The 113,761-nt window shown below is 67.9% G+C and carries 102 protein-coding genes (2 of these 102 only partly in view); 39 read left to right on the forward strand and 63 right to left on the reverse strand.

Annotation, left to right across the window (positions count from 1 at the left end; all coding sequences use genetic code 11):
* The 3 genes in view from AC07M8_RS08635 to treF are tightly spaced (each overlapping or abutting the next) and all read left to right on the forward strand, a layout consistent with a single transcriptional unit that may run on beyond the window.
* Positions 1-120, forward strand: the end of a protein-coding gene (locus tag AC07M8_RS08635) for an alpha-D-glucose phosphate-specific phosphoglucomutase (protein WP_495173938.1). The gene continues 1,494 nt to the left of window position 1, outside the view; 120 of the gene's 1,614 nt are visible here — the last part of the coding sequence; the start codon falls outside the window, past its left edge; its stop codon occupies positions 118-120.
* Complete coding sequence (gene glgX / locus AC07M8_RS08640) at positions 117-1,910, forward strand: glycogen debranching protein GlgX (protein ID WP_495173939.1); 1,794 nt, start codon at positions 117-119, stop codon at positions 1,908-1,910. The genes AC07M8_RS08635 and glgX overlap by 4 nt, the downstream gene beginning before the upstream one ends.
* A complete protein-coding gene (gene treF / locus AC07M8_RS08645) occupies positions 1,907-3,430 on the forward strand; it encodes an alpha,alpha-trehalase TreF (RefSeq protein WP_495173940.1) in 1,524 nt (507 codons plus the stop codon). Before glgX ends, treF begins: the two co-directional genes overlap by 4 nt.
* Here the strand turns inward: treF and cyoD are convergent.
* The 14 genes from cyoD to AC07M8_RS08715 form a co-directional block, all read right to left on the reverse strand.
* Complete coding sequence (gene cyoD / locus AC07M8_RS08650) at positions 3,427-3,834, reverse strand: cytochrome o ubiquinol oxidase subunit IV (protein WP_267397491.1); 408 nt, start codon at positions 3,832-3,834, stop codon at positions 3,427-3,429. The genes treF and cyoD overlap by 4 nt on opposite strands.
* A complete protein-coding gene (cyoC, locus tag AC07M8_RS08655) occupies positions 3,831-4,478 on the reverse strand; it encodes a cytochrome o ubiquinol oxidase subunit III (RefSeq protein ID WP_495173941.1) in 648 nt (215 codons plus the stop codon). Before cyoC ends, cyoD begins: the two co-directional genes overlap by 4 nt.
* A complete protein-coding gene (gene cyoB / locus AC07M8_RS08660; RefSeq protein WP_495173942.1) occupies positions 4,475-6,487 on the reverse strand; it encodes a cytochrome o ubiquinol oxidase subunit I in 2,013 nt (670 codons plus the stop codon). Before cyoB ends, cyoC begins: the two co-directional genes overlap by 4 nt.
* A complete protein-coding gene (gene cyoA, locus AC07M8_RS08665; RefSeq protein WP_495173943.1) occupies positions 6,484-7,440 on the reverse strand; it encodes a ubiquinol oxidase subunit II in 957 nt (318 codons plus the stop codon). The genes cyoB and cyoA overlap by 4 nt, the downstream gene beginning before the upstream one ends.
* Before the next feature lie 138 nt (positions 7,441-7,578).
* Positions 7,579-7,914: a GCN5-related N-acetyltransferase gene (locus AC07M8_RS08670; protein WP_495173944.1), complete on the reverse strand. Its 336-nt coding sequence runs from the start codon at positions 7,912-7,914 to the stop codon at positions 7,579-7,581.
* On the reverse strand, positions 7,914-9,320 hold the full coding sequence (lpdA, locus tag AC07M8_RS08675) for a dihydrolipoyl dehydrogenase (RefSeq protein WP_495173945.1): 1,407 nt from the start codon (positions 9,318-9,320) through the stop codon (positions 7,914-7,916). The genes AC07M8_RS08670 and lpdA overlap by 1 nt, the downstream gene beginning before the upstream one ends.
* 116 nt (positions 9,321-9,436) lie before the next feature.
* Positions 9,437-10,702, reverse strand: coding sequence for a 2-oxoglutarate dehydrogenase complex dihydrolipoyllysine-residue succinyltransferase (odhB, locus tag AC07M8_RS08680; RefSeq protein ID WP_495173946.1), 1,266 nt, complete (start codon positions 10,700-10,702; stop codon positions 9,437-9,439).
* Positions 10,703-10,751: 49 nt separating this feature from the next.
* Positions 10,752-13,727 carry a 2-oxoglutarate dehydrogenase E1 component gene (locus AC07M8_RS08685; protein WP_495174269.1) on the reverse strand — a complete coding sequence of 992 codons (2,976 nt, stop codon included), beginning with the start codon at positions 13,725-13,727 and terminating at the stop codon, positions 10,752-10,754.
* A gap of 123 nt (positions 13,728-13,850) precedes the next feature.
* The gene (gene sucD, locus AC07M8_RS08690; protein ID WP_495173947.1) at positions 13,851-14,741 is read right to left on the reverse strand and encodes a succinate--CoA ligase subunit alpha; all 891 of its coding nucleotides are present in this window, start codon (positions 14,739-14,741) and stop codon (positions 13,851-13,853) included.
* Positions 14,742-14,822: 81 nt separating this feature from the next.
* Complete coding sequence (mdh, locus tag AC07M8_RS08695; protein WP_495173948.1) at positions 14,823-15,785, reverse strand: malate dehydrogenase; 963 nt, start codon at positions 15,783-15,785, stop codon at positions 14,823-14,825.
* Between the two features lie 118 nt (positions 15,786-15,903).
* Positions 15,904-17,007, reverse strand: a complete 1,104-nt coding sequence (zapE, locus tag AC07M8_RS08700) for a cell division protein ZapE (RefSeq protein ID WP_495173949.1) — start codon at positions 17,005-17,007, stop codon at positions 15,904-15,906.
* A 91-nt stretch (positions 17,008-17,098) separates the two neighbouring features.
* Positions 17,099-17,566 (reverse strand): PaaI family thioesterase, encoded by a 468-nt coding sequence (locus AC07M8_RS08705; RefSeq protein WP_495173950.1) that lies wholly within the window; start codon positions 17,564-17,566, stop codon positions 17,099-17,101.
* A gap of 22 nt (positions 17,567-17,588) precedes the next feature.
* Positions 17,589-18,386, reverse strand: coding sequence for a succinate dehydrogenase iron-sulfur subunit (locus tag AC07M8_RS08710; RefSeq protein ID WP_495173951.1), 798 nt, complete (start codon positions 18,384-18,386; stop codon positions 17,589-17,591).
* A 74-nt stretch (positions 18,387-18,460) separates the two neighbouring features.
* On the reverse strand, positions 18,461-19,048 hold the full coding sequence (locus AC07M8_RS08715; RefSeq protein ID WP_267396064.1) for an ATP-dependent Clp protease proteolytic subunit: 588 nt from the start codon (positions 19,046-19,048) through the stop codon (positions 18,461-18,463).
* Between the two features lie 150 nt (positions 19,049-19,198).
* Here AC07M8_RS08715 and AC07M8_RS08720 point away from each other — a divergent pair, with 150 nt between their 5' ends.
* Positions 19,199-20,200: an SDR family oxidoreductase gene (locus AC07M8_RS08720; protein WP_495173952.1), complete on the forward strand. Its 1,002-nt coding sequence runs from the start codon at positions 19,199-19,201 to the stop codon at positions 20,198-20,200.
* Positions 20,201-20,238: 38 nt separating this feature from the next.
* Complete coding sequence (locus AC07M8_RS08725) at positions 20,239-20,475, forward strand: hypothetical protein (protein WP_495173953.1); 237 nt, start codon at positions 20,239-20,241, stop codon at positions 20,473-20,475.
* 80 nt (positions 20,476-20,555) lie between these two features.
* On the opposite strand, the gene sdhA is transcribed toward AC07M8_RS08725, so the two are convergent.
* From sdhA to sdhC, 3 genes are read right to left on the reverse strand one after another with little or no spacing between them, the layout of a single operon-like run.
* Positions 20,556-22,373 carry a succinate dehydrogenase flavoprotein subunit gene (gene sdhA, locus AC07M8_RS08730; protein ID WP_495173954.1) on the reverse strand — a complete coding sequence of 606 codons (1,818 nt, stop codon included), beginning with the start codon at positions 22,371-22,373 and terminating at the stop codon, positions 20,556-20,558.
* Complete coding sequence (gene sdhD / locus AC07M8_RS08735) at positions 22,373-22,756, reverse strand: succinate dehydrogenase, hydrophobic membrane anchor protein (protein ID WP_267396068.1); 384 nt, start codon at positions 22,754-22,756, stop codon at positions 22,373-22,375. The genes sdhA and sdhD overlap by 1 nt, the downstream gene beginning before the upstream one ends.
* Positions 22,756-23,187, reverse strand: coding sequence for a succinate dehydrogenase, cytochrome b556 subunit (sdhC, locus tag AC07M8_RS08740; protein WP_495173955.1), 432 nt, complete (start codon positions 23,185-23,187; stop codon positions 22,756-22,758). Before sdhC ends, sdhD begins: the two co-directional genes overlap by 1 nt.
* 198 nt (positions 23,188-23,385) lie before the next feature.
* Between sdhC and AC07M8_RS08745 the strand changes: the two genes are divergently transcribed.
* The 5 genes from AC07M8_RS08745 (at position 23,386) to AC07M8_RS08765 (ending at position 29,366) form a co-directional block, all read left to right on the forward strand.
* A complete protein-coding gene (locus AC07M8_RS08745) occupies positions 23,386-24,729 on the forward strand; it encodes a methyl-accepting chemotaxis protein (RefSeq protein ID WP_495174270.1) in 1,344 nt (447 codons plus the stop codon).
* A gap of 49 nt (positions 24,730-24,778) precedes the next feature.
* Positions 24,779-26,113, forward strand: a complete 1,335-nt coding sequence (locus AC07M8_RS08750) for a methyl-accepting chemotaxis protein (RefSeq protein ID WP_495173956.1) — start codon at positions 24,779-24,781, stop codon at positions 26,111-26,113.
* Positions 26,114-26,197: 84 nt separating this feature from the next.
* Positions 26,198-26,893, forward strand: coding sequence for an SDR family NAD(P)-dependent oxidoreductase (locus tag AC07M8_RS08755; protein ID WP_495173957.1), 696 nt, complete (start codon positions 26,198-26,200; stop codon positions 26,891-26,893).
* On the forward strand, positions 26,883-27,821 hold the full coding sequence (locus AC07M8_RS08760) for a 50S ribosomal protein L11 methyltransferase (RefSeq protein ID WP_495173958.1): 939 nt from the start codon (positions 26,883-26,885) through the stop codon (positions 27,819-27,821). Before AC07M8_RS08755 ends, AC07M8_RS08760 begins: the two co-directional genes overlap by 11 nt.
* A 117-nt stretch (positions 27,822-27,938) precedes the next feature.
* On the forward strand, positions 27,939-29,366 hold the full coding sequence (locus tag AC07M8_RS08765; RefSeq protein WP_495173959.1) for a carbohydrate porin: 1,428 nt from the start codon (positions 27,939-27,941) through the stop codon (positions 29,364-29,366).
* A 71-nt stretch (positions 29,367-29,437) separates the two neighbouring features.
* Here the strand turns inward: AC07M8_RS08765 and phhA are convergent, their stop codons facing one another.
* Positions 29,438-30,310 (reverse strand): phenylalanine 4-monooxygenase, encoded by an 873-nt coding sequence (gene phhA, locus AC07M8_RS08770; protein WP_495173960.1) that lies wholly within the window; start codon positions 30,308-30,310, stop codon positions 29,438-29,440.
* 25 nt (positions 30,311-30,335) lie between these two features.
* Here phhA and AC07M8_RS08775 point away from each other — a divergent pair, with 25 nt between their 5' ends.
* Positions 30,336-31,004, forward strand: a complete 669-nt coding sequence (locus AC07M8_RS08775) for a TIGR02117 family protein (RefSeq protein ID WP_495173961.1) — start codon at positions 30,336-30,338, stop codon at positions 31,002-31,004.
* Here the strand turns inward: AC07M8_RS08775 and mtnP are convergent.
* From mtnP to AC07M8_RS08805, 6 genes are all read right to left on the reverse strand, one after another.
* A complete protein-coding gene (mtnP, locus tag AC07M8_RS08780; RefSeq protein WP_495173962.1) occupies positions 30,988-31,863 on the reverse strand; it encodes an S-methyl-5'-thioadenosine phosphorylase in 876 nt (291 codons plus the stop codon). The genes AC07M8_RS08775 and mtnP overlap by 17 nt on opposite strands.
* A complete protein-coding gene (locus tag AC07M8_RS08785; protein WP_495173963.1) occupies positions 31,860-33,269 on the reverse strand; it encodes an amino acid permease in 1,410 nt (469 codons plus the stop codon). Before AC07M8_RS08785 ends, mtnP begins: the two co-directional genes overlap by 4 nt.
* A 209-nt stretch (positions 33,270-33,478) precedes the next feature.
* Positions 33,479-34,273, reverse strand: a complete 795-nt coding sequence (locus AC07M8_RS08790) for a transporter (RefSeq protein ID WP_495173964.1) — start codon at positions 34,271-34,273, stop codon at positions 33,479-33,481.
* The gene (gene xth, locus AC07M8_RS08795) at positions 34,270-35,040 is read right to left on the reverse strand and encodes an exodeoxyribonuclease III (RefSeq protein ID WP_495173965.1); all 771 of its coding nucleotides are present in this window, start codon (positions 35,038-35,040) and stop codon (positions 34,270-34,272) included. Before xth ends, AC07M8_RS08790 begins: the two co-directional genes overlap by 4 nt.
* 3 nt (positions 35,041-35,043) lie before the next feature.
* The gene (gene erpA, locus AC07M8_RS08800; RefSeq protein WP_495173966.1) at positions 35,044-35,382 is read right to left on the reverse strand and encodes an iron-sulfur cluster insertion protein ErpA; all 339 of its coding nucleotides are present in this window, start codon (positions 35,380-35,382) and stop codon (positions 35,044-35,046) included.
* Positions 35,383-35,620: 238 nt separating this feature from the next.
* The gene (locus AC07M8_RS08805; RefSeq protein ID WP_495173967.1) at positions 35,621-36,292 is read right to left on the reverse strand and encodes a M23 family metallopeptidase; all 672 of its coding nucleotides are present in this window, start codon (positions 36,290-36,292) and stop codon (positions 35,621-35,623) included.
* A gap of 331 nt (positions 36,293-36,623) precedes the next feature.
* On the opposite strand from AC07M8_RS08805, the gene AC07M8_RS08810 reads away from it, so the two are divergent.
* Complete coding sequence (locus AC07M8_RS08810; RefSeq protein ID WP_495173968.1) at positions 36,624-37,580, forward strand: isopenicillin N synthase family dioxygenase; 957 nt, start codon at positions 36,624-36,626, stop codon at positions 37,578-37,580.
* A 44-nt stretch (positions 37,581-37,624) separates the two neighbouring features.
* On the opposite strand, the gene AC07M8_RS08815 is transcribed toward AC07M8_RS08810, so the two are convergent.
* From AC07M8_RS08815 to hflK, 5 genes are all read right to left on the reverse strand, one after another.
* Positions 37,625-38,854 (reverse strand): M20 metallopeptidase family protein, encoded by a 1,230-nt coding sequence (locus tag AC07M8_RS08815; protein ID WP_495173969.1) that lies wholly within the window; start codon positions 38,852-38,854, stop codon positions 37,625-37,627.
* A 12-nt stretch (positions 38,855-38,866) separates the two neighbouring features.
* Positions 38,867-40,549, reverse strand: coding sequence for a helicase HerA-like domain-containing protein (locus tag AC07M8_RS08820; protein WP_495173970.1), 1,683 nt, complete (start codon positions 40,547-40,549; stop codon positions 38,867-38,869).
* A gap of 128 nt (positions 40,550-40,677) precedes the next feature.
* Positions 40,678-42,219, reverse strand: coding sequence for a Do family serine endopeptidase (locus AC07M8_RS08825; RefSeq protein ID WP_495173971.1), 1,542 nt, complete (start codon positions 42,217-42,219; stop codon positions 40,678-40,680).
* Positions 42,220-42,337: 118 nt separating this feature from the next.
* Positions 42,338-43,216 (reverse strand): protease modulator HflC, encoded by an 879-nt coding sequence (gene hflC, locus AC07M8_RS08830; RefSeq protein ID WP_267396086.1) that lies wholly within the window; start codon positions 43,214-43,216, stop codon positions 42,338-42,340.
* The gene (gene hflK / locus AC07M8_RS08835) at positions 43,213-44,319 is read right to left on the reverse strand and encodes an FtsH protease activity modulator HflK (RefSeq protein ID WP_267396087.1); all 1,107 of its coding nucleotides are present in this window, start codon (positions 44,317-44,319) and stop codon (positions 43,213-43,215) included. The genes hflC and hflK overlap by 4 nt, the downstream gene beginning before the upstream one ends.
* Positions 44,320-44,389: 70 nt before the next feature.
* Here hflK and AC07M8_RS08840 point away from each other — a divergent pair, with 70 nt between their 5' ends.
* The 4 genes from AC07M8_RS08840 to AC07M8_RS08855 are packed head-to-tail and all read left to right on the forward strand — an operon-like array spanning position 44,390 to position 46,602.
* Positions 44,390-45,346 carry an Mrp/NBP35 family ATP-binding protein gene (locus tag AC07M8_RS08840; RefSeq protein WP_495173972.1) on the forward strand — a complete coding sequence of 319 codons (957 nt, stop codon included), beginning with the start codon at positions 44,390-44,392 and terminating at the stop codon, positions 45,344-45,346.
* Between the two features lie 16 nt (positions 45,347-45,362).
* Positions 45,363-45,794, forward strand: coding sequence for a CoA-binding protein (locus AC07M8_RS08845; protein WP_495173973.1), 432 nt, complete (start codon positions 45,363-45,365; stop codon positions 45,792-45,794).
* Positions 45,795-45,850: 56 nt separating this feature from the next.
* Positions 45,851-46,198: a hypothetical protein gene (locus tag AC07M8_RS08850; RefSeq protein ID WP_495173974.1), complete on the forward strand. Its 348-nt coding sequence runs from the start codon at positions 45,851-45,853 to the stop codon at positions 46,196-46,198.
* Entirely contained in the window at positions 46,195-46,602 is a 408-nt protein-coding gene (locus AC07M8_RS08855) for a hypothetical protein (RefSeq protein ID WP_495173975.1), read from the forward strand. Before AC07M8_RS08850 ends, AC07M8_RS08855 begins: the two co-directional genes overlap by 4 nt.
* Before the next feature lie 119 nt (positions 46,603-46,721).
* On the opposite strand, the gene AC07M8_RS08860 is transcribed toward AC07M8_RS08855, so the two are convergent.
* On the reverse strand, positions 46,722-48,032 hold the full coding sequence (locus tag AC07M8_RS08860) for a homoserine dehydrogenase (RefSeq protein WP_495173976.1): 1,311 nt from the start codon (positions 48,030-48,032) through the stop codon (positions 46,722-46,724).
* Between the two features lie 94 nt (positions 48,033-48,126).
* Positions 48,127-49,005: an SDR family oxidoreductase gene (locus tag AC07M8_RS08865; RefSeq protein WP_495173977.1), complete on the reverse strand. Its 879-nt coding sequence runs from the start codon at positions 49,003-49,005 to the stop codon at positions 48,127-48,129.
* Between the two features lie 97 nt (positions 49,006-49,102).
* On the opposite strand from AC07M8_RS08865, the gene AC07M8_RS08870 reads away from it, so the two are divergent.
* The 3 genes from AC07M8_RS08870 (at position 49,103) to AC07M8_RS08880 (ending at position 52,342) form a co-directional block, all read left to right on the forward strand.
* Positions 49,103-49,927, forward strand: a complete 825-nt coding sequence (locus AC07M8_RS08870; RefSeq protein ID WP_495173978.1) for a helix-turn-helix transcriptional regulator — start codon at positions 49,103-49,105, stop codon at positions 49,925-49,927.
* 90 nt (positions 49,928-50,017) lie between these two features.
* Entirely contained in the window at positions 50,018-51,988 is a 1,971-nt protein-coding gene (locus AC07M8_RS08875; protein ID WP_495173979.1) for an OPT family oligopeptide transporter, read from the forward strand.
* Between the two features lie 60 nt (positions 51,989-52,048).
* On the forward strand, positions 52,049-52,342 hold the full coding sequence (locus AC07M8_RS08880) for a hypothetical protein (protein WP_267396095.1): 294 nt from the start codon (positions 52,049-52,051) through the stop codon (positions 52,340-52,342).
* 207 nt (positions 52,343-52,549) lie between these two features.
* Here the strand turns inward: AC07M8_RS08880 and AC07M8_RS08885 are convergent, their stop codons facing one another.
* The 4 genes from AC07M8_RS08885 to AC07M8_RS08900 all read right to left on the reverse strand — a co-directional run bounded on the left by AC07M8_RS08885 (position 52,550) and on the right by AC07M8_RS08900 (position 57,835).
* On the reverse strand, positions 52,550-53,833 hold the full coding sequence (locus AC07M8_RS08885; RefSeq protein WP_267396155.1) for a glycoside hydrolase family 130 protein: 1,284 nt from the start codon (positions 53,831-53,833) through the stop codon (positions 52,550-52,552).
* Positions 53,834-53,884: 51 nt separating this feature from the next.
* The gene (locus AC07M8_RS08890) at positions 53,885-56,155 is read right to left on the reverse strand and encodes a glycosyltransferase family 4 protein (protein WP_495173980.1); all 2,271 of its coding nucleotides are present in this window, start codon (positions 56,153-56,155) and stop codon (positions 53,885-53,887) included.
* 133 nt (positions 56,156-56,288) lie between these two features.
* Positions 56,289-56,735, reverse strand: coding sequence for a preQ(1) synthase (queF, locus tag AC07M8_RS08895; RefSeq protein ID WP_495173981.1), 447 nt, complete (start codon positions 56,733-56,735; stop codon positions 56,289-56,291).
* Positions 56,736-56,827: 92 nt separating this feature from the next.
* The gene (locus tag AC07M8_RS08900; RefSeq protein WP_495173982.1) at positions 56,828-57,835 is read right to left on the reverse strand and encodes a zinc-dependent alcohol dehydrogenase family protein; all 1,008 of its coding nucleotides are present in this window, start codon (positions 57,833-57,835) and stop codon (positions 56,828-56,830) included.
* A 165-nt stretch (positions 57,836-58,000) separates the two neighbouring features.
* Between AC07M8_RS08900 and AC07M8_RS08905 the strand changes: the two genes are divergently transcribed.
* From AC07M8_RS08905 to AC07M8_RS08915, 3 genes are all read left to right on the forward strand, one after another.
* Complete coding sequence (locus tag AC07M8_RS08905; protein WP_495173983.1) at positions 58,001-58,858, forward strand: sulfurtransferase; 858 nt, start codon at positions 58,001-58,003, stop codon at positions 58,856-58,858.
* Positions 58,845-60,047: a cystathionine beta-lyase gene (metC, locus tag AC07M8_RS08910; protein WP_495173984.1), complete on the forward strand. Its 1,203-nt coding sequence runs from the start codon at positions 58,845-58,847 to the stop codon at positions 60,045-60,047. Before AC07M8_RS08905 ends, metC begins: the two co-directional genes overlap by 14 nt.
* A 282-nt stretch (positions 60,048-60,329) precedes the next feature.
* Entirely contained in the window at positions 60,330-61,187 is an 858-nt protein-coding gene (locus AC07M8_RS08915) for a TorF family putative porin (RefSeq protein WP_267396101.1), read from the forward strand.
* Between the two features lie 102 nt (positions 61,188-61,289).
* Here AC07M8_RS08915 and AC07M8_RS08920 read toward each other — a convergent pair whose 3' ends face one another.
* The 7 genes from AC07M8_RS08920 to AC07M8_RS08950 all read right to left on the reverse strand — a co-directional run bounded on the left by AC07M8_RS08920 (position 61,290) and on the right by AC07M8_RS08950 (position 68,087).
* Positions 61,290-61,700: a DUF3035 domain-containing protein gene (locus AC07M8_RS08920; RefSeq protein WP_495173985.1), complete on the reverse strand. Its 411-nt coding sequence runs from the start codon at positions 61,698-61,700 to the stop codon at positions 61,290-61,292.
* Positions 61,693-62,202, reverse strand: coding sequence for a signal peptidase II (lspA, locus tag AC07M8_RS08925; RefSeq protein ID WP_495173986.1), 510 nt, complete (start codon positions 62,200-62,202; stop codon positions 61,693-61,695). The genes AC07M8_RS08920 and lspA overlap by 8 nt, the downstream gene beginning before the upstream one ends.
* On the reverse strand, positions 62,195-64,996 hold the full coding sequence (ileS, locus tag AC07M8_RS08930; RefSeq protein WP_495173987.1) for an isoleucine--tRNA ligase: 2,802 nt from the start codon (positions 64,994-64,996) through the stop codon (positions 62,195-62,197). The genes lspA and ileS overlap by 8 nt, the downstream gene beginning before the upstream one ends.
* A 67-nt stretch (positions 64,997-65,063) precedes the next feature.
* Positions 65,064-65,987 carry a bifunctional riboflavin kinase/FAD synthetase gene (locus AC07M8_RS08935; RefSeq protein WP_495173988.1) on the reverse strand — a complete coding sequence of 308 codons (924 nt, stop codon included), beginning with the start codon at positions 65,985-65,987 and terminating at the stop codon, positions 65,064-65,066.
* 206 nt (positions 65,988-66,193) lie between these two features.
* A complete protein-coding gene (locus tag AC07M8_RS08940; protein WP_495173989.1) occupies positions 66,194-66,658 on the reverse strand; it encodes a dihydrofolate reductase in 465 nt (154 codons plus the stop codon).
* A gap of 39 nt (positions 66,659-66,697) precedes the next feature.
* Positions 66,698-67,216, reverse strand: a complete 519-nt coding sequence (locus tag AC07M8_RS08945) for a hemerythrin domain-containing protein (RefSeq protein ID WP_267396107.1) — start codon at positions 67,214-67,216, stop codon at positions 66,698-66,700.
* A 76-nt stretch (positions 67,217-67,292) separates the two neighbouring features.
* Positions 67,293-68,087 carry a thymidylate synthase gene (locus AC07M8_RS08950; RefSeq protein WP_495173990.1) on the reverse strand — a complete coding sequence of 265 codons (795 nt, stop codon included), beginning with the start codon at positions 68,085-68,087 and terminating at the stop codon, positions 67,293-67,295.
* A gap of 95 nt (positions 68,088-68,182) precedes the next feature.
* Between AC07M8_RS08950 and AC07M8_RS08955 the strand changes: the two genes are divergently transcribed.
* Complete coding sequence (locus tag AC07M8_RS08955; RefSeq protein ID WP_495173991.1) at positions 68,183-68,563, forward strand: JAB domain-containing protein; 381 nt, start codon at positions 68,183-68,185, stop codon at positions 68,561-68,563.
* On the opposite strand, the gene AC07M8_RS08960 is transcribed toward AC07M8_RS08955, so the two are convergent.
* The 4 genes from AC07M8_RS08960 to AC07M8_RS08975 form a co-directional block, all read right to left on the reverse strand.
* Positions 68,560-69,294, reverse strand: coding sequence for a class I SAM-dependent methyltransferase (locus AC07M8_RS08960; protein WP_495173992.1), 735 nt, complete (start codon positions 69,292-69,294; stop codon positions 68,560-68,562). The genes AC07M8_RS08955 and AC07M8_RS08960 overlap by 4 nt on opposite strands.
* Positions 69,295-70,422, reverse strand: a complete 1,128-nt coding sequence (gene prfB, locus AC07M8_RS08965) for a peptide chain release factor 2 (RefSeq protein WP_495173993.1) — start codon at positions 70,420-70,422, stop codon at positions 69,295-69,297.
* Between the two features lie 84 nt (positions 70,423-70,506).
* Positions 70,507-73,020 carry a penicillin-binding protein 1A gene (locus AC07M8_RS08970; RefSeq protein WP_495173994.1) on the reverse strand — a complete coding sequence of 838 codons (2,514 nt, stop codon included), beginning with the start codon at positions 73,018-73,020 and terminating at the stop codon, positions 70,507-70,509.
* A gap of 210 nt (positions 73,021-73,230) precedes the next feature.
* Positions 73,231-74,478 carry an N-acetylmuramoyl-L-alanine amidase family protein gene (locus AC07M8_RS08975; protein ID WP_495173995.1) on the reverse strand — a complete coding sequence of 416 codons (1,248 nt, stop codon included), beginning with the start codon at positions 74,476-74,478 and terminating at the stop codon, positions 73,231-73,233.
* Between the two features lie 474 nt (positions 74,479-74,952).
* Here AC07M8_RS08975 and AC07M8_RS08980 point away from each other — a divergent pair, with 474 nt between their 5' ends.
* Entirely contained in the window at positions 74,953-77,658 is a 2,706-nt protein-coding gene (locus AC07M8_RS08980) for an Rne/Rng family ribonuclease (protein ID WP_495174271.1), read from the forward strand.
* A gap of 40 nt (positions 77,659-77,698) precedes the next feature.
* On the opposite strand, the gene AC07M8_RS08985 is transcribed toward AC07M8_RS08980, so the two are convergent.
* Positions 77,699-78,190 (reverse strand): hypothetical protein, encoded by a 492-nt coding sequence (locus AC07M8_RS08985; RefSeq protein WP_495173996.1) that lies wholly within the window; start codon positions 78,188-78,190, stop codon positions 77,699-77,701.
* A 189-nt stretch (positions 78,191-78,379) separates the two neighbouring features.
* Here AC07M8_RS08985 and AC07M8_RS08990 point away from each other — a divergent pair, with 189 nt between their 5' ends.
* On the forward strand, positions 78,380-78,859 hold the full coding sequence (locus AC07M8_RS08990; protein ID WP_495173997.1) for a hypothetical protein: 480 nt from the start codon (positions 78,380-78,382) through the stop codon (positions 78,857-78,859).
* A gap of 38 nt (positions 78,860-78,897) precedes the next feature.
* Here the strand turns inward: AC07M8_RS08990 and AC07M8_RS08995 are convergent, their stop codons facing one another.
* Both AC07M8_RS08995 and AC07M8_RS09000 read right to left on the reverse strand, forming a co-directional pair.
* Positions 78,898-79,071, reverse strand: coding sequence for a hypothetical protein (locus tag AC07M8_RS08995; protein WP_495173998.1), 174 nt, complete (start codon positions 79,069-79,071; stop codon positions 78,898-78,900).
* A gap of 146 nt (positions 79,072-79,217) precedes the next feature.
* The gene (locus AC07M8_RS09000; RefSeq protein ID WP_495173999.1) at positions 79,218-79,403 is read right to left on the reverse strand and encodes a hypothetical protein; all 186 of its coding nucleotides are present in this window, start codon (positions 79,401-79,403) and stop codon (positions 79,218-79,220) included.
* A gap of 313 nt (positions 79,404-79,716) precedes the next feature.
* On the opposite strand from AC07M8_RS09000, the gene AC07M8_RS09005 reads away from it, so the two are divergent.
* From AC07M8_RS09005 to AC07M8_RS09015, 3 genes are all read left to right on the forward strand, one after another.
* Complete coding sequence (locus AC07M8_RS09005) at positions 79,717-80,535, forward strand: response regulator (RefSeq protein ID WP_495174000.1); 819 nt, start codon at positions 79,717-79,719, stop codon at positions 80,533-80,535.
* A 359-nt stretch (positions 80,536-80,894) separates the two neighbouring features.
* Complete coding sequence (locus AC07M8_RS09010; RefSeq protein ID WP_495174001.1) at positions 80,895-82,403, forward strand: ATPase domain-containing protein; 1,509 nt, start codon at positions 80,895-80,897, stop codon at positions 82,401-82,403.
* Positions 82,390-84,384 (forward strand): PAS domain-containing hybrid sensor histidine kinase/response regulator, encoded by a 1,995-nt coding sequence (locus AC07M8_RS09015; protein WP_495174002.1) that lies wholly within the window; start codon positions 82,390-82,392, stop codon positions 84,382-84,384. The genes AC07M8_RS09010 and AC07M8_RS09015 overlap by 14 nt, the downstream gene beginning before the upstream one ends.
* A gap of 21 nt (positions 84,385-84,405) precedes the next feature.
* Here AC07M8_RS09015 and AC07M8_RS09020 read toward each other — a convergent pair whose 3' ends face one another.
* From AC07M8_RS09020 to AC07M8_RS09030, 3 genes are all read right to left on the reverse strand, one after another.
* Positions 84,406-85,539 carry an SGNH/GDSL hydrolase family protein gene (locus AC07M8_RS09020; RefSeq protein WP_495174003.1) on the reverse strand — a complete coding sequence of 378 codons (1,134 nt, stop codon included), beginning with the start codon at positions 85,537-85,539 and terminating at the stop codon, positions 84,406-84,408.
* Entirely contained in the window at positions 85,536-85,757 is a 222-nt protein-coding gene (locus tag AC07M8_RS09025) for a hypothetical protein (RefSeq protein WP_495174004.1), read from the reverse strand. Before AC07M8_RS09025 ends, AC07M8_RS09020 begins: the two co-directional genes overlap by 4 nt.
* Before the next feature lie 62 nt (positions 85,758-85,819).
* Positions 85,820-87,010: a PQQ-dependent sugar dehydrogenase gene (locus AC07M8_RS09030; RefSeq protein ID WP_495174005.1), complete on the reverse strand. Its 1,191-nt coding sequence runs from the start codon at positions 87,008-87,010 to the stop codon at positions 85,820-85,822.
* Between the two features lie 216 nt (positions 87,011-87,226).
* On the opposite strand from AC07M8_RS09030, the gene AC07M8_RS09035 reads away from it, so the two are divergent.
* Together AC07M8_RS09035 and AC07M8_RS09040 are read left to right on the forward strand one after the other, a co-directional pair.
* A complete protein-coding gene (locus AC07M8_RS09035; RefSeq protein ID WP_495174006.1) occupies positions 87,227-87,979 on the forward strand; it encodes an SDR family NAD(P)-dependent oxidoreductase in 753 nt (250 codons plus the stop codon).
* Positions 87,980-88,085: 106 nt separating this feature from the next.
* A complete protein-coding gene (locus AC07M8_RS09040; RefSeq protein ID WP_495174007.1) occupies positions 88,086-89,303 on the forward strand; it encodes a chymotrypsin family serine protease in 1,218 nt (405 codons plus the stop codon).
* Here the strand turns inward: AC07M8_RS09040 and AC07M8_RS09045 are convergent.
* Together AC07M8_RS09045 and AC07M8_RS09050 are read right to left on the reverse strand one after the other, a co-directional pair.
* Positions 89,290-90,903 (reverse strand): family 43 glycosylhydrolase, encoded by a 1,614-nt coding sequence (locus AC07M8_RS09045; RefSeq protein ID WP_495174008.1) that lies wholly within the window; start codon positions 90,901-90,903, stop codon positions 89,290-89,292. The two genes, AC07M8_RS09040 and AC07M8_RS09045, sit on opposite strands and share 14 nt — an antisense overlap.
* Before the next feature lie 90 nt (positions 90,904-90,993).
* A complete protein-coding gene (locus tag AC07M8_RS09050) occupies positions 90,994-92,562 on the reverse strand; it encodes a GH39 family glycosyl hydrolase (RefSeq protein WP_495174009.1) in 1,569 nt (522 codons plus the stop codon).
* Between the two features lie 225 nt (positions 92,563-92,787).
* Here AC07M8_RS09050 and AC07M8_RS09055 point away from each other — a divergent pair, with 225 nt between their 5' ends.
* The 3 genes from AC07M8_RS09055 to AC07M8_RS09065 are packed head-to-tail and all read left to right on the forward strand — an operon-like array spanning position 92,788 to position 99,579.
* Entirely contained in the window at positions 92,788-95,013 is a 2,226-nt protein-coding gene (locus AC07M8_RS09055; RefSeq protein ID WP_495174010.1) for a WD40/YVTN/BNR-like repeat-containing protein, read from the forward strand.
* A 43-nt stretch (positions 95,014-95,056) separates the two neighbouring features.
* The gene (locus AC07M8_RS09060; RefSeq protein WP_495174011.1) at positions 95,057-97,930 is read left to right on the forward strand and encodes a glycoside hydrolase family 31 protein; all 2,874 of its coding nucleotides are present in this window, start codon (positions 95,057-95,059) and stop codon (positions 97,928-97,930) included.
* The gene (locus AC07M8_RS09065; protein ID WP_495174012.1) at positions 97,927-99,579 is read left to right on the forward strand and encodes a DUF5597 domain-containing protein; all 1,653 of its coding nucleotides are present in this window, start codon (positions 97,927-97,929) and stop codon (positions 99,577-99,579) included. Before AC07M8_RS09060 ends, AC07M8_RS09065 begins: the two co-directional genes overlap by 4 nt.
* 4 nt (positions 99,580-99,583) lie before the next feature.
* Here AC07M8_RS09065 and AC07M8_RS09070 read toward each other — a convergent pair whose 3' ends face one another.
* Entirely contained in the window at positions 99,584-101,614 is a 2,031-nt protein-coding gene (locus AC07M8_RS09070; RefSeq protein ID WP_495174013.1) for an L-dopachrome tautomerase-related protein, read from the reverse strand.
* A 219-nt stretch (positions 101,615-101,833) separates the two neighbouring features.
* Between AC07M8_RS09070 and AC07M8_RS09075 the strand changes: the two genes are divergently transcribed.
* The 3 genes from AC07M8_RS09075 (at position 101,834) to AC07M8_RS09085 (ending at position 104,400) form a co-directional block, all read left to right on the forward strand.
* Positions 101,834-103,417 (forward strand): alkaline phosphatase D family protein, encoded by a 1,584-nt coding sequence (locus AC07M8_RS09075; RefSeq protein ID WP_495174014.1) that lies wholly within the window; start codon positions 101,834-101,836, stop codon positions 103,415-103,417.
* A gap of 143 nt (positions 103,418-103,560) precedes the next feature.
* On the forward strand, positions 103,561-103,764 hold the full coding sequence (locus AC07M8_RS09080; RefSeq protein WP_495174015.1) for a hypothetical protein: 204 nt from the start codon (positions 103,561-103,563) through the stop codon (positions 103,762-103,764).
* Between the two features lie 57 nt (positions 103,765-103,821).
* Entirely contained in the window at positions 103,822-104,400 is a 579-nt protein-coding gene (locus tag AC07M8_RS09085; protein ID WP_495174016.1) for a TMEM175 family protein, read from the forward strand.
* Positions 104,401-104,456: 56 nt separating this feature from the next.
* Here the strand turns inward: AC07M8_RS09085 and AC07M8_RS09090 are convergent, their stop codons facing one another.
* Positions 104,457-105,077: a hypothetical protein gene (locus AC07M8_RS09090; protein WP_495174017.1), complete on the reverse strand. Its 621-nt coding sequence runs from the start codon at positions 105,075-105,077 to the stop codon at positions 104,457-104,459.
* Between the two features lie 30 nt (positions 105,078-105,107).
* Complete coding sequence (locus AC07M8_RS09095; RefSeq protein WP_495174018.1) at positions 105,108-105,413, reverse strand: hypothetical protein; 306 nt, start codon at positions 105,411-105,413, stop codon at positions 105,108-105,110.
* Between the two features lie 138 nt (positions 105,414-105,551).
* Between AC07M8_RS09095 and AC07M8_RS09100 the strand changes: the two genes are divergently transcribed.
* On the forward strand, positions 105,552-106,331 hold the full coding sequence (locus AC07M8_RS09100) for an IclR family transcriptional regulator (protein WP_495174019.1): 780 nt from the start codon (positions 105,552-105,554) through the stop codon (positions 106,329-106,331).
* Here the strand turns inward: AC07M8_RS09100 and lldD are convergent.
* The 5 genes from lldD to fucP are packed head-to-tail and all read right to left on the reverse strand — an operon-like array spanning position 106,328 to position 111,692.
* A complete protein-coding gene (lldD, locus tag AC07M8_RS09105) occupies positions 106,328-107,464 on the reverse strand; it encodes an FMN-dependent L-lactate dehydrogenase LldD (protein ID WP_495174020.1) in 1,137 nt (378 codons plus the stop codon). The two genes, AC07M8_RS09100 and lldD, sit on opposite strands and share 4 nt — an antisense overlap.
* Before the next feature lie 6 nt (positions 107,465-107,470).
* Positions 107,471-108,760: an L-fuconate dehydratase gene (locus AC07M8_RS09110; protein ID WP_495174021.1), complete on the reverse strand. Its 1,290-nt coding sequence runs from the start codon at positions 108,758-108,760 to the stop codon at positions 107,471-107,473.
* Positions 108,757-109,605 carry a fumarylacetoacetate hydrolase family protein gene (locus AC07M8_RS09115; RefSeq protein WP_495174022.1) on the reverse strand — a complete coding sequence of 283 codons (849 nt, stop codon included), beginning with the start codon at positions 109,603-109,605 and terminating at the stop codon, positions 108,757-108,759. The genes AC07M8_RS09110 and AC07M8_RS09115 overlap by 4 nt, the downstream gene beginning before the upstream one ends.
* Before the next feature lie 36 nt (positions 109,606-109,641).
* Complete coding sequence (locus tag AC07M8_RS09120; RefSeq protein ID WP_495174023.1) at positions 109,642-110,382, reverse strand: SDR family oxidoreductase; 741 nt, start codon at positions 110,380-110,382, stop codon at positions 109,642-109,644.
* On the reverse strand, positions 110,379-111,692 hold the full coding sequence (gene fucP, locus AC07M8_RS09125; RefSeq protein ID WP_495174024.1) for an L-fucose:H+ symporter permease: 1,314 nt from the start codon (positions 111,690-111,692) through the stop codon (positions 110,379-110,381). The genes AC07M8_RS09120 and fucP overlap by 4 nt, the downstream gene beginning before the upstream one ends.
* 148 nt (positions 111,693-111,840) lie before the next feature.
* Here fucP and AC07M8_RS09130 point away from each other — a divergent pair, with 148 nt between their 5' ends.
* Positions 111,841-112,680, forward strand: coding sequence for an amidohydrolase family protein (locus AC07M8_RS09130; RefSeq protein WP_495174025.1), 840 nt, complete (start codon positions 111,841-111,843; stop codon positions 112,678-112,680).
* Positions 112,677-113,453 (forward strand): L-fucose dehydrogenase, encoded by a 777-nt coding sequence (locus AC07M8_RS09135; RefSeq protein WP_495174026.1) that lies wholly within the window; start codon positions 112,677-112,679, stop codon positions 113,451-113,453. The genes AC07M8_RS09130 and AC07M8_RS09135 overlap by 4 nt, the downstream gene beginning before the upstream one ends.
* A gap of 4 nt (positions 113,454-113,457) precedes the next feature.
* Here the strand turns inward: AC07M8_RS09135 and AC07M8_RS09140 are convergent, their stop codons facing one another.
* Positions 113,458-113,761 carry the 3' portion of an L-rhamnose mutarotase gene (locus AC07M8_RS09140; RefSeq protein ID WP_495174027.1) on the reverse strand. Its footprint extends 56 nt past the window's final position, so 304 of the gene's 360 nt are visible here — the last part of the coding sequence; its start codon lies beyond the right edge, outside the window — the gene reads right to left on this strand; it ends in the stop codon at positions 113,458-113,460.

Consider the following 113,761-nt stretch of genomic DNA (forward strand, 5'->3'; position numbering starts at 1 on the left):
GAGCAGGCCGATCTCGACCGCGACACCGGCGACATGCTCGCCGATATCGTCGCCGCGGCCGACGAGATCGCCGGCATCACCCGCCACACCGGCCGCACCGAGCCGGACGTCATCACGTGACCGGCGCCCCCACGGGGGCGCTGGGCGCACAGGTATTTGATAAATATACGTTATTTGCCGTCCGCTCGGCCGCGGCGGTCACCTTGTGCCTGTTTGACGGAGCGACCGAGCGGCAGGTGCCTATGCGCGAAGTTAGCGAACTTTGGGTCGCCGACGTGCCCCGCGTCGGTGCCGGTCAGCGCTACGGCTATCGCACCGCCGCCGACCCTGCCAAGCTCCTCGTCGACCCCTATGCCGTCGAGCTAGACCGGCCGTTCCGCTACGACCCTGCGCTGGCTGAGCTCGGCGCCGAAACCGGCCACCTCGTCCCCCGCGCCATCGTCCCTGCGGCCTCGTCGTCCGCGCCGGCCGACCTGCCGCCGCCGCTCTTCACCCCCGGCGGGCTGATCTACGAGCTCAACGTCCGCGGCTTTACCATGCTGCACCCCGACGTGCCCGAGCCCCAGCGCGGAACGCTCGCCGCGCTCGCCCATCCCGCCGTCATCGCCCACCTCCAGCAGCTCCGCGTCGCCGCCATCGAGCTGATGCCGATCGTCGCCTGGATCGACGAGCGCCACCTGCCCCCGCTCGGTCTCACCAACGCCTGGGGCTACAACCCGGTGGTGCCGATGGCGCTCGACCCGCGGCTCGCGCCCGGCGGTATCGACGAGCTCCGCGCAACCGTCGCGGCGCTGCGCGCGGCGGGCATCGGCGTGATCCTCGATCTGGTATTCAACCACAGCGGCGAGAGCGACGTGCACGGGCCGACGCTGTCGATGCGCGGGCTCGATGAGCGCCTCTATTATGCCCATGCGCCCGACGGCACGCTGATCAACGACACCGGCACCGGCAACACGCTGGATTGCGCCCGTCCCGAGGTGCGCGCGCTGATCCTCGATGGCCTGCGCCACTTCGCCCGCGCCGGCGTCGATGGCTTTCGCTTCGATCTCGCCACCGTGCTCGCCCGCGGCCCCGGCTTCAATCCCGCGGCACCGATCTTCGCCGAGATCGCCGCGGACCCGCTGCTCGCCAGCCGCGTGATGATCGCCGAGCCATGGGACACCGGCCCCGGTGGCTATCAGCTCGGCCACTTCCCTGGCGACTGGCTCGAGTGGAACGACCGCTACCGCGACGACGTCCGCCGCTTCTGGCGCGGCGATGGCGAGGCGGGCGCGCTCGCGCGGCGGATGACCGGCTCGTCCGACTTGTTCGCCGGCGACCATAGCCGCAGCGTCAACTTCATCGCCGCGCATGATGGCTTCACCCTCGCCGACACGGTGAGCTACGAGCACCGCCACAACCACGCCAATGGCGAAGACAATCGCGACGGCCATGGCGACAACCACAGCTGGAACGGCGGCAGCGAAGGGCCGAGCAACGATCCGGCGGTGCTCGCCCGCCGCGATGCCGACGTCCGTGCGCTGCTCGCCACCCTGTTCGCCTCGCGCGGCACAATCATGCTGGCCGCTGGCGACGAGTTCGGCCGCACCCAGCGCGGCAACAACAACGCCTATGCGCAGGACAATCCGATCAGCTGGGTGGACTGGGAGAACCGGGACCGGGCGCTGGAAGCGTTCGTGGCGCAGCTTGCCGATCTGCGCCACGCTGCGCGCCTCGACGCGACCAGCTTCCTCGCCGCAGCCGATTGGCGTCGGCTCGACGACGAGCCAATGACCAGCGACGACTGGCATGGCGCCAGCGGTTTCGAATTCCGCCTGCCGTCCGATGACGATATGGCCGTGATCCGGGTCGATCGTGGCCACCGCCGCGTCACCCTCGCCAAGGCCCGCCTGCTGGAGAGTCGCCGATGATCCGCCCGCTGATGCTAGCCCTTGCCTCGCTGCTGGTCGCGGCCTCGCCGCTCGCGCCCTCCCAGCGCTTCGGCGAGCTGTTCCACGAGGTGCAGATGCGCCGGCTGTTCCCGGACGGCAAGACGTTTGCCGATGCCGAGCCGCGGCGCCCTGACGCCGCGATCAATGCCGCTTATGCGCGGTGCCGTTGCGGCGACGATGCAACGCTGAAGGCGTTCGTTCTCGCCAACTTCACCCTGCCGGTTGTGCCCGCAGCGCCGCCACCCGCGCGCAAGCTCGGCCTCGCCGCGCATATCGACGCGCTGTGGCCGCAACTCACCCGCACCTTGCCCACCGTCCCCGCCGGATCAACCGCACTGCCGTTGCCGCGCCGCTTCGTCGTTCCCGGCGGCCGCTTCCGCGAGATGTATTATTGGGACAGCTGGTTCACCATGCTCGGGCTGCAGGCGTCGGGCCGCCAGGATCTCGTCGATGACATGATCGCTGATTTCGGCAGCCTGATCGATCGCTACGGCCACATCCCCAACGGCACCCGCAGCTACTATCTCAGTCGCTCGCAACCGCCGTTCTTCTATCTGATCGCCGGCATGTCGCAGAACCGCGCCACGCTCGCGCAACGCACCCGCTGGATGCGCGCCGAGCATGACTTCTGGATGACCGGGGCCGCGACGCTGAAGCCCGGCGGCGAACACGCCCGCGTCGTCCGTTTCGCCGACGGCACGCTGCTCAACCGCTATTGGGATGATCGCGCCGCGCCGCGCGACGAGAGCTATCGCGAGGATGTCGAGCTCGCCGACGCGACGCCCGGACGCGATCGTGCACAGCTATACCGCGAGCTGCGCGCGGGTGCCGAAAGCGGCTGGGATTTCTCCTCGCGCTGGTTCGGTGACGGCAGAACCCTGGCGACGATCCGCACCACGCGGCTGGTGCCGGTCGATCTCAACAGCCTGATGGTCGGCATGGAACAGGCCATCGCCGCCAATTGTGCGACGTTGGGTGATCGCCCCTGCGCCACGCGATTCGAACAGCTGGCTGCCACTCGCGCCGCTGCCATCCGCCGCTATCTGTGGAACGCCGACGGCTTTTTTGCCGACTATGATCTCGATCACCGACGCGTCTCGCCGGTGCGCACCGCGGCCATGGCGTTTCCGCTGTTCACCGGGATCGCTTCGGTGGACCAGGCCGCGGGCACGGCCAGGGCACTCGGTGCGCTCACCGGCGAGGGCGGCCTGCGCACCACGCTCGTCGACACCGGCCAGCAATGGGATTCGCCCAATGGTTGGGCACCGCTGCAATGGATCGCGATCCATGGCCTGCGGCGCTACGGCGCCAATGCCATCGCCGATCGCATCGCCAATGGCTGGCTCGGCAGCGTCTCGCGCGAATATGCGGCAAGCGGCAAGCTGCTGGAGAAGTACAACGTCGTCGAACGCAAGCCGGGCGGAGGCGGCGAATATCCCAATCAGGACGGCTTCGGCTGGACCAATGGCGTCACCCGTGCGCTGATGGCGGGCCGCTAACGCTGCATCGCCATGTCGGGCATCAGATTATGGTCCAGATGCGCCATGATCCAGATCGAGCCGATCAGCACCAGCCCGACGATCAGCACGCCGAAGGCCAGCGCCAACACGTTGTTGGTATTGTCCGGCCCGCTGGTGACGTGGAGGAAGAAGACCAGGTGCACGCCCATCTGCGCGATCGCCAGCGCGATCAGCGCGACGGGGATCGCCGGGGTCCAGACCAGCTTGCTGCCGACCACATAGAAGGACGCTGCGGTCAGCAAGGCCGCGAGCAGGAAGCCGATCGCATAGCCGCGTACCTGCGCGGTCAGCGACTGCCCGGCGCCGTCATGCTCACCCGGTGCGCGGTCGTCATCTAGCTCGCTGCCACCCTGATCGCGGCTGTCTTGCTTGTTGCTGCTCATGCGGCCTTCCCCAGCAGGTAGACGACGGTGAAGACGGCGACCCAGATGATGTCGAGCGCGTGCCAGAACAGGCTGAAGCAGGCGATGCGGCGGACGATCTCGTCGCGGAACCCCTTGGCCCAGACCTGCGCCATCATCGTCGTCAGCCAGATCAGTCCAAGCGTCACATGGACGCCATGGCAGCCGACCAGCGCGAAGAAGGACGACAGGAAGGCGCTGCGGCCCGGCCCGTTGCCCTCGCCGATCAGATGGGTGAACTCGTACAATTCGAGCCCGATGAAGCAGGTGCCGAGCACCGCCGTTACCGCCATCGACAGCTGGAACCAGAGCATGTTCTTCGCCGCGGTGGCGATCCCCGCCATGCCGCAGGCGAAGGACGAGGCGAGCAACAGCGCGGTCTCCCAGCCGACTAGCGGCAGCTCGAATATCTCGCGCCCGCCGGGACCGCCGGCGGTTTCCTTGGCGAGCACCGCATAGCTGGCGAAGAACCCGGCGAAGAGGATGAAGTCGGTCAGCAGGAAGATCCAGAAGCCATAAGCGACCACGATCCGCTTCGGCGCGGGCCCGCGCTCGCTCGGCGGCGTGTCGCTGCGACCAAGCCGGTGTGGATCGCTTTGCTGGGAGGAGATGGCAGCGTCGGTCATGCCACCTGCCCCTCGGTCAGGCCCAGCATCTGCGCCTTGCCCTGCCGTCGCTCGTCGTCGAGCCGCCTTGCCTCGTCGGCACTGATCTCGATCTCGTTCTCGTCGCGCCAGGCGAACACAACGAAAGTCGCCCAGGCACCGAAGAAGCCGAGAATTACCAGCCACCAGATGTGCCAGACCAGCGCGAAGCCCATCGCCGTGGTAAAGAAGGCGGTGACGAAGCCAGTGGGTGAATTGCGCGGCATCTCGAAGCTCTGGTACTCGGGCCGTTCGGAGAGTTCCTGCTTGTCGCGTGCCTGAGATTTGACGCCCCAATAAGCTTCTTCGCCCTCGACGTTGGGCAGTACGGCGAAGTTGAAGGGCGGCGGCGGCGAGGTGGTGATCCACTCCAGGCTGCGCCCGTCCCACGGGTCACCGGTGGTATCGGCCAGCGCCTTGCGCTGCCGGATCGAAATGTAGAGCTGCATCGCCTGGCAGAACATGCCGCCCGCGATCATCAGCGCGCCGAACGCCGCGGCGATCAGCCATGGCTGCCATTCGGGCACGTCATAATGCTGCATACGTCGCGTCATGCCCATCAGCCCGAGCATGTAGAGCGGCATGAAGGCGACGTAGAAGCCGATCACCCACAGCCAGAATGCCGCCTTGCCCCAGCCGTCGTGGAGCCGGAAGCCGAACGCCTTGGGGAACCAGTAGTTATAGCCGGCAAAGGCGCCGAACAGCACGCCACCGATAATCACATTGTGGAAGTGCGCGACCAGGAACAGCGAGTTGTGGAGCACGAAGTCGGCCGGCGGCACCGCGAGCAGCACCCCGGTCATCCCGCCGATCACGAAGGTGATCATGAAGGCGATTGCCCACATCATGGGCACCTCGAAGCGTATTTTCCCGCCGTACATCGTGAACAGCCAGTTAAACACCTTCACGCCCGTCGGCACCGCGATGATCATCGTCGTCACGCCGAAGAAGCCGTTGACGTCGGCGCCTGCCCCCATGGTGAAAAAATGGTGCAGCCAGACCATGAACGAGAGGATGCAGATCGCCATGGTCGCGATCACCATCGAGCGATAGCCGAACAGCGGCTTACCCGAGAAGGTGGAGACCACCTCGGAGAAGATCCCGAACGCGGGCAAGATCAGGATGTACACCTCGGGATGGCCCCAGGCCCAGATGAGGTTGACGAACATCATCTGATTGCCGCCGGCATCGTTGGTAAAGAAGTGGAAGCCGAGGTAGCGGTCGAGCAGCAGCATCGCGAGGGTCGCGGTGAGGATCGGGAAAGCCGCGACGATCAGCAGGTTGGAGGCGAGGCTCGTCCAGCAGAACATCGGCATGCGGGTGTAGCCCATGCCCGGCGCACGCATTTTGAGGATGGTGGTGACGAGGTTGACCCCCGATAGCAGCGTCCCTACCCCCGATATCTGCAGCGCCCAGAGATAATAGTCTACGCCGACCCCGGGCGAGAAGCGCAGTTCGCTGAGCGGCGGATAGGCAAGCCAGCCGGTCTTGGCGAATTCGCCGATCACCAGGCTCATGTTGATCAGCAGCGCACCCGATGCGGTCAGCCAGAAGGAGACGTTGTTTAGTGTGGGGAAGGCGACGTCGCGCACGCCTAGCTGCAGCGGCAAAGCGAAGTTCATCAGGCCGATCATGAACGGCATCGCGACGAAAAAGATCATGATCGTGCCGTGCGCGGAGAAGATCTGGTCATAGTGATCGGGCGGCAGATAGCCCGGGTTGCGATAGGCGATCGCCTGCTGCGAGCGCATCATCGCGGCATCGACGAACCCGCGTACCAGCATCACCAGCGCGAACAGACAGTACATGATGCCAATACGCTTGTGATCAACCGAGGTGATCCACTCGCGCCACAGATACGGCAGATGCCCCGCCTTCCACAGCCAGCCGACCACGCCGAGGCCGACAAGACCGACCAGCGCCGCGGCGACTAGCGGGATCGGCTGGTCCCACGGGACCGAATGCCAGTTGAGCTTGCCGAACACGCTCACTTCTCCCGCCCGCCGTTATCGGTCTCGTGCACCGGTGCACCGGCCTGCTTGACCGCGGCGGCGAAAAACCCCGCCGGTACGCTGCCATAGGTGATGGGCGCGACATTGCCCTTCTGCTTGGCCAGCGCGAGGTAGCCGCGCCCGTCCAGCGCGGGCCCGTGGCCGCGGGTGGCCGCCGCCCAGGCAACGAAGCGCTGCGCCGGCACGGCATCGACCGCGAAATTCATGTCGGCAAAACCTTCGCCGCTGTAATGGGCGGACAGGCCGTTGAAGCGGCCGGGGCGATCCGCCATCAGGTTGAGCTTCGACTGCATCCCCGCCATCGCATAGATCTGGCTGCCGAGGCGAGGCACGAAGAAGCTGTTCATTACTGTGGCCGAGGTGATGCGGAAGCTCACGGGGGTGCCCGCCGGAATCACCAGGTGATTGACGCTGGCGATGCCCTGTTCGGGGTAAATGAACAGCCATTTCCAATCGAGCGCGATCACTTCGACGGTGATCGGGCGCTGCTTGGAGGCGAGCGGGCGCGGCGGATCCAGCTCATGGCTCGCGATCCAGCCCATGCCGCCGAGGAAGATGATGACAAGCAGCGGCACCGACCAGACGAGCAGCTCGAGCCGCCCCGAATAGGACCATTGCGGCAGATGCTTGGCGCGCGGATTGCCGGCGCGGAACCACCAGGCGAACACCAGGGTAAGGACGATCACCGGCACGACGATGCACAGCATGATCGCCACCGAATTGATCAGCAGCGTCTTCTCGCCCGCCGCAACCGGGCCGGCAGGATCGAGCAGCGCGGGCGCACAGCCACCAAGGCTACCGACGGCCAACAGGGCGGCGACGCGGCGCGGGTTCAGCATCGGGCGGTGATAGGCAGTAACAGCGTCATGATCCCCCTGAGCGCCGGCGCCGCTGTTGCGATCGAAGGGCGTCGGCTGGGGAACGTACGGCATCGGGAGTAGGTCCCCGGCGATCGAGAAAAGAGCGCGATGATACGCTTCGGCAGTGATGACGGCCCTTCGTGCTTGGGGCTGCCGGCAGATGATGGATCCTGCAACGAGTTCAGGATGACAGTCCGGGGAAGGGAGGCGTCAGCGCGCGTCGACCCGGCGTGCCGAGCGCCGCCATGCCAGTGACTGACGGTTGAGCATGGCAAGGTCCGCGGAGCCCGCGGCTGCTGCCTGCCCCAGTCGAACGGCCTCACCAAGCAGCGCGATATCGATGTGCCGGTAGGCGGGCCGACGGGCGACAGCGGTGTACCACACCCCGCCGACCGCCGCGTCGAGCAGGACGCGCTGGAAGCAGTGATCGGCACTGACCGGCCAATCCCGCGCGGCTGCCAAGGCGGGCAGGGTCACGCCCGTCAGCTCCAGCCACGCGCGCTCCAGCGCGGCGCGGTTCCCGTCGGGACCCGCGCCGGCCGTCATCAGATGTGGATCGGCTTGCCGAGCACCGCCATCGCCGCTTCCTTGATCGCCTCGGAATGGGTCGGGTGAGCGTGGCAGGTGTAGGCGATATCCTCGCTGGTTGCGCCGAATTCCATGGCCTGTGCCGCCTGCGCGATCATCGTCCCCGCGACGGTGGCGATTGCCCATACGCCGACGACACGATCGGTCTTGGCGTCAGTGATGATCTTCACGAAGCCGTCGGGCTCGTGATTGGTCTTGGCGCGGCTGTTGGCGAGCATCGGGAACTTGCCGACCTTGATCGCGCCGCCATTCTTCTCGGCCCGCGCCTTGGCGGCCTCTTCCGACAGGCCGACGCCGGCGATCTCGGGCACGGTGTAGACCACGCTCGGGATGATGTCGTGGTTCACGATCCCAGTGAGGCCGGCGATGTTCTCGGCGACGGCGATGCCCTCATCCTCAGCCTTGTGCGCGAGCATCAGGCCGGGCGCGACGTCGCCGATTGCCCAGATGCCGGGCACCGAGGTCGCGAAGTCATGATCGATGTCGATCTGGCCGCGCTGATTGACCGCGAGGCCGGCAGCCTCGAGGTTCAGCCCATCGGTGTTGGGCCTGCGCCCGATCGCGACCAGCACCGCATCCGCCTCGATCGTCGCCGCGTCGCCACCGGCGGCGGGCTCGACGGTCAGCGTCGCCTTGTCGCCGGCGACGGTGACGCCGGTGACCTTGGTCGACAGCTTGAACTCAAGACCCTGCTTCTTGAAGATCTTGTTCGATTCCTTGCGGACCTCGCCATCGAAGCCCGGCAGGATCTGGTCGAGATACTCGACCACCGTGACCTTGGCACCGAGACGCCGCCACACCGAGCCGAGCTCAAGCCCGATCACGCCGCCGCCGATCACCACCAGATGCTCGGGAACCTTGGGCAGCTCGAGCGCGCCGGTCGAATCGACCACCACCTTCTGGTCGACCGTCACGCCCGGCAGCGGGGTGACCGACGAGCCGGTGGCGATGACGATGTTCTTGGCGCGCACGCTGCGGCCCGCGACATCGACGGTGTCCTTGCCGGTGAAGGTGGCGCGGCCCTTCAGCCACTCGACCTTGTTCTTCTTGAACAGATATTCGATGCCGCCGGTTAGCTGCTTGACCGCATCCTTGCGCTGGCCGTGCATGGTATCGAGATCGAGCTCGACCGTGGTCTTGACGCCGAGCTTCGCCATCGCGCCGTTGGCGGCGGCATCATAATATTCGGACGCGTGGAGCATCGCCTTGGAGGGAATGCAGCCGACGTTAAGGCAGGTGCCGCCAAGCGTTTCGCGGCTTTCCGCGCACGCCACCTTGAGGCCGAGCTGCGCCGCGCGGATCGCCGCGACATAACCACCGGGGCCGGCACCGATCACCAGGACGTCGAAATCAAAATCAGCCATTCCACACTCCGTTCGCCCTGAGCTTGTCGAAGGGCTGTACTGGTCCTCACCCGTTCGGAAGAAGAGCAGGTTTCGACAAGCTCAGTCCGAACGGATGTAGGGATTTCACGTCGTTATTACAGGTCGATCAGGACGCGGGTCGGATCCTCGATCGCATTCTTGAGCGCGACGAGGAAGGTCACCGCCTCGCGGCCGTCGATCAGGCGGTGATCGTAGGACAGCGCCAGATACATCATCGGCCGGATCACGATCTGGCCGCCCACCACCACCGGACGCTCCTCGATGCGATGGAGGCCGAGCACCGCCGACTGCGGCGGGTTGATGATCGGGGTGGACATCAGCGAACCGAACACGCCGCCGTTCGAGATGGTGAAAGTACCACCGCGCATCTCGTCCATCTTGAGCGTGCCGTCCTTGGCGCGCTTGCCGAAGTCGCCGATCGTCTTCTCGATGCCGGCGACCGTCAGGTCCTGCGCATCGCGGATCACCGGCACGACCAGGCCGCCCGGCGACGACACCGCCACCGAAATGTCGGCGTAATCGTGGTAGACGATCTCGTCGCCCTCGATCGAGGCGTTAACCGACGGGATGTCCTTCAGCGCCATGGTCGCGGCCTTCACGAAGAAGCCCATGAAGCCGAGGCGAACGCCGTGCTTCTTCTCGAACAGATCCTTGTACTTGGCGCGTGCCTCGATCACCGCGGTCATGTCGACGTCGTTGAACGTCGTCAGCATCGCGGCGGTATTCTGCGCCTCCTTGAGGCGCTTGGCGATGGTCTGGCGCAGGCGCGTCATCTTGACGCGCTCTTCCTTGCGGCCACCCGTCGGCGCGGCGGCAGGCGCGGCAACGGCCGGCGTCTGTGGCGCAGCGGCGGGCTTGGCGGCGGCCGCGGCGGTCACGTCTTCCCGGGTGATCCGGCCATCCTTGCCGGTGCCGGTGATCGAGGCAGGATCAAGGCCATATTCGAGCACCGCGCGGCGCACCGACGGCGACAGCGCCGCGGGCGAGTCGCTCGCCTCGGCCGGCGCGGCAGGTGCCGGCGCAGCGGCGGGTGCCGCGACGGGCGCAGGCGCGGCAGGCGCCGCCGCCGGGGCGGGTGCAGCAGCGGGCGCCGCAGCAGCAGCGGGAGCGGCTGCCGCGCCGCCGCCGGCATCGATCGTCACCAGCAGCGCGCCGACCTGGACGGTGTCGCCGACCTGGACGGCATGTTGGCCCATCACGCCCGCGACCGGCGAGGGCACCTCGACCGAGACCTTGTCGGTCTCGAGGCTGGCGATCGGCTCATCGACCTTCACCGGGTCGCCGGGCTGCTTCAGCCACTCGCCGACGGTGGCTTCGGTGATCGATTCGCCCAGAACGGGGACGGTGACTTCGGTTGCCATCTCTCAATCCTTCTACCCCGATTACCAGGGGTTCAGTCGGGTAGGTGTGTTAGCTGCTCGGCCCTTGGACGGGTCGAGCCGTGGTGGTCGAGCCTTCGCTGCGGGTGCGGCGGATCTCTTCGCGGACGTTGTGGCCGAGCGCATCGGCGACGAGCGCCCCTTGCTCGGCGGTGTGACGCTTCATCAGCCCGGTCGCGGGCGATGCCGCGGCCGAGCGACCGGCGTAGCGCGCGCGCTTGACGGCGCAGTTGGCCGCGCCGAGCGACTCCTCGATCAGCGGCTCGACGAAGAACCAATAGCCGTTGTTCTTCGGCTCTTCCTGCGCCCAGACCACGTCCTCGAGATTTGGCATCCGCGCGATCCGGCGCGCGAGCGCGTCGCCGGGGAAGGGATAAAGCTGCTCGACGCGCACGATCTGCGTACCGGTATCGCCCGCCGCGTTGCGCGCCTCGATCAGGTCATAGGCAACCTTGCCGGTGCACAGCACCAGCCGCTTCGTGTCCGCGTCCGCCGCCCCGTTGGTGTCGGAGAGCAGGCGCTTGAAGTGGCTGTCGCCCTGGAACTCCGCCGCCGTCGACACCGCCAGCTTGTGGCGGAGAAGCGACTTGGGCGTCATCACGATCAGGGGTTTACGGAAGTTGCGGTGCATCTGCCGGCGCAGCAGGTGGAAGTAGTTCGCCGGGGTGGTGCAGTTGGCGACCTGAATATTGTCTTGCGCGCACGACTGGAGGAAGCGCTCGGGTCGGGCCGAGCTATGCTCGGGGCCCTGACCTTCGTAGCCGTGCGGCAGCAGCATCACCAGACCGTTGGCGCGCAGCCACTTGGACTCGCCCGAGGTGATGAACTGATCGATCATGATCTGCGCGCCGTTGACGAAGTCGCCGAACTGCGCCTCCCACATCACCAGCGTCTTGGGATCCGCCAGCGCATAGCCATATTCGAAACCGAGCACGCCATATTCGGACAGCGGGCTGTCGAGCACCTCGAAGCGGCCATGCTCCACCGTGGTCAGCGGCACGTACTTGTGCTCGTCGGTCTGGTCGACCCACACCGCGTGACGCTGCGAGAAGGTGCCGCGACCCGAGTCCTGGCCCGACAGGCGGACGCCATAGCCTTCGGAGAGCAACGAGCCGAACGCCAGCGCCTCGCCGGTCGCCCAGTCGAAGTTCTCGCCGGTCTTGAACATCTGCCGCTTGGCATCGATCACCCGGTTGAGCGTCTTGTGGATCTGGATGCTGTCGGGAACGGTGGTCAGCGTGCGGCCGAGCGCGTCGAACAGCTTGAGCTCGATGCCGGTCTCGACGTTGCGGCGCTCGGTGCCGCCATCGGTCGGCGCCGACAGGCCCGACCAGCGACCGGCGAACCAGTCCGCCTTGTTGGGCTTGTAGCTCGCGCCAGCCTCGAACTCGCCTTCGAGCAGCGTGTTGAATTGGTGGATCTTGTCGTCCAGCCACGCCTGATCGATCACGCCTTCGGTGATCAGCCGCTTGCTGTAGATCTCGGCGACACCAGGGTGCGAGCGGATCTTGTTGTACATCAGCGGCTGGGTGAAGCCGGGCTCGTCGCCCTCATTGTGGCCGAAGCGGCGATAGCACCACATGTCGATCACGATGTCGCGATGGAACTTCTGGCGGAACTCGATCGCCATCTTGGTGGCGAAGGTCACCGCCTCGGGATCGTCGCCGTTGACGTGGAACACCGGTGCCTGGACGCCCTTGGCCACATCCGACGGATAGGGCGACGAGCGCGCGAACTGCGGGCTGGTGGTGAAGCCGACCTGGTTGTTGATGATGAAGTGGACGCAGCCGCCGGTGTTGTAGCCGCGGATGCCCGAGAAGCCGAGGCACTCCCAGACGATCCCCTGCCCCGCGAACGCCGCGTCGCCGTGGATCAGCACCGGCAGCGAGCCGGTGTGCTCGGTGAGATCGTTAGCGATGGTCTGGATCGCGCGGGTCTTGCCGAGCACCACCGGGTCCGCTGCCTCGAGGTGCGACGGGTTGGCGACGAGCGACATGTGGACCTTGTGACCGTCGAACTCGCGGTCGGTCGAGGTGCCGAGATGATATTTGACGTCGCCCGAGCCGCCGATGTCGTCGGGATTGGCCGAGCCGCCGGCGAATTCGTGGAAGATTACGCGCAGCGGCTTGTTCATGACGTTGGCGAGCACGTTGAGCCGGCCGCGATGGGCCATGCCGTAGACGATCTCGCGCACGCCGTCCTGGCCGCCGTATTTGATCACGCTCTCGAGCGCCGGGATCATCGATTCGCCGCCGTCGAGGCCGAAGCGCTTGGTCCCGACATATTTCTTGCCGAGGAACTTCTCCCACTGCTCGGCCTCGATGACCTTGGTGAGGATCGCCTTCTTGCCGTCGACGCTGAACTCGATCGCCTTGTCCTTGCCCTCCATGCGCTCCTGGAGGAAGCGGCGCTCCTCGACATCGACGATGTGCATGTATTCGAGGCCGACGTTGCCGCAATAGTTGCGGCGCAGCGTGTCGACGAGCTCGCGCACGCTCGCCCATTCAAAGCCCATCGTCCCGGCGAGATAGATCGGGCGATCGAGATCGGCGTCGGTGAAGCCGTAATATTCGGTGCGCAGGTCGTCGGGCATCTCGCGCCGCGACAGGCCGAGCGGATCGAGGTTGGCGGCCAGGTGGCCGCGGACGCGATAGGTGCGGATCAGCAGCTGGGCGCGGATCGCGTCGCCGGCGGCCTTGATGATGTCGTCCTTCGACGGCGCAACGGCGGCCGCGGCGGCGGGCTTGCCGCCGCCCTTGGCGGGCTTGGGTGCCGGCTCCATCTGGGTGGGGTCGAGCGCCGCGGTGAGATCGTCGGTGCTGGTCAGCGGCCAGCGCTTGTTGGTCCAGCTCGGGCCACCCGTGCCGGCTTCCAGCCCCTCGAAGAACCCACGCCAGCCGAGATCAACCGACGACTGATCCGCCTGGTACTTGGCGTAGAGTGCTTCAATGAACGCCGGGCTGACGCCCGACGCGATGTCGCTGAAATCCTGACCTTCGTAGCCCATCATCTTCTTCCTCTAAACCCCTCGCCCAGCGGGAAGGGAGGGCCCACCGCGCCAAGAGCGGCGGGCGGGTGAGGACACAGCGTCCCTTGCCCTCACCCTTGCGCGCGGCCTTGCGGCCGCTCATCAGCCCTTCAGCACGTCCAGCAGCGTCGAGCCGAGCTCGCTCGGGCTTGCCGCGACCTTGATCCCGGCGGCTTCCATCGCCGCGATCTTGTCCTCGGCGCCGCCCTGGCCGCCCGACACGATCGCCCCGGCATGGCCCATGCGGCGCCCCGGAGGCGCGGTGCGGCCGGCGATGAAGCCCGCCATCGGCTTGCTGCGGCCGCGCTTGGCCTCGTCGCGGAGGAACTGGGCGGCTTCCTCTTCGGCCGAGCCACCGATCTCGCCGATCATGATGATGCTCTCGGTGGCATCGTCGGCGAGGAACAGCTCGAGCACGTCGATGAAGTTGGTGCCGTTGACCGGGTCGCCGCCGATGCCGACCGCGGTGGTCTGGCCGAGGCCCGCGTTGGAGGTCTGGAACACCGCCTCATAGGTCAGCGTGCCGGAGCGCGAGACGACGCCGACCGAGCCCTTCTTGAAGATCGAGCCGGGCATGATGCCGATCTTGCACTCGCCCGGGGTCAGCACGCCCGGGCAGTTCGGGCCGATCAGGCGGCTCTTGGAGCCCGACAGCGCGCGCTTGACCTTGACCATGTCGAGCACCGGAATGCCCTCGGTGATCGCGACGATCAGCGGGATCTCGGCGTCGATCGCCTCGAGGATCGAATCGGCCGCGAAGGGGGGCGGCACGTAGATCACCGAGGCATTGGCGCCGGTCTTGCTGACCGCTTCGGCAACGGTGTCGAAGTTGGGCAGGCCCAGCTCCTCGTGCGTGGTGCCGCCCTTGCCCGGGGTGACGCCGCCGACCATCTGGGTGCCGTAATCGAGCGCCGCGCGGGTGTGGAAGGTGCCGGTCTTGCCGGTCATCCCCTGGGTGATGACCTTGGTGTTCTTGTCGACGAGGATGCTCATGGGGGCTCCCGAGTGGATTACCCCGCATGGCGGGGTGGAAAGACAGCGCGCGGGCCTCAGCCCACGCGCGGGACAGATGGATCAGGCGAGGCTCTCGTCGATGCCCTTGCAGGCTTCCAGCAGCTCCTTGACCGCATCGACCGAGACCTGGAGATTGGCCTTGGCCTCGTCGTCGAGCTTGATCTCGACGATCTTCTCGACGCCGCCGGCGCCGATCACCACCGGCACGCCGACGTAGAGATCGTTGAGGCCGTACTCGCCCGAGACATAGGCCGCCGCCGGCAGCACGCGCTTTTGGTCGTAGAGATAGGCTTCGGCCATCGCGATGCCGCTGGTCGCCGGCGCATAATAAGCCGAGCCGGTCTTGAGCAGCGCGACGATCTCGCCGCCGCCGCCGCGGGTGCGCTTGACGATCGCGTCGATCTTCTCCTGCGTGGAGAAGCCCATCTCGATCAGATCGGGCACCGGAATGCCGGACACGGTGGAATAGCTGATCACCGGCACCATGGTATCGCCATGGCCGCCGAGCACGAAGGAGGTGACGTCCTTCACCGAGACGTCGAACTCGTCGGCAAGGAAGTGGCTGAAGCGCGCCGAATCGAGCACGCCGGCCATGCCGACCACCTTGTGATGGGGCAGGCCCGAGAATTCGCGCAGCGCCCAGACCATCGCGTCGAGCGGGTTGGTGATGCAGATCACGAACGCGTCGGGGGCGTTGTTCTTGATGCCCTCGCCGACCGCCTTCATGACCTTGAGATTGATGCCGAGCAGATCGTCGCGGCTCATGCCGGGCTTGCGCGCGACACCGGCGGTGACGATGATCACGTCGGCGCCGGCGATATCGGCATAGTCGTTGGAGCCGACGATCTTGGCATCGAAGCCCTCTACCGGTGCGCACTGCGACAGATCGAGCGCCTTGCCCTGAGGCACACCCTCGACGACGTCGAACAGGACGATGTCACCCAAGCCCTTGAGTGCCGCGAGGTGCGCGAGCGTGCCGCCGATATTGCCGGCGCCGATCAGCGCGATCTTCTTGCGAGCCATTCCAATCCATCTCCGTACGGGTGCGTGATTGGCCACGCCGACTACGCCCTTTGCCGGCGCCCGGCAACCGCTAATCCACGAGAGTTAAGACTTTAACTGATAATGGTTCGCAGGTGCATTAAGCCCCGTGACCAGCTGACAGATAGTCCTCCGAGCGCATTTCTTCCAGCCTGCTGACCGTGCGTTCAAACTCGAAACGACCATCGCCGGTTTCATACAGATGGTCCGGCTGGGCATCGGCGGCGGCGAGCAGCTTGACCTTATGCTCGTACAAGGCGTCGATCAGCGCGACGAAGCGTGCCGCCTCGTTGCGGTTCTCCGGGCCGAGCTTGGGAATGCCGACCAGGATCACGGTGTGGAAGCGCCGGGCGATCGCCAGATAGTCGGCCACCCCGCGTGCTTCGCCGCACAGTCGCTTGAACGAGAAGACCGCGACGCCCTTCAGGCTCTTGGGCACATGCAGCGTGCGCCCCTGCACCGTCAGCTCTTCCGACGGTACGTGCGCGCGGTCCTCGACCGGATAGTCCGTCAGGCGGAAGAAAGCGGCGGAGAGCTGCGCGGTCGCCTCCGGGCCGTTGGGGACCAGCCAAGTATCCTGACTGCCGAGCCGGTCGCGACGGTAATCCACCGGGCCATTGAGCGCGAGCACGTCGAGACGGCGCTCGATCAGCGCAATGAACGGCAGGAAATGTTCGCGGTTGAGCCCGTTCTTGTAGAGATCCGCCGGCGCGCGATTCGAGGTGGTGACCATCGTCACCCCGGCCTCGATCAGCGCGGTGAACAGGCGCGACAGGATCATCGCATCCGGGCTGTTGGTGACCATCATCTCGTCGAATGCGAGCAGCCGCGCTTCCGCCGCGATTGCGGCGGCGACCGGCGCGATCGGATCGCCGGCCTCCTTGCGCCGCTCGATGGCGATGCGGCCATGCACTTCGAGCATGAACTCCGAAAAGTGGACCCGCCGCTTGGGGCTGGCCGCGACATGGGCGTAGAACAGGTCCATCAGCATCGACTTGCCGCGGCCGACGTCGCCCCACAGATAGATGCCGTGCGGCGCCGCCCGCTTGCCGCCGGTCAGCCGCGCGAACAAGCCGGTCTTCGCCGGCTGGTCGAGCACGCTGGCCAGCCGATCGAGCTGCTCGGCCGCGGCGCGCTGTTCCGGGTCCGGGCGAAGCTCGCCGGCCGCTACCAGCGCTTCATAAGCAGTCAGAACCTTGGTCATTGATGATGCTCCTGAGCAGGCAGGAGCCCAAGGCCAGGGCGATGCACTGCGTGACCCGGTGCTGCGCCCATCGCCGCCGCACCGGAAGATATCAAGCCGGGCGCGGCGTAGCCTTGCGCAGCGTGCCGGTGAAGCTGGCGACGGTCGGCGCGCCCTCCTGGACGATCAGCCCGCGCATGAACAGCATCCGGCCGGTCTCGCGCAGCAGCTCGACCCGCGCTTCGAGCGGCAACGCCAGATCGCCCGCGCCGATGAACTGCGCCGACAGGTCCAGCGTCACGCCCCCGCCCGCCCCCAGCACGCCGAAGCCCCGCGCCGCGGCAAACAGCGCGACATCCATGAAGCCGAGCAGCGCGCCGCCGTGGATCGCATCATGGGTATTGGCATGCTCGGGCCGCGGCATGATCCGCACCCGGGCGATGCCGTCCTCGAGCTTCACATGATAGGGCTCGAGGAAGGCGTTGAACCGCGCTCGCCCGGCCTGGCGCCAGACCTTCCAGCCCGGCGCCGCGGGATCGTCGTCATAAGACGCGAACGGGTCGGCGGAAGGCTCGTTCAACGGTGCGGCGTCGTCGAGTGGATCAGAGGACCCGCTCGACTTCCATCTTCTTGATCTCGGCGATTGCCTTGGCCGGGTTGAGACCCTTGGGGCAGGTGTTCGCGCAGTTCATGATCGTGTGGCAGCGATACAGGCGGAACGGATCCTCGAGCTCGTCGAGCCGCTCGCCGGTCATCTCGTCGCGGCTGTCCGCCAGCCAGCGATAGGCCTGGAGCAGGATGGCGGGGCCCAGGAACTTGTCGGCGTTCCACCAATAGCTCGGGCAGGACGTCGAGCAGCAGGCGCACAGGATGCACTCGTAGAGACCATCCAGCTTGGCGCGATCTTCCGGCGACTGCAGCCGCTCCTTGCCCGAGGGCGGCGGCGACACCGTCTGCATCCACGGCTTGATCGAGCTGTACTGCGCATAGAAATGGGTGAAATCGGGGACGAGATCCTTGATCACGTCCATCGACGGCAGCGGCGTGATCTTCACGTCGCCCTTCACGTCTTCGATGGCGGTGGTGCAGGCGAGGCCGTTGCGGCCGTCGATGTTCATCGAACACGACCCGCAAATGCCCTCGCGGCACGACCGGCGGAAGGTCAGCGAGCTGTCTTGCTCGCCCTTCATCTTGATCAGCGCATCGAGCACCATCGGGCCGCAATCGTCGAGGTTGATCTCGAACGTGTCGTAGCGTGGGTTCTCGCCGCTGTCGGGATCGTAGCGGTAGACCTGGAACTTCTTGATCCGCTTGGGCCCGCCCTCGGGCGTGCTCGTCGCCTGGTGGACCTTGCCCTTGCTCTTGATCTTGCTGTTCTTGGGCAGGCTGAACTCGGCCATTGCCGCTTCGCTCCTCGTGATATGCTGCGTGTGCGGCTATGCCTTTCGCCGCCCCTGCGCAACCCCTGCAGCGATCAGATCACGTCCAGCACCAGCCCGAGCCGCTTGGCTTCCTCGGCCTCGATGTACCAATTGGACGGCGCCTTCTGCTTGAGCTCGTCCAGCGACACCTGGGTGCCGGCGACGAGATCGCGGAAGCCCTCGTCCTGGATGCGGATCGAATCCTCGATCTCGTGGAGCTTGGCCTTGAGCGTATAGCCGAGCGTGATCAGCGGCCCGTTGAGGTGGATGGTGCTGTTCATCAGCCGCTCGTGGATCATGATCCGCGACTCCCGCGTCAGGAACCGCTTCTCGGCAGGGAAGCCGGCCATGAAGGTGGCGCCGGCCGAATAGACCGCGACCTTGCCGAGGAACAGCGTCTCGCGCCCGGTATATTCACGCAGGAGCCGGATATCGTCCGCCATCGCCCGCGCCATCTCGGGGTCGCCGCCGAGCGTGGTGATCGACACCACCAACGGGCCATCCTGCGGCGCATTGATCAACTGGCCCTTGAAGTTGGTGTACATCGCCTCGTCCACCGTGCCGTGGAGCTGGATGTGGGGATGGGCCAGCAGGGGATAGCTGGCGGCGCCGGCGCGCTGGGCGATGGTGTCTGCAGTCATGACGCCGCCAACCGCGCGGCCGCCGACCCGTTCCCGGCGGCGCAAATAAAAGTAGCTGCTGCGCGCCCCCGCCGCGCGCGAGCACCCCGGAACAAGCGCGGCCATCCGCGCGCTTGGCCACCGACTCGCGAGAAAGCTGCCCCGATGAAAATGACCCTGAAGCCATTGAATGAACAAGTGATCGTCATCACCGGCGCCAGTTCCGGCATTGGCCTCGTCACCGCCCGCGCCGCCGCCGCCAAGGGTGCCAAGGTGGTGCTGGTGTCGCGCAGCGATGACCAATTGCGCACCCTGGTGGCCGAGATCACCGCCGCCGGCGGCGTGGCGGATTCGTTTGCCGCCGATGTCGGCGATGCCGAGGCGGTGAAGGCCGCCGCCGCGCACGCCGTGGAGCGGTTCGGCCGGATCGACACCTGGGTGAACAACGCCGGGGTGACGATCTACGCCAAGCTGATGGATACGCCCAACGACGAGCATGAGCGGCTGTTTCGCACCGACTATTTCGGCGCGGTCAACGGCGCATTGGCGGCGGTGCCCCACCTCAAGGGCGGCGGCGCGCTGATCACCGTCGCCTCAATCGTCTCGGACATGCCGAGCCCGCAGATGGGCGCCTATGCCGCGGCCAAGCATGCGGTGAAGGCCTATATGCAGTCGCTGCGCATGGAGTTGCACGACGATGGCGTGCCGATCTCGGTGACGCTGGTGAAGCCGTCCGGGATCGACACCCCGATCGGCCAGCATGCCACTAACCACGTCCGCGGCGAGGGCCAGATCCCGCCGCCGCCCTATGATCCCAAGCTCGTCGCCGACGCCATCCTGTTCTGCGCCGAGCACCCCAAGCGCGACATCACCGTCGGCGGCGCCGGCCGCGCCCAGGTGCTGTTCGCGACCCATTTCCCCGCGTTGCTCGAGCGGCTTGCGCCCAAGGCCGCGGCGGCCTTCACCGATCCGACCAAGCGCCAGCCCAAGCCGAGCAACCTGTTCGAGGGCGGCATCCGCACCGGGCAGGAGCGGTCGGGCGAGATCCCCGCGCGCCAATCGAGCCTCTACACCGCCGCGTCCAAGCACCCCAAGACGGTTGCCGCGATCAGCACCGGCCTCACTGCGAGCGCGATCGCGCTGCTGCTGATGAAGAGCCGTCGGCAGTCGTAATGGTGACGCCCCCCTCTCCCCTCGCCTTCGGAGATCCCATGGCAGACATCGACTGGAAGATGAGCGCGGCGCTCGAGAACGTCAGCCGCGGCGGCAACGAACTACCCGAGGTCACCAACCTCGCCGCAGCGGTGCGCGCGTGGACCACGCTCGACAATGAACTGCAGAACGCGGCGGTGCTGACGCCCGAGCATGCGGTGACGGTGGATGGAGAATCGACCGCGGCGTTCAGCGGTCAAGCGATCCGGCAGCTAGCGGCGCTGCTGCCGGCGTAACCGGGCCGCTGTTCCGGCACGCCCGGCACAGCGGCGGCACGGGGGCGGCACGGGGGCGAGCGACCGCCCGCCCCTTCGGCTCAATAGACCCGCTTCTTGGGCTTGATGTACTCGACGTCGTCGGTGAGCGTATAATCGTGCACCGGCCGGTAATCGATCGCGGTCGCGCCACCGACGCCACCCCAGCCGGTGAAGGTGGTGATGGTGTGCTTCATCCACTCGCCGTCGTCGCGATCGGGATAATCCTCGTTGACGTGGGCGCCGCGCGATTCCTTGCGGTTGGCCGCCGAGTCGACCGTCACCACCGCCTGGGCGATGAGGTTGTCGAGCTCGAGCGTCTCGACGAGATCGGTGTTCCAGATCATCGAGCGATCGTTGATGCCGATCTCGGCCATCTTGCCGTAGGTCGCCTTGATCAGCGACTGGCCCTCGGTGAGCAGCGCATTGTCGCGGAACACCGCGCAATGCTTCTGCATCGTGCGCTGCATCTCGAGGCGCACCTCCGCAGTGGTGGCGCTGCCGCTCGAATGGCGGACCTTGTCGAGCCGGCCCAGCGCCAGCTCTTCCGAGCCCTTGGGCAGCGGGTTGTGCGTGGTGTTGGGCTTGGTGATGTCGGCGATGCGCTTGCCGGTGGCGCGGCCGAACACGACCAGATCGATCAGGCTGTTCGAGCCGAGGCGGTTGGCGCCGTGGACCGAGACGCAGGCCGCCTCGCCGACCGCGAACAGGCCGGGCACCACCGTGTCCGGGTTGCCGTCCTTGAGATGGACGACCTCGCCGTGGAAGTTGGTCGGGATGCCGCCCATGTTGTAATGCACCGTCGGCGTCACCGGCAGCGGCTGGCGGGTGAGATCGACGCCGGCGAAGATCTTGCCGGTCTCGGTGATCCCCGGCAGGCGCTCGTGGAGCACCTTGGGATCGATGTGATCGAGGTGCAGGAAGATGTGGTCGCCGTTCTTGCCGACACCGCGGCCCTCACGCATCTCCATCGCCATCGACCGCGACACGACGTCGCGCGAGGCGAGGTCCTTCGCGCTCGGCGCGTAACGCTCCATGAAGCGCTCGCCCTCGGAATTGGTGAGGTAGCCGCCCTCGCCGCGCGCGCCCTCGGTGATCAGCACGCCGGCGCCGTAGATGCCGGTCGGGTGGAACTGGACGAACTCCATGTCCTGCAGCGGCAGGCCGGCGCGCAGCACCATGCCGCCGCCGTCACCGGTGCAAGTGTGCGCCGAGGTCGCCGAGAAATAGCAGCGGCCGTAGCCGCCGGTCGCAAGCACGGTGTTGTGCGCGCGGAAGCGGTGGATCGAGCCGTCTTCCATGCACAAGGCGATCACGCCGCGGCACTCGCCATTTTCCATGATCAGGTCGAGCGCGAAATATTCGACGTAGAAGTCGGCATCGTAGCGCAGCGACTGCTGGTACAGCGTGTGCAGCATGGCATGGCCGGTGCGATCCGCCGCGGCGCAGGTGCGCTGCGCGGGCGGGCCCTCGCCCATGTTCTGCATCATGCCGCCGAACGGGCGCTGGTAGATCCGGCCTTCGTCGGTACGGCTGAACGGCATGCCGGCGTGCTCGAGCTCGTAAACCGCGGCGGGTGCCTCGCGGACCATGTACTCGATCGCGTCCTGGTCGCCGAGCCAGTCGGATCCCTTGACGGTATCGAACATGTGCCAGGTCCAATGGTCCGGGCCCATGTTGCCGAGGCTGGCGGCGATGCCGCCCTGCGCCGCCACGGTGTGGCTGCGGGTGGGGAACACCTTGGTGATGCAGGCGGTCTTGAGCCCGTTCTGCGCGCATTCCATGACGGCGCGCAGGCCCGAGCCACCCGCGCCGACGACCACGGCGTCATAGGTGTGATCAATGATCTTATACGCGGCGTCAGCAGAAGAGGCGGGCATTATGCGGCGGCTCCGAAGGCGATCTTGAGAATGGAGAAGATGGCGATGCCGGCGGTGCCGACCGTGAAGAAGTTGAGCAGCAGGATCGCGGCGACGCGGCGCTGCTCATGCTCGTAATCCTCGATCACCACCTGGAGGCCGAGACGGAAATGCCAGAACACCGAGGCGATCAGCAGGATCATCGGGATCGCGACCCAGGCCGACTGCATCCAGGCATGGGTGTTGGCATAATCATAGCCCGGCCGGCGCGCGATCGAGATCACGAACCACAGCATCAGGAACAGGTTGGAGCCTGCGGTGACGCGCTGGCGCCACCAGTGATGCGCGCCTTCCTTGGCGCTGCCGAGACCGCGGACGCGGCCGATGCTGGTGCCCGAACCCATCACTTCACCCCCATGACGAAGACCCAGAATAGCGCGGTGAGCACCACCGCGCCGATCATCACGCCGAGCGCGAACATCTTGTTGCGCTTGAGCTCGAACGCCGCGCCGGCGTCCATCACCAGATGGCGGATGCCGTTGAGCGCGTGGACGAAGAACGACAGCGTCAGCCCGACCGCGACGATCCAGCCCAGGATGTTGAGATGGCCGGCATCGGTGGTGAACACGTCGACGAAGGTCGCATAGGCCTGGGCGCCGGCGGCGAGCGCGGCGAGCCACCAGACGAGCAGGATCGTTCCCACCGTCGCCATGCCGCTGCCGGTGGCGCGATGCAGGATCGAGACCAGCATGTGCGGGCCCCAGCTGTAGTGAAGCTTGAGTGGGCCGGCGAAAAGATGCGGGCTGCGCGGGCGCGCCGGATTGCGGGATGCCATGAATGGTCCTCGGGGAGCTTTGAATTGCTCTGCCTATTAGGCTGACGGGCCTTGGATGCAAGCGATTGCCCGCCCCCGCCCCCGTGATCTCACCCATCGCCTCGACCAACACCCTGTTAACCAATGCTGGTTAGATCGTGATGACAACCGGTCCGGGAGCCGGTGACTAGAGAAGGGTTTACCGTGCCGCAGAAGCAGTTGCCGCCGCCGGAGAGCGTAAGCAAGACGATCAACCTCGCAGAACGGCTGCGCTTGTTCGATCTGTCGCCCGCCGATGTCGAGCTGGCGCGCGAGCTGTGGACGGCAATCGAGGACGATGCCCGCTCGGTATCCGAGGCGCATTGGAAGCAGCGCCAGCGGCTGTACGGCGACGGCGGCAATTGGGCGCCGCACGAGGCGGACCGGATGATCGACCTCGGCGTCAATTACCTGCGCAACCGCTTCACCAACCTCGCCGGAATCTCCTGGGTCGAGTCGGCAGAGCGAACGGTCGCCAGCGCCTATTCGCTCGATGTCGGGCTCACCCCGATCCTGGCGATGACCGATGCCGGCGCGCGCCGCACCTTCGACATCCTGCGCCGCCGGCTCGACGCCACCGACGAACGCTATGTCCAGCTGACCGACCTGCTGCTGCGATTGCGCTCGCTGGAATGCGACATCTATTGCACGCTCTATTCGGCCTATCAGCGCCACAACGACAAGTTCCAGCGCGACCAGCTCGCCGAGGAGTTCCGCGAGGGCATCGCCACCGCGGTCGAGACCGCGACCGACGAGGGCCAGGTGCTCCGCGGCCAGGCGGCGCGCAGCTCGGGTTCTGCCCGCGGCATGCTCGGCAAGGCGAGCGAAGTCGCCGCCGCCGCCGAACAGTCCGCCGTCGCGATGCGCGAGGCGGCGCAGACCGCCGCCGGGCTGATCCGCGCGATCGAGGACGCCCGCACCGAGGTGGAGGCCGCTGCCGAGATCGCGCAGCGCGCCAGCGTCCAGGCGAGCAACGCGGTGGGCATGTCCGAAGCGCTGTCCGATCACGCCAAGTCGATCGAATCGATCCTCGGGCTGATCCGCGACATTGCCGGCCAGACCAATCTGCTCGCGCTCAACGCGACGATCGAGGCCGCCCGTGCCGGCGATGCCGGCCGCGGCTTTGCGGTGGTCGCCCAGGAGGTGAAGAGCCTCGCCAACCAGACCGCGCGCGCCACCGACGACATTGCCGCCAAGATCGCCTCGATCCAGTCGGCGACGCGATCGACGGTGGAGACCAACGCCAGCATCAAGACTACCGTCACCGAAGTGCAGGAATCCGCCGAGCGCATCCGCTTTGCGATGGAAGCGCAGGCGCAGACCGTCACCGCGATCACCGCGGCGGTCGACGAGACCGCGCTTGCCGCCGATTCGATGTCGTCGACCATTGCCGCGATCCGCGAGGACACCGAAACCGTGGCGGCCGAGATCGATGGGGTCGGCCGCGGCTTCGACCTGCTCGACGGCCGGTTGAGCAATCTCAAGAACAGCGCCGGCGACTTCATCGCCAAGGTCGCTGCATAAGGCAGCAGAGGATGACCGTGTGGGTAAGGTGGCCGCTTTAGGCGACGGCATGCATGCGCGACGCGGGATCGTCGAGCATCTGGGCGACTACGACTGGGATCATACGATCGCGGACGCGTGCGCGGATATCTGCGCGCTGTTTTCGGCCGCCGACTTCCGCCGGATCTCCGAGCATTTCTGGCAGCATTACCTGGCCTTGCCGGCGACCCAGCCGATCCGCCACTTCTTCCACGGCGAGCGGCTCGAACGGCGCCTGCGCGAAAGCGCCGACTATGCGCAGCTCAAGTACAGCGAACCATTCGGCGATCGCTGGGTGAAGATCGCCACCCGCCATGCCGAGCAGGCGCGGGCCTCCAACATCCCGCTGCCGACGCTGCAGGCCGCGCTCGCTTATTCGCACAGCATCACGCTGGCGATGATCGCGGGCCATGTCGCCGGCGATACCGTGCGGATGCTGCGCCTGGTGGATACGGTGCAGCGAATCTCGCTGGTCGAATCCGATCTGATGACCGGCCACCTCGCCGCACGCCAGGCGGCCGCCACCAGCGTCGAACGCCAGCAGCGCTCCACCGCCTTTCGCGACAGCATCGCCGGTTCGATCGAGGGCGCCGCGACGCTCGGCGCGCGGATCCAGGTACAGGCCAGCGGCGCGTCCGCCTCGACGCGCGACGTGCTCGGCAAGGCCAGCCAGATGGCCGCCGCCGCCGAACAATCCGCCTTCGCGATGCGCGAGGCGGCGCAGACCGCCGCCGGGCTGATCCGCGCGATCGACGAGACCCGCATGGAAGTGGACGCCGCCGCCGCCATCGCCCATCGGGCCAGCGACCAGGCGAGCGACGCCGTGCAGGTCAGCGAGACGCTGAGCGGACACGCCAAGTCGATCGAATCGATCCTCGGCCTGATCCGCGACATTGCCGGCCAGACCAATCTGCTCGCGCTCAATGCCACCATCGAGGCGGCGCGCGCGGGCGATGCCGGCCGCGGCTTCGCCGTGGTCGCGCAGGAGGTGAAGAGCCTCGCCAGCCAGACCGCGCGGGCTACCGACGACATCGCCGCCAAGATCGCCGCGATCCAGCAGGCGACGCACAGCACCGTCTCCACCAACGCCTCGATCCGCGCCACCGTCGCCGAGGTGCAGGATTCGGCCGATCGCATCAGGCTGGCGATGGAGGCGCAGGCGCAGACCGTCACCTCGATCACCGCCGCGGTCGACGAGACCGCGCTTGCCGCCGATTCCATGTCGTCGACGATCGAGACGATCCGCACCGATACCGATGCGGTCGCCAAGGAGATCGACGCGCTCGGCGCGGGCTTCGACGAGGTCGGCGACCGTCTCGGCCAGCTGCGCCAATCGGCCGAGAGCTTCTCCGCCAGCGTCGGCTAGGCGCCCAGCATCCAGTCCCCGCTATGATCAGGGCGGACGACGTGGCCTTTCGGTCACCCGCCTTCCTGTTCTAAGGCGAGGGTCATGACCATTCTCCTCACCGGATCGAGCCGTGGCATTGGCGCTGCCATCCACCAGACATTGACGGCGACCGGCGCCGCCGTGATCGGCCATGGCACCCGCACCGGCATCGCCGCCGATTTTGCCGATCCCGCCGCCCCTGCCGCTCTCTGGGAGGCGGCGCTGGCGCAGGCGAACGGCGCGATCGACGTGCTGATCAACAACGCCGGCGTGTTCGAGGCGAGCCCGCTCGACCAGCCGCACGGCAACTGGGTGGCGGATTGGGAGCGTACCCAGCGGATCAACCTCACCGCCGCCGCCGAACTCTGCCGCCTCGCCGTGCGCCACTGGCAGCAGCGTGGCTCGGGGGGGCGCATCGTCAACGTCGCCAGTCGCGCCGCCTATCGCGGCGACAGCCCGGCGCACTGGCATTATGCCGCCGCCAAGGCCGGCATGGTGGCAATGACCAAGACCATTGCTCGCGGCTATGCCCGCGACAACATCCTGGCCTTCGCGATCTGCCCGGGCTTCACCATGACCGGCATGGCCGAGGATTACCTCTCGAGCCGTGGCGGCGAGCAATTGCTGGCCGACATTCCGCTCGGCCGGGTTGCCGCGCCGGAGGAGATCGCCGATGTCGCCCGCTTCCTCGCGCTCGACGCACCGCCGTCGATGACCGGGGCGGTGCTCGACGTGAACGGAGCAAGCTATGTCCGCTGATTCGTGGAAGGTCACCCTGCCCTGCACCCGCGCCGAGGCCGAGGCGATCGATGCGGCGGACGATCTCGCGATCGACGCGGTGCTGATGACCACCGAGGAGGTGGAGGATGACGTCGAGCACTGGCGGCTCGACGCCTATCTGGAGACCGAACCCGATGCGCTGACCATCGCCTTGATTCATGCGCTGGTGCCGAGCGCCTCGGGTCACGAGCCGGCCGTCGAGCATCTCGCCGCCGCGGATTGGGTGGCGATGAGCCAGGCGGGACTCGAGCCGATCCAGGAAGGCCGCTTTGTCGTCCATACCGCCACGCACCAGCGCGAGGCGCCGACAGGCGGTCGCGCCTTTCTGATCGATGCGGGCCAGGCGTTCGGCACCGGCCATCATGGCACCACCGCCGGTTGCCTGGCGATGCTCGACGGGCTTGCCGACCGGCCGATCGCCAACGCGATAGATCTCGGAACCGGCACCGGCCTGCTTGCCTTCGCGGCGCGCCATCTGTGGCCGACTGCGCAGGTGATGGCGACCGACATCGATCCGGTCGCGATCGACGTCACCCGCGACAATGCCGCGATCAACCAGGTCGAGGCGGTCGATCTGGTCGTCGCCGACGGCGCATTGTCGGATGCGATCATCGCGCGCGCGCCTTATGACCTGATCATCGCCAACATCCTTGCCGGGCCGCTGGTGTCGATGGCGCCAGAGGTGGCGGCGATCGCGGCCCCGGGGGCGACGATCGTGCTCGCCGGGCTGCTCGACACCCAGCGGCAGATGGTGGTCGATGCCTATGCCGCCTGCGGCTGTTCGCTGGTCGCGACCGATCGGCGCGGCGACTGGACGGTGCTGCGGCTGGCCGCAGGCCCTACCCGTCACGTGCCGAGCGCGCCGGTCGATCCCAAGGGCCGCGACGGTTGGGCGCTGGATCTCTGAAGGGCCCCCACGCCGAACCGTTCGCACCTGCAAAATAATCGTTACGGTCGACGACGTTTTCCGGCAATGGCCGGTCGGCGCCGTGTCGACGCCATAGAGTGATGGGGGCCATAGACCATGTCTGTTTTGCGTAGCTGTACCTTGTCCGCGCTGCTGGCGTGCGCGGCAATGCCAACCGCCGCGCATGCGCAAGCGGTCGACCTCGGCGCACCGGCCCCTGCGCCCGACGCCGCCGCGGAACAGACGCCGGACACCAGCCAGGGCGATACCCAGCACCGCCCGCGCACGCCGATCCGCAGCGCACGCGACACCTCGCCCTCCGCGCTGATCGGCGACACCCAGAGTTCGCCACCGCCCGGCCTGTTCGGCGACTGGCAGAAGATCCGCACCCGACTCGGCGAGCGCGGCATCGGTCTCACCGCACGTTATGCCTCGGAGAGCGGCTACAATTTCGCCGGCGGTGAGCGCAAGCTGTTCCGTGAAACCGGCCAGTTCGACGTCGGCGCGCTGCTCGACCTTGACAAGCTCGTAGGGCTGAAGGGCGGCGCCTTCCAGGCGACGCTCACCTGGCGACGGGGTCTCAACCTGTCGGACGCGGCCGGGCTCGGCACGCTCCAGCAGGTGCAGGAAGTCTACGGCCGCGGCCAGACGGCACGCGTCACCCAGCTTTGGTACGAGCAGCGGATCGGCGACAAGGTCGAGATCAAGGTCGGCCGCACCAACCCCGGCGAAGATTTCGCGGTCTTCTCCTGTCACTTCATGAACTTGAGCTTCTGCGGCGCCCAGCCGGGCAATCTGGTCGGCGATTACTGGCAGAACTGGCCGGTGGGGCAATGGGGCGGGCGGATCCGGGTCGACCTCAATGACCATCTCTACGTCCAGACCGCGGCCTACGAGATCAACCCGCGCAACTTGGACGACCATTTCTTCGTCGCCCATTTTCACGGCGCCACCGGCGCGCTGGTGCCGATCGAGGCCGGCTATTCGCGCGGCGGCGACGATGGTCATGTCGGCTCGTACAAGGTGGGCGGCTGGGTCTCGACCGCCGACCGTGCCGACGTGCTGCTCGACGTCAACCACCAGCCGATCGTGATCACGGGGCTCGATCCGCTCCAGCGCACCAGCGCTTACGGCGTCTACCTCGCCGTCCAGCAGCAGCTCACCGGTACCTCTAAGGACGGCAAATCGGTGACCGGGCTCGGCATGTTTGCCAACATCACGCAGGCCGATCGCAAGACCTCGGTCACCGACAATCAGGTATCGATCGGCCTCTTTTACAAGGGGCTGGTGCCCGCGGTGCCCGGCGACGTGCTCGGCTTCGCGGTCGCCCGCACCAACGTCAACGGGCGCGCCGCCGAGGCCGACCGGCTGGTCCCGGGCACGCCGGTGCGCGACGCCGAATATGCCTCGGAAATCTATTACAGCATCCATCCGGCCGACTGGCTGGAGCTGCGCCCGAACGTCCAGTTCATCCACCATCCCGGTGGCGTCAAATCGGCGAACGACGTCGGCGTGCTCGGGCTGAAGGCGGCGATCACGCTGTAACGGGTGCGGGCTCCTGCACCGTCAGGAGCCTCGGTTGCGCCGGAGGTAAATCCGGCCTCCACCGTGCCAGATTAGGCGCTCGCCTTGCCCCGCGCATAGGCCTGCGTGCCTTCGGTGATGATCTCGTCACCCGGCACGATCTGCGCCACGGGGATGTCGGGCCGTGCCTTGAGCTCGGTATAGAGCGGCGCGAAATCGGTTTCGACCGTGATCCGCAGCAGCTCGTCGAAGCTCGGGATGACGAAGTAGTTCTGCTGGAAATCGTCGATCCGATACTCGGTGCGCATCACGCGGGCGATGTCGAAGCCGATCCGGTTGGGGCTGGGATCGTCGAGCGCGAAGCGGGTCTCGGCGAAGCTGGAGACGATCCCGGAGCCATAGATGCGCATGCCCTCGGGCTCGGCGATCAGCCCGAACTCGACCGTGTACCAGTAGAGCCGGCCGAGATACTTCAGCGCGTCCATGCCGAGCGCGCGCTGGCCGCCGCGGCCATAAGCCTCGAGATAATCGGCGAACACCGGGTCGGCGAGCATCGGCACGTGGCCGAACACGTCGTGGAACACGTCCGGCTCCTGGAGATAATCGAGCTGATCGGGCCGGCGGATGAAATTGCCCGCGACGAAGCGGCGATTGGCCATGTGGTCGAAGAACACGTCGTCGGGCACCAGCCCGGGCACCGCCACCACCTGCCAGCCGGTGAGCTTCATCAGCCGCTCGGACAGCTCGGCGAAATCCGGGATGCCAGGCTTGGAGAGCTTGAGCACGTCGAGCCCACGCAGATAGGCATGGGAGGCGCGGCCCGGCAGCAGCGCCGATTGCCGCGCGAACAGCGTGTCCCAGGTGGCATGTTCCTCGGCGGTGTAATGCTGCCAATCCTGCGCCACCGTCCAGTCAGCGCCGGCGCCTTCGGGAGGCGATTCGTGCACGTGCGTTTCCTCAACCATGTCTGCCGTCTAGCATGACGCGGCTATGACACGATACGCCACAATCCTGCGCACTGCCCTGCGCCGCACCGCACTCGCGCTGGTCGTGCTGGCCTGCGGCTATGCGCTGCTCGGGCTGGCCGGCGGGGCGATCCCCGCCAACCGGCGCTGGACGCCGCCCTCGAAAGGCATCCGCATCTTCGTCGAATCCAACGGCATCCATGTCGGGTTGGTCGTGCCCAAAATGGCCGCCGGGGTGGACTGGCGTGGCTGGGCACCCGCGCGCGACCTCGCCGATCCGCGTTATGCCGGCTACGATCATCTTGCGATCGGCTGGGGCGAACAGGGCTTCTTTCTCGGCACCCCGCACTGGTCCGACGTGCGGCCTGGCACGATCATCGCCGCCGCGACCGGCAGCGACCGGACGCTGATCCACCTCGAGCATGTCCCCGTGCCGGAGGCTGGCGGCGAGGTCCGCGCTATCGTCCTGCGCCCCGCGGAATACCGCCGACTCGCCGCTTATGTGCAGGCACGCTTTGCGCCCGGCGGCGCCCGCTACCGGGGCTATGACAGGAACGACGCCTTCTACCAGGCACGCGGCCATTATGACGCGTTGCGCACCTGCAACGCCTGGACCGGCGACGCACTCCGCCACGCCGGGGTTCGGGTAGGTTGGTGGACGCCCTTCCCGCTCGGCGTCATGGCCTGGTTCTGAGCGCCCGCCCGGCAACGGCATCCAGCCGCGCGACCAGCGCGGGATCGCGCGCGCCGGGCGCGGTGATGATCGCGCTGTCGAGGCAGCGGTCGATCGGCGACGCGGTCCGCACGGCCGGTAGCGCGGCGAGCAGCTGCATCACCAGCGCGCGGGCATGCGCTGCGTTGGCGGCAAGCTGCCCGATCACCTGCGCGACATCGACCGCCTCTTCGCCCTCGCGCCAGCAATCATAGTCGGTGACCATGCCGACCAGCGCATAGGGCAGCTCCGCCTCGCGGGCGAGCTTGGCCTCGGGCATCGCGGTCATCCCGATCACCGCGCAGCCCCATTGCCGGTAGAGCAGGCTTTCCGCGCGGGTGGAGAATTGCGGCCCCTCCATCGCGAGATAGGTGCCGCCGCGGGTGATCGCCGCCCCCGCCGCCTCGCCCGCCGCGGCCGCGAGCGTGGACAACCGCGGGCACACCGGATCGGCCATCGACACATGGGCGACGAGGCCGGTGCCGAAGAAGCTGGCAGGCCGTCCCTTCGTGCGGTCGATGAACTGGTCGACGATCGTGAAGCTGCCCGGCGGCCGCTCCTCGACCAGCGAGCCGACCGACGAGATCGCGAGCAGATCGGTAACGCCAAGGCGCTTCAGCGCATCGATGTTGGCGCGCGCGTTGAGCTCGCCCGGCGCGATGCGGTGGCCGCGGCCGTGGCGCGGCAGGAACGACACGCGGGCGGCTCCGACCCTGCCGGTGAAGATCGCGTCGGACGGCGTGCCCCAGGGGCTCGCCACCTCCACCCACTCGCCATCTTCTATCCCGGCGACATCGTACAGGCCCGAGCCGCCAATGATGCCGAGGTGCCATCCGCTCACGCGCGGTTTTCCCAGATCCGCCGATCAGCCATGCCACGCGCAAACAGGAAGTAGATGATCAGGCCGAGCGCGTTCCAGCCGAAGAAGGCGACCTGCGTCACCACCTGCAGGCTGGTGAACAGATAGCAGCAGCCGATGATGCCGAGCGGCGCGACGATCCAGGCGAGCGGGGTGCGAAACGGCCGCCGCGCCGCCGGATCGCGTCGGCGCATCACCAGCACGCACGCCGCCACCGCGACGAATGCGCATAAGGTGCCGGCATTGGCGAGGCTGGCGATCACATCGAGCGGGGCGAGACCGGCGATCACCGCGACCAGCACCGCCGTCACCGCGGTGATCCGCGCCGGCGTGCCGCGCCGCGACACCTTGGCGAGACTCTTCGGCAAGAAGCCGTCGCGCGCCATGACGAGGAAGATCCGGCTCTGCCCGTAGAGGAAGGCGAGCAGCACGGTCGGCAGCGCGATCGCCGCGGCGGCGGCGACGATCGTCGCGATCCGCCCCTGCCCGATCTCGCGCAGGATCAGTGCCAGCGGCTCGGGACTGTCGGAAAAGCGGGTGAAGCCGATCGCGCCGACCGCGGTTGCGGCAACGATCATGTAGATGGCGGTGCACGCCACCATCGAGCCGACGATACCGATCGCCAGGTCACGGTCGGGGTTCTTGGCCTCCTCCGCCGCGGTGGAGATGGCGTCAAACCCGTAGAAGGCGAAGAAGATGATCGCTGCGGCGCCCATCACGCCATATTTGATCCCGCCGGCATGCTCGTCGCTGCCATAGCCATAAGGCGCGAACGGGTGGAGATTGGCCGCGTCGAAGTGCGGCAGCGCGACTGCGACGAACAGCGCCAGCGTGACGATCTTGAGCACCACCAACGCCGTGTTGATCCGCGCGCTCTCGCGCGTGCCGAGCATCAGCAGCCCCGCCACCACCGCGATGATCAGCACCGCCGGGAGGTTGATCACGCCGCCGAGCGCGGGGCCGTTGGCGAGCGCCGGCGGCACGACGATCCGCAACCCCTTGAGGAAGCCGACCGCATAGCCCGACCAGCCGACCGCCACCGTCGCCACCACCAGCGAATATTCGAGGATCAGGCTCCAGCCCACCACCCAGGCGAACACCTCGCCGAGCACCGCATAGCTATAGGTATAGGCAGACCCGGAGGCGGGGATCATCGTCGCCATCTCGGCATAGCAGAGTGCAGCGCAGGCGCAGATCGCACCGGCGATGACGAAGGAGAGGATCACCGCCGGGCCGGCGCGATCGGCGCCGACCCCGATCAACGTCAGGATCCCGGTGCCGACGATCGCGCCGACGCCGAGCGCGACGAGATGCGGCCACGACAGCGTCCGCGCGAGCTGCTGCCCGGGCGGCTGCGCGGTGATCGTCTTGCGGCGAAACAAACTCATCGATCGGGCTCCCCTTTGCCCCACGGTTACGGGGTGGGGAACGGCAGTGTAAAGGGGCCGGGCGGCTGCACGCTACGGCTTCATTCCACGCTTTGCAGCCGTCATCCCGGCGGAAGCCGGGATCTCGGGCGGTGGCGCAGGACAAGAGCCGCTAAAGACCTCGGGTCCGACGTGCCAGACAGCCTGGGCGTTTCGCCCGAGCGGAAAGCTCAGAACCGCTTGGCGATTCCAGCGACCAGCTCGACATCGGGCGCTGCATGGTTGAGCCCGGCATTGCCCTGGACGTCGAACTGGAGATCGTCCTTCGCCTGCCAGGCCACCGATAACGCCGCGAGCGCCTGGGTGGCGTGGTCCTCGGGATCATTGTCGCGGATCACCTGTCCTTCGCCGGTCAGCGTCACCGCCTTGCTGAGCTTGTACGAGACCCCGCCGACCGCGGAATATTGCAGGTGCCGGCCATCGCCGTCTTCGTCCACCGCGGCGTCGACCTCGGGCACCGCCTCGAGCGACAGCGCGTCCGTCAGCTCGTAGGTGACCGGCAGCACCAGACCCGCGCCCCAGTCGCCCGCGGCGATCGGGCTTCGCCCCACCGGCAGCGTCGCATAGGGCAGCACCGCGATCGACAATTTGTCGCCATCGGGGTTGAGCAGGTTGATCTTGGCGCCGAGGCTGACGTCGCCGACCCGGTCGCGGCTGTCGATCGCCCCGGTGGCAAAGTCGCGGGTGCGCTCATGGCCGAACGGCGTCCAGCCGACCCTCAGCTCGACATTGTCGGCGACGCCGACGCGCACGGTCGTGTCGCCGATCAGCAACGTATCGGTGCGGCTGTCCGCCTGCTTATCGAGCGTCCAGTCGGCCACCGAGGTCTCGACCGAGACATGGCCCTTGTCGATCGTGCAGGCTGGGGTGCCGAGCCCGGGACGGTCCGGGCAATAGTCGCGCAGATCCTGCGACGCAGCGGGCGTGGCGACGACCAGCGCCGCGGCGGCGATCGGCCATTTCATCGCAGCCGCACCCAGGTCGGCGCATGGTCGCTCGCCTTTTCGCGGCCACGATATTCCTTGTCCACACCGGCCTCCTGCAATCGGTCTGCCACGGCAGGGCTGAGCAGCAGGTGATCGATCCGGAAGCCCGCGTCGCGCTGCCAGCTGCCTGCCTGATAGTCCCAGAAGGTCCACACGCCGCCGGTGGGGTGGCGCGTGCGCAGCGCATCGGTCCAGCCCTGCGCCAGCAGCCGGCGATAGGCTTCGCGGCTTTCCGGCTGCATCAACGCATCGTCCTGCATCGCGGGCACCGAGAAGGTGTCGTCGTCGTTGGCGATGACATTGTAGTCGCCGCACAGCACCGCCGGCACCTCGGCCTCGAGCAACGCGCGCGCGCGCTCCGCCAGCCGCTCCATCCAACGCAATTTATAGTCGAACTTGGGGCCAGGCTGGGGATTGCCGTTGGGCAGATAGATTGACGCGACCACCAGCCCGTCGACCTCGCATTCGAGATAGCGGCTGTGCTCGTCCTCGATCTCGCCCGCAAGCCCGCGCTGGCGCTCGACCGGGGTCTGCCCCTTGGCGAGCACGGCGACGCCGTTGAAGCCCTTCTGCCCGTGCCACACCGCGCCATAGCCCGCTGCCTCGATATCGGCGGTCGGGAACGTCTCGTCGCTGGACTTCAGCTCCTGCAGGCACACCACGTCGGGCTGCTGCTCGGCGAGATACTCAAGGAGCCGCGGCAGCCGCGCCTTGATGCCGTTCACATTGTAGGTGACGATCTTCAAGCGTCAGATCGCAAAGCTGGAACCGCAGCCGCACCCGCTCGCCGCATTGGGGTTCTCGACGCGGAACGCCGCGCCACCCAGCGACTCGACGTAATCCACCTGGCAGCCGCGAACGAGATCGAGGCTGACGCTGTCGACCACCAGCCGCACCCCATCGGTCTCGGCGATCGTGTCATCGCCTTCCGGTGCGTCGGCCATGCCGAACTTGTACTGGAACCCCGAACAGCCACCGCCATCCACCGACAAGCGCAGGATCGCCGGCTTGTTCTGCTTGGCCGCGATCGCCGCGACGCGCGCGGCGGCGGAGGGAGTGAGGGCAATGTCTTGAGCTAGGGTCGCCATGCGACGCAGATAGGCGCTCGGCGGGGTGGCGGCAACCGGAAGCCGGTATCGGGCGCCAAGGCGCGGCGCCCTTAGTCCGTCATCCAGCGCGGGCTGGGATCTTCATGAGGCATGTACCGCCCGGCAACAACGAGACCCCAGCTTTCGCCGGGGTGACGATTGGTGGCGAGAGAAGACGGCTGAAAGATGCGGTGGTTGCTGATGCCGCGGTGACGGATCAAGAACCGCGCTGCCGCAATCAATCCTGCGCGGCGGGCCCGTCGGTCGACACCGGGATCGCATGCACCGACCGGTCCTGCGCGGCGAGCAGATAGTCGGCGGTGGTCAGGAACGGGATCGGGTTGACCGCATGGCCGTCGATGCGGACCTCGTAATGGAGGTGTGGGCCGGTCGAGCGGCCGGTGGAGCCCATCAGCGCGATCAGCTGGCCGCGGGTCACCTTGGCGCCATCGGCGACCAGGATCTTGGAGAGGTGGCCGTAGCGGGTGGCGATGCCCTTCCCATGGTTGATCTCGACCATGTTGCCATAGCCGCCGAGCCGCGAGGCGTGATCGATGATGCCGTCGGCGGTCGCATAGACCGGAGTCCCGACCGGGCCGGGAATGTCGACGCCGGCGTGCATCGCCGCGGTACCGCGGAACGGATCGGAGCGGATGCCGAAGTTGCTGGTGAAGTTCAGCTTCTGCACCGGCTGCACCGACGGGATGGCGATGCCGCCACCGCTGTGGGTGTCGAGCTTCTTCCAGCTCTGGAACAGGGTGCGGAACTGGGCGTCGGCCTTGAGGTCGGAGGTTGCCTCGACACTGCCGGTCGGGATCATCGGCCCGCCGACGGCGGCGGCGGTGCTGGCCGGTGCGCCTTCGGCCCCCGGAGCGGCCATCGCGCCCGTCGCGGGGAGCATCACAACCATAAACGCGGCGAGTGCAAGGTCTGCAGCAGTACGGGCAAGCTTGTTCATCGGACCCCAGATGATTCGCCGCCCTCGTCCTTCGACGAAGCCGGCATCGTGCTCTTCCCTGATACGCAGCCCCTCCGCGCCCCAGTGAGTAAGGGTGTGCCCTTATCTCATCGCCCGCGACAAGGGCGCCGCCGCCGACTCGCGGCAAACCGCCATTGGGCCGCGCCAAGCCGTTGAACCGAGCGGGCCACGGCGGCGATTGGGCGCCTTGGTCGCGGCAAGTTGCGCATGACGCGCCACACCGCGCGGCCTATAGCTGTGGCTTCACAGACGGACACAGATCATGCTCGACACCCCCGCCGCCCAGGTCCCCACCCTCAGCCTCGCCCAAGCCGATACCGACCCCGCCGGCTTCGCCGCCGCCTTCGGCGGATCGTTCGAGCGATTCGGCTTTGCGGTGATCGCCGATCACGGGGTGCCGCAGGAACTGATCGCGCGCGCCTGGGCCGAGACCGAGGCGTTGTTTGCGCTGCCCGATGCCGAGAAGCGCGGCTATTTCATCGAGGGCGCGGGCGGTGCGCGCGGCTACACGCCGTTCAAGACCGAAATCGCCAAGGACGCCAAGCACGTCGACCTCAAGGAATTCTGGCATGTCGGCCGCGAGCTGCCGGCGGGGCATCGTTTCGCCAAGGACATGGCGCCGAACGTCTGGCCCACCCGGCCCGAGGGCTTCAAGGACACGTTCGTCGAGCTGTTCGCCGCCTTCGACCGCGCCGGCGACAAGCTGCTCTCGGCGATCGCGCGCCATCTCGGGCTCGACCCGCACTGGTTCGATCTCGCGGTAAAGGACGGCAATTCGATCCTCCGCCTGCTCCACTATCCGCCGATCCCGATCGACGCGGAGGGCGTGCGCGCCGGCGCGCACGAGGACATCAACCTCATCACCCTGCTGCTCGGCGCCGAAGAAGCCGGGCTCGAACTGCTCGATCGCGACAGCGGCACGTGGCTGGCGATCAAGCCGCCGGAAGGCGCGATGGTTGTCAACGTCGGCGACATGCTCCAGCGCCTCACCAATCACCTGCTGCCCTCGACCACGCATCGCGTCGTCAACCCCGCGCCCGAGCGCCGCGGCCATTCGCGCTACTCGATGCCCTTCTTCCTCCATCCCGCGCCCGATTTCCTGATCGAGACGCTGCCGCAGACCATCACTGCGGCCAACCCGAACCGCTACCCGGAGCCGATCACCGCGCACGACTATCTCCACCAGCGGCTGGTGGAGATCGGCCTGATCAAGAAGTGACGGCGGCCCTGCCTACCCCCTTCGCCTAGGCGAAGGGGGTTAGTTTACCCCAGCCCCTGCTCCAGGAACCGCGTCGCCACCGCGCAGTGCAGCGCGATGCCGCGTGCCATGATCGATTCCTCGATCGTCATGCGCGTGTTGTGCAGCGGCGGGTTGGTCGCCGGGTTGCTGCCCGCGGGCGCGGCGCCAAGGAACGCCATCGCGCCCGGCATCGTGCGCAGCACATAGGAGAAATCCTCCGCGCCCATCATCGGCGCGGGCATCAGCTGGAAGCCGTCGGCGCCGCCGAGATCCTCCGCGCACGCCTGCATCAGCGCTACCGCGCGCGGATCGTTGACCGTCACCGGATAGCCGTCCTCGATCCACGCCTCGCCGGTGAGGCCATGCGCCGCCGCGATGCCCTCGACGATCCGCGCGAACGCCGCGCGCATCAGCTGCCGGGTCGCTTCCGACAGCGTCCGCAAGGTACCGAGCATCCTCACCTCGCCCGGCACGATATTGTGCGCGGAACCGGCGTCGATCTTGGTGATCGACAGCACCGCAGGGTCCGTCACCGGAACCCGCCGCGCGACGAAGGTCTGCAGCGCGGAGACGATCTCGCAGGCGACGGGGATCGGATCGAGACAATCGTGCGGCATCGCCGCATGGCCGCCGGCGCCGCGGATCACCGCGTGGAGCGTGTCGGCAGACGCCATCAGCGGCCCCGGCCGGGTCACCAGCACGTTGGCGGGCGCGTTGGGCAGGATGTGCAGCGCGAACGCCGCCTCGGGCGCGGCGATGTCGAGCAGCCCGTCGTCGATCATGTAGCGGGCGCCGTGATAGCCCTCCTCGCCGGGCTGGAACATGAACACCACCGTGCCGGCCAGCTGGTCACGCCGCGCCGAGAGCGCCTTGGCCGCGCCGACCAGCATCGCGGTGTGCGAATCATGCCCGCAGGCGTGCATTGCGCCATTGATCAGCGAGGCGAACGGCAGCCCGGTCTCCTCGTGCATCGGCAGCGCGTCGTGATCGCCGCGCAACAGCACGGTGCGGCCGTTCCCCTGCCCCGCGCTGCCGCCACCGCGCAGGATCGCAACAAAGCCGGTGGTCGAGCGGCTGTCGTGGATCTCGAGCGGCAGCCCGGCAAGCGCCGCCTTGATCTTGTCCGCAGTGCGCGGGCAGTGCAGCCCGATCTCGGGATCGGCATGGATCGCGCGACGCAGCTCGATCACCTCATCGAGCCCCGCCTCGCCCACCGCGCTCCACGCGCCGGCGCCGTCGTCATCCAGGCTCATCGCATCCATTTCCTATCTACCGCGCAACAGATTGCCGAGCACGCTGCGCATCACCGTACCGACCAGCCCGCCACTCGAGGCCGACGAACGTCGCGTGCCGCCGCCGAACACCTGCTTGCCGATCTCGTTCGCCACCTGGCGGCCGATCGACGAACTCGCCGCCCGCGTCGCCGAGGTTAATGCCTTGCTCCAGGGCGAGTTCGCCGCCTCGCGTTCCGCCGCGGCCTGCGCCTGCGCCGCCACCTTGGCGTCGCGATCGGCATCGCGCTGCGCCGCGATCCGCGCGCGCTCGGCCTCCTTGGCGGCCTGCGCGCCCTGCTTGGCCTCGACCGCGGCGGCCTTGTCGGCCGCGTCCTTGGCCTGGCTCGCCGCCACGGCTGCCGCGGCCTCCTGGGTCTTGGCGGCGAGCAGCTCCTCGGCGGATTCGCGATCGACCACCGTGTCGTACTTGGCGCCGACCGGGTCGGTGTCGATCAGCACCTTGCGCTCGTCGGGCGTCACCGGGCCGACCCGCGATGCCGGCGGCTTGATCAGCGTCCGCTCGACCGGCGCCGGCGATCCGTCGGGCAGCAGCAGCGATACCAGCGCCTCGCCGACCTTGAGCTCGGTGATCGCGGTAGCGACGTCCACCCCGGGGTTGGCGCGAAAGGTGGTCGCCGCGGCCTTGACCGCGGCCTGATCGCGTGGAGTGAAGGCGCGCAGCGCGTGCTGCACGCGGTTGCCGAGCTGCCCTGCTACCGTATCGGGAATATCGATCGGATTTTGCGTGATGAAGTAAATGCCGACGCCCTTGGAGCGGATCAGCCGCACCACCTGCTCGATCTTGTCGAGCAGCGCCTTGGGCGCCTCGTCGAACAGCAGATGCGCCTCGTCGAAGAAAAAGACGAGCTTGGGTTTGTCAGGATCGCCGACCTCGGGAAGATGCTCGAACAGCTCGCTCATCAGCCACAGCAGGAAGGTTGAATAGAGCTTGGGCGCGGCCATGAGCTTGTCGGCGGCGAGGATGTTGACGATCCCCCGGCCCTTGTCATCGGTGACCAGGAAGTCGTCCATGTCGAGCGCGGGCTCGCCGAAGAAATGCTCGGCGCCCTGGCTGCGCAGCTGCAACAGCGAGCGCTGGATGGCGCCGATCGACTGTTTGGAGACATTGCCATATTGCGTCGTCAGCTCGGCCGCGCGGGTCCCGCAATGCGCGAGCATCGCCTGCAGGTCGTCAAGGTCGATCAGCAGCAGCCCCTCCTGATCGGCGACGTGGAAGGCGATGGTCAGCACGCCTTCCTGCACCTCGTTGAGGTCCATCAGCCGTGCGAGCAGCAATGGGCCCATCTCGCTGACGGTGGTGCGGATCGGGTGCCCCTGCTCGCCGTACAGGTCCCAGATTTGCACGGGATTATCGGCATAGGCCCAAGCGGTGTCGCCGATCTCGGCGGCGCGCGCGGCGAAGGTCGCGTGGTTCTTGCCCTGAGGCGATCCGGCCATCGCGAGCCCGGCGAGATCGCCCTTCACGTCGGCGACGAAGCTCGGCACGCCCGCCTTGGAGAAGCCCTCGATGATGCCCTGCAGCGTCACCGTCTTGCCGGTGCCGGTGGCGCCCGCGATCAGCCCGTGGCGGTTGGCGCGCTTGAGATCGAGCATCTGACGGCTGCCGACGCCCCCTGCCCCGACACTGGCGCCGATGAAGATTCCGTCGCTCATCCAAACTCCTGATCTTCCCGGACGATGAGTCTAGCCCGCGCGCGACGCAAAAGAAAAGGGCCGTCGCTTCCACAAGCGACGGCCCGTTGTTCAGATCGATGCTCCCGCCTGCGCGGACGCGCCGGGGCTTACCCCTTGATCTTGACCGGGATGAAGGCCTTGGCGCCACGGCCACGCTGCACCAGCAGCAGCACCTGCGGGCGGCCCGCCGCCTTGGCCTGGTTGACCGCGGCGCTGAGCGCGGCAGCGGTGGTCACCGGGGTGCTGTTGACCGCGAGCACCACGTCGCCGCGCTTGAGCTTCTGTGCCGCATCGCTCGACTGGTCGACCGCCGCAATGACGACGCCCTGGATCGTCGGATCGACACCGATCGCACGCGCAATCCCCGCGGTCAGCGGCTGGACGGTGAGGCCCAGCGCACCGCCGTTGGCGGGTGCCACCGCGCTGCCATCATCGTCGCCGTCGTCGGAGCCGAAGCCGCCGTCATCGCCGCCGCTGACCAGCGCCTGGAGCTGCTCGGTCGACGGCCGCGCCGCCACGGTGACGTTGACCGTCGTGGGACGGTTGTTGCGCAGCACGTCGAGCCGCGCGGTGCCGCCCGGCTTCACGTTGGACACCAGCCGCGACAGCGACTGATCGGGGGTGACTTCCTCGCCGTTCACGCGGACGACGACGTCGCCCACCTTGAGACCGGCCTTGCCTGCCGGGCCGGTCGGCTCGACGCCGGAGATAAGCTCGCCCTGGTTCTTGGGGATGCCGAGCGCCGCCGCGGCGTCATCGTCAATCGCGCCGCCCAGCGTCACGCCGAGGTAGCCGCGCTGGATCTTGCCGCCGGTGCGGAAGGTCTCGATGATCGGCTTGGCTTCTTCCGCGGGAATGGCGAAGCCGATGCCGATGTTGCCGCCCGACTGCGAGAAGATCTGGCTGTTGATGCCGATCACATTGCCGTTGAGATCAAACATCGGGCCGCCGGAATTGCCCTGGTTGATCGAGGCGTCGGTCTGGATGAACCGGTCATAGGCGCCGCCCTGGCCGGTGACGCGGTTGATCGCCGAGATGATGCCGGCGGTGACGGTGCCGCCGAGGCCGAACGGCTCGCCGATCGCGACCACCCAGTCGCCGACGCGGGCGCGCGACGAATCGCCGAACTTGACGAACGGCAGGTTGGTTGCATCGATCTTGAGCAGCGCCAGATCGGAATCGGTGTCCTTGCCGATCACCTTGGCGACATATTCCTTGTGATCGGACAAGGTCACGGTGATCGAATTCACCGTCGCGCCCTGCGCGCCCGGCGAGATCACATGATTGTTGGTGACGACGTAGCCGTCCGGCGAGATCAGGAAGCCCGAGCCCAGGGACTGGCCCTCGCGCTTAACCGGCGCGCCACCCTGGCCGCCCATGCCGCCGAACAGTTCACCAAAGGGCGTCCCCGAAAAGGGATTGGCCGGCTGCTTCTGGACGATGGTCTGCTTGGTCGAGATGTTGACCACGGCGGGCTGCAGCCGCGCGACCATGTCGGCGAAGCTCATCGGCGCGCCGCCTTTGGGCGCGGCTGCCTGGATCGCGCCCGGCTCGTTCTGCGCGACCTGCGCGACGCTCGGCTGGAGGGCGAGGGTGGCGGTGGCACCGCCGAGGAGCAGCGCACCGGTGATGGCGTAGGCGTAACGCACTAGTGGAAAGTCCTCTCATAGGGGGTCAGACCGATAATCGGAGCCGCAATGGCCCCAACCGGCTGAACGCCGCTTGAATATTCACGTACCCGCAAGCTGGTAGCGATCGTGCCCGCAATCAACGCCCGCGACCCTCGAACTCGCGAAGATAGCTGTTGTTGGGCGACAGGATGATCGAGGTCGAGCCCTTGGGTGCCTCGCCGCCATTGGTGCCGAACGTCACCCGGTACGACTGCATCGCCCGGTAGAAGTCGTAGAAGTCGGCATCCTTGGTGAAGCTCTGCGCATAGATCTGTGCGGCTTGGGCATCGGCCCCGGCGCGGATGATCTGCGCATCCTTCTGGCCCTGCGCGCGGATCGTGGTCGCCTGCTGCTGCCGCGCGGTCCGCATCGAGTTGAGCGCACTCTCCAGCGGGCTGCCGTCCGGCAGGTCGGCATGCTTGATCCGAACGTCGACGATCTCGACGCCATATTGCGACGCGAGCCGCTGCAGCCGGGCCTGGATATTGTCCATCACCCGGTCGCGCTCGGGGCTGAGCAACGTCGCGAACGGCTGGTTGCCGAGCTCGTTGCGGATCGAGGTGCCGAGCAGCGGCGCCAGCGCATCGGTGATCCGGCTCTCGGTCGAACCGGTGCTGCCGGTGGCATTCACCGCCTTCAGCGGATTGACGATGCGGTAGCGCGCATAGGCGTCCACCTCGAGCCGCAGCTGATCGGAGGAGAGCACCTGCTGGTTCTCATATTCGACGTCGAGCACGCGCTTGTTGATCCACACCAGGCGGTCGACGAACGGGATACGCGCGATCAGCCCGGCGCCGGTGTGGCCGAACACCTCGTTCTTGCGATAGGCGTTCACCGTGCGCACCGGCTGCTCGAAGCGGAGCACCACCACCTGCTGGGTCTCGGGAACGATGGTGATCGTCGCCGCGAGCAGGATCACCAGCGCGAGCAGGGCGAGGCCGATGGTCACGGGGTTGCGGAGGAGCGCGGGGTTCACTGGCCGCCTCCCTGCGTCGCCTGGGGCTGCGCCGCGGCCGGCACGTCCGGCAGTCGCTTGACGCGATCGAGCGGCAGATAGGGCACTACCCCGCCGGTCTCGACGATGGTCTTGTCGGACTTGGCTAGCACCTGCTCCATGGTCTCGTAATACATCCGGCGGCGGGTCACCTCGGGAGCGAGCCGATACTGTTCATACACCTTGTCGAACTGCGCAGCCTCGCCCTGCGCCAGCGCAACGATCTGCTGGGCATAGGACTGCGCCTTGTTGCGCGCCGCCTGCGCGTCCTGCTGCGCGGCAGTGACGTCCTTGAACGCGTCGTTGACCTGGCTGGGCGGATCAGCCTGCTTGATCGCGACGCCCTGGATGCGGATCCCGGACTTATACTCGGTGAGCACCCGCTGCATCCGCTCCTGCACCTGGTTCTCGATCAGCGTACGGCCCGGCCCGAGCGCCTGGTTGAGGCTGACGTTCGCCACCACCTCGCGCATCGCGCTTTCCGCGGTGGCGCGCACCGTCTCGCGCGGCTTGTCGATCTGGAAGACGTAATCCTCGGGGCTCGAGATCGTCCAGCGCACCGAATAGGCAAGATCGATGATGTTGCGGTCGGCCGTCAGCATCAGATTCTCGGCACCCGTTTCCGGGAAATCCTCGGTGCGGATGTTCTGCACGTCCACCTTCACCACCCGCGCGATCGGCGCCGGCAGCGTCACTGCGATGCCGGGATCGAGCGTGCTGGAGTAGCGGCCGAAATAGGTCACGACGCCGCGTTCCTGCGGCGCGATCGGGTGGATCGAGGTGTAGAGCACCCACACCAGCAGGATGATCCCCGCGCCGATCAGCCACAGCGCCCGCGGATTGGGCGCGGTCGGCAAGCCGTTGAAGCCGCCACCGCCGCCGCCGCCATTGCCGCCGCGAGCCTTTTTGAGAAATTCATCGAGCGCACTCGGCTTGCCGCCGGGCTTGCGGCCGCCGGGCGGGGTCGCCCAGGGGTTGCGGGGGCCCCCGGCGCCGCCGGCATCGTCGCCCTGGCCCCACGGGCCCTTGGGTGGTTCGACGGCGAGAATGGTAGGGCGCGTGGACCGGCCCGGCAGGATTGTCATCCCACCTTTATAAGAGGGCGGCAGCTAAAAAACAGTGCCAAGCCTGCGCAGGCCTCCTATCTGGCTGCGCATGATCCAGGACACAGTGGCAGCAGCCGTCCGCGCAGTAGCGGGCAACCGGGCGACGGTGCGGATGGACGGCGCCCGCGTCGGCATCGTCGTCGACGCGACCGGCCTTGCCGAGGCGGACCGCGCCGCGCTCGAACGCGACGTCCGCGCCGCCGCTGCCGCCGTACCGGAGGTCGGCGAGGTCCGCGTCGTGCTCACCGCCGAGCGCGTCAACCGCCGGCTGATCGCGGTCGCCAGCGGCAAGGGCGGGGTCGGCAAGTCCACCGTCGCCGCCAATCTCGCGATCGCGCTCCACGGGCGCGGCCGCCGCGTCGGGCTGGTCGATGCCGACATCTACGGTCCCTCGCAGCCGCGGCTGATGCAGGCCGAGGGGACGCGGCCGACCGCCAAGGACAAGGTGCTCGATCCCGTTCCCACCCGCTACGGCGTGCCCTTGCTGTCGATGGGCCAGCTGATCGAGCCCGGCAAGGCGATCGCCTGGCGCGGGCCGATGATCGCCGGCGCGCTGACCCAATTGGTCGACGCCGATTGGGGCGCGACCGACACGCTGGTGGTCGATCTGCCGCCCGGCACCGGCGACGTCCAGCTGACGATGGTGCAGAAGCACAAGCCGGCGGGCGCGGTGATCGTCTCGACGCCGCAGGATCTGTCGCTGATCGACGCCACCCGCGCAATCGACCTGTTCGACAAGGCCGGCGTGCCGATCATCGGCCTGGTCGAGAACATGGCGGGCTATGCCTGCCCGCATTGCGGCGAGGTCTCCGATCCATTCGGCAACGGCGGCGCCGAGGCTACCGCCACCCGGCTCGGCCTGCCCTTCCTCGGCCGCATCCCGCTCGCGATCGGCGTCCGCACCGCATCCGACGCGGGCGAGCCGCCGGCCGCCGGGAACGGCGCCGACGGCGCGGCGTTCCACCTTATAGCGGGCCGCGTCGCCGACTGGCTCGAGACACATTGATCGAGAAGGAGCCGCGATGCCGCTGACTGCCGACGCCGACATCAAGGCACTGCTCGAGAACGCGCGCACCATCGCGCTGGTCGGCGCCTCCGATCGGCCGAACCGCCCCTCCTATGGAGTGATGGCGATGCTCCAGCGCCACGGCTATCGCGTGATCCCGGTCAACCCGCAGATCACCGGCGAGCATGTCCATGGCGAGTTCGTGTTCCGCGACCTCCACCAACTGGGCGATCCGATCGACATCGTCGACATCTTCCGCCGCCCTGAAGCGGCCGGCGAGGCGGTGGACGAGGCGATCGCGATTGGCGCCAAGGCGGTGTGGATGCAATTGGGCGTAATCAATCATGACGCCGCCGCGCGCGCCGAGGCCGCCGGGCTGCAGGTGGTCATGGACCGATGCCCGGCGATCGACATCCCGCGCCTGGGCGTTGCCCCGATCGCGACTTGATCGGGTCACAATTGTCGGTGATCGTTCCGTCGACCTCCCCGCCGGAGTAACGCCCGATGATCGCGCTGCTGCTGATGCTCCAAGCCGTCCCCGCCGACACCAAGCTACTGGCACGCGCCAGCACGCTCACCGCCGCCGAGCGGCCCTGCGTGATCAACCGCGAATCAACCGATATCACCGTCTGCGGTCGCCGCGACGCCGATCGCTTCCGCGTGCCGTTCATCGTCCATGACGCCGGGGACCCGCGCCACGAGAGCGTCGGCGCCGAGCGCGAGCGGCTGCTCCACCGCACCAACCCGGTCGAGGACCTCAGCCCCTTCCTGGTCGGCGGCGGCATGGCCGGGGTCACCGCCAGCACCAGCGGCGGCGTCGACGGCATCCGGGATCGGCCCATCGCGCCATGATCCTCGCTGTCCTGCTGCTCCAGGCAGCGATCCCCGCGGCGGCCCCTGCGACCAGCGCCAGCGCCGCGCCGCCCGCGCGCTTCTCGATCCTCACCCCGCAATGCACCGAGCGCAACGACCATGGCGATATCGTCGTCTGCGCCGGCGCGCCCGGCAACGATCGCCTGCCGCTGCCCGATGATCGTGGCCCGCCCGATCACGCCGTCCCCAGCAACCCCGAGCTGACCGGCATCGGCGCGCTCGCCGCCGCGGACACGCCCTGCGCCACCGTCCAGGGCGGGTGCCAGGTCGGCTTCGGGCCGCCGTTGGCGCCGATCCTCAAGGGGGCCGTCGGCGCGATCAAGGGCGCCTTCGCCAAGAAGCCCGACAAGCGCGGCCGCGTCGCGATCCCGCTAGATCCCTGACGCAGCCTATCGCTCACCCCAGCCCGTCATCCCAGCGCAAGCTGGGATCCATGAGGCAGATGCAGAGCCGGAGCCGCAACAGACATCAGCGTGCGCTGGGGTGACGACTGGACCGGCGGTCACCCGAGAATATGCATCCACAACGGCGCCCCGGCGAGGCTCGCCGATCCGCGCAATCGCTCCAGCGCCTGCGCCACCGCGCGTTCCGGCCCCTCGTGCGTGACGATCGCGACGAGTACGCCGCCGTCAGCCATCGCACCGCGCTGGATCAGGCTCTCGATCGACACGCCTGCATCGCGCATCGCGGCGGCGATCTCGGCGAGCACGCCGACCTTGTCCTGCACGGTGAAGCGCAGGTAGGCGCGCCCGCGCCGCTCGCCGCTGTCCGCCTTGGGCTCGTCGACCAGCGACGCCGCCGGCATCGCATAAGCTGCGCCATATTCGCCGCGGGCGATGTCGATGAGGTCGGCGACCACCGCGCTCGCAGTCGGTCCGTCGCCGGCACCGCGTCCCTGGAAGAACAGCCGGCCGACGAAATTGCCCTCGGCGACCACCGCGTTGAGCGATCCGGTGACGTGCGCCAACGGATGGTCGATCGGCACCAGATGCGGATGCACCCGCTGGAACAGCCCGTGCGCCCCTGCCTCGGCGACGCCGACCAGCCGCACCCGATAACCGAGCGCCGCCGCCTCAGCGATATCGGCGGCGATGACGTGGCGGATGCCCTGCGTTTCGACATCGGCGAAGGCCGGCCGGGTGCCAAATGCCAGGCTGGCGAGGATCGACAGCTTGTGCGCCGCATCGACCCCGTCGATGTCGAAGCTCGGATCCGCTTCGGCAAAGCCCAGCGCCTGCGCCTCGGCCAGCACCTCGGCGAAATCTCGGCCCCCACCCTGCTCTCGTGGCGCCTCCATCTTGGAGAGGATGAAATTGCAGGTGCCGTTGAGGATGCCATAGACCTGGGTAATCGCATTGGCGGCCGCGCCCTCGCGGATGCCCTTGATCACCGGGATGCCGCCCGCCACCGCCGCTTCGAACTTGAGCGGCACGCCGGCCTGCTCGGCAAGTTCGGCCAGCTCGAGGCCGTGATGGGCCAGCATCGCCTTGTTGGCGGTGACGAAGCCCTTGCCTGCCCCCAGCGTCGCGCGCGCCAGCGTCAGCGCCGGCCCGTCCGAGCCGCCGATCAGCTCGACCACCACGTCGGCGCCGTCATGCGTCGCCAGCTCGCGGGTGTCGTCCACCCAGGCGAAGCGGCTGAGGTCGACGCCGCGGTCCTTGGTGCGATCGCGCGCGGAGACGGCGACCACCTCGATCGGCCGCCCCGCGCGCCGCGTGATCAGCTCGCGATTGGCATCGAGCAACCGGATCACGCCGCCGCCCACCGTGCCAAGACCTGCCAATGCGATGCGTAGCGGAGAGATAGTGTTCATCCCACCTGCCTAGCGGAGCCAGGCCGCGAATGTCGAGGCACGCCAGCGCAGCCAGACCTGGCCACCGGGCGCGGCTTACGCGGCAGATCGCCGTTCAGCCGCCGAAATACGCCGGATCATCCAGATCCTGCAGCAATCCAGGCCCGGTCGGCGCCCAGCCGAGCAGCGCCCGCGTGCGCTCGGACGATGCCGGCATGTCCAGCGCGGCGAAACTGCCGAACCAGCCGAAATGCGCCTGGTCGCGCGACTCCACCGGCACCCCGAGCCGGCGACCGATCACCTCGGCGATGTCCCTGAAGGCGATCCCTTCCTCGGCGGTGGCATGATAGGCAGGCTCGCTCGCGCCATGCTCCAGCACCAGCCGATACAGCCGCGCCGCATCCAGCCGGTGCACCGCCGGCCAGCGGTTGACGCCGTCGCCGACATAGGCCGAGACACCGGTCTGCCGCGCGATATCGATCAGAATCGGCACAAAGCCGTGATCGCCGTGACCGTGGGTGGATGGCGCCAGCCGCACCGTGGTCGTGCGCCCGCCCTGCGCCGCCAGCGCCCGCGCGGCAATCTCAGATCGCCGGGGAAACGGATGATCATCAGGCAGCCGGTCTGCCTCGGTGGCAACCCGCCCCGGCGCCAGCAGCGCCACGCCAGAGGTCACGATCAGCGATCGCTCCGATCCGGCGAGTGCCTCGCCCAGCACCTCGATCGCGCGCTGGTCTTGCGCCGCATTCTCGGCGAAATTGGAGAAATCGTGATTGAACGCGGTGTGGATCACCGCATCGGCGCTCGCCGCCGCCTCGCGCAACAGCGCATGGTCATCCAGCGTACCGAGCAGCACGCTCGCGCCGGCGTCGGCCAGCGGCCCGGCCTTGGCCTCGGTCCGCGACAGGCCCGTCACCCGATGCCCCGCCGCGATCAGTTCCTCTGTTACCGCCGATCCAACCCACCCGGTCGCGCCAGTTACGAATACATGCATGGACGATGATCCTCTTCAACGAGCCACCTCTATCGCCGCGCATCCCATGCTGTTAAAGTAGTGAGCTTATCCGGGTATAGGGTTTAACAGGCTTATCGTGCCGAGCGCCACATCACTCGCCGCCTATCTCAAGGATCGCCGCGGCCGACTCGATCCCGCCGCCCTGGGCTTTGCCGCGACCCGGCGGCGCACGCCAGGGCTGCGCCGCGAGGAGGTCGCGCAGCGCGCTAACATCAGCGCCACCTGGTATACCTGGCTGGAGCAGGGACGCGGCGGGGCGCCTTCGGCGGACGTGCTCGATCGCATTGCCCATGCGCTGATGCTCACCGAGGTGGAGCGCGAGCACATTTTCCTGCTGGGGCTCGGTCGGTCGCCCGACATCCGCTATCAGGCCAGCGAAGGCGTCACCCCACGGCTGCAGCGCGTGCTGGATGCGATGGATGCGAGCCCTGCGATGGTGCGAACCTTGACCTGGGACGTGATCGCCTGGAACGCCGCAGCGGCCGCGGTGCTCACCGACTATGGCGCGCTGCGGCCCCGCGAGCGCAATGTCCTGCGGCTGATCTTCCTCAATCCGCATACGCGCGCCGCCCAGGCCGATTGGGAGAGCGTCGCCCGCTTCGTCGTCGCGGTGTTCAGGGCCGATGCCGCCCGCGCCGGCGCCGCCACGGTGCAGCCGCTGGTCGATGAACTCTCCCAAGCCAGTCCCGATTTTGCGGCGATGTGGCGCGATCACGACGTCCGCGGGTTCGGTGAGGGATTGAAGCGCCTGCGCCATCCGGTGCTCGGCGACCTGCCGATGGAATATTCCGCCTTCGCGGTCGATGGCCGGCCGGATCTGGCGATGCTGGTCTACAACCCGGTCACGCCCGCCGACGCGGAACGAATCCGATCATTGGTCGCGAGCAAGCGGACGGGCTGACGCTGCCGCCTTTGACACCCCTGTCCCCCGCCGGCAAGCCGTGCCACAACGCTGCCTTTCATGTCCCTTTCCCACGCGGCGAGATCATCAATGGCCACAATACCCTCCGCCCCTCCTGCCCGGCCGGTCGCCGAACTGACCCTCCGCGGCATTCTGCTGGGCGGATTGATCACGCTGCTGTTCACCGCGGCCAACGTCTATCTCGGCCTCAAGGTCGGGCTGACCTTCGCCACGTCGATCCCCGCCGCGGTGATCTCGATGGCGGTGCTGCGCTACGTACCGGGCGCTACCGTGCTCGAGAACAACATCGTCCAGACCGTCGCCTCGGCGGCCGGCACCTTGGCGGCGATCATCTTCGTGCTGCCGGGGCTGGTGATGATCGGCTGGTGGACGGGCTTCCCCTATCTGCTCACCGCCGGCATTACCGCCACCGGCGGCATCCTCGGGGTGATGTTCTCCGTGCCGCTGCGCCGCGCGTTGGTGGTAGACACCGATCTGCCCTTCCCCGAGGGCCGCGCCGCCGCCGAGGTGCTGCTGGTCGGCGCCGGCAGCCGCGCCGGCGAGGCCGAGAGCGGCCGCGGACTCAAGCTGATCGTCGTCAACGCCCTGGTCTCGGCCGGCTTCGCGATCCTCACCCAGACCAAGATCGCCGTCGCCGAAGCCGCTTATTACTTCCGCGCCGGCGCCGGCGCGACCGGCATCTCGAGCGGCCTGTCGTTCGCGCTGGTCGGTGCCGGGCATCTGATCGGCCTGTCGGCGGGCATCGCCATCTTCGCCGGGCTGGTGATCGGCTGGTGGGTGGCGCTGCCGATCCTCACCGCGCTCGCTCCCGCGGTGGCGGGCACCAGCGCCGAGGCCTGGGCCGGTGCGGTGTTCCGCACCGACGTGCGCTTCCTCGGCGCCGGCGTGATCGGCGTCGCGGCGATCTGGACGCTGGTCAAGATTATCGGCCCGGTGATCTCGGGCATCCAGTCCTCGATCGCCGCGAGCCGCGCCAAGCGCAGCGGTGCGGTGCTGGAACTCGGCGAGCGCGATCTGTCGATCGGCGTCGTCGTCACCGTCAGCCTCGCCATGCTGGTGCCGATCGCCGGGCTGCTCTGGTCGGTGATCGCCGGGGGGCCGCTCCAGGGCTCGGCCTTTGTCCTGATCGCCGGCGCGTTGCTCTTCATCCTCGTCCTCGGCCTCGTCATTGCCGCGGTGTGCGGCTACATGGCCGGGCTGATCGGCGCCTCCAACAGCCCTGTCTCGGGCATCGGCATCCTCTCGGTGCTTGCCGCCTCGCTGATGCTGGTCGGGCTGTTCGGCCGCGGCACCCCGCCCGAAACCAGCCAGGCGCTGATCGCCTATGCGCTGATCGTCACCGGCATCGTGTTCGGCGTTGCGACCATCTCCAACGACAACCTCCAGGATCTCAAGACCGGCCAGCTGGTCGGCGCGACGCCGTGGAAGCAGCAGGTGGCGCTCGTGATCGGCGTGATCTTCGGCAGCCTGGTGGTGCCGCCGGTGCTCGAGCTGCTCGCGACCACGCTCGGCTTCCAGGGCGCACCGGGCGCCGGCCCCAATGCGCTTGCCGCGCCCCAGGCGGCGCTGATCTCGGCCTTGGCCAAGGGCGTGCTCGGCGGCGATCTCAATTGGGCGATGATCGGCGTCGGCGCGCTGGTTGGCGCCGCGATCATCATCGCCGACGAGATCCTGGGCAAGCTCGGCAAGTTTCGCCTGCCCCCACTCGGCGTCGGCCTCGGCGTCTATCTGCCGATGGCGGTGACGCTGCCGGTGGTGATCGGCGCGGTGATCGGCGCCTTCTACGATCGTTGGGCCGAGCGCACCGGCGATCCCGAGGCCGCCAAGCGGATGGGCGTGCTCACCGCCACCGGCATGATCGTCGGCGAGAGCTTGTGGGGCGTCGCCTTCGCGGTGATCGTCTATCTCACCAATTCGGATGCGCCGCTGGCGCTGGTCGGCGACGGCTTTGCCACCCCGGCGCTGATCGGCGGCACGATTGCCTTCCTGGCGCTGCTCGTCGGGCTTTACCGCTATACGCGGCGGATCGCGATTGCATGACGGGTGCGAGGCAACCGTTGGCCTCGCTCTGCGTTGCGCCATTCGTCAAAGGAGATACGAATGCGTAACAAGTTAGCGATTGCTGCCCTGGCCGCCCTGGTCAGCACCTCGATGGTGGCCCCGGATGTCGCCCAGGCCCGCAAGCATCACCGCGTCTATCACGACAACCGCGGCCGCGCTCGTTGCGGTGGCGGCAATGGCGCGACCGGCACGATCGCTGGTGGCGTTGGCGGTGCGGTGCTCGGCAACGTGCTCGGCGGCGGTACGGTCGGCACGATCGCCGGTGGCGTCGGCGGCGGCCTGCTCGGCCGTCATATCGACAAGAACCGCACCCGCGCCCGCCGCGGTTGCTGATAGATCCGGCCCTGCCGACGATCGGCAGGGCTGACATCGAGCTGTGGGGGCCTTGGCGCGAGCCAAGGCCCCTTTTGGTTTAACGCTGCCCTGGTGGCGCTTGTGCCGGCTTACGCGGCACCCCGACAGCCGGCAAAGCCGGGTACTCAGGCAGGCGCTGCGCGGCGGCCGCGCTGGACCGCCATGCGGAGCAGAGCGCGCGTCGCTTCACACCATCGCGGCGAGCATGTCCTTGATCGGCACGAACGCGAAGCCCACCGAGCTGTCGGCAATGCCGTACGGCAGGAACAGCTTGTCGCCATGCTTGATGGCGCCGCACGAATAGACGACGTTGGGCACATAGCCCTCGCGGTCCTGGTCCTTGGCGGCGAGGATCGGCAGCTCGGTACGGCCGAGCACCTTGGACGGGTCGTCCTTGTCGAGCAGCGCCGCACCGATCGAATATTTGCGCATCGCGCCGACGCCATGGGTCAGCAGCAGCCAGCCTTCGTCGAGCTCGATCGGCGGCCCGCAATTGCCGATCTGGACCAGCTCCCACGGATAATGCGGCGCGAGGATCTTCTCGCCCTCGTCCCAATGCTCGAGCGTGTCGGACTTGAGCAGGAACAGGTTCTCGCCGTCCTGACGCCCGATCATCATATACTGGCCCGCCACCTTGCGCGGGAACAGCGCCATGCCCTTGTTTCGCGCGGCCGGGCCGCTCATCGGCACTAGGTCGAACGCGCGGAAGTCGCGGGTGCGCATCAGCTCTGACTGGATCACCGAGCCGTTATAGGCCGTATAGGTGCCGATCCATTCGTAGCTGCCGTCCTCATGCTGGAAGTGGACGATCCGCAGATCCTCCAGCCCCTTGGACTGCGCCTGGGTGATCGGGAAGATCACCGTGCCCGACAGCGTCGAATCGCGATGGCGGTACACCGTCACCGGGCCGACCGGCATCTCCTCCTCGCCCCCGCTGACCACGTCGGTCGCAGTCGCGAAGGGCGGCTCGGTGGCGAGGCGCAGCTGGTTCTGGTCGGTGATGATGCCCTCGCGGAAGGCGACGGACGAGATGTGCCCCTCGCCCACCGCGCGCAGCGACATCAGGATTCGCATCGATCCCTCCGGCATGCCGGACTGGTCGAAATGCGGCACCGCGCTGGGGTTCATCAGCGCGGCGGCGGCATAGCTATATTCGTGGCAGAAATAGGCGCCGATCAGCTGGCGCTTCTCGTCGCCGATCTCGGCGCCGTTCAGCTCGAGCAGATCCTCGATCTCGTCATAGCGCGTCATGAACACGCGGCGCGTCTGCCAGTGGCGTGCCTCGAAGTCCTTGAGCACGACCTCGAGCTGCTCGCGGGCTTCCTCGGGGGTCATCGCCAGCACTTCGCCGACCAGCCGCTCGGTGCGGCCAGGCGCCCCGCCCTTGCCGCCCCAGGCGATGTGGAACGGCCGGACGACGACACGTGAAGGATCGGCATGAAGCCGCAGGCGGTGGGTAAACAGGTCCATCGCTGGAAAAGCCTCGCCGAACTTGATCAAGGGTGACGCCGTCGCAGCCGATCAGGCTACGACGCGCGACGCCCCTGCCACGGCTTGGGCCGCCTTTGAAAGCCCCGAAATCGCACAACTGGCGAGTTGCAGGGCCAAAATCGATTCAGCGCCCTGATTACGGTTCAATCCGGTCGGCATCAGGCCGTCGAAACAGCCGCCATCGGCCGGGCTGGCGAGCGGCAGATCGAGGTCGTTGAGGCCCAGATACCAGCCATAAGCCTTCTCGGCCTCTTCCACCCAGCGCATGTCACCGGTCGCGTCGAACGCGGTGGCACAGGCATCCACCGTCGCCTGCGCCTCGAGCGGCTGCTGGTCGAACTGCAGCGGCTCGGCATAAGGCCGATGGAAGCTCTCGGTGCCGACGGCTCGGAAACGGCCCTCGGGCGAGGTCTGCTTGCCGACGATCCAGTCCAGCGTCTCCAGCCCGCACTGCACCAGCTCGGGCCGGTCGAGCGCCTGGCCGGCGCGGATCAGCGCCTGCGGCAGGCGGGCGTTGTCATAGGCGAGCACGATCTCGAACCACTGCCACTCGGGGCGCCGTGCTTGGGCGAGCAGCGCGAGCTGGTCGTCGGGGAAGCGGTTGAGGATGTCGAGCGACAGGCCATGCCCCGGCCGCGCCTCGAGCATCGCCGCCGCACCGAGCATCGCGAACGATTGCGCGCGCAGCGAGCCGAGCCCGAAGGCGAGGCTGGCGGTGGCATCGTACATGTTCGCCGCCCAGTCGCGATGCTTGGGATCCTGCGCATCGCGCGCGGTGACGCCGAGCGCCCACAACGCGCGGCCGTTCGAATCCTCCGAGCCGACGTCCTCGCACCAGGTCCGGTCGAAGTTCATGAAGTTGCGGAAGCGCTGCTCGTCCGCGTTCCAGGCATATTGGACGAACGAGGCAAACACCGTCATCCACTTGTCGCGCTGGACGGGATCGAGATCCTCCATCGCGCTCACCAGCATCAGCGCCCGGGCATTGTCGTCGATACAATAGCCGTGGCGGCGATCGGGCACCGAATAGATCGAATGCTGGAGCATGCCGGTAAGGTCGCTCATCCGCTCGACCGCGGCGAAGTTGGGCTTGAGCGCTCGAACCGAAGGCCTAGTCTGGGCGAGCCGGGTAGGGTGCGCGGCGACCACGGCCTCCGTCTCGGCCAGCGTCGCCTCGGCGAGCCGCGGCCAGATCATCGTCCGGCCACGATCATAGGCACGCTGCGCCAGCCGGCCGCGATCGCGCTCGCTCGACAGCAGCCGATCGATCTCGCGCGCAAAAGCGCTGACATCGCGGAAGTCGACGAGCACGCCATGGCCATCGGCGAGGATCTCGGTGGCATGGACATAGGGCGTGGATACCACCGCCTTGCCGACCCCGACCGCATAGGACAGCGTCCCGCTCGTGATCTGCGCCGGGTTGAGGTACGGCGTCGCATAGATGTCCGCCGCCTGCAGATAATCGATCAACTCGTCATGCTCGACGAAGGCATCGACGAACGCGACATTGTCGCCGACGCCGCGCTCCTCGGCGAGCGCCTTCAGCCGATCGCGATAAGCCTCGCCCTCATGCGCCACCAGGTTCGGGTGGGTGGCGCCGAGCACCACGTACAGCAGATTGGGATGACGCTCGGCGACCTGGGGCAGCGCCTCGATGATCGTCTCGATACCCTTGTTGGGTGCGAGCAGCCCGAAGGTGAGCACGACCTCGCGACCTTCCCAGCCGAACCGCGGCTTGAGCGAGTCGGGCTCGATGAACGCACGATCCGGCACGCCATGCGGGATCATCACGATCTGGCGCGGGTTGGCGGCGTACACGCGGCGCAGGATCTCGCGGCCACGCTCGGCCATCACCACCACGCGCGCGGCGCGGCGCAGCAGCCGCTCGAGTACGCGGCGCTCGTCGACGCTCGGCTTCTCGAGCACGGTATGGAGGGTGACGATCACCGGCAGCGTGGTGCGATCCAGCAGCGCCAGCAGATGCTCGCCGGCCGGGCCGCCATAGATGCCATATTCATGCTGCACCCAGATCGCCTGGGCGCCGCTGGTCTCGATCGCGCGCGCCGTGGCGATATAGGCCGCAAGCTCCTGCTCGGGGATCGCGGCGACGACGGCGGCCGGATAATCATAGCGCCCCGGGTGATCGTCCATCGCGTAGACGTCGACCGTCACGTCGGGGAAGCGATCGCGCATCGCCTGGTAGACATCCGTGGTGAAGGTAGCGAGGCCGCATTGGCGTGGCAGGAAGTTGCCGATCATCGCCAGATGCTTGATGGATCCAACACCCGCCGACTTCGCCATACTCTCACCCTCGCTGATGCAATAATGCGGTCGCACCACATCCTTGCCAGAGGATGAACACGCTTCAAGCGATTAGGTTGCACGCCGGGTGGATTGATGTTGCAGCGCAGCGGATGCGCCCAGCCTGCCGCGCTCAGCCGCGCCCGCGATAGGGCGCCACGCCTTGGTCAGGCACCCACAGGCCCTCGGGCGTGGCGCCGGACTGCCAGAACACATCGATCGGGATGCCGCCACGCGGATACCAATAGCCGCCGATCCGTAACCAACGTGGTTTCATCTCGGCGAACAAGCGCTCGCCGATCCCCACCGTGCAATCCTCGTGGAAGCCGGCATGGTTGCGGAACGAGCCGAGAAACAGCTTGAGCGACTTGGATTCGACGATGGTCTCGCCCGGCGCATAGTCGATCACCAGATGGGCAAAATCGGGCTGGCCGGTCACCGGGCACAGTGAGGTAAATTCCGGCGCCGCGAAGCGCACCAGATACAGGCTGCCGAGCCGCGGGTTGGGGACATAATCGAGCACCGCTTCTTCCGGTGAAGCGGGAAGCGCGCTGGCCTGGCCGAGATGCATAGGGGTCATGGCCGCCATGTAGGGGTTGCAGGCGGCGATGAAAACCAGGCACCCGGCCGCCGCCCGTGCGCCTGTCCGCGCAGGCGCACGGGCTTACGTCGCTACCATTCCACGCCGATCTTGCCGAAATGGCCGCCGTCCATCTCATGCTGGAACGCCGCGGCGAGATCCTCCAGCGCAAACCGGCGATCGACCACCGGCTTGATCCCGCTCGTCTCGAGCGCGCGGACGAAATCCTGCTGCTGCCGCCGGTTGCCGACGATCAGGCCCTGCAGTCGCGCTTGCTTGGCCATCAATGCCGCGGTCGGCACCTCGCCGCCGACGCCGGTCAGCACCCCGATCAGCGAGATATGCCCGCCGACCCGCACCGCCTCGATCGATTGCGCCAGCGTCCCCGGCCCACCGACCTCGACGACATGGTCGACGCCGCGGCCGCCGGTCCAGTCGCGCACGGCAGCGCCCCACTCCGCCGTCGTCTTGTAGTTGACGGTGAACTCCGCGCCCATCGCCCGCGCCCGCGCCAGCTTGTCGTCGGAGGACGAGGTGATCGCCACCCGCGCGCCCATCGCGCGCGCGATCTGCAGCGCCCAGATCGAGACGCCGCCGGTGCCGAGGAGCAGCACCGTGTCGCCGGCCTTGAGCCGGTCGTCGGCGACCAGCGCGCGCCAGGCGGTCAGTCCCGCGGTGGTGATCGTCGCGGCTTCCACCGCGTCATAGCCGCGCGGCGCATGCGTGAACGCACTTGCCGGCAGCACGACATATTCCTGCGCGAAGCCGTCGATGCCGTCGCCAGGCGTCCGCGCGAAATCACCGACGGTGGCGCCGCCGTCCTGCCAATCGGGAAAGAAGCAGGAGACGACGAGATCGCCGACCGCGAACTCGTCAACGCCCTCGCCCACCGCCTCGACCAGCCCGGCGCCATCGGCGAGCGGCACCCGTCCGTCAGCACTCGGCATGCGCCCGGTCACAATGCCGAGATCGTGGAAATTTAGCGAGCTACCATGCAGCGCCACCCTGATTTCGCCGCGGCCGGGCGCGCCCGGATCGGCGCGGTCCTCCACCCGCAGTTGATCCAGCCCGCCCGGGGCTCTCACCGTCATCGCCTTCATGCACCAGCTCCTGTCTGTCGGCGCGTTCAACGCACAAGATCGGACAAGGTGGCTTACCATTCGGCACCGCCTCTCGACGCCGAACGTCCCGCTGCGCTATCAACCCGGCGCGAGCCCTCCCCGAGGCACCCCGCCCCACCGGCAATGCACAGCATGGAGACGCACATGGACGCGTTGGTGACCACCGAATGGCTGGCTGGGGAGTTGGGCGCGAACGACCTGAGGATCGTCGACGCCACCTATGTGGACGCCGCGCTCGGCCGCAATCCCGCGGCGGAGTTCGAGGCGGCGCATATTCCCGGCGCGGTGTTCATGAACCTCGCCGAGCTCCGCGATACCGCAACCGACCTTCCCAACATGATGCCGTCGGCGGAGACGTTCGCCAGCCGCATGCAAGGCCTGGGGCTGGGCGACGGCAGCCGCATCATCCTCTACGACAACTCGCCCTGGCACACCGCCGCGCGCGCGTGGTGGATGCTGCGCACCTTCGGCGCCCATGATGTCGCGATCTTGGATGGCGGCCTTGCCCATTGGCAGGCCGAGGGACGCGACATGGCGAGCGGCCCCGCGCTGGTCGATGATCACCAGTTCACCGCGGTGGCCGATGCGGGTGCGGTGCGCACGCTCGATCAGATGCGCGCCAATCTCGCCAGCGAGGCCGAGCAGGTGGTCGATGCGCGCTCGGCCGCACGCTTCACCGGCGAGGAGCCCGATCCGCGCCCGGCCACCGACGCCGGCCATATACCCGGCTCGCGCAGCCTGCCCTACAGCAAGCTGTTCGAGGCCGATGGCCGGTGGAAGCGCGGAGACGCCCTCGCGGCGGCTTTCCGTGATGCCGGCATCGACCCCGCCCGCGCGGTGGTCGCCACCTGCGGCTCGGGCATCACCGCCGCCGTCCTCGCCTTCGGGCTGCACCTGCTCGGATCGGGCGCCGCGATCTACGACGGCAGCTGGTCCGAATGGGGTGCCGACCGCACCACCCCCAAAGCAACCGGAGCTGTGAAAACCGTTGAGCAAGTTTGATAACAGCCGCCCTCAGGGCGACGCCACCCGCGTCGTCCTCGCGGGCCGGCGCAAGGAATGGACCGGCGGGATCGTCAACCCTCCGGTCTGGCGCGCCTCCACCATCCTGTACGATTCGATTGCGGATCTGCGCGCCAATGCCGGGCGCGATACCCATCACAAGCTGTTCTACGGCCGCCGCGGCACGCCGACGCAGTGGAGCCTCGCCGACGCGCTGACCAGCCTCGAGCCGGGCGCCGAGGCGACCTTCCTCTACCCCTCGGGAGTCGCCGCGATCGCCGCGGCGCTGCTCTCGGTGCTGTCGCCGGGCGACGAGCTGTTGCTGGTCGACAGCGCCTATGATCCGACGCGGAACATGGCGGTGACCCTGCTCCAGCGCTTCGGGATCAAGACACGCTTCTATGATCCGCTGATCGGTGCCGGAATCGCCGAGTTGATCGGGCCGGACACCAAGGCGATCTTCATGGAAAGCCCCGGCAGCCTCACCTTCGAGATTCAGGACATTCCGGCGATCGTCGCGGTGGCCAAGCAGCACAGCCTCGTCACCCTGCTCGACAACACCTGGGCAACGCCGCTCTTTTTCCCCGCGATCGAGCGCGGCATCGATCTCACCATCCTCGCCGCGACCAAATATATCGTCGGCCATTCGGACGTGATGCTCGGCGCCGTCACTGCCGCGCCGGGTCGCTTCGATGCGCTGCGCGAGGTCAGCTTCCAGCTCGGCCAGGTCACCAGCCCCGACGACGCGTGGCTGGGTAGCCGCGGGTTGCGCACCATGGCGGTCCGCCTCGCCCACCATCAAACGAGCGCGCTCAAGATCGCCCGCTGGCTGGCGGATCGCCCGGAGGTTGCGCAGGTGCTGCATCCTGCGCTGCCCTCCTGCCCCGGCCACGAACTGTTCGTGCGCGACTTCAAGGGCTCGTCGGGCCTGTTCGCCTTCGTGCTCGACGGGGGCAGCGAGGCTTCGCGTGCAGCGCTGATCGATACGCTCGACCTGTTCGGGATCGGCTACAGCTGGGGCGGGTTCGAGAGTCTCGCCACCCCGGTCGATCCCGCGCGGATCCGCACCGTCTCGCGCCGCGACTATCCAGGGATGATCGTCCGCCTGCAGATCGGGCTCGAGGATCCCGACGATCTGATCGCCGATCTCGAACGAGGGCTGACAGCCTTCAAGACGGCAGAGGCCTGACCGTCACCCCAGCGCAAGCTGGGGTGTTCGGCGATGGCGGGATAAGAGCTGTGTGGCGATCCCAGCTTGCGCCGGGATGACGGGCTGGCGCGACCTGCGTCCCGCGAGCAACATAACCATACAATTCAGCCGCGTTGTATTCACAAAGTCTTGTGCGTCGCGGCAACGGCTGTCATCCCAATGGCGCACCGGCAAGACCGCGCCTCCGCATGCCGCGGAGAGATGCGCCACCCGGGGCCATGCAGGCGGGGACATCGACCTCTCGAATCCGAAAGGGATGCGATGCGCTTCACCCCTATACTGATCAGCGCCCTGGCACTGATCGCCGCCACCCCTGCCCTCGCGCAGGAAGACACTGCTCCCGCCAAGGGCGATCCCGCGTCCGCGCCGGATCCGAACGGCGTCGCCGCGGCAGAGACGGCGCCGACGCCGATGCTCAAGCTCACCGGCAGCACCACCCTGATCAGCGACTATCGCTTCCGCGGCGTCACCCAGACCAACGGCGATGCGGCGCTGCAGACCACGCTCAACCTCAACACCAGGCCGGGCTTCTACGTCGGCACCTTCATCTCGACCATCGACGGTTCGGGCAAGACGCCCGCGCTCACCGGCTATGGCGACGCCGAGGTCGATCTCTACGGCGGCTTCACCAAGACGCTGTCCAACGGCATCGGCACCGATGTCGGGCTGCTCTATTATTACTACCCCGGCGGCCGCGACGGGCAGAACACCGATTTCTTCGAGCCCTATGCCTCGATCAGCTACACGATCGGTCCGGTCGGCACCAAGCTCGGCGCCGCTTATGCCTGGGGCGGCCAGAAGGGCCTGTCGGGCTTCGACGTCCATGGCGGCAACGATGACAACATCTACGTCTATGGCGAAGCCTCGGCGGCGATCCCGACCACGCCGGTGACGCTCAAGGGCCATCTCGGCTATTCCAAGGGATCGCTGGGCTCGCTCAACATCCCCGACAGCAACGACAACAGCTATTTCGACTGGTCGGTGACGGCAGAGGCGGTCGGCGGCCCGTTCAAGGTCGGCGTGAGCTATGTCGACACCGACATCAGCCACCGCTTCGATTTCGACCGCCAGCTCGGCCGCGGTTCGACGGTGCTCGCCTATATCGGCACCAGCTTCTGATCACCTAAACCCGCGCTCCTGCACCAGCGGGAGCCGGGGCTACACGGCGCTGCTGCGTCACCCCGGGTTCCCGCTGGTGCAGGAACCCGGTTTCTCCCCGGCTTACTGCGCCTGCGCGCGCGCATCCTGCCCATCGCCTTGAGGCGCGGCGACGATGTCGCGGGTGGTGGCGCCCTTGTCGACCACATTGGTGCCCGGATCGCCCGCCGACGAGCGGATGCCGGCATCGGCGGTATCGCCGCCGGCCTGGTCGATCACCGCATTTTCCGACGTGCTGCGCGCGGCATTGCCGCCGAACAGCGCCTGCAGCGTCTGTGCGTTGGTGGCGCTGTCCTGCGGGCGGGCGGCGCCCGGCTGCGGCGGAACCAGCGCATAATCCGGCGGGATCACCAGCGGTGCCTGGCGTGCGACCGCGAACTCGTCAGGACGGGCGCGATCATAGCCGCGCTTGCCGCAGCCGGAGAGCAGGGCAACGCAGGCAAGACCAACGGCGACGGGCACAATCTTACGCATGGGGAATCTCCGAAACATCGTCGCGCTTGTCGCGCATCAGGAGCGCGCGGACAAGCAGCACGAGCACGCCAAGGGTAATCGCCGCATCGGCGATGTTGAACACCAGAAACGGCCGCCAATCGCCGAAGTGGAGGTCGGCGAAATCGACCACGTAGCCGAGCCGGACGCGGTCGACGATATTGCCGAGCGCGCCGCCGAGGATCGCGCCGAGCGCGACCTGGTCGGCGCGGTGGGTTTCGCGGGTCATCCACACCGCCACCCCCAACGCGATCGCGCCGGTCATCGCCACCAGCGCCCAGCGCATCGCATTGGTATCGGCGTGAAGCAGGCCCAGCGACACGCCGTGGTTGGCGACAAAGCGCAGGTTGAAGAAGCCGGTGATCACGCGCTCGGCGGTCAGCTCGTTGAGCTGGAGGACATCGGTAATCGCAACCTTGCTCGCCTGGTCCGCGAGGAACAACAGCGCGGCGCTGATCACGCCGATCAGGGGTGGCTTACGCATGGGGAGCATCCTCGCCGACCACCGCGGTGCAGCGATCGCACAGCGTGCCGTCCTCGGTCACCTCGGGCAGGTGCCGCCAGCAGCGGCCGCACTTGAGGTAATCGGTCCGGCTGACCTCCACCGCGTCTCCCGCATCCACCCGCGCGACGATGAACGTCTCGGCCAGTGCCGCCGCATCGAGCGGCAGGTCGGGCACGGTCACGACCGCCTCGAGGCTCGACCGCACCGTCTTGGCGCGCCGCAGCGGCTCGATGGCCTCGGTCACCGTCGCGCGCAGCCGGCGCACCTCCGCCCATTCGCTGCCGAGCGGCGTGTCACCGGCAAGCGCCGGCAGTTCCGGCCATTCGAGATAATGCACTGAGCCGTCCTCGCTCGGGAAGCGCGCCTGCCACACTTCCTCGGCGGTGAAGCAGAGCACCGGCGCGGCGTAGCGCACTAGCGCATGGAACAGCAGGTCGAGCACGGTGCGATACGCCCGCCGCTTCACGTCATCGGGCGCATCGCAATAGAGGCTGTCCTTGCGGATATCGAAGAAGAACGCCGACAAATCCTCGTTGGCGAAATCGGTCAGACGCCGCAGGTAGCGGTTGAGCTCGAACGCCTCGGCCGCCTCGCGCAGCTCGACATCGAGCGCGCCGAGCAGCGTCAGCACGTAACGCTCCAGCTCCGGCATCTCGTCGACCGCCAGCTTCTCGGCATCGCTGAATCCGTCGAGCGCGCCGAGCAGGTAGCGGAAGGTGTTCCTGAGCTTGCGATAGCCGTCGGATGCCGTGCCGAGCACTTCCTTGCCGATCCGCACGTCGTCGAAATAGTCGGTCGACGCGACCCACATCCGCAGGATGTCGGCGCCGCTCTCGCCGATCACCTTCAAGGGATCGACGACATTGCCGAGGCTTTTGGACATCTTGCGCCCCTGACCGTCGAGCGCGAAGCCATGGGTCAGCACCGCCTCATAAGGCGCGCGCCCCCGCGTGCCGCAGCTCTCGAGCAGCGACGACTGGAACCAGCCGCGATGCTGGTCAGACCCCTCGAGGTACAGATTGGCGCGCACGCCCTCGCCGTAGCGCGCCTCGACGGTGAACACATGGGTCGAGCCGCTGTCGAACCAGACGTCGAGAATGTCGTTCTGCGGCTCATAATCGGCCAGCGCATGATCGGGCCCGAGCAGCGTCTGGTGATCCGCGGTAAACCAGGCATCCGCGCCGCCCTCGCCGAAGGCCGCGATGATCCGCGCGTTGACCGCAGGATCATTGAGATAGTCGCCGGTGCCGCGGTTGACGTAGAGCGCGATCGGCACGCCCCAGGCACGCTGCCGGCTGATCACCCAGTCCGGGCGCCCCTCCACCATCGAGCGGATCCGGTTCTGCGAGCGCGCCGGCACCCAGCGGGTATGCTCGATCGCGTCGAGCGCGGTCTCGCGCAGCGTCGCGCCGTTGCTCGCGGCGCCGTCTGCATCGGCGGCGATCGCCCGGTCCATCGGGATGAACCACTGCGGCGTGGCGCGGAAGATCACCTTGGCCTTGGACCGCCACGAATGCGGGTAGCTGTGGGCGAAATCGTCCGACGCGCCGAGCAGCGCGCCGACCGCGCTGAGGTCCGCGCAGATCGGCCCGTCCGAGGCGACGAACTTCTTGTTGATGACGCTGCCCTGGCCGCCGAGCCAACCCCAGTCGGCGCGGTAGAAGCCGGCGCCGTCGACCGCGAACACCGGATCGATGCCGTTCGCCTTGCACAGCAGGAAATCGTCCTCGCCGTGATCGGGCGACATGTGGACGAGGCCGGTGCCCGCCTCGGTGGTGACGAAATCGCCCGCCAGCAACGGCCGCGGCTTGGCGAAAAAACCGCCGAGCGCGTGCATCGGATGAAGCGCGGTCGCGCCTTCCAGCGCACTGCCCTTTACCAGCGCGATGAACTCCTCCATCGCGATCCCGGTGCGCTTGGTGAACGCGGGCAGCAGCGCCTCAGCGACGAGGTAGCGGGCGCCGCCGCTGGCGAACAGCAGGTAATCGAACGCCGGGCCATAGGCGAGCGCCTGGTTGACCGGGATCGTCCACGGCGTCGTCGTCCAGATCACCGCCTGCGCGCCGATCGCGATCTCAGCCTCGGGTGCGGTGGCGATCTCGAAGCCGACGTCGATCTGGGTGGAGACGACGTCCTCATATTCCACTTCGGCCTCGGCGAGCGCGGTCTTCTCCACCGGTGACCACATCACCGGCTTGGCGCCGCGATAGAGCTGGCCGCTCTCGGCGAACTTGAGCAATTCGCCGACGATCGCCGCCTCGGCCTCATATTTCATGGTCAGATAGGGGTCGTCCCAATCGCCCATCACGCCGAGCCGCTTGAATTCCTCGCGCTGAACGTCGACCCATTTGGCGGCATAGGCGCGGCATTCGGCGCGGAACTGCGCGACCGGCACCTGGTCCTTGTCGAGCTTCTTGGCGCGATACGCTTCCTCGACCTTCCATTCGATCGGCAGGCCGTGGCAGTCCCAGCCCGGCACGTAGGGCGCGTCCTTGCCCAACAGCGATTGCGAGCGGACGATGATGTCCTTGAGGACCTTGTTCATCGCATGGCCCATGTGGATGTCGCCATTGGCGTAGGGCGGGCCGTCGTGGAGGATGAAGCGCTCGCGCCCGGCGCGCTGCTCGCGCAGCCGCTGGTAGAGGCCGATCGTCGCCCACCGCTCCAGGATCGCGGGTTCCTTGGCGGCAAGGCCCGCCTTCATCGGAAAGTCGGTCTTCGGCAGGAAGACGGTATCGCGATAGTCGCGGGCGGTTGGGGTATCGTCGCTCATGGGTCCGCGCGCCTTAGCCGAGAGGGAAACACGTTGCCATAGCGTCGTTCTTCCCTCGACGACGCCCCTAGCCCAGCACCACCCGCGCCCGCGCGCAGTCCGCGTCCATTTGCGCCGTCAACGCCTCGAGGCTGTCGAACTTGGCCTCGGGGCGCAGATAGTCGATCAGCGCCACCTCGATGGCCTGCCCGTACAGATCCTCGGCGAAGTCGAAGAAAAAGGGCTCGAGCAGTTCCTTGGGCGGGTCGAAGCTCGGCCGGATACCGAGGTTGGCCGCGCCTTTCAGCAGCCGCCCGTCGGCGAGCCGCCCGGTGACGGCGTAGATGCCATAGGCCGGCCGCAGGTAATTGCCCATGTCGAGGTTCGCGGTCGGATAGCCGATCGTCCGCCCGAGCTTGTCGCCATGCTGCACGGTGCCGCGGATCGCGAACGGGCGGGTCAGCAGCCGCGCCGCCGTCCGCGGGTCGCCGACGCGCAAGGCATCGCGGATCAGCGTCGACGACACCGTCTCGCCGTTGAGCGTCACCGGCCCTACCGCGTCCGCGGCAAACCCATGCGCCGCGCCAAGCGCGGCAAGCGTCGCCACGCTGCCGCTCTTGCGATGGCCGAAGGTAAAGTCCGCGCCGGTCACCACGCCGCCCACCTGCAGCCCGCTCACCAGCCGCTCCTCGACGAACGCCTCGGCGGTCAGCGCGGCGAGCGCGCCGTCGAAGTGGAACACCACCATCGCATCCACCCCGGCCGCCGCGAACAGCGCCTCGCGCTGGTCGAGCGTGGTCAGCCGGAACGGCGGCGTTGCGGGGCGGAAATGGCGCACCGGGTGCGGATCGAACGTCCCCACCAGTGCCGGCCGGCCCTCGGCACGCGCGCGCGCCACCGCCTCGCCGACCACCGCCTGGTGACCGAGGTGAAAGCCATCGAAGTTTCCCAGCGCGACGATCCCGCCGGCAAGATGCGGCGGAATTGTCGAGCCGCCGTCAAGCCGCTCCATCGGCGGCGCTATAGGCGGACGGCGTGGCAAACGCGAGATGGTGCGGGCGGCGCTGGGCAGCCGATAGCGTCGTCATCCCGGCGAAGGCTGGGATCTTGCACGGCAACGGCACGCAGACGACGATTAAGACACCAGCTTCCGCTGGCGTGACGGGGATATAGCTGGTGATCCAGCCCAGGCCCGGAACCACCGCCCCGGCCGGGCCGCTACCGCGCCAGCGTCACGAAACTATATGCCGGCCGGCCCTCCGCTGCGGCATGATCTTCCCGCGCCACCTCGCGCCAGCCGGTGAACGCCGGCACCACCGCATCGCCGTCGGGCGACGCATGCACCTCGGTGAGGTCGATCCGCTCCGCCCGATCGAGCAGCAGCGCGTAGATCTCGGCCCCTCCGATCACCGCCGCGTCCGGACCTGCCAGCGCCAGCGCCGCGTCGGGCGAGGTCGCGACCTCGGCACCGGCCGCCGACCAACGCGGGTCTCGCGTCAGCACGATGTGCCGCCGCCCGGGAAGCGGCGCCGGAAAGCTCTCGAAGGTTTTGCGCCCCATTACCATCGGCCGCTCCATGGTCAGCGCCCTGAACCGCTTGAGGTCGGCGGGCAGTCGCCATGGCAGCTGGCCGTCACGGCCGATCACGCCATTGTCGGCGCGGGCGAGGATGAAGGTGATCATCCCCGTCCTATGCCGCGGAACCACCGGCCGCGCGAGGGATCACGCCGGGGCGTGGTCCTTCACCCACTGCTTAGGATCCTTGTCGACCACCGCGATGCCGTTGAGGTGGCTCGCCTCATAGGCGGCAAAACGCACGCCGAGCTCGTGGCGCTCCTCGAGGCTCGCATGCTTGCGGAAATCGGTCAGGCCCTGGCGCTCCTCCTCGGCGAGGTGATCGCTATTGGCCTTGTTGCACGCGCCGACCGCCTCGAACCAGGCGTCCGAGCCGACCGGATGCTGGTCGACCGCCTCGCCGGTGTCGCGGATCTCGTTGTGATCCTCGATCGCGTCCTCGGTCTCCTCCGCCGCCGAGTCGGCATCGTTGCCGCCGGTACCGATCTGCATCAGCCGCGGGTAGAAGAAGCGCTCCTCCGCTTCGGCATGCGCATCGAGCAGATTCTTGAGCCGCGTCCACAAGGCTGACAGCGCCTCGGTGTCATGCGCGTCGATGCTGTCGATCTGCGCGAACAGCGCGCGCTGCTGGGCGTGTTCGTCGAGAATGAGCTGCGTGATGTCCATGATCGTCCCTCGGGCAAGATAGTGGACGATCAACCACGGCCGGTGCGGCACGGTTCCTATTGCGGATGGCTCTCACTCAGACGGCGACGGCGGCCTTGATATGCGCCTGGGCCTCATAGCCGTGGAGCACGAAATCCTCCTGCTCATAGCTGTCGATGGCCGGTGGCGTGCGCAGGATCTCGAGCCGCGGCAGCGGCCCCGGGGTGCGGGTCAGCTGGGTGCGCGCCTGCTCGAGGTGGTTGAGGTAGAGGTGGCAGTCGCCCCCCGTCCAGATGAACTCGCCGGCCTCGAGCCCGCATTGCTGCGCGAGCATGTGGGTGAGCAAGGCATAGCTCGCGATGTTGAACGGCACGCCGAGAAAGATGTCGGCCGAGCGCTGGTAGAGCTGGAGCGATAACTTGCCGTCGGCGACATGCGTCTGGAACAGGCAATGGCATGGCGCCAGCGCCATGGCGTGGAGGTCCCCCGGGTTCCAGGCGGAGACGATCTGGCGGCGCGAAGCCGGGTTGGTCTTGATCTGCTCGATCAGCTCGGCGATCTGGTCGATGTGGCGGCCGTCGGCGGCGACCCAGTCGCGCCACTGCTTGCCATAAACCGGGCCGAGATCGCCCGCCTCGTCGGCCCATTCGTCCCAGATCTTGACGCTGCGCTCCTGCAGCCAGCGCACGTTGGTGTCGCCGCGCAGGAACCAGAGCAGCTCGACGATGATCGAGCGCAGGTGCAGCTTCTTGGTGGTCAGCACCGGAAAACCCTGGGCGAGATCGAAGCGCATCTGCGCCCCGAAAACCGAGAGGGTTCCCGTCCCCGTGCGGTCCATCTGCCTGGAGCCGCTGGTCAGGATACGGTCCATGAGGTCGAGATACTGGCGCATGGCGGGGGCGTACCGCGGCCGACGGCCTGCGATCAAGCCGCAGAATTGGATGCGTCTGCGATCGTGCTGCTGGCGCCAAGCGGGCAAGGCGATGCGTGGATGGCCTTGCTCGCCTCGATACGGTCGCCGCCGCGCGCCTGCTGTTCGCGCCACTGGCCGACAGCCGCGTCGAGCGCGCCGCGGCGGCGTTTCTTGATCCGCAATGGAGGTTGCTCGGCCGCCACGACACGCTTGGCGGCGATGACGCGGTGATGCCGTCGATCCGCGATCTGGTCCGTCAGGCGCTCCAACTCGATGCGGCCAAGCTGATCCTCGCGCATAACCATCCGAGCGGTAATGCCGAGCCCAGCCCCGCGGATCTCGCTTTCACCCGCACGCTCGCCAGGGTCCTCGCGCCGCTAGAGATCGCGCTGGTGGATCACCTGATCGTCACTCCGTCCGCGATCACCAGCCTGCGCGACCGCGGCCTGCTCTAGCGCAGCCGGCAGGCCTTGATCGCCGCCGGGTCCGGCCGCGGGCCGACCGCGCGGAAGGTCGCCATATAGCCACCGGCCGATGGCATTTCCGACACCGACTCCTGCCGATATCCCACTGCGGCGAATTCGCAGGTGAGCAGCGCCGGCGGGGTGCCGTGATATTGCGGCAGGCGGTTGGCATCCACCACCACCACCAGCCCGTCGGGCTTCAGCGACGGGCGCATCCGCCACAGGAACTCATAAGGCTGGGCGATCTCATGGTACATGTGCACCATCAGCACCCGGTCGAAGCTCGCCGCCGGCAGCCGTGGATCGGCCGGTGCGCCGAGCCGGACGCTGACATTGTCCAGGCTCTCGCGCGCCACCCGCTCGGCCAGCGCGTCGCGGACCTGCGCCACGATGTCCTCGGCGAGCACCCGGCCGTCCTTGCCCACCCGCTGCGCCAGGCGGATGGTGTAATAGCCCTCGCCCGCACCGATATCGGCGACGGTCATGCCCTTGGCGATGCCTGCCTTGCCCATCACCTCGCCGGCTTCGTTGAGGCGATCGCGCGCTTCCTCGTTGGACCAGCGCGACGACACGATCGACGCCACCGGCCGGTCCGCGGCGGGAAACGGTCCCGGCTTGTCGGCCTCATGCTTGATCAGCGGCTTGGAACCGTCGCACGCGGCGAGCAGCAACAGCGTTCCGAGGGCGATCTGCCCGACACGCAAGGAGGGACTCGGCGTCACTTAGTCAACGTCCTCCACCTCAACCGCCTCGCCGGTCACCCGCTGCGACAGCGCCGCCGCCATGAACGGATCGAGTTCGCCATCGAGGACGTCGGAGGGGCTTGAGGAGGTGACGCCGGTGCGGAGGTCCTTCACCATCTGATAGGGTTGCAACACATAGCTGCGGATCTGATGACCCCAGCCGATATCGGTCTTGCTGGCGTTTTCGGCATTGGCCGCTTCCTCGCGGATCTGCAGCTCGCGCTCGTATAGCCGGGCGCGCAGCTGGTTATAGGCTTCCGCCTTGTTCTTGTGCTGCGAGCGCTGGTTCTGGCACTGCACCACGATCCCCGTGGGAATGTGGGTGATGCGCACCGCCGAATCGGTGGTGTTGATGTGCTGCCCGCCCGCACCCGAGGCGCGATAGGTGTCGATCCTGAGGTCGCTCTCATTGTAGTTGACGTCGATATTGTCATCGACCACCGGATAGACCCAGACGCTGGCGAAGCTGGTATGCCGCCGGGCCGCGCTGTCATACGGGCTGATCCGCACCAGCCGATGCACCCCGCTCTCGGTCTTGGCGAAGCCATAGGCGTTCTCGCCCTTCAGCAGCAGCGTCGCCGACTTGATCCCGGCCTGTTCGCCCGAATGCTGATCGATCAGTTCGACCTTCATGCCGCGACGCTCGGCCCAGCGGGTGTACATGCGCTGGAGCATGCCCGCCCAATCCTGGCTCTCGGTGCCGCCGGCGCCGGCATTGACCTCGACATAGGTGTCGTTGGCGTCGGCCTCGCCGGCGAGCAGCGCCTGGACCTTGTCATGCTCGGCGCGGCGGGCGAGCGCGGCGAGGCTCTCCACCCCGTCCGCCTCCATCGCGGTATCGCCCTCGGCCTCGGCCATCTCGATCAGCTCGACGGTGTCGTCGAGCTCGCTCTGGATCGCCCTGGTGGCGGTGATCGCCTCGTCGAGCCGGCGGCGCTCGCGCATCACCTCTTGCGCGGCCTTGGGATCGTTCCACAACGCCTGGTCCTCGACCCGGGCGTTGAGCTCGTCGAGCCGGCGGAGCGCGCGATCCCAATCGAGGAACCGGCGCAGCAGCGCCAGTGCATCGTTGATCTTGTCGACATGGGCTTGCGCTTCGGCGCGCATCGAAACTCTCCAATCAGGGTCGTCAGGCCAGCAACGACTGGCGGCAGGCCCGGCACAGGCCGGCTGACGTATATGGGAATGCGGCTAGTAGATTCCGCCTTCCTTTTGCAAGAATTCGCTGTCGCGCGGCTCCGGTGCCTTGCGCACCGGCGCGGCGGTCACCGTCGGCGCGGGACCGGCATGGCGCGCGGCGCGGCGCGGTTCGCTTTCCGGCTTGAACGCTTCCCAGATCACCGCCGCCTTGGGATCGCTGTCGGTGGGGAATGTGCCGTACACCGGTCGGCCCGACGCGCGATCGATCCGCACCATGCGGATCCCCGCCGGCGCGCGGAACGGCAGCTTCTCCAAGCCGTCATAGGCCTTGGCCGCGAACTCCTTGAAGATCGGCGCCGAGATCCGCCCACCCTGGGCGTAGCCGCCGAGATTGGAGGGCGTGTCATAGCCGAGGTACAGCCCGCCGATGAACTGCGGCGTGCCGCCGACGAACCACACGTCGGTGGGGCCGTTGGTGGTGCCGGTCTTGCCCATCATCGGCCGGTCGAGATCACGCAGCACCACTGCGGTGCCGCGCTGGATCACGCCCTCGGTGATGTGGACCATCTGATAGGCGGTCAGCGGGTTGATCACCTGACGCATCCGCGATCCCGGCCGCGGCATCGCCTTGCCGTTCCAGTCGGCGGCATTGCAACCATCACAGGCGCGCCAATTTTCCGGCCAGATCACCTTGCCGTGACGATCCTGGACGAAGTCGATCAGCGTCGGCGCATTGCCGCGCCCCTGGTTTTCGAGGATCGAATAGGCGTTGACCATCCGGCTCACGGTGGTTTCGCCGGCGCCGAGCGCGAACGACAGATAGGGCGGGTAGTTGCCCACCCCCATCCGCTTGATCACGTCCACCACCTTGGGCATGCCGACGGTGGACGCCGCGCGCACCGTCATCAGGTTACGCGATTGCTCGATGCCCCAGCGCATCGTGTGCGCGCCCGAGCCGCCCTCATTGCCGAAGTTGACGAAGCATTTCTGCCCCAGATGCGCGCCCTGGTAGACGCAGAACGGCGCGTCCTGGATGATCGTCGCCGGGGTCATGCCATTCTCGAGCGCCGCCGAATAGACGATCGGCTTGATCGTCGAGCCCGGCTGGCGAAGCGCCTGGGTGGCGCGGTTGAACGACTGGATGCGGCTGTCGAACCCGCCCTGCATCGCCAGCACCCGACCGGTGCCCGGCTCCTCGACCACGAAGCCGCCCGAGATCTTGGGGATCGCCCGCAAGGCAAAGTCGCTGCCGTCGGGGGCCACCGCGATGATGTCGCCGACCTGGATCGCGCCGAATGCGTTGCCGCCCTTGCCGCGCACCGGCATCTGCGCGCCCGAGCGCGGCAGGCTGCCGGTCTTGCCGTCGGCAAAGCCGAGGTCGATCGATGCCGACGAGCGCGCGGTGACGATCGCCGCGCGCCAGTCCTTGTAATCGAGACCGACGTTGGTGTTGAGCAGCGCCTGCTGCCAATTGTCGCCGTCGATCTCGACATGGCGGATCGGCCCGTTCCAGCCGCGACCGCTGTCGAAGCGGATCAGCCCGTCGCGCAGCGCCTCGGCGGCGAGATCCTGCAACCGGGTGTCGAGCGAGGTGCGCACCCACAGCCCGCCGGCATAGACGCTGTACGGCCCGTCGCGGTCGGTCTCGCCGAACTTGTCGACCAGCTGCCGGCGTACCTCCTCGACGAAATAGCCGCCGACGCGCTCGAACTTCGGCGTGCGCCGCAGCACCGCGCCGAGCGGCTCGGCGACCGCGCCGTCATGCTGGGCCTGGTTGATGAAGCCGTTGCGCAGCATCTCGCCGAGCACATAGTTGCGTCGTTGCAGCGCGCGCTCGGTGTGGCGGAACGGATCGTAGTTGCTCGGCCCCTTGGGCAGGATCGCCAGATAGGCGAGCTGGGCGAGATCGAGCTCGTCCAGTTCCTTGTCGAAATAGGCATGGCCCGCTGCCTCAACGCCGAACGCGTTGCGGCCCAGCGCGATCTGGTTGAGGTACAATTCCAAGATCTGCTGCTTGGTCAGCGTATCCTCGATCTTCCACGCGAGGATCGCTTCCTTGAGCTTGCGGCTCGGCGAATAGGCGTTGCCGATCAACAGATTCTTGGCGACCTGCTGGGTAATGGTCGAGCCGCCCTTGGCGCGCCGGCCGGTGCCGAACTTCGCCGCATAATCGATCACCGCGCCGGCGAGGCCCGGATAGTCGACACCATGATGCTCGAAGAAGGTCTTGTCTTCCGCGGCGAGGAAGGCGCGGACCAGCAGTGGCGGATATTCGGCGTAGGACAGTTCGACCCGGCGCTCGCGGGCATAGGATTGGATCGGCACGCCATCGATGCCGCGCACGTTGGTTGGCAGCGGCGGCTCGTAATTGCGCAACTGGTCCACCGATGGCAGCGCGCGCAGCACCGTCAGCCACAGGATCGCATAAGCAACCAGCGCCAGCACCGCGAGCGCGGCCAGCGCCTTGACCCACCAGCGCCCCCAGGCACGGCTGGCCAGGCCCGGCGTGCCATCGGGGTCGCGGGTCAGCCTGAAGCGGGTGGTGCGGGGAGGATCGGACGCCATAAATCAGGGGCGGCGTGTAGCAGGTTCGCACTGGCTTGCCACCCCGCGCACGCGGCAGACGGGATGGTCGTCGCGGCCAATGGGGACGTTGTTCGAGCCGCCATCCCAGCGACAGCCGGGATCTCTCGTGACTCCTGCCCCGCCATCGCCAGAGATCCCAGCATTCGCTGGGATGACGCCTGCGGCGGGAGGACGCTGGTGGACCAGTCCTTATCGGCTCGCCATCTGCCGTGCGAAGTGCACCTCGACCGCCTTGGTGACGCTGTCCGCGATGCGCTGGCGCCCCTCGTCGCTGTCAAGGAAGGCGGAATCGATCGGGTTGGAAATATAGCCGGTCTCGAACAGGATCGAGGGCATGTCCGGCGCCTTCAGCACCATCAGCGAAGCCATGCGGTGGAAGTTGGGCTTGGTCGGAATCAACGGCTTGGCCTCGCGCCCGAGCAGCCGGGCGAAACTGGCCGAGGCGTTCATCGTCTCGCGCTGGGCGAGATCGATCAGGATCGACGACACGTCGGCGCCTGCATCGCCGAGATTGACCCCGGCGATAATGTCCGCCTTGTTCTCGCGGGTCGCGAGCCGCGCCGCTTCCTTGTCCGAGGCTACTTCGGACAGCGTGTACACCGACGCGCCGCTCGCGTCGGCCGAGCCGACGCTGTCGCAATGGACCGAGATGAACAGGCTTGCGTGAAGCCGCCGGGCGATGCCGAAGCGTTCGCGCAACACCAGAAAGCGATCGTCGCTGCGAGTCAGCGCGACGCGAACCCGCCCGCTGGCGAGCAGATCGTCGCGGATCGCCTTGGCGATCTTAAGCGTGACATCCTTTTCGCGCAGCCCGGTTACCGGGTTGATCGCGCCGGGATCCATCCCGCCATGGCCGGCGTCGATCACCACCAGCGGCCGGCCGTCCTCCCCCGCCACCTTGGGCAGGCGCATGCCCCGCGCCGGCGGCGGCACCGGGACCGACACCTTGTAGCGGGGCTTGGCCGCCCAGGCGCCGAGATTGAACGGGAAGAAGCTCAACGGCCCGGCCGCGGTCGCCGCCGCGACGCCTGCGGCGGTCGCCGGCTTGAGCGACAGCGTGAACTCGCGCCCATCGGGATCAAAGGCGCCATCGCCGATCACCGCCGGCTGCGCGAGATCGAACACCACCCGCGTCCCCGTCGGCTGCCGGACCTGATGGATCGCGCTGACCATGCCGTCGATACGGGCGCGCGCGCCGGGCTCGGCGTCCACCACGTCGAGCACGATCTGCCGGGTGGCGCCGAGCACCGTCCCTTGCGCGTCGCCGACGCGGCCGTCGAAGCGGATCACCACCGTATCGCCGGTCATGGCGATGCTCTTGATCACCGTCGCCGCCCAGGCGGGCGATCCCGTCAGCCAGCCGGCCACAAGAACAAGGAGCGCAAACACCCCGCGTCCTTGCCGCGCAACGCTGCCGCCGGTCCAGTGAAAACCCATGCCATTCCCTTTGCGCGACCGTCGAGGTCGTGCAGACAGGTAAGCCTTCCCGCCCCAACAGCGGGTTGCCCGGCACGGTTAACGCCCCGTTCGGCACGTTTTTGCCGCCGCGACCGGCAAAAGCCTGCCAGTTGCGGTATGGTGCGGGCAATGCTACCTGTTCAATCGCACCCGTGTATCGCACGCGTAACAATGTTGCGACGCATCGGTCTCAGCGCCTTGTCGGCGCTGGTTTTAACCAGGTTGAAGCTCGCATGATGCACTTGTCCAACGTCCAGCTCCGCCCGGCCCTTGCCGGCGGGTGCGCGGGCGTGCGGGAGGGCGATGCCCCCCGACGTGCATGGCGAGCAGACGCATCTTTGCCACCCCAGCGCGCCCGGCCGAGTTCCGGCGCTGCTCATCGTCGCGCGCCTGCCGAGGCTGCCAAGCCAGCCTCCTGCCGGCGCGCGTGGAGACTATTACATGACCACGCGTATGCTGATCGACGCACGCCACCGGGAGGAGACCCGGGTCGCCGTCGTCAAGGGTAACCGGATTGAAGAGTTCGATTTCGAATCCGCCGAGCGCAAGCAGCTCAAGGGCAACATCTATCTAGCCAAGGTCACACGGGTCGAGCCGTCGCTGCAGGCGGCGTTCATCGATTACGGCGGCAATCGCCATGGCTTCCTCGCTTTCTCGGAAATCCATCCCGACTACTACCAGATTCCCAAGGAAGATCGTGACGCGCTGCTGCGCGAAGAGGCCGAGCATGCCGCCGAAGAGGCCGCATTGCGCGCCGAGCAGGACGATGACGACGACGCCGAGGATTTCGACGACGCCGACGACGATGCGCATGACGCCGGCGATCATGACGATCACGGCAGCGACGACGAGGGCGATGGCGAGGCCGCGAGCGGCACGTCCAAGAAGCCGCGTGGCAACGACGATCAGGTGGAAGCGCTGCGCCAGCGGCGGATGAACCTGCGTCGCCGCTACAAGATCCAGGACGTGATCCACCGCCGCCAGGTGCTGCTGGTCCAGGTCGTCAAGGAAGAGCGCGGCAACAAGGGTGCGGCGCTGACCACCTATCTCAGCCTCGCCGGCCGTTACTGCGTGCTGATGCCTAACACCTCGCATGGTGGCGGGATCAGCCGCAAGATCAGCAATGCGGGCGACCGCAAGCGGCTGAAGTCGATCATGGCGGACATGAAGCTGCCGCCGTCGATGGGCTGCATCGTCCGCACCGCGGGGCTGCAGCGCACCAAGACCGAGATCAAGCGCGACTTCGATTATCTCGCCCGGCTGTGGGACGGGATCCGCGAGAACACGCTTGGCTCGTCGGCGCCGGCGCTGATCTATGGCGACAGCGACCTGATCAAGCGCGCGATCCGCGACATCTACAATCGCGAGATCGACGAGGTGATCGTCGAAGGCGAGGAGGGCTTCCTCCAGGCCAAGGACTTCATGAAGCTCCTGATGCCGAGCCATGCGCGCCGCGTGAAGCAATATGCCGATGCGGTGCCGCTCTACCAGCGCGCCGGGGTGGAGGACCAGCTCGCCGCCATGTACCATCCGGTGGTGCAGCTGAAGTCCGGCGGCTATCTGGTGATCAACCCGACCGAGGCGCTGGTCTCGATCGACATCAACTCCGGCCGCTCGACCCGCGAGCACAATATCGAGCAGACCGCGACCGCGACCAACCTCGAGGCTGCCAAGGAAATCGCCCGCCAGCTCCGCCTGCGCGACATGGCGGGGCTGGTCGTGATCGACTTCATCGACATGGACAACGGCTCCAACGTCCGCAAGGTCGAGAAGGCGATGAAGGAAGCGCTCAAGGACGATCGCGCGCGCATCCAGGTCGGCCGCATCTCGTCGTTCGGGCTGATGGAGATGAGCCGCCAGCGGCTGCGCACCGGCGTGCTCGAAGCCTCCACCCGCGGCTGCCCGCATTGCGAGGGCACCGGCCTGGTCCGCACCGCCTCGTCGGCCGGCCTGTCGGCGCTGCGCCTGATCGAGGACGAGGCCGCCCGCGGCCGCGGCTCGGTGCTGACCCTGCGTGCCAGCCATGAAGCGACCATCTATGTGCTCAACAAGAAGCGCGCGGACATCGCCGAGATCGAGGATCGCTACGGCGTGATCGTCGAGATCGTCCCCGATCGCGAGGAAGAGGGCGCGCGCATGTCGGTCGAGGCGTCGGGCCCGCCGCCGGCCTATGCCCCCAAGATCGAGGCGCTGGTCGAGATCGAGGACGACGATCTGGTCGACGACGTCGAGGACGAGATCGACGAGGAGATCGAGGAAGAGGCCGAGACCGTCGAGGAGCCGCGGCGCGAGCGTCAGCGCGACGAGGGCGACGAGGCCAAGGGCGAAGGCCGCGGCAAGCGCCGTCGCCGTCGCGGTCGCCGCGGCCGCAACCGCGACGATCAGCCCGAGGGCAGCGAGCAGGCCGACATGGCCGAGGGTGAACCCGAGGCGGGCGCCGAGGCGGAGACCGCCAGCGACGGCGAGGCGGACGCCGACCACGGTCACGACGCCGGCGAGCAGCCGCACGGCGACGGTCGCCGTCGCCGTGGGCGTCGCGGTCGTCGCGGCGGTCGTCGCAACACCGAGGGCAGCGCGGTCGATCACGCCGAGCCGCGCGCCGACGGTGGCGAGGAGCCGCTCGCAGTCGCCGAGGCGGTCGAGGCCGAGCCGGATGGCGAAGCCGGCGATACCGGTCCGGTCACCACCGGGCTCGAGCTTCCGATCCAGGAAGCCGTCGCGCCGGTCGCCGAGCCGGCGCCGCGCACCCGCCGCCGGCCCAAGGCGCGCAGCGCCGCGCCGGCGACCGCTGACGCGCCTGCAGCGGTCGAGCCCGAGGCACCGGCGGCCCCCGTGGTGGCCGAGGTACCGGTAGAGGCCGAAGCCGAGCCTGCCCCGGCCAAGCCGAAGCGCACCCGCAAGAAGGCGCCTGCCGCTGACGCTGCGCCGGTCGAGGTGGCGCCCGAGACCGCCGCCGAGCCGGCCGCCAAGCCGCGCCGCCGCACCCGCAAGCCCGCTGCAGACGCGGCGCCGGTCGCCGACGCCGCGGTGGTCGAGGAAGCCGAGGCGGACGCGGCCCCTGCCGTCGGCGCCGCGCCGGCCAACGACGCTGCCGGTGGCGACGACCAATCGGGTGATACGCCGCGCCGCGGCTGGTGGCAGCGAACCTTCGGCGCCTGACGATGCGCTCCCCTCTCTCGCCACGAGAGAGGGGAGTCGCTCAGCCGGCCTGATCGGCGTCGAGCACCGCCTGCACCTCTTCCACGCTGACCCCGAACGCGCCGGCGAGCCCGGCCAGCGACGCACCGCGCCGGGCCAGTTCGCGGATTCGGTCCGCATCGACGACGGTGCGATAACTGCGCGTGTCGCGCGGCCGTTGCACCTTGCCCTGCTCGTCTCCGCCGGTACGTGCGGCGCCGGGCCCGCGCCGGCGAGCGACGGCGGCGGTTTCGCCCGCCGCGTCGCGGGCGCGCCGGCGCTCGACGTCTTCGAGCCGCCGCTCCTCGCGCGCGCGTTCCCGCTCCTGCGCCAGGCTGTCGCGCGCGGCCTCGCGCTCGCCGGCCCGCTGCTCGGCGGCCTGCACGCGCTCGGCCACCCGGCGTTCGCGCTGCTCCGCCCTGATCGTGTCGCGGTCGCCTGTCCCGGCGGTGGTGCCCCAGCCGCTGGCACGCGGCGCGCCACTCGATCTTCCCCAACCCCGATCGTCCGCCACGCCGTCACATCCTCTCACTCAATGCTGCGCGCGAGGCTGTCGGCAATCGCGTCGCGTTACCCCGACCGTGCCGCCCTCCCCGCGCAGGCGGGCGTGATTGCCACGCGCTCCGGCGTCGTCAATGGCCAGCATCGCCGGACCGCCTCGATCACAGGTTGGCCTTTCTGCTCAATGCGCTAGGATGCCGTCATGAACGACCGTTTCGACGTCTCATGGCCGATCCAGGACGCGGCCACCTGGTCGCGGTTGGTGACGGATCACGATCTGATCGCGGATCGCTGCGCACGGCTTGCTGCGTTGGCGACCCAGCCGAACGCAAATGGTCCTGCGGCCTCGGCGCTGCTGCTCGAACTGGCCGTGCTGCTTGCCGATCATCTCGGCGTTGAGGATGAGGTGGTCGACCTGACCGAAGCGGCGCTCGCTGCCGGACGATCGCGGATCGAGGCCGGTGCGATGCGAGCGAGCCTTGAGCGATTGAGAAGTGATTGGGCGGTGTTCGTGGGCAAATGGACCACGCGGGCGGTGACCGACCATTGGCTGGCATTCGGCGGCGAAGCCACGCTCATGGTGGAGCGTCTGACGATGCAGATCGCCGCCGAGAACGACCTCCTCTACTCACCCGCCCTTGGCTACAGTGTCATTCCATTGGGCGCCAAGCACATCCAATAGGCCGATGCAGCGCAAATCTTCGGCGAGGACGGCGAAGACTAGCGCGCCGGTGCCATCTTCGCCACGGCCCGAGCATCGCGCGCGACAAGGGCATAGTTGTCGGCCATATCGAGGTGGATCGCCCTGATCTCGGGCATGACGGCGGTCGCTGCCAGCGCCCGCTCCATTCGCGCCCGATGCTCGTAGAACTCGGCGTTGTTCGGACTGTTCATACCCGCGCTCCCAACCGAATCGACATTAAGTCCGATGTTTACGCTGCCAACGGCGCTACACGCGGACAATGACCTAGATTAGCGTCTGGCGGGCAGCCGCGCAGCATCCGGCTGCCCGTGGCGACGGTGCGTTCAACCGAGCTAGATCATGCCGGCCGGTCGGACAGATCCATGAAATCGCGCGCCGCCTCGCGATCGGCAGCATCCTTGAAGACCGTCTCAATATCCGGCCCGGCGCCAAGCATGTACATCAGCGCCCACAGTGCGAATCGCCGCGACCGGTCGGTTTCAAGGGCGAGATCGACTCGCATGTGATCGAGGCCGGCGGTCATCGCCCCAAGGGCAATTGCCGAGATATCGTCGGTTCCGAAGTAGCGGCGGATTTGATCGTCTAGGTTCATGGCTACCCTCTAGCCGCAAGGTGGCAGAGTCGCGACGGTTGGTGACCGGTAAAGGGCCTGGGCCACTTCCTGCCGTGGCCCAGGGCTCACCAGCCCCCGTGCGTGTTGCCGACAACGACGATGCGCGACGAACTGCAGCGCTCCTCCAACGCACGGACACATCACGGAAAAGAATCGGGTGCAAGGGGGCCGCGACATCGCCCGCGTGATGCCTTCAGTTGCGTGACATCAAAGGACCTCGCTTATGATCAGCTACCCCCCAGTCGGCGCCGACATCCGTCCGTCAGGCGCCCCGGCGGGCCTCGCCGCCATTGAGGAGGCGTCCAGGATCGTGATCGTCGACGACGATCCGGGCATCCGCGAACTGCTCACCGAATTTCTGGTCGACAACGGCCTCGGCGCCGAGGCCGTCGCGAGCGGTGCGGCGCTGCGTGACCGGCTGCGCCAGCGCGGCTGCGATCTGATCATCCTCGATCTGATGATGCCCGGCGAGGACGGCCTGTCCGTGCTCCGCTCGCTGATGCAGACCGAGGATCGGCCGGGCATCATCATGCTCTCGGCGGTGGCCAGCGAAGTCGACCGAATCGTCGCGCTCGAGATGGGCGCGGACGATTATGTGATCAAGCCGGCTAGCCCGCGCGAGATCCTGGCGCGGATTCGCTCGGTGCTGCGTCGCCGCGCCCTGCAGGGCGCCGGCACCGACGAAAGCACCGAAGAAGAGGCGGACGTGCTCCCGTTCAACAACCGCTACAGCTTCGCCGGGTGGCTGCTCGACTGCCGGATGCGGACGCTGACGGCGCCGGACGGCAGTGCGGTGCTGATCACCGATGGCGAGTTCAACCTGTTGATGACCTTCGTCACCGACCCGCAGACGGTCCACACCCGCGAGCAGTTGGCATCGCTGGCCGGCAAGCCCAAACCGGATGCCAATGACCGGACGATCGACGTCAGCGTCAGCCGACTCCGGCGCAAGTTGGCCGGACCCAATAACGAGGAACTGGTGCGCACCGTCCGCGGCCAGGGCTATCTGTTCCTGCCGGAGGTGCGCAGCGAGCGGCGCTGAGCGCCGCCTGCCCCGTTCGACCGCTCGTTGCACCGAGCGGTCGAACAGCGCGGCACCGACTCTGCAACACGACCAGGCGCCGTCGAGCGCGACCGCGGCGATCCGGTTCCGGCAGCGTGCGACCTGGCACCGGCTCAAATGCCGGTATTGCGCGTTAGGGAACAGCCTATCTCTGGCAGCTGCTAGGATTCCCGCGACGCCGCCGTTCAGTTTCCATCAACGACACATCCGGCAGATACAGCACGTGGGATCGCGCGCGATTGCTCACACCTCTGTTACTACCCGTTTCAGTCGCCTAAGCAGCGTCATCGTCCATCCTGCCCGATCCGCCGCGGTCCGCATCCAATCAAGGTCCATCCATGCAGCCTGATGCCGCGTCACAGCCCACCACCGCCTCGACGGGTATTGCCGGCCTAGATGATATCCTCAGCGGCGGGCTGACGCCGGAACGACTGTATTTGGTGGAGGGCACGCCGGGCACCGGCAAGACCACGCTTGGCCTCGGGTTCCTGCTGACCGGGGCCAAGGTCGGCGAAAGCGGCCTGTACATCACGCTTGCCGAAACGGAGAACGAGCTGCGCGCGGTCGGCAAGACGCACGGCTGGTCGCTCGACCCGATCACCGTGTTCGAGATGGTGCCGGCCGATGGGCTGAGCGACGATCAGGAGCAGACGTTGCTGCACCCCAGCGAGGTGGAGCTTGGCGAGACGATTCGTGCAATCATGGCCAAGGTGGACGAGTGTCGACCGGCGCGGGTGGTGATCGACAGCCTCTCCGAATTGCGCCTGCTCGCGCAAAGCGCGATCCGCTACCGGCGGCAGATCCTCGCGCTCAAGCATTTCTTCTCAACCCGCTCCTGCACCGTGCTGGTGCTCGACGACAAGAGCGCCGCCGGCAGCGACCTCCAGCTGCACAGCATCGCCCACGGCGTGATCGCGCTGGAACAGATCCTCTCGGGGTTCGGCGCGCAGCGGCGGCGGATGCACGTGGTGAAGCTGCGCGGCGTGCGCTACCGCGGCGGCTATCACGATTTCGAGATCGAGCGCGGCGGCCTCAAGATCTACCCGCGCCTGGTCGCCGCGGAACATGGTCGAAGCTATGCCGACGCGCCCGTCTCCACCGGCTCGGCCGGGTTCGACGCCTTGCTCGGCGGCGGGCTCTTCCCCGGCACCGCGACGCTGCTGACCGGTCCCGCCGGCGTCGGCAAGACCACCGCGACGATTCAGTGCATGGTCGCCCTGCTGAGGCGCGGCGAGAAGGCCTGCTACTTCCTGTTCGACGAGCGCCTGCCCACGCTGCTCAAGCGTTCGGCGGCGCTCGGCATGGACCTGCAGCCGTTCATCGACAGCGGCCTGCTGCACATGCGCGCGATCGATCCAGCCGAACTGTCACCCGGTGAATTCGCCGGTGCGGTGCGCACGGCCGTGGAGGAAAACGGCGCGCGGTTTGTCGCGATTGACAGCCTCAATGCGTATTTGCAGTCGATGCCGAACGAGCAGTTCCTGGTGCTGCAGATGCACGAGCTGCTCACCTATCTCGGCCAGCATGGCGTGGTATCGATGCTGATCCTCGGCATGCACGGGATCATGGGCGACATCCGCGCCGACGTGGATCTCAGCTACCTCGCCGATACCGCGGTGCAGCTGCGCTACTTCGAGGCGTTCGGCGAAGTCCGCCAGGCAATCTCGGTGATCAAGACGCGCACCGCGATGCACGAGCGCGTCATTCGCGAGTTCCAGATCACCGCCGGCGGCCTGGTGCTCGGCGAGCCGCTGCGGGCGTTCCAAGGCGTGTTGACCGGTATCCCCGCCTATGTGGGCGAAAGCAGCACCCTGCTCGCCAGCCAGAGCGCCGATGGCGGCGGCTGAGGTGGAAAACCGCGTCCTGATCCTGGCGCCACGGGGGCGCGACGCCGTCATCGCTGCCGATCTGCTGCGCCGCGATGGGATCGAGGCGGTGGTGTATGACGCGCTGGCGCCGATGGTGACTGCGCTCGACGACGGTGCCGGCGCGGTGATGATCACCGAGGAGGCGCTGGCCTCGGCGGATCGCACCGCCCTGTCGGCCTGGGTGGCGGCGCAGCCGACCTGGTCAGACCTGCCGTTCGTGGTGCTGGCCAACGGCGGCACCTCGCCCCGCTCGTCGACCGCGACCGAGCGGCTCGGCGATCTCGGCAACGTCGTGCTGCTTCAGCGGCCGCTCCATGCCGAGGCGATGGTCGGCGCGGTGCGCTCCGCGATCAAGGCCCGGCAGCGGCAGTTCGAGGTGCGCGCCGCGGCGGAAACGCTTGAGCAAGCCGTCGCCCAGCGCACCGCCGAGCTGCAGGCGGCGCGCGACAGCCTGGCGTTTGCCCTCGAGGCGGGCGGGATGGCGAGCTGGGACATGGATCTGGCAACGGGCGACATCCAGCGCTCGCAGAGCCATGACGCCTTGTTCGGCTATCGCCAACCCCAGCCACGCTGGACGATCGCGCATCTGCTCCACCACGCGCACGCCAAGGACCGCCCGGCGATCGCCGCCGCGTTCGACGATGCCCTGGCCACGGGCACGCTGGAGTTCGAATATCCGATCACCGGAGCGGATGGCAGCGCGCGCTGGATCGCGGTGAAGGGGCGGGCACGCTACGATGACGACGGCACGCCGCGCCGCCTCGCCGGCGTGGTATCGGACACCACCGCGCGCCGCGACGCCGATGCCCAGCTCGCCCAGGCCCAGAAGATGGATGCGATTGGCCAGCTGACCGGCGGCGTCGCGCATGATTTCAACAACCTGCTGACGCCGATCGTCGGCAGCCTCGATCTGGTGCGCCGCCGCCACAAGGATGACGAGCGCACCCAGCGGATGGTGAGCGGGGCGCTCCAGGCGGCCGAGCGCGCGGCGACGCTGACCCAGCGGCTGCTCGCCTTCGCCCGCCGCCAGGCGCTCCAGCCCCAGGCCGTCGACATCGCCGCGCTGATCGACGGGATCGTCGAACTGGTCCGGCGGACGCTCGGGCCGACGATCGAGGTGGTCCCCGAGATCCCCGGCTCGCTGCCCTCGGCCCGGGTCGATCCCAACCAGCTCGAGCTGGCGCTGCTCAACCTCGCGATCAACGCGCGCGACGCGATGCCGGAGGGTGGCCGGCTGACCCTCACCGCCGCCGCCGAGACGGTTGCCGATCACGACGGCCGTGGACTCGCGGCCGGGCGCTACATCCGGCTGGTGGCGCGCGACACCGGCACCGGCATGGACGAGGCGACGCTGACGCGCGCGACCGAGCCGTTCTTCTCCACCAAGGGCGTCGGCAAGGGCACCGGGCTCGGCCTGTCGATGATCCACGGACTGGCGGCGCAATCGGGCGGGACGCTGCGGCTGGAGAGCCGGCTCGGGACCGGCACGGCGGTGGAGCTATGGCTGCCCGCGACCGACGAACGCGCGCCGGTCGTCGATGGCATAGGCACCGAACCGGTCCCGGCCCAGCGCGCGGCGACCGTGCTGCTGGTCGATGACGAGGACATCGTCCGCTTCGCCACGGCCGACATGCTGCGCGATATCGGCTATCGGGTGGTGGAGGCGTCCTCCGCCAGCCAGGCGCTGGTCGTCCTCCAGGGGAGCAGCGCCATCGACCTTTTGGTGACCGATTATCTGATGCCCGGGATGACCGGTGCGGCGCTGATCAGCGAGATGCGCGCGGTCGGCAGTCCGATGCCGGCGCTGCTGATCACCGGCTATGCCGCGCGTGGCGAGGATGTCGCCGCCGACGTGCCGCGGCTCACCAAACCGTTTCGCCAGGTCGACCTCGCCGCCAAGGTCCATGACCTGCTCCACCGCACAGCGCCCGACGAAGCGCGCCGCGACGCCGCCGAATAGCCTAGGTCCGTCGGCGCGACATCACCGTCGCCAGACGTCCGCCTGCCTGTTGATCACGCCCGCCAGCTTGGCCGCGATCGTGGCATCGTCGGCGAGCGACGGGTGGCCGTGGCATCCGGTGAAGCCCAGGCCATCGACCGGCAGGAAGGCGACGCGCCGGTCTCCGGCCGCGGCAAGCGCCGCGGCGACCTTGCCGGCCTCGACCTCGATCTCGCCGTTGGCCATGTCCGTAGCCCATAGCACGATGAGGGCGTGCGGATGGCGCGCGCGCAGCGAGCGCACGAACCGGGCGTAGGTCGTCTCGTAATCGGCGTGGAGCGCGTCGCGGTTGGGCCATTTCTCGCCATCGTGCAGCGCCGTGGTGAAATCGTTGGTGCCGAGCGCGATGACGATAAGCTGTGGGCTCCAGCCTTGCGGCTGCACCGGCGTCTGGTGATCGAGCAGCGCGTACGGATAGGCCTCGATCAGCGTATCCGCCTTGAAGCCATTGTAGTTGCGGACGACGCCGCGCCCGGAGATCGCGTTGATCTGGAAGTCGGCGCCATAGCGGGTGGCGAGGATCGGGCCGAACGCGCGGGTGGTGTCGGTGGTCGCCCACACCTCGTCCTGGCTGCATTCCCCTTTGCTCGAGCTGTTGCCATAGCCGACGGTGTGCGAGTCGCCGATGAACTCGATCTGGCGCCCGCGGTGCGGCAGCGGCGCCGCCGCGGTGCCGGGGGCAGCGAAGAAGCCGCCGAACACCGTCGCGCCGGCCTGGCTTTCGGATGCCACCGCGACGCGCAGGCTGTGCTGTCCGGCGCCGAGCCCGTGCACCCGATAGAAGCCCGGACGCGGCTTGGTCAGTGTCGCCACGGGCAGGCCATCCACCAGCACGCGGAGCGCGACATCGCCCGCGCCGAGCTTGAAGAACACATCGGCACCGCGGAACGCCGTATCGAAATAGCTGCCCGGCCATTGCCGGCGGAGATCCGTGCCGTCGGCCACGACACGCCCGTGCGCCGCCACCGGCAGCGGCCTGGTGCCGACGGCGTCGGCCGGTTCGACGCTGATGGTCTCGGCGGCCAGCACGGCCTGTGCGGCGATGCCGATGCCGACGGCTGCGATCGCGGCGAGCAGGCCCCTGGCCCGCCCCGCGCGCTGACTGAGCCGGCTCACCCCAGGATCCCCCAATTGGCATCGACGTCCGCCGCAGCGGCGGTGCGCACCAGATGCTCCACATAATGCTGGAAGATCGGCACGGTGAAGGTGACGATCACCGCATCGCCCTGCGGCTCCTTATATTTCAGCACGACGAAGCGGCCGCCGTCATCGTCCAGCACCAGGCCGGCCTCCATCGCGCCAGGGCCGCTGGGGGTAATGATGAGATCGGCCATGGACATCCTTTGGGCATCGGCGGTGGAACCGCGCGGGATCATGCCGCGCGCCGCCATGCCTATCAGCGCGGCGTAAGCTCCACCAGCGCGGCGTTGGCGCCATCGCGCAGCACCCACAGCGAGCCGGTGGGCCCTTCCTCCACCTCGCGGGTACGCGACCCGAGGCTGATCCGCGCCACTTCGCTGGCCTGGTTGCCGGTCACCCGCACCCGGACGATGCCCTGCTGCACCAGCCCGGCAAGGATGAAGTCGCCGGTCCAGCCCACGAAGGCCGAGCCATGGTATTGGATCATCCCGCCCGGCGCGATCACCGGCGTCCAGCTCACCAGCGGCGGCGTGTAGGCAGGGTTGGTGGCGTGGCGTGGGATCGGCGTACCGTCGTAATTGTCGCCCTCCGACACGCGCGGCCAGCCATAGTTGCGCCCGGCATCAATCAGGTTGAACTCGTCGCCACCCATCGGCCCCATCTCGGATTCGAACAGACGGCCATCGCTGGCGAACACCAGCCCGTAGGGATTGCGGTGACCCAGCGTCCAGATCTCGGGGCGAGCGCCGGCGGTGGCGGCGAACGGATTACCCGCCGCCGGGGTGCCGTCGAGGTTGATCCGCACGATCTTGCCCAGCGTGCCGGACAGATCCTGCGCCGGCGTGCCCTGCTGGCGCTCGCCGGTGCTGACGAACAGCGTTCGGCCATCGGGCGCGAAGGCAAGGCGGCCACCGAGCTGGCCGCCGGTGGTCGCCGGCGTCGCCCGCCAGATCACGGTGACGTCGCTCAGCCGCGGCGCCGCATCCAGATTGAGCGTCGCGCGGGCGACGGCGAGCTGCTGACCGCCGGTGGCGGGCTCGGCATAGGTGATCCACACCCGCGCATTGGTCGCAAAGGCGGGATCGAGCGCGACATCCTGCAGCCCGAGCTGGCCCTGGAAGGTGACCTGCGGGACATTGGCCACCGGCGTCTTGCCACCCGCCTGCGTGACGAGCTGCAGTTGCCCCGACTTCTCGGTGACGAGCAGGCGGCCATCGGGCAAGAAGACCATCGCCCAGGGATTGTCGAAGGTGGCGACGACCCGCTGGTTGACCATCGCGGTGGGCGTCGGGGTAGGCGTGGGTGACGGGGTCGGCGTGGGCGTTGGTGCGGGCGTCGGCGTCGGCGTGGGCGTGGCGACCGGCGGAACCGTGTCGCCGCCATCGGAGCCGCCACAGCCCGCCAAGGCGATCGCGAGCGAGATCGGGACGAAGCGACGTTGGCGCATGGCACGCTCCCCTGTTCCTCTTGATCGAGGATATGATGTTGAAACGTTCGCGTCGCCGAGAGGATGCGCGGGAAGAGGGTAACCGCGGCCTTGACGCTGTTTCGTCCGGCACGGTCACCGCGAACGCAGCTTGAACGCCACCGCCACTTTGGTCAGGAGACAAGCTCGAGCCGCAGCCGACAGGCACGATGCGGCGCCCGATCCGTTGGAGACGTCATGGCCAAGACTGCATTCATCACCGGCGCCACCGCCGGCATCGGCGCCGCCGCGACAGAGGCGTTCGTCGCAGCGGGCTGGCGGGTGATCGCCACCGGCCGGCGCGCGGCGCGGCTGGCGGCGTTGCGCGAGCGGCTCGGGCCGGACCAGGTCCATACCCTCGCCTTCGACGTCGCCGACGACGCCGCCGCCCAGGCCGCGCTCGCCGGATTGCCGGCCGAGTGGCGCGACATCGACCTGCTGATCAACAATGCCGGCCTCGCGCTCGGCACCAAGCCGGCGCAGGAGGCCAGCCTGGCCGATTGGCAGACGATGATCGCGACCAACGTCACCGCGTTGGTCTCGCTCACCCATCATCTGCTACCCGGCCTCGTTGCCCGGCGTGGTGCGATCATCAACCTGTCGTCGGTCGCGGCGACGTATCCGTACAGCGGCGGCAACGTCTATGGCGGCACCAAGGCGTTCGTCGAGCAATTCTCGCTCGGGCTGCGTGCCGATCTGCACGGCAAGGGCGTGCGCGTCACCTCGATCGAGCCGGGCATGGTCGAGACCGAGTTCACGGTGATCCGTACCGGCGGCAACCAGGCCGCATCCGATGCCTTGTACCAGGGCGCCAATCCGATGACCGCCGAGGACATCGCCGCGACCATGCTGTGGGTGGCCGACCTGCCGGCGCATCTCAACATCAACCGGCTGGAGCTAATGCCGGTCAGCCAGTCGTTCGCCGGTTTCCAAGTAGCGCGCGGCGGCTGACCGGCGGTCAGCGCCCGACGGCATCGGCGTCGTTCAGCCCGCGGCCAGCTTGCCGCGCCTAGGGCTGCGAGCCGTGGGGCAGCTTTTCTGGCGCGGATTGATCGGTGTGGCCCTGGCGTTGGCGGGGACCATGCCGGCGTCGGCGCAGATCGCACCGCCGGTGGCGCTACAATCCGCCGATGACGCGCTCGCGCAGGACGCCGCCGGGATCGCCGAGCGACTCGGCACCACGCCGGAGGAAGCCGGCCGGCAGTTGCGCCTGCAACAGGCGAGCGTCGCCGCCACCGATGCGATCGCCGACCGCTTCGGCAGCAGGCTGGCCGGCATCGCGATCGAGCACAGCCCCGCGTTCGCGATCGTCGTCCGCCTGACCGGCGACGCTCCGGTGGCAAATGATACGCTGGACCTCGCGGGCGAGCCGGTGAGCGTGACCTACATCACCGGCGCGCGCACCAGCCACACCGGACTGATCCAGGCGATCACCGCCTATCAAGCGCAGATCCGCGCCAGCCTGCTCTCGCCCCCCGGCCTCGGCGTCGATCAGCGCACCGGCGAGCTCGTCGCGGTGGTATCCGTGCGCGACGTCGCGCGCGAGGGCAGCGACGGGCTCCGCGATCGGCTTGAGGCGCTCACCCAGGTGCCGGTGCGGCTGCGCGTGGTCGACCAGCCCGCGCTCGATGCCGCGGGGGTCGAGGGCGGCACCCGCATGGTCGGCAGCATCGCCGGCGACCCGCGGCAATATCTGTGCACCGCCGGCTTCGTCGTCACCGACGAGGTCCGCACCGCGCTGGCGACGGCAGCGCATTGCCCGGATGCGCTGAGCGTCCGCGACGCCGACGGGGTCGCCATCCCGCTACCCTTCGTTGGCCAATGGGGCTGGGGCAACCAGGATGTGCAGATCAACGCCAGCCCCCAGCCGCTGGCACCAGTGTTCTTCGCCGACACCCGTCGCTCGGTCAGTCGTCCCGTCACGGGTGCGCGTCCCCGCGCGGGGATGCGTGCCGGCGACGTGGTCTGCCATCGCGGCGAGCGCACCGGCTACAGCTGTTCGGAGGTGGAACTCACCGATTTCGCCCCCGCCGGCGACCTGTGCGGCGGCGCCTGCCTGCCGACCTGGACCAGCGTCGCCGGGCCGACCTGCAAGGGCGGCGACAGCGGCAGCCCGGTGTTCCTCGGCACCACCGCTTATGGCATCCTCAAGGGCGCAAGCTACCGCTCGGACGGCAGCTGCGCCTTCTACTTCTACATGTCGACAGACTATCTGCCGCAGGGCTGGCGGCTGTTGACCGCCGATCCCGCCGGGACATCACTCACAGCGCCTTGAACCGGAAGTCCCGGAACCGCGCCTCGCCGGCGCCTGCCGCATAGAGCCCCGGGCGCAGCATCAGGAAGCCACCGCGGACGTTGTGGTGATAGCCCGACACCTCCATGCCGCGATCGAAACGCTGCCATGTCGCGCCATGATCGGCGGAAGTATGAATGGCGACGATGTGCCGCTTGTTGGCGATGCGCACGGTCATGCGCCGGCCGTGGTCATGCGCCGGCCGGCCCCGCTCGATGCCATATTGATGCGTCACGAAGCGGTGCTCGTCGAAGCCGAGACCGCAATAGAGCTTGTCGTCGTAGAACAGCACCAGCCCGGCGGTGCCACCCGGGGCGATCTCGATGTCGCACTGGAATTCATAGGCCTGGTCGCCGGCGATCAGCAGCAGCGGCGAAGAATCGCTCGGCGCCGTGCCGCTCGCCTTGAGGATCAGCGCATCCTGCTCGACGCGAACACGTGCGCGCTCGTTGGCACCGGGGCGGAAGAAGTTCCATTTGGCACCGAGCGCCAGCGGGCCGGCGAACGCATCCGAGAGCGGCTGTCCGTGCGGCCCCGCCTGCCCGCCCTTGGGCTTGGATAGCGGCCGCGACAGATCGCCGCCCGTCATCCGGAACCAGCCATCGGCGGTCCAGCGGATCGGATCGAGCAACACCTGCCTTCCCAAGGTCCAATAGCCGTGTTCGAAACCATGATACACCGACCACCAGCTGCCGTCCGGCGCCTCGACCAGGCTGGCATGGCCGCGCGACCACCATTTCTCGTCATTCGAGACGGTGCGCACCAGCGGGTTGGCCGGATCGTTGACCCAGGGACCGTGGATCGATCGCGACCGGGCGACGATCACCATATGCCCGGTCGGCGGCCCCGCCGTGCCGCCGACGGCGGTGATCATGTAGAACCAGTCGCCGTGGCGCTGGATCTTGGGGCCCTCCGGGCTGAACCCCTCGACGTCCCATTCGTCAGGATAGCGCCACGGATCATAGACATGCTCGACCGCGCCCACCGTCGACAGCCCGTCGTCGGCGAGGCGGATGCGATCGCCGCCGGACAGGAACAGCCAGCGCGAGCCGTCCTCGCCCACCGCGTGGCAGGGATCGATGTGGTCGTGCAGCCCGAGCGAGACGGGATCGGACCAGGGGCCGTCGATGTGAGCGGCGGTGATGACGTAGATGTCGTTGGGCTCGGCCTTGACCGGGATATAGAGGAAGTAGCGGTTTGCATGCTTGGCGAGGCTCACCGCCCAAACCGAGCCGATGTTGCGGGTGAGCGCGGCCGAGCGCGGCCGCCAGTTGACCAGATCGCGGCTGTGCCAGATCGTCAGCCCGGGATAGCTGTCGAAGCTCGAGAAGGTCATGTAATAGTCGGCGCCGTCCTTGAGGATGGCAGGATCGGGCCGATCGCCGCCGATCAGCGGGTTGAGGAAGCGGCCGTCGCCGAGATCGGCGACGCGCTGGCCATCGAAGCCGCGCCGCCATTGATCGTCGAACGGCGCGGCGCAAGGCGTGGCCGCGTCTGGCCGTGCCACTGCCGGCGATCCCAGCAGTCCGGCGCCCCCTGCCAGCGCCAGCCCGACCGCATCGCGCCTGTTCACCTCGGTCATCCCTGCTCCTCCACGGCTTGCGAGAGCGATGATGACACCGGTTTCCTGGTCTGATCAACCGCCGTTCGCGCGTTGCAGGCGCCGCTGCGATCAGCGTGGTGCGAGATCGATCATCACCACATCCTGTTCGTGCATCGGCAGCAAGAGGCTGAGCCTGCCATCGGCGCCGACGCTGACCGGGCGTACCTCCGGCGCATCCGTCGTCAACGCTGTCAGTTGCTGCACCTGCGCCGGCGTCAACGCCGCCGGCCGCCCCATCTCGAGATAGGCCGTATACGCATCATTGTGCCGGAAGCCGGTGCGACGGATGCGGGCCTGGTAGCGGCCGGGCTTCATGCCTTTCACGATGAGGTCCAGCGGCGCGGCATCGCCGGGCGCACGCACCTTGGTGAAAAACGGACGGTTGCTCACTGGTTGCTCGGGCAGCGCATCGCGCCAGGCGAGCAGTTGCACGGCGCCGCCCTTGATCGTGGCGATGCTCTGCGCGTCACCGGTCGGCAGTTCGCGGTCGCCGAGGTCATGGAGATATTTATAGGCGAACCATGCGGGCTTGCGGATGCCCTGCGGCGTCATCAGCCCGAAGCCGCCCTCGAACGGCCGGGCCTGCGGCCCCGGCTCCTCGAACAGGTCGCTGAACGTCCAATAGCTCATGCCCTGCGCAAGGCTCTCGGTGCCCTTGAGCTTGGCGAGGATGTAGGCCGCGCTGAGATAATCGTCGTGGATCGGATCGCGCGGATTGTAGCTCGTGCTCCATTCGGTGAAGAACAGCGGCAGCCCGCGCCGGCCCGAGGCATCGATCTGCGCGCGCACCTTGCGCACGTCCTGGATCACCGCATCGGGGTTGCGCGACAGCTTGTTGTCGCCCTCGCCCTTCTCGTCGAGAAAGCCGCCCTCGACGCCATAGGTGTGGGTGGTGATGAAATCGACCGGCACCTTGTGCGCGGTCGCATAGGCGAGCAGCTCGGGCACCCAGGCCGCGCCCGCGGTGGAGGGACCGCCGACCCGCAACGCTGGGTCGATCGCCTTGATCGCCAGGGCGCTGCGGCCATAAAGATCGAAATAGGCCTGCTGGTCGCCGCCTTCCCAGAAGCCGGCGAGATTGGGCTCGTTCCACACCTCGAAATACCAGCTGCGCACCTCCGCCGCACCATAACGCGCGACGAGATGGCGCACGAAGGCATCCACCAGCGCCGTCCATTTTTGCGGCTGGGGGTGCGAGGTGTTGCCCTTCCAGTAGAAGATGGTCTGGTCGGAGGTCTTCATCGCATCGGGGGTGAAGCCGAGTTCGACGAACGGCTTGATCTTCATGCGCAGCAACTGGTCGTAGAGGTAATCGACCTTGCGCCAGTCGTAGACCGGCTTGCCGCCGACCTCGCGATAGGTGCCGAGCTGGTCGGCGAAGATGTTGTGGAAGCGGATGTAGCGGAAGCCCAGCTCCTGCTGCACGGTGCGCAATTGAGCGAGGCTGTCGTCGCGGATCAGCGTCCCCGGGAAGTCGGAGCCGATCGACATCATCGCCGTCGCGCTGCGCGGCGTGGTTGGCGCATGCACGTCGATCGTGATCGCCTGGGTGCGTGCGGCGGCCGCGGCAAGGCTCGGCGACAGCGCCATGCAGCCGAGCGCAAGCCGCGCCATCATCCTCGAAGCCAGGGTCATCATCAGCCGTCCTCTCCCGCGCCTCCCCGTCTTGTCCTGCCGGTTTTGTTAGCGCTATCCGGGAAAGGATAGGCAGATCGGTGGCGATCGGCAACCTGCTGGCGATGCTAACCAGCATGCGTCGGCCGAGACGCAACTGTCGGCTTGCAAAGGCGCCGCTGTTAGCGATACCCCAGCCGCATCGAACGCCCGGCGACGAACGCCCGGGCAAAGGCGGAGAGGCCTGGAATGATCAAGCGCTGGGCAGCTGCTGCCACCATGTCGCTGCTGGTGCCGCTCGGCGTTTCCGCCTCGGCCTCCACCCCGGCGAGCGTCGCTTATGGCTGGCAGAACGTCGCGGTCGGCGGCGGCGGCTTTGCCCCGGGGATCGTGTTCAGCCCGGTCGAGCCCGGCCTGGCGTATCTGCGCACCGACATGGGAGGGGCGTATCGCTGGGACGCGCGGGACCGGCAATGGCGCCAGCTGCTCGATGGCGTGGCGGTCGGCAGCTATATGGGCATCGAGAGCATCGCTCCCGATCCGGTCGACGCCGACATCGTCTATCTCGCCGCCGGCATGGGCGCCGCCGCCCCGGCCGCGATCTTCCGCTCGGCGGATCGCGGCGCGCATTGGGCGATCCATCCGGTGCCGTTCGCGATGGGCGGCAACGAAGACGGCCGCGGCATGGGCGAGCGGCTCGCGATCGATCCGCATCGCCCTTCGACCCTGTTCTTCGGCTCGCGCCACGACGGGCTGTGGCGCAGCGACGATGCCGGCCGGCGCTGGGCCAAGGTGGCGGGCTTCCCCCTGACCGGCCTCGGCCTGCCGCGCGCGCGTCGTACCACCCACGGCGGCCTGTCGTTCGTGCTGTTCGATCCGCAGCAACGCGGCCGGATGTACGTCGGCAGCGCCGATCCGGGGCCCCGTCACCTGTTCCGCTCCGACGACGGCGGCGCGAGCTGGACCGCGATCGACGCGGCACCGGCGAGCCTGCTGCCGACCAAGGCGGCGATCGGCAGCGACGGCTTCGTCACGGTCAGCTTTGCCGACGCGATCGGCCCCAATGGCGTCACCGACGGCGCGGTATGGCGCTACGATCCCGCCACCCGCCACGCCACCGACGTGACGCCGCCGCGCAGCCCGGGCGAGGTGCCAGGCGGCTTCTTCGGCGTTGCCGTGTCGCGGCAGGATCCGCAGGTGATCGCGGTCAGCACGGTCAACCGCTACAAGCCGATCGATACCGTCTGGCGTTCCGCCGACGGCGGCCGCCATTGGGACGAACTGCAGCGCCGCAGCATCCGCGACGTCTCGGCAACGCCGTTCCTCGATCTCGACGGCAAGGCGAACTTCGGCCACTGGATCGCCGGGCTCGCGATCGATCCGTTCGACCCAGGCCACGCCGCCTATGTCACCGGGGCAACCATGTATGACACCCAGGGCTTCGCCGCCCCCGGCACGATGCGCTGGACTCCTTGGACGCACGGCATCGAGCAGACCGCGATCATCACCCTCACCAGCCCGACAGGCGGCGCACCGTTGGTGTCAGGCTTTGGCGACATCGGCGGCTTTCGCCACGACGATCTCGCAGTCTCGCCCGCGCACGTCCACCTCAAGCCGTACCTCACCAACACCAACACGCTCGATTATGCCGGCGCCGCGCCAGCGATCATGGTGCGCAGCGGCAGCACCCACACTCGGATCGTCCCGGGCCCGTCGCTCGCCTGGTCGCGCGACGGCGGCGAGAGCTGGACGCCGCTCGCCGCGCCGCCGGCCGCGCCGCACGCCGACGGTTCGCCGCTGCCCGAGCAAACCGGCGACGCCGCGATCACCGTCGCCGCCGACGGCAACACCTTTCTTGCCGAATTCGACGCGCCGGCGCTGACCCGCGATCGCGGTGCGCATTGGCGCGCGGTGACGGGCCTGCCGTCGCGCACTAGGGTGGCCGCCGACAAGGTCGATCCGCGCCGCTTCTACGCGCTCGATTTTGCCGCCAATCGCCTCGTCCGCAGCGACGACGGCGGGCTGCACTTCCATCCCGTCGCCACCGCCGGCCTGCCGGCCGACCTCGCGCGTGCGCGGGTCGTCTGGCGCGAGGCGCAGAACCCGCTGATGGCGACGCCTGGCCACGCCGGGCTGTTGTGGCTCAACGTCGGCGGTCGCCTGTACCGCTCGGCCGATTTCGGTGCGCGGTGGAGCGCGACGCCGGCGCCGCTCGAGATCGCTTATTACGGGCTCGGCAAGGCCGCGCCGGGCAGCGCGTGGCCGGCGGTGTTCGCGATCGGCAAGCGACAGGGACTGCAGGCGGTGTGGCGCTCGCTCGACGGAGGCGCGAACTGGCAAAGGATCAACGACGACGGGCACCAATGGGGCCTGCGCTTCCGCGTGATCTCCGGCGACCCGCGCCGGTTCGGCCGGGTCTATATCGGCACCGACGGCCGCGGCATCCTCTATGGCGATCCACGCCCTGGCCGCTGAGCGGTGGCCTCTTACCAGAACAAGAACATCCGGGAGAATGATGATGAAGCGGGCGACGACCTATCTGCTGCTGGCCAGCACCACCCTGCCGGGGGCGGCCTTGGCGCAAGTGCCGCAGGGCGTGCGGCAAACGCCGACTGGTATCGCCGTGATCCCCACCGGCGGTCCGACGGGCGAGGTCGATCTCAGCGTCCACGCCGATGGCATTATCCATGTCGTCGCGACCCCGCGCGGCGCCCCGGCGCAGGCGCGCACCCCGAGCCTGATGGCGCCCGCCCCGCCCGCTCCCGGCAGCTTCACGATCGCACAGGAGCCCGGTCATGTCCGGGTCAAAGCGGCAGCCGCGAGTGCCGACGTCGATCTCGCGACCGGCGCGGTGCGCTTCTTCGACGCCGCGGGCACGCTGGTGCTGGCGGAATCCGGGGTCCCGACCTTCGCGCCCCGCCAGGTCGACGGCCGCCCCTATGTGTCGGTGTCGCAGCAGTTCAATCGCGGCACCGACGAAGCGCTCTATGGCCTCGGCCAGCACCAGAATGCGCAGATGGATTACAACGGCGAGGACGTCGAACTCGCCCAGCACAACATGGACATCGCCGTGCCGTTCCTCGTTTCCACGCGCCGTTACGGGCTGCTGTGGGACAACAACGGCATCACCCGGTTCGGCAATCCCCGTCCCTATGATCTGGTCGGCGAGGGCCTGAAGGTGTCGAGCAACGGCAAGCCCGGATGGACGGCGACCTATTCGCTCGACGGCAAGCCGGTGGTCACCCGCCAGGAGGCGACGATCGATTACCAGTTCATCGCCGATCAGGCGAAATGGCCCGAGGCAGCCAAGGCGCGCACCGTGGCCGCGAGCGGCGGGCAGAATACGGCGGGCAACGCCACCCAGCAGCAGACGGTGGTGTGGACCGGCGATGTCGAGCCGACGCTGGACGGCGTCCACAAATTCGAACTCTATGGGTCGAGCTATTACAAGGTGTTTGCCGACGGCAAACTGGTGCTCGATCGCTGGCGGCAGAACTGGAATCCCTGGTATGCAAATTTTGCGCTGCCCATGCGTAAGGGCCACAAGGTCGCGCTGCGCGTCGAATGGCAGCCGAATGCAGGCTATATCGCGCTATTCCACAACGATCCGCTGCCCGATGCGGACCGCCATTCGGTGTGGTTCACCAGCGACGTCGCCCAGGCAAAGGATTATTGGTTCGTGCCGGCCACCAGCATGGACGGTGTCGTCGCGGGCTATCGCACGCTGACCGGCAAATCCGGCATGATGCCCAAATGGGCCTATGGCTTCTGGCAGTCGCGCCAGCGCTACGACACCGCCGCCGAGCTGACCGGCGTCGTCGAGCAATATCGCAAGCTTGCCATCCCGCTCGACAATATCGTGCTCGACTGGCGCTACTGGAAGGACGACAGCTGGGGCAGCCACCGGTTCGATCCGAGCCGCTTCCCCGACCCCAAGGCGATGATCGACAAGGTCCATGGCCTCGACGCCAATCTGATGATCTCGGTCTGGCCAAAGTTCTACCCGACGACCGACACCTATAAGGAGCTCGCCGCCAAGGGGCTGGTGTATCAGGGCAACCTCAAGATGGGCAACAAGGACTGGGTGGGGCCGGGCTATGCCAGCACCGACTATGATCCTTACGCCCCCGAAGGCCGGCGCATCTTCTGGCGGCAGATCGAGGACCGGCTCGCCAAGCTCGGCATCGACGCCTGGTGGGCAGACGCCAGCGAGCCCGACATGCACTCCAACATCTCGATTCCCTTGCGCATCGAGCAGATGGGCCCGACCGCGATGGGCCCGGCCGCGCAATTCTTCAACAGCTACCCGCTGATGAACGCGCGGTCCTTCTACGATGGCTGGACCGCGTTCAAACCCGATGTCCGCCCCTTCCTGCTCACCCGCTCGGGCTTCGGCGGACTGCAGCGCTATGGCGCGGCGATCTGGTCGGGCGACGTCGCCAGCCGCTGGTATGACCTGCGGGCGCAGATCTCCGCCGGCGTCAACGCCTCCGCCTCGGGCCTCGCCAACTGGACCCACGACATCGGCGGCTTCGCGCTCGAGGATCGCTATTCGGCGAAGAACCCCAGTGCCGCCGATCTCGATGAATGGCGCGAGCTCAACCTGCGCTGGTTCCAGTTCGGCGCGTTCAGCCCGCTGTTCCGCAGCCACGGCGAATATCCCTATCGCGAGATCTACGAGATCTCGCCGGCGGGCTCGCCGATGCGCGCCGCGATGGTCTGGTACGATCAGCTCCGCTACAGGCTGATGCCCTACATCTACACGCTCGGCGCGGACGTCTACATGAAGGACGCCAGCATCATGCGCGGGCTGGCGATGGACTTCCCCGATGACCTCAAGGCCCGGCGGATCAACGACCAATATCTGTTCGGCGATGCCTTCCTCGCCGCGCCGGTCACCGACTATAAAGCGCGTGCCCGCACCGTCTATTTCCCCGGCACCGGCATCTGGTACGATTTCGCGAGCGCCCGTACCTACCGGGGCGGGACCGCGGCAGAGATCGCCGCGCCGCTGGAGCGGATGCCGCTGTTCGTGCGCGCCGGCGCGATCGTGCCGATGGGGCCGGTTACCCAGCATGTCGACTCGGATGTCGGCGCCCCGCTCACGATCGCCGTCTACCGCGGTGCGGATGGTCATTTCTCGCTCTACGAGGACGACGGCCGATCCGAACAATATAAGACCGGCGCCTTCTCGCGGATTCCCTTCAACTATGACGATGCGAGCGGCGCGGTGACGATCGGCGCGTGCGAAGGCGATGGCTGGCAGGCAATGCCGAAAACCCGGACGATCCGGGTGAAATGGGTGTCACCCGGCAAGCCGGTGACCGACGACAATGGCTACGACCAGCAGGTCACCTACCGTGGCCAGCCGCTCACCGTGACGCCGCAGTGAGCACGCTGAGGATCTCGCTCGCCAGCGCGAGGCGGATCGGCGTGACTATTGCCGCGCTCACGCTCGGTAGCGCGTCGCCCGCCGTGGTCCAGCCGCACCCGCTGCCGCGCATCGAGACGCGGGACGGACGCCACGCGCTGATCGTCGACGGCGAACCCTATCTCATGCTCGGCGCTCAGATGAACAATTCGAGCGCGTGGCCGGCGGCGATGGCCAAGGTGTGGCCGACAATGGACGCGCTCCACGTCAACACGCTCGAAGCACCGATCGCCTGGGAACAGATCGAGCCGCGCGAGGGACAGTTCGACTTCAGCTATCTCGATCTGCTGCTCGCCCAGGCCCGCGAGCATCGCGTCCACCTCGTGTTGTTGTGGTTCGCGACCTGGAAGAACACCAACCCGCAATATGCCCCAGCCTGGGTGAAGCTCGACAACAAGCGCTTCCCGCGCATGATCAAGCCCGACGGCACGTTGCACTATGCGCTGTCGCCGCTCGGCCGCGCCACGCTTGCCGCCGACAGCCGCGCCTTTGTCGCGCTGATGCAGCATCTGAAGCAGGTCGACACCGATCACACCGTGCTGATGATGCAGGTGGAAAATGAGGCCGGATCCTACGGCCTGGCGCGCGACCACTCTCCCGAGGCCGACAGGCTGTTCGCCGGGCCGGTGCCGCCGGCGCTGCTCCGGCAGACGCACAAGCGCCCGGGATCATGGTCGGCGGTGTACGGGCGTGACGCCGAGCTTTATTTCCAGGCCTGGCATGTCGCGCGCTACATCAATGCCGTCGCCGCGGCGGGCAAGGCGGTGATGCCGCTGCCGATGTACGCCAACGCCGCGCTGACGGGCGATCCGATCACCTATCAGGCGCCCGACACCTACGCGAGCGGTGGCCCGGCGCAGACCGTGATCGACGTGTGGAAGGCCGCCGCGCCGCACCTCGATGCGCTCGCGCCGGACATCTACAACCCCGATCACGCCGCTTACCGCGGCTTTCTCGACGCCTATCAGCGCGCCGATAACCCGCTGCTGATCGTCGAGACCGGTCATGCGCCGGGCTATGCCCGCTACTTCTTCGAGGCAGTGGGGCGCGGCGCGATCGGCTGGGCGCCGTTCGGCTTCGATCAGTCGCGCTATCGCCAGAGCCTGCCCGTCGCGCCGACCATCGATGCCGACGCGATCGCGCCGTTCGCCGCCAACTTCGCGCTGTTCCGCGGCATCGAGCGGCTGTGGGCGAAGCTCGCCTTCGCCGGCAAGACCTGGGGCTGCGCCGAGCCCAATGATCCTGCGGCCCATCATCAGGCGACGTTACGGCTCGGCCGCTACATCGCGAGCGTCAGCTTCGGTCGCGGCGACTTCGGCACCGCGCCGGCCACGGGCAACACGCCGCCATCGGGCGGCGTTGCCATCGCCGAGCTGGCACCGAACGACTATCTCGTCACCGGCTACCATGCCCGGGTCGATTTCGCGCTGGCGGCACCGGACGCAGCCAATCTGATCCTCGATCGGGTCGAGGAAGGCCATGTCGATGCTGCCGGCGCCTGGCAGTTCGACCGCGTCTGGAATGGCGATCAGGCGGATTGGGGGCTGAACTTCTCCGCCGCGCCGCAGCTGCTCCGGGTCAGGCTGGCGACCTACCCGAAGCGGCCGTGACCGATCACCGCGGCGGCGTGAACGAGAACAACTGGGTGCGGATCGACGCAGGCGCCCCGGGGGTGAACCAGTTGGTGTCCTGGATGTGGCTGGCGGTGACGTAGATCGTCCCGTCACTGCCTTCCGAGAAGGTATCCGGCCAGCGCAGGCGACGATCGGTGAGCACCGTCTCGACGGTGGCCCCGTTCAGCCGCTTGATCGCGTAATCCGACGGCGAGGTGAGATAAAGCGTCCCCGCCCGGCTCATCCACAGGCCATCCGCGACATGGGTCTGCGCCACGATCGTCACCGCCGCGGCACGATCGGCCTCGCTCACCTCGGGACGCAGCTTGGCGGTGTCGATTGCGTAGAGCGTCTTGCCGGTCAACGCCTGGTAAAAGAGCGTCTTCCCGTCGTTGGCGATCGCGATGCCATCGGCGGCGAACGCCGGCTGTCGGCCATCGGGGCGGACCAGCGGCTTGCCGTCGAGCGTCACCGTCACCGTCTTGTCGACCTGGGTGGACGGGTGGCCATCGAGCGCGCGGAAGCTCTTGCCGCTGTCGAGATCGACGACGATGATCGCGCCGCGGGTGCCGCTGTCGGTGATATAGCCGGTCTTGCCATCGGGCGAGAAGCGGATGTCGTTGAGATAGGTGCCCTGCAGCGCCACGTCGCCCGGCACCGGGATCACCTTGCTCACCTGGTTGGTGGCGAGATCGATCCGCACCAGCTTGGGCGCGCCTTCCAGGATCTTCTCATTGCCCGGTGCGCCCGGATCGAGCACCCACAAATGGCCATGGCCATCGGCCACGATCGACTGGACGCAGACGAAATGGTCGGCGACGGACAGCTCGTTGGCGCGCGCGTTGCGCCAGCTGTTCCACTGCGCGTTCGGATAGGGACGCAGCGATCCGTCCTTCATCAGCTCCGCGACCGAGATCGGCGCATCGTCGGTCCAGCGCGGGAAGTTGACGAAGCGGCGGCCATCGGCGGTAACGGCGACGCCGGTCACCTGGTGATCGAAGGCGGCGACATCGGTCAGCTTGCCGCTGCGGCCCTGCGCCTGGGCGACGCCCGCTACGGCGGCGGCGGCGAGCCCGAGCGCGGCGATGCCGGCGACGATGGGGGCGGCTTTTTTGATGGTCAGGCTCCTGTCGGTGGTGTCGGCGAGCAGCACGGGATCGCCGGCGAAAAGATCGATGAGGTAACGCGCCACCGCGCGGGGATGCTCGCGCTGCGCGAAATGGCCGACGCCGGTGAGCACGATCCGCGCGAACGGACCGGTGAACTTGGCGCCGACCTCGCTGCTCGCGCTCGGCGGATTCACGCCGTCGGCGTCGCCCTGGATGTAGATCGCCGGCAGCGACAGCGCCTGCGTCGCCTTGACCTTGTCCTCCAGCCATTGGCTGCTCGGATCCGGCGTCGCCTCGTCCCACCGCGTCCGATAGCTGTGCAGCGTCACGTCCACCCAGTCGGGATTTTCGAACGAGCGGGCGACGCGCTCGAAGGTCGCCTCGTCGAACCAGCCGGGCGGCGACCAATTGACCCAGTGAAGATGCGCAAAGCTCTTGCGATCATCGCGCACCGCCTGCGCGCCGCGGCCGGTTGCCATGAACCAGTGATACCATTGCCGCTGCGCTTGCTCGAACGGCGGGGTCGGCATGCCACCCATTCGCGGCGGCGTGCTGAGCATCGCCAGCCGCTCGACGCGCTCGGGCCAGCCGACCGCCAGCGCCTCGGCGATGTTGGCGCCCCAGTCATGACCCGCGACCATGAACCGCTCGATGCCGAGCCCGTCCATCAGCGCGATCGCATCCATCGCCAACATGGCGCTGTTGCCGGTGCGCGGCTGGTCGTCGGCCAGGAACCGGGTCTTGCTGAACCCACGCAAGCTAGGGATGATCGTGCGCAGGCCAGCAGCGTGGAGCAGCGGCGCCACCGCGTTCCAACTCGATGCATCGTCGGGCCAGCCGTGCAGCAACAGCACGACGGGCGCAGCCAGCGGCCCGGCATCGACATAGGCGATGTCGAGCGTCGCGGTGGTCAGCATGGGCATGGGGGCATCCTCAGGAAAAAGCAGCGTCATACGGGTAAGCCTGGGCCGGAACGCACCTACCGTCATGGCAGATCGACGTTCCTCGCGGCGGCGGCCACGCACAGCACAATTCCCGGCCGGCCGGTTGTTTCCCGGGGGGCGCCACCCCGATCGACGAATCCGGCCGGCAGCACAGTTGGTCATCGCCACGTCACGATCGGCGTGCAGGTCGCGGGGGAGATGGTGAACATCGGCAGCAATCCGGGCGCGAGCGCGCTGACCAGACGTACGGTGCTGGCGGGCTCCGCCGCGCTTCTCTCGATCGCCGCGCGCGGCGCCGAGCGCCTGCCGGCGGGACTGTTCACGCTCGGCGTCGCGTCCGGCGACCCGCTGTCCGATTCCGTGATTCTGTGGACGCGGCTCGCCCCCCGCCCGCTGGAAAGCGATGGCGGCATGCCGGCGCTGCCCGTGCCGGTGCGCTGGCAGGTCGCTGAGGACGAACGCTTCACGCGGATCGTCCGCGACGGCGTCGCTCGGGCCGCGCCGCGCTGGGGCCATGCCGTTCACGTCGACGTGCGCGGTCTGCAGCCGGCGAAGCGGTATTTCTACCGCTTCCTCGCCGCAGGCGAGAGCAGCCCGGTCGGGCGGACCCGCACCGCGCCGGCCGCCGGCGCTGCGGTCGACGGGCTGCGGCTGTGCTTCGGCTCATGCCAGAAATATGAAGCCGGCTTCTACGCCGCTTATCGCCACATGATCGCCGAGGATCCTGACCTGATCCTGTTCCTCGGCGACTATATCTACGAAGGCGCGCCCAGCAACGTCGACGCCGTCCGCCTCCACCAGAACCCCGAGCCGGTGGACCTCGCCGGCTATCGGGTCCGCTATGCGACCTACAAGCGCGATCCCCTGCTCCAGGCCGTGCATCACGCCGCCCCCTGGATTCTCACCTGGGACGACCATGAGGTCGCCAACGACTATGCCGGTGCGCTCGACCAAGACAACGGCGATCCCGCCGCCTTCCTGCTGCGCCGCGCCGCCGCCTATCAAGCCTGGTACGAGCATCAGCCGGTGCGCTGCGCGCCGCCGCTGGGATCGGCGATGCGCATCTATCACACGCTCGACTGGGGGCGACTCGCGCAGTTCCAGATCGTCGACGATCGCCAGTACCGGGGCCCACGCGCCTGCCAGCCGGCGGGGCTGATCGAGGCCCACCGCCGCTACCAAGTGGCGATCGGGACCTGCCCCGATCTGTGGTCGCGCGAGCGCACCATGCTCGGCATCGCGCAGGAACAGTGGCTGATGAAGGCGCTCGGCGACACTCGTGCCCAGTGGAACCTGCTCGCGCAGCAAACCCTGATGCATCAGCTGATGCGCACCGATCCACAGCACCCCGCAGCCGGCGTCCGCTACAATGCGGACAGCTGGTCCGGCTTTCCCGCCGCCCGCGACCGCATCTATCGGCGCTGGGCAGAGGCCGGCACCGCGAACCCGGTGGCGCTCGGCGGCGACATCCACTCCTTCGCCGCGGCGGACACGATGGATCCGGCGAAGCCGGACGGGCCACCGATCGCCACCGAATTCGTCGGCGGATCGATCACCTCGCTGTTCCCGGACATCGGATTCAACCAGCAGGCCAGGGACAATGGGCTCGCCTATGCGGAAAATCAGGTGCGCGGCTATGGCCGGGTGGAGCTGACCCCGACGGGCGGCAGCGTCACCTTCCGTGGCCTCGCGGACGCGCGCGACCAGGCCTCGGGCGTGCGCGACCTCGTCCGCTTCACGCTCGATCCGCGCCAGCCCGGCATTCGCGACCGGACGACCTGACCGCTTCCGGATCAAGCGCCCCATAAGCCGTTGGCGCGCAGCTGCTTAATGCAGCTATAGAAAAGTCGGCGGTGTGCCAGGCTGTGTCACTTCCTGGTGCCAGCAGCTATCGACGCGGGATCGATGATCCGTCAGGAGAGCGCATGAACGCCGTAGATGCCCTGCATGCCGCACCCGGCAACGTCCGCGACGCCGCGCTGGCCCTGCTCGACCAGGTGTCGGCGCCGCTGACCGAGCGCCAGCTCGCGGCGGCGCTACGCGCCCAAGGCGTCAGGCGCATGGACGCCCGCAAGCTTGCGCGGGCGTTGAAGACCCTTGCAATCATTGCCATCATGCCGCGCGCCTGATGCCGTGACGGGCCGCTGCGGCTCGACCTGACCAGGCTCCATCAGCAGGAGGATCGCATGGACACCGGCAGGCTGGCTGCCTTTACCGATGGCGTCGTCGCCATCATCATCACCATCATGGTGCTGGAACTGCACGTTCCCGCCGGCGGCAGTCTCAGGGATCTTTCCGCCAGCATGCCGGTGCTGCTCGCTTATGCGCTGAGCTTCATCAACGTCGGGCTCTACTGGAACAACCACCATCACCTGATCCACGCGACCGAGAAGGTCGATGGCCGGGTGCTGTGGGCAAATCTGTTCCTGCTGTTCTGGCTCAGTCTGGTGCCGTTCGTGATCCGCTGGCTCGACGGCAGCGGCTTTGCGGCAGGACCCACCGCCGCCTACGGAATCGTCCTCGGGCTCGCGGCGATCGGCTATACGCTCACCGAGCGGGCGATCATCGCCTGCAACGGTCGCACCTCCGCCGTCGCGCGCGCGATCGGCCACGATTGGAAGGGCTGGCTCAGCATCCTGCTCTACGGAGTCGGCATCCCGCTCGCCTTCGTCAGCCGCTGGCTGGCACTGGGCGCCTACGTTGCGGTGATCCTGATGTGGCTGATCCCCGATCCACGCATCGCAAGACTGCGCGCGGAGGCGTGATCGGGGCCGGCTGTGTCCCACGCTCCCGAGACGGGGCGCAGGACACAGCGTCAGGCTCAGACGCCGGTGGTGTAGCGCGAACGCTCTTCGCGGACCTGCGCATCGGTATAGGCCGGCGCAGTGTCGTCGAACGACGTCCAGCCGCTCTCGCGATAGACCTGCCCGCGGGTCTGCGCATCGACCGACTTATTGCGGTGAAGCACGGCTTCGGCCTCGCTGACGCGATCGTCCGGCACCTTGGCGCTCACCAGCGAGCCGCCGCGCCGCACGCCCTCGGCGTAGACATGGGCATCATTCTCGTCCGTGCCGGCATTCTTCAGCGCGCCGACGATGCTGCCCGTGGCCGCGCCACCGGCGGCACCGATGCCGGCACCGGCCGCGGTTGCCGCAAGCCAGCCGGCCGCGACGATCGGGCCAAGGCCGGGGATTGCGAGCAGGCCTAGGCCCGCGAGCAGGCCGCCGGCGCCGCCGAGCACCGCGCCGGTCGACACGCCACGGCTGACGTCGCCATGGTCGTTGACGCTGTCGTGATCGGCATCATGGTCGCCATGATGCTTGTCGGCATTGTTGGCGACGATGCTGAGATCGTCGTGGGCGATGCCGAGCGCTTCCAGCTCGCGCACCGCATTGGCGGCATCGGCGTAATTGTCGAACAAGCGTGTGATGGTCTGTGACATGGTATCTCTCCTGGAACCGATTTTATCGTGTTAGCGAGCGGTGACGTTGCCCTTGTAGTCGAGCATCACGGTCGCCCGCTTGCCGTGCTTCATCGCGGCACCCTGCCACAGCCCGTCGTGCTTGGTCAGCTTGGTGACGCCGGTGTAGCCGGCCTTGGCGAAGCGGCCACGCGCCTGGCTCTCGGTGAACGAATTGGCACCCTTGGCCGGTGCGGCGATCGCGTGCGGCGCGCCATTCTTGATCGCCGGATTGTGCGAGCCGGCCTGCGGGCTTTGCGCGCCGGCGCCGGTCGCGAGCAGGGCAGCGGCGGACACGGCAGCGAAATGACGAAACATAAGCTCTCTCCTGATGGAAGACCGGCTGAACGTCCGGGGTCGCGGAAAGGCCCAGCGCCGGCGGAGCCGAGCGCAAAAATGGTTTCGCTTGAACGCGAGGCAGGCTCGCGTAGGTTCGCGAGCCGCGGAACGGAGATCATGGTAACCAAGCCTCGCTATCAGGCGCCCGCCCTCAAGAAGGGCCTCGAAATCCTCGAACTGTTGGCATCGGCCGACGGCGCGATCTCGATGTCCGACATCTCGGCGGCGCTCGGCCGCTCGGTCAGCGAGATCTTCCGCATGCTCCAGGTGCTCGAGGAGCATCATTACATCGTGCGCGACGACAGCGGCTATCGGCTGACCAACCGGTTGTTCGCGCTCGGCATGCGCCAGCCACCGGTGCGCGACCTCGTCTCCACCGCGTTGCCGGTGATGCACGATCTCGCCTGGAAGACCGGCCAGAGCTGCCACCTCGCGGTCGCCTCGGGCGCGGACATGGTGGTGATCACCAATGTCGAGGCGCCAGGGCTGGTCGGCTTTGCCGTGCGGGTCGGCTATCGCCGTCCCCTGCATCTTTCCACCTCCGGGCAGGTGTTGCTCGCCTTCCAGCCGGCCGCTCGACGCGCGGCGATGCTGGCCGATGCCCGCGACACGGGGGAGATCGTCGACGAGGTGGCATTGGCCCCGATCCTCGCGCAGATCGTCGCCGACGCCGGCGCGACCTCGCCCAGCCCGATGTTGACGGGGATCGTCGATCTCGCCGCGCCGATCCTCGCCAGCCATGCCGCGATCGCGGCGCTGACGGTGCCGTTCGTCGATGGCCCCGGCGCGCGGGTGGCGCTCGCCGACACGCGCGATGCCTTGCACCACGCCGCCGACGAGATCAGCCATCACATGGCGCCGAGCGTCAGGAGCGGGGCGACCACCCCGCCAGTCTAGGCGACGAGGACCGACCGATCGATCTCGGCGATGGTGCGCACGCCGGTGAGCGCCATCGCCACCCGCATCTCGCGCTCGATCAGCGTCATCAGCAGGTCGACCCCGGCCTCGCCGCGTGCCGCAAGGGCATAGACCCAGGCGCGACCCAATAGCACGCCGTGTGCGCCCAGCGCGAGCATCCGCACCACGTCGAGCCCCGATCGCACGCCCGAATCCGCGAGCACCGTCACCTGGTCGCGCACCGCATCGGCGATCGCCGGCAGCGCGCGCGCCGATGACAGCACGCCATCGAGCTGCCGCCCGCCATGGTTGGAGACGACGATACCGTCGGCACCGATGCCGACCGCGGCGCGCGCATCCTCGACGTCGAGGATGCCCTTGATGATCAACGGCCCGTCCCAGGCGGCGCGGATCCATTCGAGATCGGCCCAGGCGATCGACGGATCGAAATTGGCGCCGAGCCAGCCCATGTAATCGTTCAGCCCGCTCTTGCTGCCGAGCACCGGCTCGAGGTTGCCGAGCTGGTGCGGCCGGCCACGGATGCCGACGTCCCACGCCCAGCCGGGCCGCCCCATCGCCTGGAGCAGCCGCTTGACCGGCGCACCCGGCCCCGACATCCCCGAATGCGCGTCACGGTAGCGCGCTCCCGGCACCGGCATGTCGACGGTGAACACCAGCGCCTCGGCGCCCTGTTCCTTCGCGGTCGCGATCAGGTCGCGCATGAAGGCGCGATCGCGGATCACGTAGAGCTGGAACCACAAGGCGCCGGTGCCGCTCGCGCGCTTGACCTCGGCGAGCGGGCAGATCGACACCGTCGACAGGCAGAACGGCACCCCCGCCTTGGCCGCCGCGCGTGCCGCCTGGGTCTCGCCGCGGCGGTGATACATGCCGCTGATCCCGACCGGCCCCAGCCCCACCGGCATCGCCATCCGCCGCCCGAACAGGTTTGTGGAAAGATCGATCTCCGCCACGTCGCGCAGCACCCGCTGGCGCAGCGCGATGTCGGCGAGGTCCGACACGTTGCGCGCCATGGTACGCTCGGCATAGGCGCCGCCATCCGCGTAATCGAACAGGAAGCGCGGCAACCGCCGCCGCGCCGCCTCGCGGAAGTCGAGCGTGGAGGAGACGATCATCGCGGTTCAGTACCGCACTTCGGGCGATACAGCATATTGCTCGATCGACTCGGGCTTCATCTCGATCGAATAGCCCGGCCGGCTCGGCGGCATATAGGCGGCATCCTTGATCACGCACGGATCGACGAAATGCTCGTGGAGATGGTCGACATATTCGATCACCCGGCCCTCGCGCGTCCCCGAGAAGCACAGATAGTCGATCATCGAGAGATGCTGGACATATTCGCACAGGCCGACGCCGCCGGCATGCGGGCACACCGGCAGGCCCTGCTTGGCCGCCATCAGCAGCACCGCGAGCACCTCGTTGACGCCGCCCAGCCGGCAGGCGTCGATCTGCACCACGTCGATCGCACCGGCGGCCATGAACTGCTTGAAGAGGATGCGGTTCTGGCACATCTCGCCGGTCGCGACCTTGACGTCACCGATACCGCGGCGGATCGCGGCGTGGCCGAGCACGTCGTCAGGGCTGGTCGGCTCCTCGATGAACCACGGCTTGGCGAAGGCGAGCGCGTTGACCCATTCGATCGCCTGGCCGACCTCCCAGATCTGGTTGGCGTCGATCATCAACTTGGCGTCGGGGCCGATCGCCTCGCGGGCGATGCGGAGGCGACGGATGTCGTCCTCCAGGTCGCGCCCGACCTTGAGCTTGATGTGGTCGAACCCGGCGTCGACCGCCTCGCGCGCCAGCCGGTACAGTTTCTCGTCCGAATAGCCGAGCCAGCCCGCCGAAGTCGTGTAGCAGGGGAACCCTTCGGCCTTCAGCGTCGCGACCCGCTCCGCCTTGCCGACCGCGCGTTCGGTGAGCAGCGCCAGCGCTTCCTCAGGCGTGATGAAGTCGGTGATGTAGCGGAAGTCGATGGTGCGCACGAGCTCCTCGGGGCTCATGTCCGCGACCAGCTGCCACACCGGCTTGCCCGCCGCCTTGGCCCACAGATCCCACACCGCGTTGACGACGGCGCCGGTGGCAAGATGGATCGCGCCCTTGTCGGGCCCGATCCAGCGCAACTGGCTGTCGTTGGTGACGTGGCGCCAAAAGCGCCCCATGTCCGCGGCGATCCAGTCGAGGTCGAGGCCGATCACGCGGTCACGAAGAGCACCGATCGCGGCGACGCAAATCTCGTTGCCGCGACCGATCGTGAAGGTGAGGCCATGGCCCTCGAGACCTGGCGCATCGGTCTCGAGCACCACATAAGCAGCCGAATAATCGGGATCGGGGTTCATCGCATCCGACCCGTCCAGCGACAGGCTGGTCGGAAAGCGGATGTCGCGGATGCGCAGGGCGGTGATCCGGGTCACGCGCGCGCCTCCACCACCTGCTGGCGCTGCTCGCCGAGCCCGTCGATGCCGAGCCGCATCACCTCGCCGACGGCGAGGAACTTCGGCGGCTTCTGGCCGAGCCCGACGCCCGGCGGCGTTCCGGTGGAGATCACGTCGCCAGCCTGCAGGCTCATGAACCGGCTGAGATAGGCGATGATGGTCGGCACGTCGAACACCATGGTCGCGGTGGTCCCGTCCTGGTAGCGCTTGCCATCCACCTCGAGCCACAGGTGCATCTGGTCATGCGCCGGCGCCTCGTCGGCGGTCACCAGCCATGGCCCGATCGGGCCGAAGGTGTCGCAGCCCTTGCCTTTGTCCCACGTGCCGCCGCGTTCCATCTGGAAGGCGCGCTCGGACACGTCGTTGATCACGCAATAGCCCGCGACATGGTCCATCGCCTCGGCCTCGTCGATGTAGCGGCCGGGCTTGCCGATCACCACGCCGAGCTCGACCTCCCAGTCGAGCTTGGTGGCGTCGCGCGGCATCTCCACCGCGTCGTTCGGCCCGCAGATCGCGCTCGTCCACTTGTTGAAGATCACCGGCTCCTTGGGCACGTCCATCCCGCTCTCGGCGGCATGATCGCTGTAGTTGAGGCCGATGCAGATGAACTTGCCGACCTGGCCGACGCAGGCGCCGATCCGCGGGCTGCCCTCGACCGCGGGCAGCGTCGCGAGATCGATCGCGGCGAGCGCGGCAAGGCCGTCGGGCTCGAGCACGCTGCCGGCGATATCGGGGACGATCCCCGAAAGGTCGCGGATCACGCCCGCGCCATCGAGAATACCGGGCTTTTCCTGCCCAAGCGGGCCGTAACGCAGGAGTTTCATGTGCTTACCTTTAACTTGAGACGATGCGGGTGAGGCTCAGTTGACCCAGCCGCCGTCGATGACCTGGGTGGTGCCGGTGGTGAATCCGGACTCGTCGGCGGCGAGATAGACGGCGAGCGCCGCGATCTCCTCGGGCCGGCCGAGCCGGCCGACCGGCTGGCGCGCGACAAACGCCGCAGTGGCGTCGGCAAGGTCGATGCCCGAGGCTGCCGCCTGCTCGGCGACGCGCTGGCGCAGCGACGGCGAGTCGATCGTGCCGGGGCAGATCGCGTTGCAGCGCACGCCGCGCAGCACGTAATCGGCCGCGATCGCCTTGGTCAGGCCGATCACCGCGGCCTTGGTGGTGCCATAAGCGAAGCGGTTGGGGATCCCCTTCACGCTCGACGCGATCGAGGCGATGTTGACGATCGAGCCCTGCCCCTGCTCGAGCATCCCCGGCAAAAAGGCGCGGCACAATCGGTACATGGCGGTGACGTTGATGCTCATCGAGAAGGCGAAGGCGTCCTCGTCGCAGGCGAGGATGTCGCCGGCGTGGACGAACCCTGCCCCGTTCACCAGAATGTCGATCCCGCCGATCTTGCCGGGCAGCGCCGCGACCGCGTCGCGATCGGTGACGTCGAGCACGATCGGCGTCACCGAGGGCATCTGGCCGAGCAGCTCGCCGTTGAGATCGGCGGCGAACACCGTTGCGCCCTCCGCCACGAACGCCTCGGCGATCGCCCGGCCGATGCCCTGTGCCGCCGCCGTCACCAGCGCGCGCTTGCCGTTCAGTCTCATACAAGATCCTCAGTTCTGGATTGGGTGATCACGGTCGATCGATCGGATCGGAAGGCGAAGACGGCGACCGCGGCGAAGCAGATCAGCGGCAGCAGCAGCGCGAGGTGGAGGCTGCCGGCGCGGCCGGCGATCACGCCCATCAACGGCGGCACGATCGCGCCGCCGATGATCGACATGATGATCAAGGACGAGCCGATCGCGGCGCGCGGGCCAAGGCCACGGATGCCGAGCGCGAAGATGGTCGGGAACATGATCGACATGAACAGGCTGGTGAGGCCGAATGCCACCACCGCAACCCAGCCCGATGCGGTCGCGGCGATCGCGCACAAGGCGACGTTGATGCAGGCGAAGGTCAGCAGCAGCCGCGTCGCCGCGATCCGCTGCATCAGCCCGGCGCCGATGAAGCGGCCGGCCATGAACAGGAACAGGCTGACCGAGAGCAGATAGGCCGCGGTTCGCTCGGGCGTGGTCGGCACGCTGTCCTTCACGAAGTCGACGAAAAAGCTCCAGATGCCGACCTGCGCGCCGACGTAGAAGAATTGCGCGACCACCGCGGGCACCAGCCCCGGCGTGCGCAGCACCTGGCGCAGCCCGTCATGACGCTCGGCGGTCCGGGTCTGCACGTCGGGCAGCCGCGCCATGGCGATGGCAAGACCGATGACGATGACGACGCAGGCGAGCACCAGATAGGGCAGCTGGACCATGCGCGCTTCACCGAGACGGTAGCCGGCGAGCTGGTTCGCCGTCATCGCCGCCAGCGTTCCCTTGTCATGCTCGACGCCCGAGAAGATGAACAGGCCGCCGATCGCGGGCGCGAGCACCGCGCCGACGCCGTTGAACCCCTGGGCGAGGTTGAGCCGCTGCGGCGCGCGCGCCGGATCACCGAAGGCGACAATATAGGGATTGGCCGCCGTCTCGAGGAACGCCGCTCCCGACGCGAGCACGAACAGCGCGCCGAGGAACGCGCCATATTCGCGTACCTCGGCGGCGGGCCAGAACAGCAAGGCGCCAATCGCATAGAGCGCCAGCCCTACCAGGATCCCGGCGCGATAGCCCCAGCGCCGCATCACCAGCCCCGCGGGCAACGCCATCACGAAATAGCCGATGTAGAAGACGAACTGGATCAGCCCGGCCTGCGCGCGGTTGAGATCCAGCGCCTTCTGGAATTGGCGGATCAGGATGTCATTGAAGTTGCCGGCGATCGCCCACAAAAAGAACAGGCTGACGACCAGCATGAACCCCAGTCGGTAGCCCGGCAGGATCAGCGGTGTCTTGGCCTGCGTGGCGGATGGCGATGACGCGTCGGGCATGGTTCCTGGTATCAAACGTCCGCTCCTGGCTTACCGTCCGTGTTCGGCTCGGTGGGTGTGAGATCGGGCTGCAAGCCTGACCCTTTGCATATATGAAATTTCATGTCACAGGTGATCGAAGACGGCAAGAGAGGCAGAGGCCTTCGCGATGAAGAGGATAGATGCGCACCAGCATTTCTGGCGCTACTCACCGGCCCGCTATGGCTGGATCGCGCCGGGCAGCACGCTGGCCCGCGATCGGATGCCAGAGGACGTCAAACCCTTGCTCGACTCCGCCGCTGTTGATGGCTGTATCGCGGTACAGGCCGAACAGGACGAGGTCGAGACCGATTGGCTGCTCGCGCTCGCGGCCGAGCGGCCATGGATGCTGGGCGTGGTCGGTTGGACCGATCTTACCGCGCCAACGCTCGCTGAGCGGCTCGCGCGGTGGCGCGGCACGGCGTTGGTCGGCATCCGCCACATGGTGCAGGACGAACCCGATCCGCAGTGGCTGCTGCGCGCCGATGTTCAGGCCGGGGTGCGGACGCTGCTCGGCGAAGGCCTTGCCTATGACATCCTGGTGCGGGCGCCGCAGTTGCCGCAGGTGCCGGCCTTCCTCGATGCGGCCGGCAATGGCGCGCTGGTGCTCGACCATGCCGGCAAGCCCGATATCGCCGGCGGCGCCTGGCAGCCCTGGGCCGACACCATCCGCGCCGTCGCCGAACGATCCAACGTCGTCTGCAAGCTGTCCGGGCTCGTCACCGAGGCCGATCATGCCGCCTGGACGGCAGACGACATCGCCCGCTACCTCGATCACCTGCTCGCCTGCTTCGGTCCCGATCGGCTGGTCTTCGGCTCCGACTGGCCAGTGTGCACGCTCGCCGCCGATTACTCTCGAGTGCTCGCACTGATCGAGGATTTCGTGCAGCGCGCCTGCCCTGCATATCGCGATGCCGTGTTTGGCGGCACGGCGATGCGCGCCTATACTCTTTCGGAGCCTATCGCATGAACCTCGACCTGGACGGCAAGCTGGTGATCGTCACCGGCGGTGGCGCGGGGATCGGCGGCGCCATCTCCACCGTGCTCGCCGAAGAGGGCGCCATCCCCGCCATCCTCGGCCGCAGCCCGCTGGCGCCGGCCTTTGAGGCGCAGCTGCGCGCGCGCCAGCCCGCCACCCTCTTCCGCCAGGTCGAGCTCGGCGACGATGCCGCCTGCGCCGCCGCGGTCGCCGACATCGTCGCGCAAGGCCATGGCATCCACGGCCTGGTCAACAACGCCGGCGCCAATGACGGTATCGGGCTCGAGGCGGGTACCGCAGCGTTCCTCGCCTCGCTTACCGCCAATCTCGGCCATTATTACGGCATGGCCCACCATTGCCTCCCGCATCTCAAGGCGAGCCGCGGCGCGATCGTCAACATCTCGTCCAAGACCGCGCTGACCGGCCAGGGCAGCACCAGCGGTTACGTCGCCGCCAAGGCGGCGCAGCTCGGCCTCACCCGCGAGTGGGCGGCGGCGCTGGTCGGCGACGGGGTGCGCGTCAACGCCGTGCTGCCCGCCGAGGTGATGACCCCGCTATACCGCAACTGGATCGACAGCTTCGCCGACCCTGAAGCAAAGCTCGCCGAGATCACCCGGCGCATCCCGCTTGGCCATCGCATGACCACCGATCGCGAGATCGCCGACACGGTCGTGTTCCTGCTGTCGGATCGCTCGTCGCACACCACCGGCCAGTGGATCGTCCCCGATGGCGGCTACACCCACCTCGATCGCATGCTGACCTAAGCGACTAGGCATCGCCGGGCAGCGGCTGCTCCGCCAGCGCGAAGATGCGCTCGGCGGGGAGCCACTTGTCGGAAGGCGCCGCCCCCGGCAGCGGCTGCTGCATGGTCGACATCAGCGTTTCCCAGGCGACGATCTCCGGATCGGCGGCGTCGGCCGCCGCCTTGGCGGCGGGATCGAAATGCGACCCGGTCTTCATCATCATCACCAGCCGGTCGCCGCGCTGGTAGATCTCCATCGCCTCGACGCCGCTGGCATGGATCGAGGCCACCACCTTCGCCGGCACCGCGCCGGGCCGATGCCACTGGCGG

The sequence above is a fragment of the Sphingomonas sp. GW821-FHT09E03 genome, assembly GCF_059416225.1.

What these genes read in the sequence shown, in the direction of transcription:
- treF (WP_495173940.1), top strand. Translation starts at nt 1,907, where the DNA reads ATGATCCGCCCGCTGATGCTAGCCCTTGCCTCGCTGCTGGTCGCGGCC.
- AC07M8_RS08815 (WP_495173969.1), bottom strand. Translation starts at nt 38,854, where the DNA reads ATGAGCCTGGATGACGACGGCGCCGGCGCGTGGAGCGCGGTGGGCGAG.
- AC07M8_RS08950 (WP_495173990.1), bottom strand. Translation starts at nt 68,087, where the DNA reads ATGCGCCAGTATCTCGACCTCATGGACCGTATCCTGACCAGCGGCTCC.
- AC07M8_RS08970 (WP_495173994.1), bottom strand. Translation starts at nt 73,020, where the DNA reads ATGGCGTCCGATCCTCCCCGCACCACCCGCTTCAGGCTGACCCGCGAC.
- sdhD (WP_267396068.1), bottom strand. Translation starts at nt 22,756, where the DNA reads ATGGGTTCGGGCACCAGCATCGGCCGCGTCCGCGGTCTCGGCAGCGCC.
- AC07M8_RS08865 (WP_495173977.1), bottom strand. Translation starts at nt 49,005, where the DNA reads ATGCATGTATTCGTAACTGGCGCGACCGGGTGGGTTGGATCGGCGGTA.
- AC07M8_RS08860 (WP_495173976.1), bottom strand. Translation starts at nt 48,032, where the DNA reads ATGAACACTATCTCTCCGCTACGCATCGCATTGGCAGGTCTTGGCACG.
- AC07M8_RS09090 (WP_495174017.1), bottom strand. Translation starts at nt 105,077, where the DNA reads ATGTCACAGACCATCACACGCTTGTTCGACAATTACGCCGATGCCGCC.
- AC07M8_RS08900 (WP_495173982.1), bottom strand. Translation starts at nt 57,835, where the DNA reads ATGAAGGCGATGACGGTGAGAGCCCCGGGCGGGCTGGATCAACTGCGG.
- AC07M8_RS09120 (WP_495174023.1), bottom strand. Translation starts at nt 110,382, where the DNA reads ATGAGACTGAACGGCAAGCGCGCGCTGGTGACGGCGGCGGCACAGGGC.
- AC07M8_RS09030 (WP_495174005.1), bottom strand. Translation starts at nt 87,010, where the DNA reads ATGCGCCAACGTCGCTTCGTCCCGATCTCGCTCGCGATCGCCTTGGCG.
- AC07M8_RS09115 (WP_495174022.1), bottom strand. Translation starts at nt 109,605, where the DNA reads ATGAAACTCCTGCGTTACGGCCCGCTTGGGCAGGAAAAGCCCGGTATT.
- lpdA (WP_495173945.1), bottom strand. Translation starts at nt 9,320, where the DNA reads ATGGCTGATTTTGATTTCGACGTCCTGGTGATCGGTGCCGGCCCCGGT.
- AC07M8_RS08725 (WP_495173953.1), top strand. Translation starts at nt 20,239, where the DNA reads ATGGCAGACATCGACTGGAAGATGAGCGCGGCGCTCGAGAACGTCAGC.
- AC07M8_RS09035 (WP_495174006.1), top strand. Translation starts at nt 87,227, where the DNA reads ATGGCCAAGACTGCATTCATCACCGGCGCCACCGCCGGCATCGGCGCC.
- AC07M8_RS09010 (WP_495174001.1), top strand. Translation starts at nt 80,895, where the DNA reads ATGCAGCCTGATGCCGCGTCACAGCCCACCACCGCCTCGACGGGTATT.
- AC07M8_RS08875 (WP_495173979.1), top strand. Translation starts at nt 50,018, where the DNA reads ATGGCCACAATACCCTCCGCCCCTCCTGCCCGGCCGGTCGCCGAACTG.
- AC07M8_RS08715 (WP_267396064.1), bottom strand. Translation starts at nt 19,048, where the DNA reads ATGACTGCAGACACCATCGCCCAGCGCGCCGGCGCCGCCAGCTATCCC.
- AC07M8_RS08855 (WP_495173975.1), top strand. Translation starts at nt 46,195, where the DNA reads ATGATCCTCGCTGTCCTGCTGCTCCAGGCAGCGATCCCCGCGGCGGCC.
- AC07M8_RS08840 (WP_495173972.1), top strand. Translation starts at nt 44,390, where the DNA reads ATGATCCAGGACACAGTGGCAGCAGCCGTCCGCGCAGTAGCGGGCAAC.
- AC07M8_RS09050 (WP_495174009.1), bottom strand. Translation starts at nt 92,562, where the DNA reads ATGATGACCCTGGCTTCGAGGATGATGGCGCGGCTTGCGCTCGGCTGC.
- sdhA (WP_495173954.1), bottom strand. Translation starts at nt 22,373, where the DNA reads ATGCCCGCCTCTTCTGCTGACGCCGCGTATAAGATCATTGATCACACC.
- AC07M8_RS09130 (WP_495174025.1), top strand. Translation starts at nt 111,841, where the DNA reads ATGAAGAGGATAGATGCGCACCAGCATTTCTGGCGCTACTCACCGGCC.
- AC07M8_RS08685 (WP_495174269.1), bottom strand. Translation starts at nt 13,727, where the DNA reads ATGGGCTACGAAGGTCAGGATTTCAGCGACATCGCGTCGGGCGTCAGC.
- AC07M8_RS08765 (WP_495173959.1), top strand. Translation starts at nt 27,939, where the DNA reads ATGTCTGTTTTGCGTAGCTGTACCTTGTCCGCGCTGCTGGCGTGCGCG.
- AC07M8_RS08775 (WP_495173961.1), top strand. Translation starts at nt 30,336, where the DNA reads ATGACACGATACGCCACAATCCTGCGCACTGCCCTGCGCCGCACCGCA.
- sdhC (WP_495173955.1), bottom strand. Translation starts at nt 23,187, where the DNA reads ATGGCATCCCGCAATCCGGCGCGCCCGCGCAGCCCGCATCTTTTCGCC.
- AC07M8_RS08720 (WP_495173952.1), top strand. Translation starts at nt 19,199, where the DNA reads ATGACCCTGAAGCCATTGAATGAACAAGTGATCGTCATCACCGGCGCC.
- prfB (WP_495173993.1), bottom strand. Translation starts at nt 70,422, where the DNA reads ATGCGCGCCGAAGCGCAAGCCCATGTCGACAAGATCAACGATGCACTG.
- AC07M8_RS08890 (WP_495173980.1), bottom strand. Translation starts at nt 56,155, where the DNA reads ATGGCGAAGTCGGCGGGTGTTGGATCCATCAAGCATCTGGCGATGATC.
- AC07M8_RS09025 (WP_495174004.1), bottom strand. Translation starts at nt 85,757, where the DNA reads ATGGCCGATCTCATCATTACCCCCAGCGGCCCTGGCGCGATGGAGGCC.
- AC07M8_RS08885 (WP_267396155.1), bottom strand. Translation starts at nt 53,833, where the DNA reads ATGGACCTGTTTACCCACCGCCTGCGGCTTCATGCCGATCCTTCACGT.
- AC07M8_RS08790 (WP_495173964.1), bottom strand. Translation starts at nt 34,273, where the DNA reads ATGAAATGGCCGATCGCCGCCGCGGCGCTGGTCGTCGCCACGCCCGCT.
- odhB (WP_495173946.1), bottom strand. Translation starts at nt 10,702, where the DNA reads ATGGCAACCGAAGTCACCGTCCCCGTTCTGGGCGAATCGATCACCGAA.
- hflK (WP_267396087.1), bottom strand. Translation starts at nt 44,319, where the DNA reads ATGACAATCCTGCCGGGCCGGTCCACGCGCCCTACCATTCTCGCCGTC.
- mdh (WP_495173948.1), bottom strand. Translation starts at nt 15,785, where the DNA reads ATGGCTCGCAAGAAGATCGCGCTGATCGGCGCCGGCAATATCGGCGGC.
- queF (WP_495173981.1), bottom strand. Translation starts at nt 56,735, where the DNA reads ATGACCCCTATGCATCTCGGCCAGGCCAGCGCGCTTCCCGCTTCACCG.
- AC07M8_RS08820 (WP_495173970.1), bottom strand. Translation starts at nt 40,549, where the DNA reads ATGAGCGACGGAATCTTCATCGGCGCCAGTGTCGGGGCAGGGGGCGTC.
- phhA (WP_495173960.1), bottom strand. Translation starts at nt 30,310, where the DNA reads ATGGTTGAGGAAACGCACGTGCACGAATCGCCTCCCGAAGGCGCCGGC.
- AC07M8_RS08755 (WP_495173957.1), top strand. Translation starts at nt 26,198, where the DNA reads ATGACCATTCTCCTCACCGGATCGAGCCGTGGCATTGGCGCTGCCATC.
- cyoC (WP_495173941.1), bottom strand. Translation starts at nt 4,478, where the DNA reads ATGACCGACGCTGCCATCTCCTCCCAGCAAAGCGATCCACACCGGCTT.
- AC07M8_RS09100 (WP_495174019.1), top strand. Translation starts at nt 105,552, where the DNA reads ATGGTAACCAAGCCTCGCTATCAGGCGCCCGCCCTCAAGAAGGGCCTC.
- AC07M8_RS08810 (WP_495173968.1), top strand. Translation starts at nt 36,624, where the DNA reads ATGCTCGACACCCCCGCCGCCCAGGTCCCCACCCTCAGCCTCGCCCAA.
- AC07M8_RS09075 (WP_495174014.1), top strand. Translation starts at nt 101,834, where the DNA reads ATGGTGAACATCGGCAGCAATCCGGGCGCGAGCGCGCTGACCAGACGT.
- AC07M8_RS09070 (WP_495174013.1), bottom strand. Translation starts at nt 101,614, where the DNA reads ATGCCCATGCTGACCACCGCGACGCTCGACATCGCCTATGTCGATGCC.
- AC07M8_RS09060 (WP_495174011.1), top strand. Translation starts at nt 95,057, where the DNA reads ATGAAGCGGGCGACGACCTATCTGCTGCTGGCCAGCACCACCCTGCCG.
- AC07M8_RS08805 (WP_495173967.1), bottom strand. Translation starts at nt 36,292, where the DNA reads ATGGTTGTGATGCTCCCCGCGACGGGCGCGATGGCCGCTCCGGGGGCC.
- AC07M8_RS08850 (WP_495173974.1), top strand. Translation starts at nt 45,851, where the DNA reads ATGATCGCGCTGCTGCTGATGCTCCAAGCCGTCCCCGCCGACACCAAG.
- AC07M8_RS08760 (WP_495173958.1), top strand. Translation starts at nt 26,883, where the DNA reads ATGTCCGCTGATTCGTGGAAGGTCACCCTGCCCTGCACCCGCGCCGAG.
- AC07M8_RS08785 (WP_495173963.1), bottom strand. Translation starts at nt 33,269, where the DNA reads ATGAGTTTGTTTCGCCGCAAGACGATCACCGCGCAGCCGCCCGGGCAG.
- AC07M8_RS08905 (WP_495173983.1), top strand. Translation starts at nt 58,001, where the DNA reads ATGGACGCGTTGGTGACCACCGAATGGCTGGCTGGGGAGTTGGGCGCG.
- zapE (WP_495173949.1), bottom strand. Translation starts at nt 17,007, where the DNA reads ATGACCAAGGTTCTGACTGCTTATGAAGCGCTGGTAGCGGCCGGCGAG.
- fucP (WP_495174024.1), bottom strand. Translation starts at nt 111,692, where the DNA reads ATGCCCGACGCGTCATCGCCATCCGCCACGCAGGCCAAGACACCGCTG.
- AC07M8_RS08945 (WP_267396107.1), bottom strand. Translation starts at nt 67,216, where the DNA reads ATGGACATCACGCAGCTCATTCTCGACGAACACGCCCAGCAGCGCGCG.
- AC07M8_RS08935 (WP_495173988.1), bottom strand. Translation starts at nt 65,987, where the DNA reads ATGGAGCGGCTTGACGGCGGCTCGACAATTCCGCCGCATCTTGCCGGC.
- AC07M8_RS08940 (WP_495173989.1), bottom strand. Translation starts at nt 66,658, where the DNA reads ATGATCACCTTCATCCTCGCCCGCGCCGACAATGGCGTGATCGGCCGT.
- AC07M8_RS09045 (WP_495174008.1), bottom strand. Translation starts at nt 90,903, where the DNA reads ATGACCGAGGTGAACAGGCGCGATGCGGTCGGGCTGGCGCTGGCAGGG.
- AC07M8_RS08670 (WP_495173944.1), bottom strand. Translation starts at nt 7,914, where the DNA reads ATGACGGCCGGCGCGGGTCCCGACGGGAACCGCGCCGCGCTGGAGCGC.
- AC07M8_RS08915 (WP_267396101.1), top strand. Translation starts at nt 60,330, where the DNA reads ATGCGCTTCACCCCTATACTGATCAGCGCCCTGGCACTGATCGCCGCC.
- AC07M8_RS09080 (WP_495174015.1), top strand. Translation starts at nt 103,561, where the DNA reads ATGAACGCCGTAGATGCCCTGCATGCCGCACCCGGCAACGTCCGCGAC.
- erpA (WP_495173966.1), bottom strand. Translation starts at nt 35,382, where the DNA reads ATGGCGACCCTAGCTCAAGACATTGCCCTCACTCCCTCCGCCGCCGCG.
- AC07M8_RS09135 (WP_495174026.1), top strand. Translation starts at nt 112,677, where the DNA reads ATGAACCTCGACCTGGACGGCAAGCTGGTGATCGTCACCGGCGGTGGC.
- AC07M8_RS08845 (WP_495173973.1), top strand. Translation starts at nt 45,363, where the DNA reads ATGCCGCTGACTGCCGACGCCGACATCAAGGCACTGCTCGAGAACGCG.
- AC07M8_RS08975 (WP_495173995.1), bottom strand. Translation starts at nt 74,478, where the DNA reads ATGGGTTTTCACTGGACCGGCGGCAGCGTTGCGCGGCAAGGACGCGGG.
- AC07M8_RS08710 (WP_495173951.1), bottom strand. Translation starts at nt 18,386, where the DNA reads ATGGCCGAGTTCAGCCTGCCCAAGAACAGCAAGATCAAGAGCAAGGGC.
- cyoA (WP_495173943.1), bottom strand. Translation starts at nt 7,440, where the DNA reads ATGCCGTACGTTCCCCAGCCGACGCCCTTCGATCGCAACAGCGGCGCC.
- sucD (WP_495173947.1), bottom strand. Translation starts at nt 14,741, where the DNA reads ATGAGCATCCTCGTCGACAAGAACACCAAGGTCATCACCCAGGGGATG.
- AC07M8_RS08995 (WP_495173998.1), bottom strand. Translation starts at nt 79,071, where the DNA reads ATGAACAGTCCGAACAACGCCGAGTTCTACGAGCATCGGGCGCGAATG.
- cyoD (WP_267397491.1), bottom strand. Translation starts at nt 3,834, where the DNA reads ATGAGCAGCAACAAGCAAGACAGCCGCGATCAGGGTGGCAGCGAGCTA.
- AC07M8_RS08750 (WP_495173956.1), top strand. Translation starts at nt 24,779, where the DNA reads ATGCATGCGCGACGCGGGATCGTCGAGCATCTGGGCGACTACGACTGG.
- AC07M8_RS09015 (WP_495174002.1), top strand. Translation starts at nt 82,390, where the DNA reads ATGGCGGCGGCTGAGGTGGAAAACCGCGTCCTGATCCTGGCGCCACGG.
- AC07M8_RS09005 (WP_495174000.1), top strand. Translation starts at nt 79,717, where the DNA reads ATGATCAGCTACCCCCCAGTCGGCGCCGACATCCGTCCGTCAGGCGCC.
- AC07M8_RS09095 (WP_495174018.1), bottom strand. Translation starts at nt 105,413, where the DNA reads ATGTTTCGTCATTTCGCTGCCGTGTCCGCCGCTGCCCTGCTCGCGACC.
- AC07M8_RS09085 (WP_495174016.1), top strand. Translation starts at nt 103,822, where the DNA reads ATGGACACCGGCAGGCTGGCTGCCTTTACCGATGGCGTCGTCGCCATC.
- AC07M8_RS09000 (WP_495173999.1), bottom strand. Translation starts at nt 79,403, where the DNA reads ATGACCGCCGGCCTCGATCACATGCGAGTCGATCTCGCCCTTGAAACC.
- lspA (WP_495173986.1), bottom strand. Translation starts at nt 62,202, where the DNA reads ATGCGTAAGCCACCCCTGATCGGCGTGATCAGCGCCGCGCTGTTGTTC.
- ileS (WP_495173987.1), bottom strand. Translation starts at nt 64,996, where the DNA reads ATGAGCGACGATACCCCAACCGCCCGCGACTATCGCGATACCGTCTTC.
- AC07M8_RS08980 (WP_495174271.1), top strand. Translation starts at nt 74,953, where the DNA reads ATGCTGATCGACGCACGCCACCGGGAGGAGACCCGGGTCGCCGTCGTC.
- AC07M8_RS08990 (WP_495173997.1), top strand. Translation starts at nt 78,380, where the DNA reads ATGAACGACCGTTTCGACGTCTCATGGCCGATCCAGGACGCGGCCACC.
- lldD (WP_495174020.1), bottom strand. Translation starts at nt 107,464, where the DNA reads ATGATCGTCTCCTCCACGCTCGACTTCCGCGAGGCGGCGCGGCGGCGG.
- AC07M8_RS09055 (WP_495174010.1), top strand. Translation starts at nt 92,788, where the DNA reads ATGATCAAGCGCTGGGCAGCTGCTGCCACCATGTCGCTGCTGGTGCCG.
- AC07M8_RS08920 (WP_495173985.1), bottom strand. Translation starts at nt 61,700, where the DNA reads ATGCGTAAGATTGTGCCCGTCGCCGTTGGTCTTGCCTGCGTTGCCCTG.
- AC07M8_RS08880 (WP_267396095.1), top strand. Translation starts at nt 52,049, where the DNA reads ATGCGTAACAAGTTAGCGATTGCTGCCCTGGCCGCCCTGGTCAGCACC.